Genomic DNA, 115343 nt, shown 5'->3' with positions numbered 1-115343 from the left:
AAGGCCAAGAAACCAGCGGTAAGCAATATTCGTCTGAATTTCCTTTTCGAGTTGTCTTTCTGACCGGATACCGTAAAGGTATCCAATGAAAATCATTTTAAATAAAACCACCGGATCAATGGCTGGTCTACCGTTATCTTCACAATAGTATTGGCGTACTTTTTCTCGGATGAAAGAGAAGTCTACATGCTTTTGAATAACTCGTAGCAAATGGTCCTCCGGGACCAACTCATCAAGGCATACAAATTCATATTGCATTTGTTGCTTTTTTTCATTAGAGGAAAGCACAATAATCACCCGCCAGTAAATGTAATTACAAGAATATTATAACACATTAACGCGGTGTCGTCATAAAATACAGGGAAATAAAAATGGCTGTCGACTTTCTCGACAGCCTGGAGCAGCCCTCATAGGAGCTGCTTCTTCTTTGTATGCGTTTGAAACTCCTTCCTCCATCCAATCCTATTCATAGGCGGATAGCCGACAACGACGGCGGAGGGATCGCGATGGATGCAACATGCCCGGCCATTTGGCCTGAGGAGGAGCCGCCAAAGGGCGTTGAGAGCTGCATGGATTGCGGACTGTTTGAGCACGGCTCGCGGATGATTTGGGGCGAAGGGAATCCGCATGCGCCGATCATGGTCGTGCTCGACAATCCGGGAGCAAGAGAAGACCGGCACGGAAACCCGTTTGTTTGCGGCACGAGAGAAACGCTGCAAAAGGCGGCTTACGAGACAGGGCTCGAGGAAAGAGATATGTACGTTACGTATGTATTGAAGCGCCGTCCGACCCGGGCTTATGACAAAGAAGGAGCGAGAGAAGCCTGCATGCAGCATCTGCTCGTCCAACTGCAAAGCAAAACGCCCCAGCTCGTCTTTTGTTTGGGAAATGTAGCCACACAGGCGTTTTTCGCAAACAGGGAAGCGGAGGTGAAGGCGCTGCGGCAGCAGTGGCACTTCCCCCGTGGTGTGAAAACGGCAGTTTCCTACCATCCATTGGCTGTGCGCAGACGCCCTAACCTTTGGGCCTATTTTCTGGAAGATTGGAAGTTTCTTGTGTCCGTGTATAAAAAAAGCCGTCAGTAACAAAGTGAGCCTTGGTCATCTAATCGCCCGTGCGGGATGGCCAGGGCTCTGTTTTTGTATCCGTCCAGCCACCCTTTTGCCGGGAGAAGACTTCAACTGGCATTGTCATTCCGAAAATCAGTGATTTCACCGGAGAAAATGGGGGAACCCCCTGATTGAGAGGAGGCGCTTCGGTCCATAAAATGGTTCTGTTGGCCTGTCTGAAAGAAAGGATGGTTCTGATGAATTTCCACACACCGGAGTTGGTTGTCTCTGCAGGCAGTCCGGAAGAAGCCGAGAAGCTGCTTTCGGCAGGGGCAGATGCCGTAACCGTGGGAGACGGGCGGTATGCGCTGCGCGTGCCGGGCAATCTTTCCATGCCGATGATCACTGACGTTGTCCGTATCGCTCACGGGCAAGGGAAAAAAGTATATGTCGCCCTGAATGCCCTGCTGCATCAAGAGGAATTGAACGGGTTGGACGAGTACGTACGGCAGCTTGAGCAAAGTAAAGTGGATGCGGTGGTGTTCGGTGATCCGGCGGTACTCGTGGCAATGCAGAAAACAGCGCCCGGGTTGAAGCGGCATTGGAGTACGGAAACGACGTCGACGAACTGGAGAACCGTCAATTTCTGGGCGAGAAAAGGGGCGAGCCGGGCGATACTGGCCCGTGAGCTGTCTTTAGAAGAAGTCATTGGCGTGAAACAGCAAAGCCGGATTCCGGTCCAGGTCCAGGTTCACGGCATGACCTGCATCTTTCATTCAAAGCGGCCGTTGGTCAGCAATTACCTGCACATTCTGGGCAAAGGGGACAGCAAGCAGGAGCAACTGATGGTTTTGAAGGAAAATACGCGCAGCGGACAGTACTATCCCATTTTTGAGGATCACAACGGCACACATGTCATGAGCCATGAAGATATATGCATGCTGGAGCACTTGGGAGTTTTGATCGAAAACGGCATCGATTCCTTCTACATAGAGGCGCTGGGCAAACCGCTTTCGTACAATTGCCAGGTTGTCTCCGTCTATCGGCAGGCGATTGACTGCCTGGCGAAAAATCCGCAGGCTGCACTTGACCCTGCCTTGCTGGATGCGATCAAGGCGGTTCAACCGACGGAACGGCCGCTTGGTACCGGCTTTTACTTTCGAGAGCAGGTTTATTAAAGGGGGAACGGAAACTGCGATGACAAATCAGACCAGGAAAAAACCGGAACTGCTCGCACCTGCCGGCAACTTGGAAAAGTTGAAGTTCGCCGTGCTGTACGGTGCGGATGCGGTATACATTGGCGGGCAGCAATACGGGCTGCGTGCCAAGGCGGGAAACTTCACGTTTGAGGATATGCGGGAGGGCGTGGCATTCGCCCATGAACGGGGAGCGAAGGTGTATGTGGCAGCGAACATCATGGCCCATAACGAAGATTTCGCGGGGATGGCCGACTATTTCCAAATGCTGCAAAAGGTTGGCATTGACGCCGTGATCGTGGCCGATCCGGCGATCGTCGATGTGTGCAGGGAAGCGGCCCCCGGTCTGGAGATCCATATCAGCACGCAAGCGTCCGTCACCAACTGGCAGGCGGTGCAATTTTGGGCGGAAGAGGGAATTCCGCGAGTCGTGCTGGCCCGTGAGGTTTCACTGCAGGAAATCTGCGAGATCAAACGGCACGTCGATATCGAGATCGAGGCGTTCGTGCATGGAGCCATGTGCATCTCCTACTCGGGCCGGTGCGTCCTGTCCAACCACATGACGAACCGCGACGCCAATCGCGGCGGCTGCGCCCAATCGTGTCGCTGGAAGTACGATTTGTTTGCAGAGGAAGAGGGCGACCTGCATCCGGTATCTGCCGAGGGTGATGAGACCTTTACGATGAGCTCCAAAGACCTGTGCATGCTGGAGCATATCCCGGAGATGATCGAAGCGGGGGTAGACTCGCTGAAAATTGAAGGGCGAATGAAAAGCATTCACTATGTCGCTACCGTTGTCAACGCGTACCGGCAAGTCATTGACGCCTACTGGGACAGCCCGGAAACGTTCGTGTTCAAGCCGGAGTGGCGGGAAGAGATCATGAAGGCGGCCAACCGTCCGCTGACCACCGGCTTTTATTTCCACCAGCCGACCGAAGACGACCAGATCTTTGGCGTGCCACCGAAAATGACCGCCTATGATTTTGCCGGACTGGTGCTTGCCTACGATGAAGAGACGGGCATCGCCACCATCGAGCAGCGCAACCATTTCAAACGGGGGCAAGAGGTTGAATTTATCGGACCGGGACGGGAGAGGTTCATCCAGCGGATCGGCGAGATGTGGGACGAAGACGGGAACAGTCTGGACGAAGCCCCGCACCCGATGCAAAAGGTTTTGGTGAGAGTGGAGAAGCCGGTAAAGCCTTACGACCTGATGAGAAAAGAAAAAGGGACAACGTGACGGTTCGGCGAATATAATAAAATAATTGCTGTGATTGGTTAGCTACTGCGAAACAACACCTGGATATGACACAGGGGTTGTTTTATTTTTTAAGAGCATATTCAAGGAGTGGTTATGTTGAAAAAGTTCTTTGATTTTATTTGTAAGGGATTTTTTCACCCGTTAGATAAATTAATACTGCTATTTTTGGTGAGCTGGATCTCAAAACTGTTGTCAGAATGGACGGGGGTATTTTTCATTGGTGTGCCAACATTGATTTTGCTGATCATCTTTACAACGCCTCGATTTGAAAAAACTTGGTTCGCCCAAAAAGTTCTCAATCCATTAGGAAGCATTTCTGTAATCGCTTTATTAGTAATCGGAATGATTCTTATGATAACGTGAAGTTCTTTATGATGGCACTAACTGTAAGGATATACGAGATATACTCGGAGATGGCTTATCGGAGCCATTCACGCGATATACGTTTGCTTGGGAAGGTGAATAGAGGCGGAGCCACTTATTTGCGGCCGCGGCTATTTGTGGCAAATGTTTTAAATATTGCAACTGCCGAGCGGGATTTGACGCTTTTCGAGAGCGAAGTGTGATTTATCTCACACCGCTCTTTTTTTTATCACCCATAATGAGAAGTAGGGAGGACAAGAAAAGCTCCCAGAAGCCGCGAAAGGGGTTTTCGCTCATGAGATGCAATATTCACGGTGACCACATGGTTGTTACGCCAGCTTTAAGCGAGTATGTGGAAAACAAGGTAAGCCGTCTGGAGAAATTCGATTTGCTGACCGCTTCCGACGAATGCCGGGTAACCCTGCGCGTAACGAAGAAACGCCACACGGCGGAAATGACGATTCCGACCCCAGGCGCCATTTTTCGGGCTGAAGAATCCACCGAGGATATGTACGCATCTGTCGATCTTGTAATTGACAAGCTGAACAGACAGATTCGCAAATATAAAAACCGATTGGAAACCCGCAACAGGCAATTGCTGACCTCTCCGCCTGAGGCGTTTGCAGAGGAACCGGCGGAAGCACAGGAGAGCGTCGTCAGAATCAAGCGATTCGAGTACAAGCCGATGAGCGTGGATGAGGCGATCCTGCAAATGGACTTGCTCGGACACAATTTCTTTGTTTTTTCCAACGCGGAAACCAATCAGGTGAGCGTGGTCTACAAGCGAAATGACGGCGGGTTTGGCTTGATCGAACCTTCCGTATAGTCGATGTGAACAAGCTTGCGTATAAAAAAGTATGCGGGACAAAAATATCCTCTCGTACAAACAATCCGTCTGAGAGTTGAGGCCATGTCTGTAGCCGAATGAAGAGCTGCTGCTGCCCCAGATCAACAGTATAAAAGTTGATCTTGTACAAATCATTCGATGCCATCAAACCGCCCTGTGCGCCACAATGAACTGCGCCCAGGGTGTTTTTTCTTGTCTTGCAAATCAGGGAAACGAAAATGGCCGTGGCGACAGTAAAGGCCGACAGGCAACAGTTTGCGGTACGGGAACTTTTCTGAAGGAAATGGAAGAAACGAAAATTTTCACCGAATCCAGGCCTGCTATTGAACACCGAATCCGTACATGTATATGATGAAAGGGAGCGGACAATCGTTTCAAAGACAGCAAATGTCCGGGGAGGTGAGCAGCAATGGCAATAACGGGTTTGTTGCCGCATACGGCAGCCACTCATGCAAAGCCAAGTATTGGAGGCGATACTTTGCATGGGGCGGACATGAATTTTTCATCGCCCGTATGAGCATCGATCATTTCTAATCATTTGGCTTTGCCCCTTATTTCCATTCTCGAATGAATAAGGAGCGGGCAGAAATGAAATATGTAAAAGCAACCACGATTTTACCTGAAGAGCTGATCAGCGAAATTCAGAAATATATCCAGGGTGAAACCATCTATATTCCAAAACCGAAAACCACCTATGAAAAATGGGGGGCGCGTTCTGGAGGAAGAAGGGCCATCCAGGAGCGAAACAGCGCGATTAAAGAAGCGTTTAAAAAAGGAAAGACGATCCATCAATTGGCTGACGATCACTTTCTTGCAGTGGAGACGATCAAAAAGATTGTGTATACAAACAAATAGGAAAAGACGACGGAAGCGCCGGTTATCGAGGGAATCGATTGCCGGTGCTTTTTTCTTGCAGGGACGTTTCACTTTTTTCTCAAGTGTATATGGGCTCAGTGTAAGCGTTCCGGTCCGCATAAACAGCTTTTGCTGCCAAAGAATCCGCTGCTGCGAAAAGGATTCAAAGGGAAGCTTTTTATATGGCGAGTTCGTTTCTAAATCAAATCCGGCATTTCTTGCGAGCAGCACATTTTTTATAGTGAAAGGGGGCGCAAATGAACAAAGCTCCCGAGAACGAACGGACGACAAATTGATTGCAAGGAGGGAACGGTATGGTTGAACCGTTTATTCGACACCATCAATATAACTTCATTAAAAATCAGGCGGAGATCGTGCAGAAGGCGACCGTATCCGTTGCCGATCCGAAAGTGCTGGAAGCCGTAAGGTACAGCGCGGAATCAAAGGTATTGAACGCGTTTCCGCATGCTACGGAAATCCAGGTGCAATTGTTGAAGAAAATAGCTTCTCTAAAAGAGGCAGAGGATTTCAAGCAGTATGTACACTCGCTATTGCCGTATGTAATCCCGTTTCCGCAGGTGACCGAAAAACAGCTCAAGAAGCTGTTCCCTAAAAATAAAAAGCTCAAGGTTCCCGATCTGCTGACGATTGATTACCACGCAATAACGTATCTGGGCTGGATGGATGTCGCCACAAACAAGTTGTTCATCGTGTACCCTGCAAGGGAAGATGTCGTTGGGATCGAAGGAAAGTATACGATCGCAAACAGGAAAAATACGTGCTCCTTATGCAATGGGCACGGGGAAGTGGCTTTGTTTTCGGCTATCAGCAAAACAAGGATGGCTCATGTATCGCCCGATTATTACAAAGCGATTGGCAACTATATTTGCACTGACAGCGCCCAGTGCAACAAAAGGATTACGGACGTGACGGCATTGGAGCGCTTTATCCACGATATTACAGGCCGCGCAATCGACTAGTTCACCCGGATTTGGCTGTATGGAATGTCCGCCTCATCTCTCAGTCAGGTCACCGGAACAGGCGATTTTTTGCTTGCATGGGCGATTTGATTTCGACCGTATCAAAAATGCATGAGGCTTGGTCAGGGGGAGCTGCCCTGCAGAGAGGAAATTCCGATAGTCATCGTGAACGTTTACGAAAGTAACAAGCGGCAGAATGACGAAAGTTTCTCTTCCGTTCCTATCAGCGGTAGACCGGGTTTAGCTGTCTGGTGTTCAATTTCCGCATGCAGGTGATCGTCGATGAGGCCTAATCGCCTGAAATACGCTGCACATAAGAAAAACCACCTCGTCGGGTGGTTTTTTGTTCTGGTACGAGCTGTGGGAGGCACTCAACAGGGAGAGATGCTTTCGCTATTTCTCTTTTGTCAAATACAGCACCAGCTCAGTGCGGCTGTTCAGATGAAGCTTGCCAAGGATATGGGACACATAGTTTTTTACGGTGCCTTCGCTCAGAAACAGTGTCTCGTCAATAGCCTCTTGCCCTGCATGACCTGCTCGGCCGCAGGGTATGTTTCCTTTACAGCCTTGGTCGCTTCCGCGCCAGTCATGACGCGCATCCTGAGGTCCATGAGGATCATTTTCAAGCCATCTCGAACAATTCTCTGGTCATCGACAATCATGATATCTGTCATCTAGACACTCTCCCTAGCTGTGACATAAGGAATCTTGGCGATTACCGCAAAGCCGCGGTCTTTTTCCGAGCAAAAGCGGACCGTGCCTTCAAGCAGCTGGATTCTTTCCTCGATGCCGCGGAGCCCATGAGATTTGGATATCTCGCTGCAGCCGCTGCCATCGTCTTTTACCGCGACGTGTATGAAATGGCCTCGCTTGGCTACTTCAATCTGAAAGGCACCGGGATTTCCGTGCTTCACACCGTTGGTGACAGCTTCCCGCACCGTTTTGTAAATGCAGTTTTTGATGTCCGGAATGGCGTGCTCTACGGCTTCGTCAAAAACGAGCTGGACGCTCCGGCTACCACGCTACTTTTCGATATACGCGTACTTGAAGTAGGAACCGCCCAGCGGCAGGATGACGAAATCCTTCACCTTGTCGTTTTTCACATAGGCGTTTCCGCGGAAGTGGAGCGGAGCCAGCGGCATTTCCTCCATCAAAATCGTTTCTGCCTCAAACATCAGCTTTTTGCGCTTCTCCGGATCGGTTTCGTAGTAGCTTTGGTTCAGCAGTTCGCGATACTTTTTGTTGTCAAAGCGGACTACGTTGTTGCCCCCGGCCTTGTCCTTGTACATTTCCAGAAAGTTGATCGGGTCGTTGAAATCCGCCCCCCACAGCCAGATGCCAAAATCGTACTTGCCATTTTGTACGTCGGAATTAAACACCTTCCACTCCGAGGTGCGGATCTCGATGTCGAGCCCCAGCGTTCGCTTCCACCCGTCCTGCAGGGCTTGCGCCAGCTTTTTGTCCGTCTCGCCGGTGTCATAGTAGTAGGTGACCTTCGGGAATTCCTTCAGTCCCAGCTCCTGCATCCCTTCGGCCAGAAGCTGCTTTGCCTTTTCCACATCTTCTTTGAAATAGCCGTCCGGATTCAGCCCCATGGAAATGGGCACCCAGCCGTACGCCGGAGGAACTCCAGTCTGCAGGATGTTGTCGATCAGCTCCTGGCGGTTGATGGAATAGGCGAATGCCTGGCGAATCTTTTTGTTGGTGAACGGCGGCTTTTCCGTGTTGAAGATGACGGCCTTGGTGCCGGGATTGTCCGCGACAAGGAGCCGGCCTTCTTCTTTGAGCTGTCCGACCGCGTCCGGCGACAAGCCAAAGGACGGGTAGCCGCCCCAGTCGAGGTCGCCGTTTTCAAACATGGAAAGGGCCGTGTTGTTGTCCTCGATCATAACGATTTCGATGCGGTCCAGCTTGACGCTGGCCTTGTCCCAATAGGTCGGACTTTTACTGAATGCCATCTTGGCCTTATGCTCCCACTCATCGATCACGAACGGGCCGTTCCCAACGATGGTGGCTGCTTCCGTAGCCCATTTCGGACTGTTTTCGACCGTTTCCTTATGCAGTGGATAGTAGGTGGTGAAGGAGGTAAGCTCGCGGAAAAACGGAGTCGGCGAGCGCAAGGTGAATTCGACGGTGTAGTCGTCTGTTGCCTTGACTCCTACATCCTGCGGCGTCCCTGTCCCGTTGAAGTATTCCTCGCCGCCTTTGATGTAGAAGAGCTGGTAGGCGTAAGCCGAGGCGGTTTTGGGGTCGAGATTGCGCTTAATCGCGTATTCAAAATCGTGTGCGGTGACGGGATCGCCGTTGCTCCACTTGGCATCCCTGCGGAGGATAAAACGAAACTGGGTAAAATCGGGGGTATTGGTAAAGCTCTCGGCAACTGCGTTGATCAGTTCTCCTTGCCGATTCACAGCGGTTAAGCCTTCAAAGGCAAGATTGATCATATCCATGGAAGACGCATCTGTCGCGATGCCCGGGTCCATCGTCGGCGGTTCCCCGGTGATGCTCCAATGCAGTACCATCGGTTCGGTTGAAGACGTTTCGGAAGCAGGCTGAGCATTCTGTGAAGCATTCTCGCTGCAACCCGTTACAAGACTAAAGAGCAAAGCCGCGGCGGACAAGGCTGAAAACCATTTTTTCATGCTTTTCCTCCCAAATTGTCTTTGTCATTGCTAAAAGGATAAGGTGGAAAAATGATTATGTCATTCACCGTGATGTATAAATATAAGCCGAAATTAGCTCATAAAAAGTCAGTAAATTCATACAATTTGTCCCTTAACGAATAAAACGCATGGAAGAGGAGGTTTTGACTCGGGATAGCAAGGCAGCCGAAAATCCAGAAAGAAAATTTTTTTCAGGGCTGCCGGCTGGCGTAAATAGCGTCAACCGGGCGTGAACAGCAGTAAACTGGCGCGACCTGGCGTAAACTGGAGCAAACGCCGCAAACACTGCAAATACTGCAAACCATTGCCGATGCTGCAACCGCTGCAAACTGCCGCGAACGTCGCAACCGCTGCAAATGGTCGCCAGCGCTGCAAACGCGACAAACTGCACAAATCGTCGCGAGTTGCCGCAAACGCGACAAACGACAAACTGCTGTTGCTGCAGATCATAGAGAAAGGCATCTGAACGCAGGTGTCTTTTTTTCTTGACTGAACTGCCAGAGTAACGAAAAAGGGCATAAAGAAGCCATTTTAACGAAATATGACCTTCCGGTTGTAAAAAAATTTTCTTTATACTATTTTCAAATGTAAAAAAATTTACTATAATCCACCTTAAAGTCAATTCGACAAATTAATAAGATTTTCTATTTTTCGACATTATCAAAATCTCTCGGCGAGGAGGAGCTGACAAAAAAGTGGTTTGACATGAGGCTTGCAGCTTTCATCAGGAATGACAACTTGGAAGTTACCCGGCACCAATTTCAGGAGAAAAAAAGGGGGAGTTGTAATGAAGAAGCTTGCTATCAAGACGTCTGTTGTTTTATTGGCTGCACTGTTAGCGCTTACAGGATGTTCGTCCGGTTCCAATCCGTCCGATAAATCGTCGGAAAAGTCCGCAAGCGAGAAAATACTCGTAGTGGGACGGGGCGGAGACACAGTCACCCTCGACCCGGCGCAATCCACAGAAGACGAATCAAATCGCGTGACAGAGGAAGTCGTCGAAACCCTGGTTACATACAAAAAAGGGACCTCCGATCTGTCTCCTCTGCTGGCCAAGAGCTGGGAGGTTTCACCCGATAAGCTGTCGGTGACCTTCAAGCTGGAGGAAAATGTAAAGTTCCATGACGGCACCCCGTTCAACGCTGATGCAGTCGTGTTCAACTTCGAGCGCTGGTGGGACCCGAACCATCCGTACCATCAGGGAACGTTCTCGATCTTCAAAACGGATATGGGCGGATTCAAAGGCGATGATTCTACCGTGATCGAAGGCATCGAGAAGGTAGATGACCATACGGTACGGGTCAAGCTGAAGCACCCGTTTGCCCCGTTTGTCGCGATGCTGACAGAACCGCAATACGGCATCGTTTCGCCGGAGAGCTTGAAGAAGAGCAATGGTCAGTTTAAAGACCAACTGATCGGAACCGGGGCCTTCCAGTTTGTAAGCTGGACTCCAAACGACAAGGTCGTTCTCAAGAAAAATCCGGAATACCGCGTTCCTGGCTTCCCGAAAGTAGACCAGCTGATCTTCCAGGTAATCAAAGACAACTCGGCTCGTCTGAATGCATTGAAGTCGGGGCAGATCGACCTGATGGAAGGGGTCAATCCTTCCGATGTCAGCTCTCTGGAAAAGCTGCCCAATCTGAAAACGTACACCAGCGCGAGCAACAACGTCGGCTATCTGTCTTTCAACACCAAGCAAAAACCGTTTGACGATCCGCGCGTCCGTCAGGCGATCAGCATGACTATCGACAAGCAAGCGTTGATCGACGCCTTCTACTACGGACAGGCGGAGCCGGCTGTAACGATTCTTCCTTCGGGGAGCTGGGGCTTCAACAAAGAATTGAAAACCTATCCGGTTGACATTGAGAAAGCAAAGCAGCTGCTGGCTGAAGCAGGCTATCCAAACGGCTTCCAAACGGAACTGTGGGCCATGCCTGTCGCCCGTCCGTACATGCCGCAGCCGGAAAAAATCGCAACGGCCTTGCAGGCGAGCATGAAGCAGATCGGTGTCGACGCCAAAATCGTTTCGTTTGAATGGGCGACGTATCTCGACAAGGTACAGAGCGGCGAAGCGCCAATGGCTCTCTTGGGCTGGTCCTCCGCTACCTGGGACCCGACGACGATGATGTACACGCATCACCGTTCCACGGACAGCGTGCCGACCAACAATATCTCAATGTATAAAAATCCAGAAGTGGACAAGCTGCTCGATGATGCACTACAGGAGCCCGATCAGGAAAAACGGGCGGAGATGTACAAAAAAGCGCAGGAAATCATCTATCAAGACGCGCCGATCAACCCGCTGGTGCACTCGACTCCGGTGCGGGCGGCTAGCGCGAGGGTAGCGAATTACGTTCCGCAGGTTACCTACGGTCCGCAGTTTACGGATGTAGATCTCACCAATTAGAAAACGCCTGCACGGTTTTGCAAAAACGTGAGGGCAAAAAATAGAGAGCTGCACCTGCATGTCTTGCGGCAACGCGTGCAGGTGCGGTCACCTTACGGGGAAAGAATGACGAAGCGCGAGGAGGCGACGGTGCCCGATGAGTACCACACGCGATCATCTGGAGACTATGGCAGAGCAAATCAAGGAACAAGTCATTGCATGGAGGCGTCACCTTCACGAAAATCCAGAGCTTTCGTATGAGGAAGTGAACACCTCCCGCTTTATATATGAAACGCTGCAAACGTTTGAGGGACTGGAGCTGTCGCGGCCGACTGAAAGGAGCGTAATGGCCCGGCTGATCGGCAGCGAGCCGGGAAAAACATTGGCGATTCGGGCCGACATCGACGCATTGCCGATCCCGGAAGAAAATGATTTTTCGTTTGTTTCCAAAAATCCCGGCGTCATGCATGCCTGCGGACATGATGGACACACCTCGATCCTGCTCGGGACGGCAAAGATTCTGGCCGGCATGCGCGAGCAGGTAAAAGGGGAAATCCGCTTCCTGTTCCAGCACGCCGAAGAGCAGTTCCCTGGCGGAGCGGAGCAAATGGTCGAGGCGGGCGTGATGGACGGCGTCGACATGGTGATCGGGCTTCATCTGCATTCTCCGCTGGAGGTAGGGTACGTGGCCGTCAGTGCGGGGCCTTCCCACGCGGCTGCCGATACGTTTGAAATTACGGTGTTGGGCAAAGGCGGGCATGCCGCGCAGCCGCATGACACGGTAGACAGTCTGGCTGTAGCCGCGCAGGTCGTAACGAATCTGCAATATGTGGTCTCGCGCAATACGGACCCGATCGAGCCGCTCGTCCTCTCTGTGACCAAAGTGACAGGGGGAACGGCCAACAACGTCATTCCTGGCGCTGTCCACCTGGGCGGTACAGTCCGCTTGTACAATCCCGAGGTGCGCAAGACGATTCCCACTTTGATGGAACGCGTCATCAAAGGCGTCACCGAGGCTCACGGAGCGTCGTACGAGTTCCATTACACGTACGGAAATGCCCCGGTCATTAACGACAATGAGCTGACGGCAAAAGTGAGAGAAACGTTGGTCGAGGTATTCGGGGCAGATCAGGTTCAGCCGCTGATTCCTACGATGGGCGGAGAAGACTTTTCTTCTTTCCTTACGAAGGCGCCCGGCACGTATTTCTGGGTGGGAGCGGGCAACGTGTCCAAAGGAATCGTCCATCCGCATCACCACCCCCGCTTTACGATTGATGAGGATTCGCTTGTCATCGGCGTCAAAGCGTTTACGAACGTTGCACTTTCACTGCTCAAATAGCTTGGACAGAAAGGGATAAAACGATGGCTCCACTACTATCTGTGCGTGGTTTGCAAACCTATTTTTTCACTGACGACCTGGTTGTCAAATCCGTTGATCGTGTAGATCTCACGCTGGACGAAGGGGAAATCCTGGGTGTCGTCGGAGAGTCCGGCTGTGGAAAAAGCGTCACATCGCTGTCGATCATGGGGCTTGTGCCCAACCCACCCGGCAAGGTGGTCGGCGGGGAAATCCAGTTTGAAGGCAGGGACCTGCTCAAGCTGTCGGCAAAAGAGATGCGCGCCATCCGCGGCAATCAGATCGCGATGATTTTCCAGGAGCCGATGACCAGCCTGAACCCGGTCTTCCGCATTGGCGAGCAGATGTGCGAGACGATTCAGCTGCATATGGGGCTGAAAAAGAAAGAGGCCAAAGAGCGTGCCATCCAGTTGCTGAAGCAGGTAGGCCTGCCGAGGGCAGAGCAAGTGGTCGACGAATACCCGCATCAGCTTTCTGGAGGAATGCGCCAGCGCGTCATGATCGCCATGGCGATGGCGTGCAATCCCAAGCTGCTGATTGCCGACGAGCCGACGACCGCGCTGGACGTGACGATTCAGGCGCAAATTCTCGATTTGATGAAGCGCATCTCCAAGGAGTCGGGAACAGCCATCATGCTGATTACCCACGACCTTGGCGTGGTGGCGGAAATGTGCCACCGGGTCGTCGTCATGTACGCCGGCAAGGTCGTGGAGGAAGCGGATGTCCACACGCTGTTCTCCGACCCGAAGCACCCCTACACGCAGGGACTGCTGCGGTCGATGCCGACGCTGCACGAGCGAAAGGACAGGCTCGACTCGATCAAGGGCAACGTGCCCATACCGGCGGAAATGCCCAAAGGCTGCAAATTCGCGCCGCGCTGCGAGCATGCCTCCGAAATCTGTCTCGGGGAGGAGCCTGTGCTTCAGCAGGTGGGCGGCGCCAAACCGCACCAAGTGCGATGCTGGCTCTTTGCGGAAGAACGACCTTCTCACCTGGCGAACCCGGAAGCGAGGAGCGAGTGACTATGAAAAAAGCGCTGTTGGAAGTAAACGGACTCAAAACGTACTACCCGGTCGGAAGCAAATCGCTGCTGGGTCGCCAGCAGCATTTTGTCAAGGCGGTAGACGATGTCAGCTTTACGATTTATGAGGGCGAAACATTTGGACTTGTCGGCGAAAGCGGCTGCGGCAAGTCGACGACAGGCAGATCGATCCTGCGCCTGACCGAGCCGACGGATGGCGAGGTGCTGTTTCAAGGGGAGAATCTGGCTGCGCTGAGTGAAAGGGAAATGCAGGCCAAGCGCAGAGACTTGCAGATCATTTTCCAGGACCCCTTCGCTTCGTTGAATCCACGCATGACGATCGGTCAGATCCTGGAGGAACCGCTGCTGGTTCACGGGGTGAAGAGCAAAACAGAGCGGCAGCGGCGTGTCAGCGAGCTGCTTGAAGTAGTCGGATTGCACCGGTATCACGCCGACCGGTACGCGCATGAATTCAGCGGCGGCCAAAGGCAGCGGATCGGGATCGCCCGGGCGCTTGCCCTCAAGCCAAAGCTGGTCGTGGCAGACGAGCCGGTTTCCGCTCTGGATGTAAGCATCCAGTCCCAGGTGATCAACCTGATGCAGGATTTGCAAAAGCAGTTTCAGCTTACCTATTTGTTTATTGCCCATGACCTGAGCGTGGTGCGTCACATCTGCAACCGGGTGGGGGTCATGTACCTCGGCCGGATCGTCGAGCAGGGGGAATGCGACAAGCTGTACGAAAACCCGCTCCATCCATACACCCAAGCGCTGCTTTCAGCGGTACCGATTCCCGACCCGAGCCAACAGCGGGAGCGGATCATCCTGCAGGGCGATGTGCCAAGTCCGGTCAATCCGCCTGTCGGATGCGCCTTTCATCCACGGTGCCCGCATGCGATGGATGTGTGCAGGACGACCCGTCCGGATTTCAGAGAGGCACACGAAGGGCAACTGGTTGCCTGTCATTTGTACTAAGGCGGGTGTAACAGATACCGTTCAGGCCGCAAAGGCTGTGGACAGATTTTGAAGCAATGGGGTGTAAACCAGTGATAAGGTACACAGCCAGACGAATCTTTCAATTAATCCCGGTACTCTTCGGCGTATCCATTATCGTTTTCGCGATCATCAACCTGATTCCGGGCGATCCTGCGCAGGTCATTTTGGGCGAGCGGGCGGACGCGGAGTCGATACAGAAGCTGCGTCACGAGCTCGGGCTTGATTTGCCGCTGTATCAGCAGTACGGCAACTACTTGCTGAACATTTTGCAGGGAGACCTGGGCACATCGCTGGTGACGGGAAAGGCGATCAGCGAAGAGCTGCTCCCGCATTTGGCGGCTACGGCGGAGCTGACGCTGTTTGCGATGATCTTTGCCGTGATCGTCGGGGTCAATGTGGGAATTGTATCGGCGTGGAAACGGAACACCTGGATCGACTACATACCGATGCTGCTGGCGTTGGTCGGGGTGTCCATGCCGATCTTTTGGCTCGGCTTGATGGAGCAATGGCTGTTCGGGCTGCAGTTGGAATGGCTGCCGGTTCTCGGACGCAATGACCCGCGGGTGACCGTCGAGACCATCACCCATTTTTATCTGATCGACACGCTGCTGGCGGGGAATTACGAGCAGTTCTGGTCCTCCGTGCGCCACCTGATCCTTCCGGCGATGGCGCTGGGAACGATCCCGATGGCGTACATCGCCCGGATGACCCGGTCGAGCATGCTGGAGGTGCTGAAGCACGACTATGTCCGCACTGCGCGGGCAAAGGGCCTGCACGAATTCTTTGTCGTCTACAAGCACGGATTGAAAAATGCCTTCGCTCCTGTGATGACGATCATCGGCCTGGAGGTTGGGCGGCTTCTGGGAGGAGCCGTGTTGACCGAGACGATCTTCGGATGGCCGGGCGTTGGCCAGTACATCTACAATGCCATCGGCTACCGCGATTACGCTGTCATCCAGTCCGGCATTTTGGTGCTTGCTGTCATCTTCATTGTCGTGAATCTGATCGTCGACTTGTTGTACAGCTATCTTGACCCAAGAATTCAATACAAATAGCGAGGTGTTCCCTGATGCAGTCGGGTTTGGCAACGATGCCGGCAGAAGAATTGTCCGCCGGCAAGGTACGGAGACGAACACCATGGAGTGAAGGCGTAAGGAGACTGCGCAAGCAAAAAGCGGCAGTCATCGGCGGCGCGCTGGTCTTGCTGTTCATCCTCACGGGATTGTTTGCGCCTTTGCTCGCGCCGCATGATCCCATCGAGCAAAACCTCGCCAACACGCTGCAGCCTCCGTCTGCAGAGCACTGGTTTGGAACGGACGACTCCGGCCGGGATATGTTTTCGAGAATCTTGTACGGAGCCCGCATCTCGATGACGATTGGTATTTTCTCTGTCCTGGGCTCCCTGGTAGTAGGTACGCTGCTCGGCTTGATTGCCGGGTTTTACGGCAAATGGATCGATACGCTGATTTCCCGCATCTTCGACGTCATGCTGGCGTTTCCCGGCATTTTGCTGGCCATCGCGATCGTCGCGATCCTCGGACCGGGACTGTTCAACGCGCTTTTGGCGATTGCGATCGTCAACGTGCCGATGTACGGCCGTCTGGTGAGGGCAAAGGTGCTGGGTATCAAGCAAGAGGAGTACATCATGGCGGCGCGAGCGCAGGGCATGTCGCAGGTCCGCATACTGTTTCGCCATGTACTGCCCAACAGTTGGACTCCCTTGATCGTTCAGGGGACGCTGGGCGTGGCTTCCGCCATTTTGGAAGCGGCCGCGCTGGGCTTCCTCGGACTGGGGGCGCAGCCTCCGGAAGCGGAGTGGGGAAAAATGCTGGCAGACTCCCGCGACTATATCACGACGGCACCGTGGGTCGTGATGATTCCCGGCTTTGCCATTATGGCAAGCGTGATCGGATTCAACCTGTTTGGCGATGGATTGCGCGATGCGCTTGATCCAAAGGCACAGTAGGCTTTCGTCGAACACAAGCGTCTTAATTTCTTGCATGGTGGTGGAATTATGAATATTGGTCTCGTTGGTCTAGGAAAAATGGGGCTGAATTTAGGATGTAGCATGATCGCAAAAGGGCATCACGTAATTGGATGCGATATTGACCAGTATTCTTTGCAAAAGTTTGAACAGGCCGGAGGAATGGCCAGCCAATCCTATCAGGAGCTGGCCGAGCGGCTGTCCGTCTCCCCGAGGATCATCTGGATGATGGTGCCGGCAGGTGAGCTGGTGGACCAAGTCATCGAGGCCGTCCTGCCGCATCTGTCTCCGGGAGATATTCTGATTGACGGCGGAAACTCGTTTTACAAGGACTCGATCAGAAGATACGAGCGCGTGAAGCAATCCGGCGTTCATTACCTGGATATCGGCACGAGCGGAGGAACTGAGGGAGCACGTAATGGCGCATGTCTGATGGTCGGAGGAGAAGAGGACGTGTACGCTGTAGTAGAGCCGCTGCTGCGGGATATTTCGCTGGCGCATGGCTACTTGTACACGGGTCCTGCCGGTTCAGGACATTTCCTGAAAATGGTGCATAACGGCATCGAATACGGAATGATGCAGGCGATTGGAGAAGGCTTCGAAATTCTCGACAAAGGGCCGTTTTCCTATGACTACGAGAAAGTGGCGCGGTTGTTCAACAGCGGCTCGGTCATCCGCTCCTGGCTGATGGAACTGTTGGAGCAGGCTTTTTCGGAAGACCCGCGGCTTTCCACGATCAAAGGCGTGATGCACGCGTCGGGCGAAGGACAGTGGACAGTCGAAACGGCTCTCGACCTGAAAGTATCCGTGCCGGTCATCGCCATGTCCCTGTTGATGCGCTACCGCTCGCTGGATGAGGACGTGTTCCACGGCAAGGTCGTCGCCGCACTGCGGAACCAGTTTGGCGGCCACGCTGTGGAAAAAGCCGACTAGCCTTCGCAGCGGGAGTGTCGACGGGCAACAGGTTTCCGAAGAAGTTGCTATGCGCGGGAGCGGAATTTGGTAAAATCATGGTAATAGTCCGCTTGCGTGTTTTTGAGGAGGTTTCCCAATGAACAAACCGAATTTCCCCTGGAAAGAAGACCAGGGCTGCTTGGCTCGCATTCGCTACATGTACGACAATTTCACGGCTACGGAATTGAATATCGCCAACTATATACTGAATCACCCGAAGGATATCATTCACCTCTCGATTACACAGTTTGCCGAGATGGCCAATTGTGCGGATGCGTCTATTTTTCGGTTTTGCAGGCGACTTGGCTACGAAGGGTACCAGGCGCTGAAAATTTCATTGGCTGCCGACCTGGTGACGCCGCTGCAGGCGATTCATGAAGAGGTCGAAATCTCGGACAATATGGCGACGATCGCCAAAAAAGTGTTTACGGTAAACGCCGAGACGTTAAGCGATACATTGCAGGTGCTGGACCCCGACTCCCTGGAGCAGGCGGTAAACGCGATCGCCAAAGCAGACCGGGTGGAATTCTACGGCTGCGGAGGCTCAGGGCCCATCGCCCTGGACGCGTATCACAAGTTTGTGCGGACAGGCCTGTCATGCATCGCCTTGACAGACTCCCACCTGCAGATCGTATCCGCCGGACTGCTGAAGCCCGGGAGTGTCGTGGTGGGCATCTCGCATTCCGGTAGCAGCAAGGACATCATCGACGCGGTACAGGCTGCCAAGGAAGCGGGCGTGACCACGATTTGCATTACGGACTATACCAAATCGCCGTTGACCAAAATCTCTGACATCGTGCTGTATACGTCGTCGCGGGAGACGCTGTTGCGCCCCGAGTCGATGTCTTGCAGACTGGCGCAGATCAGCATCCTGGATACGCTGTTTATCGGCGTCTCCATGCTGCGGGAAGAAGAAACCTACGACAATCTGGCAAAGGTTCGGAAGCTGATTGCCCAAAAGCGGTATTGACCATTTTGCTTGCCTTACCCCATATGATTTTCTGATTGAGAGGGTACATCAATGGGACAACAAACCATCTACATGGGTTTAGATATCGGGACTACAAGCACCAAAGGCGTACTGAGCAATTTGTCCGGTGAGATTTTGGCGGAGAGCATGGTGGAGTATCCCATCTACCAGCCGCAGCCCGGCTGCGCGGAACAGGACCCGGATGAAATCTCCCGGGCCGTATGGATGGTTGCCCGGCAGCTGATGCGGTCAGAGGCGGCACAGACCGGGCAATTGGCTGCGATCGGCTTCAGCAGCGCGATGCACAGTGTGATACTCGTGGATGAAGCGCATCAGCCGCTGACACCGTGCATTATTTGGGCGGACAACCGGAGCGCGGCAGAAGCGAGGGAGCTTTTGGAAAGCAGCGCAGGTCTTGGGCTGTACCGAAAAACGGGGACGCCTATCCATCCCATGTCGCCGCTGACCAAGCTGCGCTGGCTGTCGCGGATGAGGCCGCAATTGCTGAAAAGCGCCCACAAGATCATTTCGATCAAGGAATACGTCTTGTATCAGCTATGCAAAACGTATGCGGTCGATTATTCAATTGCCTCCACCACCGGATTGTTCAACCTCAGGCAGCTTGAGTGGGACCGGGAAGCGTTGGAGTACGCAGGCATCTCGCCCGGGCAGCTTTCCCGGCCAGTTCCGACGACACATATCCTGGAGATCTCGGAAAAGGACAAGGCCGGAGAGCTCGGGATTCCGCCGCAAACGCCAATCGTCATCGGAGCAAGCGACGGCGTCCTGGCCAATCTCGGGGTAGGGGCCATCACGGGGGAAGCGGCGGCGATCACGATCGGAACGAGCGGCGCTGTCCGCACCGTGCGAAGAGAGCCGTTGACCGATGAGCGGATGCGCTCCTTTTGCTATGCGCTGACCGAAGGCTACTGGGTCGTCGGCGGCCCGATCAACAACGGCGGCATTGCGCTCAAATGGTTCAAGGACCAGTTTGCCGGAGACGAACGGGTACTGGCGGCGGAGACGGGGGATCACATCTACGACATCATCACGCGGGAAGCGGAGCGGATACAGCCGGGCTCAGAGGGCCTGCTGTTTCTCCCGTATTTGACCGGGGAACGTGCGCCGCATTGGAACGCGCAGGCGCGGGGTGTATTTTTCGGGGCCGGGCTGAATCACCGGCGCCAGCATTTTATGCGGGCGGTGCTGGAGGGAGTCGTTTTCAGCGCATTCAGCGTTTACCAATCGCTGATGTCGACAGAACAATCTGGAAAAAGCCTTTTGGCGACGGGCGGCTTTGTCCGCTCTCCGGTTTGGCTGCAGATGACGGCAGATGTATTCGGTGTGCCTGTCCACGTGCCGGCTTCTCGGGAAAGCGCGTGTCTGGGGGCCGTCATGCTGGCCATGCTCGCGACCGGGACGATCTCTTCTTTGGAAGAGACGCGATCGCTCGTCAGGATTACGGAGACCTACACCCCCAACAAAAAGCATACAGAAGCGTATCAGGAGCTGTATAAGCTGTTTGCAGATGTGTACCGTTCGCTTGTTCCGCATTTTGATGCGCTGTCGAAATGGCGGGAAGCCCAGGCTGACATCGTGAGAGCAGGAAAATAGAGAGGAAACGCTTAACACGCGGCACGTCCGACAGAAGTACCGGTCAAAGCAGTTGGAAGCTGATTAACAGCAGAAGGCAGTCACGGCGAGAGGAAAGGTCTCTCACTGCGACTGCCTTCTTTAGCTTTAGATGCATCATATTTGCCTTTGCCTGGCAGCAGCAGCTAAAAGCGATTCCAGGGCTTTTTGGAGATTCGTCCTCCAAAAACGGCAAACGCGGCGACCAGGCGAGATCACTGGGGCATTTCTACTTGTTCAGAATCCTTTCAGTTTCGCTTGCTAAGATAAACGATGCTGATTCGGCTTACTGTTTGCCAAACCGCATGGCCCCTGCTGATTGCTTAAACCCGGGCTCAACCTCTCTGAAAAACCAACTTTCATTAATTATGTTTCGAGAAAGGAGTAGAAAGCATGACGATCTGTAAAAACCGAGCAACAACTAGAATTTTTGCTAGAACGATATTGGCAGCGACAGCCCTCGTCCTGCTGACGAGCTGGGGCTCTATGGAAAGCCAGGTGAATGCTGCTGCAAGCTCCCAGACACTGAACAAACCGGCCACCCAAACCGCCCGCAATACTGCCGAAAAGAGCAAAGCGATCTCGATGGTCTACACCACGAAACGGGAGCTGGCCCTCACCTTCAATGGCTTGGGGGACGCACAAAAGATGAAGCGGCTGCTCGACGATCTCGACACCTACAAGATCAAGGCAACCTTCTTTTTGCCGGGAGACAAAGTAGCCAAGCAGCCTGCATTGGCAAAGGAAATTGTCGCCAGAGGGCATGAAATCGAGAACAATGCGGTGCGTTCGCTGGATTTAACAAAGCTGACCTACGAGCAAATGGACAAGGAGATAAAAGCGAGCCAGGAGCTGATCAAGCAAAAGACGGGTATTGTCCCGCGGTATGTCAGGACGAGCTTGGGGACATACACGGATGATGTCCTCCGGGCTGCCGCACATAACGGAGAGGAAGCCGTGATCGGATACAGCCTGTTTCTGCACAACTGGGAAAAGGAAACCGATGAGCAAAAGTACCACTACGTGAGAAAGTACATCAACCGCGGAGGCATCATCGCCTTGGATATCGAGGAGAACAAGCATCTGGCCGTATCCATTCCGCTGCTCGCCAAGGCCGCGGCAGATGCGGGATACGAGTACGTCAAGCTGGACAAGCTGATCAAGGATGGAGCAGAGAAAAAGCCGCTCAAAGACATTGAGGGATACGACGCGGCAAAAATCAATCCCGACTACGGCAACGCGTCGTACAAGCTCGTGAAAGAGCTGGATACAGACGAAAAGAAGGTCGCCCTGACATTTGACGATTGGGGGAGCGACGCGAACGTCACGAAAATTCTCGACATCCTGGACAAGCATCAGGTGAAAGCGACCTTTTTCCTGCGAGCGGACGGAACGGTCAAGAACCCCAATTTGGCCAGGGCGATGGCAGAAGCGGGGCACGATGTGGCTAATCATACGTACTCGCACCCGACTGGCACCGAAATTACGCCGGAGCAGCTGCAGGAGGAAGTAGTCAAGGCTCACCAGATCATTACCGAAGCGATTCAGCAAAAGCCTGCGATGCTGTTCCGGCCGCCATTTGGAGCGCAAAACGAAAAATCGCTGAAGGCCATCGCCGCTACTGGTTATTCTACGATCGCCATGTTTTCGGTCATACCGTCCGATCACGATTCGAAAAACAGCGCGGATGATATCGTGAATGCCGTTTTGAAGCAGACGAAAAACGGAAGCGTGATCCTCCTTCACATGCTGGACGATATCCACACGGCAGAGGCTTTGCCGAGAATCATCGAAGAGCTGCAGAAGCAGGGGTATAGGTTTGTAAAGATGACGGAAGAAAAAAATAACCAACAATGGAAATGATTCAAAATACCTCAAGAGATAAAAAGTTAAAGACTATAAAGTAAGATACACCTTACAGAGACATAATGAAAACTTTGCGGTTGACTGTGACTCTGTAGGGTGTATTTGCTATAGATAGAGTGACTCGTTCATCAAAGGAATAGGAATTGAAATTTATTGGCAATTACATAAAATTGATTTAATATACATATTGTGGAAAATAAAAAGTGGAGGTTAAGTGATGAAAAAATTAATTTCTTCTTTAGTCTTCGTTATTTTTAATCGGGGCAATACTGTTTACAGGAGTTGCTTCTCCTAAGACGGTTGAGGCAAAAAATTCTTCAGTTCCAATTAAGGATATTGAATTTTTAACAGGGAAAAGCTTGAAAGGGTACAACTTTATAGAATACAATGAGCCTGTAACGAAAAGATATGACGGGAAGCATGAGGTTTTACTAGGATACTATGAACCTGTACAAAATTCAGGCAAATCTAAACCACAGGACTATAGAGAATACGATGTATGGTATGTGTACGATCAGGGAATAACCCAAAGCTGGTCTTACCTTTCAAATCCTTATTTTATCATTAGTGTTGCACGAGGTATGGAATATGAAGAATCTAAAGAGGTTTCTTCAACTTTTACAGCTTCATATGGTACAAATATTCCAAGTGCAGCCAAATCTTCTGTTAATGACGCTTTTGAGTTGAGTTCATCCGGAACGAAAAAAGTAACAGTAAGAGTAAAACTGTCGGGGCCAGACGCTGGTTACAGTAGCCGAGATTTTTATTACAAAAATGGTAGACACACTCATGCGGTGCGGATTGTTCAGGAACACAGATCAAATTGGGACGGGAAGCTTTGGACAAAAGAATACTCTAGCACTGTAGGAGTTCCGGCGATCTACCACTACTCTGTCGATAGAAAATAGGAGATTCGTATGATCAATCAACTTATTAGATGGCTTTTGTTATGCATTCTGGTTGTTTCATGCTTATCCTTGCTTGTAGTGTATCAGTTTCATGATTATATAGGTGAAGTACATAGTGCAAGGGCTCTGCCTTTGGCCGTTGTAATTGGATTGACCTCCATAGCTGTTGCCATTTATGAGAAACAGAAATAACTTCCTTGAAAAGGCCCTGGCCCTCCAGCAATCTGCCGCATGGAGGGTCAGGGCCTTTTCACGCATCCAACACAAGAGCTCCGGTTAAATGATCTTCCGGTTTGTAAGAAGGATCGGTTTGGGCGGATTCTTATGAAACAAGCGGTCGTAAAACGGAAACAGATAGCGGTCAAGACCGATCATGCCAGCATTGCGGCCGCCGACCAGCAGGAAGATGCCAAACAAGATCATCCACGGGTTGGTAGAGACGGTGCCGGCCAAGAGGAAAGCGAAGTTCATCACGACCCCAAAGAATCCGGCAGCCGTGGTCAAGCAGCCGAGGATCAAGCCAAGCCCGACGAGAAACTCGCCCAGCGGGATCAGAAAGTTGAACAGTTGGGCGTTAGGCAGGGCGAAGCTCTCCAGAAATGCGGTGAAGTTCGGATAAATCACTTCATTATGGCTGGTAACGGGGTTGGCAACGGCGTTCTGCAGAAATTTGGCGGTTTGAAAGCCTTCAGCGCTGGTCAGCTTGCCCCAGCCTGCGGTCAGCCATTGCCATCCGATGTATAGGCGCGCGAGCAACAGCAGCACGGAGGCGTATGCATTGTTTCGAAGCCAGTTCACGATCATAACGGTCATCTCCATCTTGTGACTTGAGTAGTTGAACCTTTCAGCCTGGCGGGGTGTGTTCCAGATAGGTTCACTTGCAATTGTAGGGGAAATCAATGGATTTATCTGTAAGGGAGCTCCCTGAAACGAGAGGGGAAGCTCCCTGATTTGTTGGGAGGTGATTTCCTGACGGATCCAACTCATCCAAAATTTCTGGAGGAATATTTGCTTGTAGGTGTCACGAAATTGCCGCTGCTGGATCAAATGAGTGATTCGAAAGCTGAAAGGATGATTTTCGTGATGAAAAAACAAACACTCTTGTCCATAAGCATGCTGGCGCTGTTGGTATCTGCCGCAGCATCGCCGTTCCCAGGAATCTCTTCGACCGTGCACGCAGCCAATAACGCCCCAGTGCCAGCTGCGGCCCCGAAAATGATCACCATCGCGGAGCTGGACAAAAAGGTTGTCGACGCGGCAGCCCAAGCCATGCAGCAACTAGCAGAAGGCAAACCCATTGTGCTGGAGAGAGTCAGCGGCCAAAATAAAGATTGCTGGGTTCTCTCTGCCAAAGACGACAGGGGAGAAGTCCTCATCGCCAAGAGCAATGGCGACATTGTTTCGATGCGGATACGCTTCAAGCTCGACGAAGTAAATGCCGCTTTGAAAGCGACTGTCATGAACACGCTGAAAGAAATGGACGCCAAGCGTTCGTTCAACATTCGTGAGGTCGAGCGGATCAAGTGGGAAAAGCAAAACATCTGGTCGTTTAACGGAGAAGGCGTCAATGTGGCGCTTGAGCCCGGCACAGGCAAAGTTCTACACGCCAACGCGGAATATGAAGCGGCACAGGTTCCCGCAGCAGTCGTTCAAGCTGCTCAGCAAACGCTGAAAGGACTGTCCGGGGGGAAGCAGGTTCCCTTGGCGCCTTCCGCGACGCTTTACAAAAACCCGCAGGAGCACATCGACAATTTGTGGGGACTTTCGGATAAAGACGGAAAATACGTAGTGGGCATCGGAGCCAAAACGGGGAAACCGGTATCCATCAAAATGCTTGAACAAATCTCCGGCGACAATTTCGTCTTTGAAAGCGACATCCCCAAAGTGTTTGCGAAACCTTTCTACACGAAAGAAAAAGCAATTGGCGCTGCAGGCCCGGCGGTGAAAAAACACCTTCAGATCGATTTGACCGGATACAACATGGCTGTCCAGCACGATACGTACACCTTTACGAAAAAGGGCAAACCCACCGTTATCGCCCAGATCAACAAAAAAGGAACCTTCTGGAGCTTCCTCGTGACGCCGGAAAACGGCCTGGCGAACTAGCGCAGAGCAAGGGACGAGATGAAATGAAGGAGACAAACTGACGTGTATCCCGAAACTAACCAGGCGGATCAGTCGCTGCGCATGACAAATGAGGCTGTCTTGGAACAGTTGATGAGAGAGTACGGAGAGAAGATCATCCAGCTCGTATACCTCATCGTCAAAGACCGAAGCATGGCCGAAGATATTACGCAGGAGGTATTTCTCAAGGCGTTTCGCGGCTTGCGGACCTTTCGCGCGGAAAGCAATATGAAAACCTGGCTGTATCGCATCGCCATCAACGAATCGAACAAGTACCTCCGCTCCTGGTCTTTCAAGCACATCTTCTCTACCTTTAAAAAAGCTGACGTGCCGGACTGCGAAGACGACGAGCATGTAGAGGATGCGGTGATCGGAAAATGGACCAAGGAGCAGGTGGCGGAGAGGGTCATGGCAATGTCCCCTCAATACAGGCAGGTCATCGTGCTCCATTATTACGAGGATTTGCGGATCAAGGAGATCGCGCAGGTGCTGAATGTAACAGAAGAAGTGGTCCGGACCAAACTGTCCCGGGCACGGAAGCAGTTCAGGGCGCTGTTGGAAGAGGAGGGGCTGGAATGGACGTAGACAAGGAATTTCGCGAGGCGGTCCGAAATGTCAGCCGCAAGTCGGCACAGGATATACAATTCACTCCCGAATTGGAAAAGCGGATCAATGATCAGCTAAGCAAAAGACGGGCGAAAGGGTATCGCAGTCTGTACGCGGCAGGTGCGGTAGCCGCCAGCATTGCTTTGGCGTTTGCGGTATGGAAGCCGGTGGCGTCTCTATTTCCAAGTGATTTGCAGCAAGCGGCAGCCGAGCTGTCGGGGCAAAAAGCGAAGGCGCTCGTTCAAAAGGCATTGCAGCCGCTGCAAAAAGCGATTCCCGAGCTGGGCGGCTATCAGTTGACTGTGAAGGAAGTCGGGCCGGGCGTGGTCATGGCCGAGTTGAGAAAGAGCGACAATGAGTACGCCCAAGTGGCCGTCAACACAGGCACAGAGCAATTGGAAATGTTCAAATGGTTCACAAGCGATGCCGGCAAGCAGGCTCTCACGGAGCAAGCGGCCGCGGAGAAAGCGAATGCGTTTCTGGACGCGCTCCTTGGCGAGCAGCGCAAGCAGTACGAACAGACGGCGGCAGGCGAGATATACCGCCCGCAGAACGGTTTTTTGGAGCTGGACGTAAACGGCATGTATGTCACTTACAAACAAATGAAAGACGGCAAGGCGGTGCCGTTTGGCGACATCACGCTCTGGGTGGATGGCGCAGGCCGGATCGTCGCGTTCGGACAGTTGAACAGCGAGGAGCAGGCAACCCTCGACAAACTGGCAAAGGCGCTGCCAGAGTTCAACACCGGGGCCGTTTTGGTAAACAAAGACAAACGGAAGGACGGCTCCTCGCTGACGCTTGCGAATGCAGATGAACAGGGGAACACAGTAATGGTCAGCACACAGGGGAAAGGCGATACAATTTCCCGCTACCGCGTCGATGCCCCCCGGGACGAGGGATGGGTGCATGCTCCGAAGGCATTGGCAAGCGAAAAGGCAAGCCAGTTCCTGCAAAGCGTCCTGGGTGAAGACTTGAAAAACTACCGGGAAAAGGATTCCTCCGACATCCCGGGATATCAACGCTATCACAACGGATTGCCTGTGCTCGGGGACGATCTGTACGTTGTCGTCGACAAGACGGGACGCGTCACGGATTTTGCCAAGAACGCGTCAGCGTACGACCTTGCCGCATTGCCTGATCCGTCAACAGCGGTTTCCAGAGAGGCGGCGGAAAAAGAAGTAGCCGCAAACATGAAGCTGCGCTACATCGAGCGGCTGTTTGAGCGCTCCTCCTCTGACCAAAAACAGCAAGACCTCGGGCCGCTGCTCGATTACACCCCGGCGGTCGCCTTTTTTCAAATGGGTCAGTCCGGGTCGCTTCATTGGTATATCGACGCGGAAACAGGGAAAATCCAGTTCGGAACCGGAAACAACGGAATGGAGTACGACCGCCTGGGCACGCACGAACCGATCACGCTTGCAGCGCAGAAGCAGGCGGCCGCCATCAAAACGAAGGAAGAGGCGGCAGCCCTGCTGACAGAGGAATGGGGAGCCGATCTGAAAGGCCTGCCGTATAGCGAGCGGGAGCAAGAGAAGCGCGAGGGCGAAGGAAAAGAGAAAGTCTTCCACTGGGAGACAAAAGACGAAAAAAGGCTGGAGGTCGTCGTGGACGCCGCAACAGGGCGGGTCGTGGATGTCACGATTCCCCGCAAGGATACGAATATCTCCGTATCGGAGCAGGCAGCGCTCAAGGAAGCGATCCGCGTCCTGGAAAAATACGTCGATCCGGGAGTCACAGAGGTACAGGTGAGCCAGATTATCAAACCGGGAGAGCCCTCGCCGGTCACATCCGGAGACTGGCAGTTTGAATTTATCAAGAGCCATGACGGAGTACCCGTACTTCAGCAATATCCCGATGAGGCCTACATCGTAACGGTGGACCCTTCCACGGGCAAAGCGAACGGGTTCTTGAACAGAACGGCGTCGGCGGAAGCAGTCGCTCTTCCCGACAAGAGCAAAGCGGTTCCCGTGGAGCAGGCTGTCCGGGAATACCTGGCGTACATGCCGCTGCAATTGGCCTATACAATCAAGGGCGTGGAAGATGAAAAGCTCGCCAAGCCGAAGCTGATCTATGTACCGATGAGCGACAAAAAGTACGCCGATAAATACATTTATATTGATGCCATCAGCGGGAAAGCCGTGATCCGCTAGGTTTCCGGAGGCGAAATCAGGAAAGGAGCCAACACTTCCTTCCGACGTCTCATACGGGAAATGACCGGTTAGCTGTTTCAGGTTTATGAGAAGGCCTTGCTTTTAGCGGGGCTTTCTTTTTTGCTGCATGGACAAGGGGGCTTTCAATAAGGAAAAGCCCTCCTCTCTGGAGAGGGGAGGGCAATTTTCGATCATGCGATTGTGTTCAATATTACAGGCGTGCCGCTTGAAAGAGGCTGCCTGTCTGCAAGTCGGAGAACAGAGCCTTAGTTGACTTTGTAGGACTGCAAAATTTGTTGGGCAAGCGGTTTCCACTCATCCATTTGTTGCTCGGTACAGTTAAAGGTGGTCATTAACAATTTTCCGTCCAGTTCCGTAAAGAAAATGAGATTGTACACCTTCGTATCTGCAGCAGGCGTTAACAGTTCAAAATAGCCGACATTTTTGCCGTTGATCTGGGTTACTTCGTCCTTATACCATGTCGCATCCGGGTAGAGCCCTTCAAACATTTGCTTCATTTGATCCTTCAGTTCCTTGATCTGGCCGTCTTGGATCGGTGTGGCAGTATGATTGAAAGCGACGTTGATGGAGCCTTCCGCATCGGTGTAGATCAATGTTGGCCGATTTTCTGAAGGATACTTCACTTTTGCCATTTCTTCCGACATGATGTCAAAGCCTTTCGGAATCAGAATTTCGACTTTGTCAGACAATACTTTTTTCAGCTCAAGCTTGTCGCTTGTCTGATTGCTTGCGTTTTCCGCAGGCGCCTCAGTTTTTGCGGCCGAGGAGTCGCTGCCATTCGTGCCGGAAGCTTGCTGAGTCGCGTTTGTTGCTTCGTTTTGTGGTACTGGCTTCGTGTCTGTCGACTGGTTTGAACAAGCAGAAACAGTCAACATAGCGAGTAGTGCGGCTGTTGAGAGAACCTTTTTCATTTTGAGTTTTTTCCACCTTTAACGATTTTTTGGTAATGAAAGGAAACGCAAAAGTGATTCTACCATATATTTCATGAAAGTGGAAATGAAATAATTTTAGTCAGAATGTTCAAATTACATGCACCAACTTTTCCTCCCGACTTGGATTTACAAGAAGGAACCGGGGCCAAGTGCAGCCAGGCTTTTTAGGAGGACGGGCAGTGGCTATCTTCGTCGAATCCCGGCGGCGATGACACACAGGGCCACGCTGATGAGCCCACCTGCAAAATTCACAAACGACCGTGACCAGGCTGACTGTGAACGCTTGTCTGACGGGGTTGTCCTGGATGAAGCGCATGAGCAGACCGTACGTGATATACGGAATCGTAATCATGAATATGCCGATAAAGTTTCCGGACAAATCCCAATCGTGATCAAAAGGGATTTGATAAATCCAATAATAGAGTGCAAATGCGCTCCAAAGAGTCACAAAATACAAAATGGTCGTGATCACCAATCCCTCTATGATCTTGCCCATATCATCACTCCTACTGCGATAAAGACGATTCGTCGGGACTTTCGTTTCGCCATAGTATTGTAAAAAGTTTCTGAATCGGAACGCTGCTTTTTTGTTCGAGGAGGGTAAAAAACTTGCCGGGAATAAGGTATGATGAAAAAATAGGCCAAATTCTGATGATTCCATACAAATTTACTTGCTGAATGGGAGAGAGAGAAAAGAATGCTTGGAAAATGGTACGCAAAGCCAATCGCGGCGATAATGGCGATGGTTCTTCTGCTTGCGGCGGGCTGCGCACCCGACAAAAATCAAGGGACGGGTGCTGAGGCAGAAAAGAAAAAAGATGAGCTGATCCTGGCGATCGGCTATGAGCCGGAGGACGGCTTTGACCCGACCACAGGCTGGGGACGTTACGGCTCGCCGCTGTTCCAGAGCACCCTGCTGAAACGCGGCAAGGATTTGAAAATCGTAAACGACCTGGCAACAGGCTATGAGGTAAGCGACGACGGTTTGGTCTGGACGGTAAAGCTGCGGAGCGATGTAAAATTCTCTGACGGCCAGCCGCTGACGGCGGACGATGTGGCGTACACCTATGACACAGCTTCCAAGAGCGGATCGGTTATTGATCTCACCGTGCTGAAAAGCGTGGAGGCTGTCGACCCGTTTACGGTCAAGTTTACGCTCGTCCATCCGCAATCAACATTTGTCAATATACTCGTCGCCACCGGGATTGTTCCCAAACACGCCCATGGCGAGGACTATGCCAAAAAGCCGATTGGCTCGGGACCCTATAAACTCGTCCAATGGGATGCGGGCCAGCAGCTGATCGTCGAGGCCAACCCGGAATATTACGGACCGAAGTCCGCTTTTAAAAAATTGACCTTCCTTTTCCTGAAGGAAGATGCCGCGTATGCCGCTGCCAAAGCGGGGGAAGTGGACATGGCGTTCGTGCTGCCGAATGCCGCCAAGCAGCAAGTGCCGGGCATGCATCTGGTCACGGTAAACAGCGTGGATAACCGCGGGATTCTGTTCCCGGTCGTAAAGGCAGGCGGAGCGACCAAGGACGGAGCTCCGGTCGGCAATGACGTGACCGCAGATATCGCTATCCGGAAAGCGATCAATATCGCCATCGACCGCAAAAAGCTGGTGGAAGGCATTTTTGATGGTTTCGGCACGCCTGCATACTCGGTTGCGGACGGCATGCCGTGGTGGAACCCGGATACCGTGATTGAGGATGCTGATTTCGACCAAGCAGGGAAAATTCTGGCCGCGGCCGACTGGAAGGATGCCGATGGAGACGGCATTCTGGAGAAAGGATCTCTGAAGGCGGAGTTTACGCTCGTCTATCAGGCTGATGATCAATCGCGCCAATCGCTCGCCATCGCGGCAGCCGATATGATCAGGCCGCTCGGAATCAATATCAAAGTAGTAGGCGGCAGCTGGGATGACATCGCGCGCATGATGCATTCCAATGCGGTGCTGTTCGGCTGGGGCAGCTACGATCCGCTGGAGATGTACAATTTGTACAGCAGCAAAACAGCGGGCATTGGCTGGTACAATACAGGTTTTTATGCGAACCCGGCTGTTGATGAATACATGGAAAAGGCGCTGAAAGCGACGACGGAGGAAGAAGCGCTCGGCTACTGGAAAAAGGCGCAGTGGGACGGAAAAACCGGGTTCAGTGCCAAGGGTGACGCTCCCTGGGCCTGGCTGGTCAACCGTCAGCACCTGTATCTGGTACGGGACGGGCTTGATATCGGGCAGCCAAAAATTCAGCCGCACGGTCATGGGTGGCCGATTACCGACAATATCGTCGAATGGTCCTGGAAGAAGTAAAGACAAAGAGAAGAGGAGTTTGGGTGACAGCAAATGGGCCTGGTACCTTTTATTCTGAAAAAACTGCTGCGAATGGCTGCACTGCTGATTGCCCTGTGTATACTCTCATTCTGGCTGGTGAGCTACTCCCCGCTGGACCCGGTGCAGGCGTATGTCGGAGCCGATATGACGAGGGTAAGCAGCGAGCAGAGAGAAATGATCGCCGAGTACTGGGGGCTGAACAAGCCGCCCCTGGAGAGGTTTTTGCATTGGGGCTCGGCTGTATTGCACGGAGATTTGGGGACCTCAATGATTTTCCGCCGTCCGGTAGCGGAGGTCATCGGAGAACGGTTTATGGCTTCGCTGGCCTTGATGAGTACGGCCTGGCTGCTGTCCGGTGTGCTGGGGTTTGCGCTCGGGGCTGTCGCCGGAATGAAGCAGGGCACCTGGGCGGACCGGCTGATCAAATGGTACTGCTTTACGCTGGCTTCGACACCGGCATTTTGGCTGGGGCTGCTGCTCGTCATGGTATTTGCCGTCTGGCTCGGCTGGTTTCCGGTCGGCTTGGGAGTGCCGGCGGGAAAGCTTGCCGATGATGTAACACTGGCAAACCGCATCTATCATCTCATCCTGCCAGCGTTGACTTTGAGCATTCTCGGCGTAGCCAATGTTGCGCTGCATACGAGGCAGAAGCTCGTGGACGTTTTGGCCAGCGATTACATTTTGTTTGCCCGGGCCAGGGGAGAAAAGGGACTGCAGCTCTTTTGGCGGCATGGCTTGCGCAACGTCGCCTTGCCCGCCATTTCGATTCAATTTGCTTCCATCAGTGAGCTGATTGGTGGGACGGTACTGGCCGAGCAGGTCTTTTCTTACCCCGGCCTTGGACAGGCCACGGTTCAGGCCGGATTGCGCAGCGATGTACCGCTGCTATTGGGCATCGTCATTTTCAGCGCCCTCCTCGTTTTCGTCGGCAATCTTGCGGCCGATATTATCTACCGCGTGGTTGATCCGAGGATCAGAAAGGGGGAATCGGCGTGAACCGCAGGCAAATAACCCTGATCACTACCTTTTGTTCCGCCATCTTGTTGATCGGTGTAGTTGTCGGCGGATTGACGCTGGGCGAGGAGCGGCTCTCCACCAATTTGGACATAAGAAACGCATCGCCGTCGCTTGAGCATCCATTTGGTACAGACCACCTCGGCCGGGATATGCTGACGAGGACGCTGAAGGGGTTGACCGTAAGTATCGGCGTGGGTGTCATCGCCGCTGCAGCCAGTGCCGCCATTGCGCTTGTGCTGGGCATGCTGGCGGCCACGATGGGCAAGGCTGTCGATGCCGCCATTAGCTGGCTGATCGACTTGTTCCTTGGCGTTCCGCATCTGGTCGCCCTTATCTTGATCTCGTTTACACTGGGCGGCGGATTGAAAGGGGTAGTGGCTGGAATCGCGCTGACCCATTGGCCAAGCCTGGCTCGGATCATACGGGCTGAGGTCATGCAGCTCCGGTCCGCCGAGTATGTGCAAATCTCCCGCCGTTTGGGCAAATCACGCTGGTGGGTGGCCAGCCGCCATATTCTGCCGCATCTGTTTCCGCAGCTGCTTGTCGGCTTCGTGCTGCTGTTTCCCCACGCCATTTTGCATGAGGCGTCGATCAGCTTCCTCGGCTTTGGACTGTCGCCCCACCAGCCGGCAATCGGCATCATTCTTTCGGAATCGATGCGCTACTTGACTTCGGGAATGTGGTGGCTGGCGTTTTTTCCGGGAATCTCCCTGCTCATCATCGTGCGGGCCTTCGATACGCTGGGCGACAATCTCCGGCTGCTGACCGACCCGCATCGTGCCCATCAGTAACAGTTGCCCGACCGGTTTGCGGGATAAGAGAGGAGGATGTACGTGCCAACACAGACGAAGAGCAAACCGATCCTTGAGGTGGAGGAGCTCTCCATTTCATTTGCACAGTATACGAGCGGCCTTCGGCAGAGCAGCCTGAAGGTGATTGCGGATTTGAGCGTATCCGTCTGCCCTGGTGAAATTGTAGCCGTGGTAGGCTCCAGCGGATCAGGAAAAAGCTTGCTTGCCCATGCCATACTCGGGATACTGCCGGGCAATGCTGCTATTTCGGGATCGATCCGATTTGCGGGCCAAAAGCTTACAGCCGAGTACCAGGAAGCGATCAGAGGACGGGAGATCGCGCTCATCCCGCAATCCGTCAACTATTTGGACCCGCTGATGCAGGTGGGCAAACAGGTGCGGAACGCTGCAAAGATTGCGAGGGGGAGCTCTCCAGACCGTGCAGCTGCCCGCAAAATCCAGCGCGAGGCATTTGCCCGGTACAACCTGGCGCCGGAAGTGGAGCGGCTGCTCCCGTTTCAATTGTCCGGCGGCATGGCACGGCGTGTGCTGGTAGCCACTGCGCTGGTCAGCAGTGCCCGGCTTGTGATCGCGGATGAGCCTACGCCGGGTCTCGATGATGCCGCTGTCCGGGAAACACTCGGCTGCTTTCGGGAGCTGGCTGATCAGGGGCGCGGCGTGCTGCTCATCACTCACGATATCGAAACGGCGCTTGAAATCGCAGACCGGATCGCCGTCTTTTACGCAGGCACGACGGTCGAGGTCGCACCTGTACAGGACTTTTCCGGAGGTGGCGAAGCGCTCCGCCATCCGTATACAAAAGCGCTGTGGAGGTCGCTTCCGAAAAACGACTTTGCGCCCATTCCGGGCTTTCAGCCGCATCCCAATGCGCTTCCCGAGGGCTGCCTGTTTCAGCCTCGTTGTCCGATGGCTACGCCCGAATGTACGGCAGGACGGCCGGAGATGCGAGCGGTTCGCGAGGGGATGGTGAGGTGTATCCATGCTTCTTGAAGCAAGTGAGATCGGGTTTCGATACAGCAAAAATCAGTGGGTCCTCCGGGGAGTCAGCGTTGCAATACGTTCGGGTGAAGTCGTTGGTCTGATCGGTCCGAGCGGGTGCGGAAAAACAACGCTGGGGCGCATCCTGGCCGGGTATGAGCGCCCGCATGAGGGCAGCGTTGCACTGGATGGCAAAGCGCTCCCCGCAACCGGGTACCATCCTGTCCAGCTTGTATTCCAGCACCCGGAGAAAGCGGTCAATCCCCGTTGGAGGATGCGCAAAACGCTTGCGGAGGGCGGGGGGCCGGATGAACAGCTGCTGGCGGCTCTCGGCATTCAAGAGGAGTGGCTCAGCCGCTGGCCAAACGAGCTGTCCGGCGGGGAGCTTCAGCGCTTTTGTGTAGCGCGGGCGCTCCGGCCGCAAACCCGTTTTTTGATCGCCGATGAAATGACAGCGATGCTCGACGGGATCACCCAGGCGCAAATCTGGCACGCCGTGCTGGACTATGCCCGCAAGCAAGAAATGGGCGTGCTCGTGGTAAGCCACGAGAAAAGCCTGATCAACCGGCTGTGCACCAGAGTTGTTGATCTGACTCAGTTTTGTTAGCGAAATAACGGGAGGCCAGTGGATGCTTTCGAAAATACAACGGAAAGAGCGCAGCGGACTAAATCGCTGCGCTCTTGCTTGTAGAAATCGGAAGCGCCACGGTGAACGTGCTTCCCTGGCCCGGAACGCTGGAGACATGAATGTTGCCTTGGTGGATTTCCACAATCCACTTGGCGATAGCAAGTCCCAGACCTGTTCCTCCCATCTTCCGGGAACGGTTTTTTTCAACCCGGTAAAAGCGGTCAAAAATGCGCTCCGCATCCTCTGGCGCGATGCCGACGCCGGTGTCCCGTACCTTGATGAGAATCATGGTTTGCTTCTCCCGTGCTTCAACAGATACAGTGAGGTGCACCTCTCCCCCTGGCGGCGTGTATTTGATCGCGTTGTCCACGAGGATGTAGAGAAGCTGCTTGATTCGTTCATGATCGCCGTACACGATCAGAATAGAGGGCATGTGGTGATGCAGGCTGATGTTTTTGGATTGCGCCAGTGGCCCTGTGGAGCTCACCAGCTGCTCGATTGTCGGGACCAGATCAAACCGCTCAACCGTAAGAGCCGGGCGATCCGTTTCCGAACGTGCGAGGGTCAACAGATCACTGACCATTTTGGCCATCCGCTTTACTTCATCCTTCATGTTGACCAGGACGGTCTTTGAAAAGTCGGAGAGGTGCTCGCCGTCTTCCATTTCAAACACGTCCAGCGAGGAGTTCAGAATGCTGAGCGGTGTCCGCAGTTCATGAGAGGCGTCAGCGACAAACTCCTTTTGCCGTTGAAACGATTGCCGGATCGGGATCATGGCGCGTTTGGACATAAAGTAGCTGAGCAGGACGGCAACCCCGAGAAACAGGATGCCCAATACGATCAAAATCGTCAGGAGCCTTTTGATCAGCTCGTAGGTGTACGATATTTCGCGCCCCGTATAAAGCGTTCCGGCCAATTCATTGCCATGATAGATGCGCTGGCCGGTAATCATCAGGTTTATTTCGCGATCCGCCTCTTTGTTCTTTACCTTTACTTTGTTCGGAGAAGCATTGGTCCCCCGCTTGTTGCTGGGAGGAGTGGGGATCGTCATGGTCTCGTAGCGGACTTCCCGGATGCCGGGTGTCCAGTCTTGTACCAGCTTCAGCAGTTCCGGCTGCAAGCGGCGGTTCCATGCATCTCCAAACAAGAGCTTCCCATCCGGCTTTATGTAATAGTAAAAAAATTGCCTGCCGCTTTCGCGAATGGTGCTCAGGTCATCGAGATCCTGCTGGTCGAGGTTTTCATCCGGCAGCGATTCCTTGATGATCTGGGCCTGTTGCTCGGTGATGGTGTACAGTTGTCTTTCCTGTTCAAAAAAGATCGCGAAGTGGACCAAAAAATAGACAATCGTAATGAAAAGAGAGAGAAAAATCATGATGACGATGCTGTACTGAAAGGCCAGCTTGGTCTGGGTATGGACAAATACGTCCTTTCTCCAAGGAAGACGAGTGCGTGAAAACCAGTCAGATATCAAGCTTGTATCCCACCCCGCGAATACTTTGTATGTAGTCCTTTTCGCTATTCCAGTTTAGCTTTTTCCGAAGCAGCTTGACCGTGGCATCGATCGTCTTCAGAGAGACGTCGGCCTCGTACCCCCAAATCCGGTCGTAGATCAATTCTCTGGACAATACCTGGCCTTTATTGCGGATGAGCAAGTCCAGCAATTGAAACTCCCGCGGAGTAAGGTAAACCTCTGTTTCTCCGTCAAAAACGGTGCGCTGTGTCAGGTTCACGCGAATATTCTGCAGCTCGACCAGTTGTTCCTGGATCGGAGCGAAGTTTCTCCGGCTGACAGCCCGAATTCTGGCGAGCAGCTCATCAATTTCGAAAGGCTTGATCAAATAATCATCGGCTCCGGCATCCAATCCGTTAATCTTGTCCTCAAGCGCATCCTTGGCGGTCAGCATGATGATAGCCCCCGAATAGCCTTCTTTCCGCAATCGGCTGCAGATGCTCACGCCTTCCTCTCCCGGCAGCATCCAGTCGAGGATCAGGACATCGTAGTGCGATTTCAAAGCGTACTCGCAGACATCGTCACCTGTTGTCAGCCACTCTACCTGATATCCGCCTTTTTTCTTCAAGAGATGGGCAATCAGTTGACCCAGCATCAGATCATCTTCTGCTACCAGTATGTGCACGGCTTTCCACCCCTTTTTCACATAACCCATTATGCGATCATGTTACCGTATTTTCGTGAAAAATGAATGAAAAAAAGTTGGAAGAGGGCGCAGAATTTCACCGTTTTTTCACCGTTCACAGGTACAGTAAAAGATGATGCTTTGGCCACGAACGATGAGGGCACTGTATGCGGGAAGCACCGCGAAAGTACATACCGGCGGGAGCATCAGTAGTAGCAGGGAAAGCGATTAAGCTTTGGTGAAGCCACCAGTCAACTGAATATTGGAAATAAATGCTTTGCATCACAGAAAAATACGATGGGAGAGATGTAGTATGTGGAAGAAAAAATGGGTACCGATCTTGTCGTCTGTAGTACTCGCGGGTGCGACTTTCTTGCCGGTCACCACGGATGCGGCTGTCGGAAAAAAGAATGTGCAGGCTAGCTACAATAATATCAAAGTTATGTATAACGGTGTAAATGTTCCAACGACCATCGAGCCGTTCATCGTCAATGGAAGCACCTATATCCCGGTGCGGATGATGGCCAACGTCTTTAACAAGGATGTCGTTTGGAATGGAACGACTTACACAATTGATGTCAAAGACCGCCCGGATACGCGCGTAACCGCTCTGCAAGCGGAAGTCGCAACGAAGGACGCGAAAATCAAAGATCTGGAAGCAAAAATTGCCGATCTGGAAGATGAAATCGACGACCTCAAAGACAGAAAGAGCAGCAAGGACGACGATGTCGATGATCGCATCGATGATCTGGAAACCGATTTGAATGACGATTACGGCGATTACAAAGGTCTTGATTGGGAAATTACGCTTGGCGGCGACGAGGACGAAATTACTGTTGACATTGAGATTGACCTCGACGAATACCAAGATGATTTTGACGATTTGACTAAGAGCGAATTGAGACGCCTGGTGAAAGATATTTGCAACGATATCTGGGAAGAGTTTGACGATGCAGACATCGAAGGTGAAATTATCGACAGCTACGACGATGACAACCTTTACGACTTCTCCGGAGATGCCTCCAACAACGATATTGAGTTTGATGGAGAAGATATCTAATAGAGAAAAGATCTTGCTGCCTGTTTTCAGGAGCAAGATCTTTTTTTAAATCGCGACGGCTCGCTGCTTGATGTAGTGCTGGCTGTGCACAATGAACTCTGCCGCTATTGGCGAGACCGAATCAAAGCTGCGGGTACTGATGACCAGCTCCCTCGTAATCGTGGGAGACAAAGGGACGGGCACTACCTTGGGCAGCATTTCCGGCAAGTAGAGCTCCGGAACAATCGTGACCCCGACCCATTCCTGCACCATGGCCAGAATCGTCGTCACGTCCCGGACTTCAAAAGCAACGGTGGAAGCAAGCCCGTTGGTGTGAAGCAGCTTTTTGATGCATTCGTCCTTCGGCATAATAAAGCACTTGTCCCGAATGTGGGAGAAAGTGAGATACGGCTCGCTCCGCAGCGGATGGTCATCGGGGACAACCACGACCATTCTGTCGGTTGCAAGCGTGTATGACTCCATATCCTTTCCCGGCACGGTGGTAAAGCCGACATCGACGACAGAGCCGGATATCCAACTGTTTACCTCTTCATACTCCCCCTCAAACAAGACGATGTCCACTTGGGGGAACAGCTTGCGGAATGAGCCGATCAAGCCGGGCAAAATTTTATTGGACACGCTGTGGATGGAACCGATCCGCAGCGTACCCGTCTCGATCCCTTGCGCCGCTTTTGCCTCTTGCTGCATGCGCGAGCTGATCCGCAGCATTTCCCTTGCATGCTGCAGCATTCTCTCCCCGATGTTGGTCGTGGCGACCCCTTTTCGGCTGCGGTGAAACAGAGGAACGCCCAGTTCCTTTTCCAGGCTTTGAATCATCTGAGAGACAGCCGATTGTGTAAAACCGAGAGATTCAGCGGCTTTCGTGAAATTTTTCGCTTCGGCCACGGCGATAAACACTTGCAATTGGGCCAGTGTCATAGGGATTCTCCTTGAATTATTAGTAAAATCTAATGAATTATATTAATAAACATCGTTTTACTAATGGTTGTGTTGTTCGTATACTCGATTTTAGCGAGATACAGTCGCAAGCACAAGAGGAGGAGAACACCATGCATCCGGAATGGCAAAGAATATGCAACGAATTTTTACAGGCGACCTCATACGCAGTCGGCGATCTGGAGGAAGGCTGGGCCGCCAAATATGACTTTGACAAAAGACCGCCTACTTACATGCGGTATGACGATGCGGTAGTCCGCATACCTTTGGGACCAAGAGAGCTGCCCCCGTCCCCGGATCTTTGGGAGCTGATGAAGAATCGGCGTTCCAGACGGAATTTCCTGTGTGAACCGATGACACTCAATGAATTGAACATTTTGCTCTGGGGAACCCAAGGCATCACCGCCGACATGGGCGATTACCAAATCCGCGCGACCCCTTCCGCGGGAGCGCTGTATCCGATCGAGACCTATTTGCTCGTAAACAACGTCGAGGGCTTGGAAAAAGGATTGTATCACCTGGATGTGGAAGAGTGGTGCCTGGAAGGGTTAAAGCTGGAGGACGTGTCTGAAACGGCTTATGCCTTGACGGAGAATCAGGAAATGACGCGCCGGGCGGCTGTCAATTTCGTGTGGACGGCAGTGGTCAACCGTACACGGCATAAATACAGGGAACGGGCGTACCGGTACATTTGGTGGGATGCCGGCCACGTTGCCCAGAATCTGCATATCGCGGCAAATGGCCTGGGATTGGGCGTGTCCACGATCGGCCACTGGTTCGACAAAGAAATGAATGAATATTTGGGAATTGACGGCCAGGAGCATCTCTCCGTCTTGATGGCTTCCGTAGGCAAGGTGGAAGGCAAGGACTGGCTGCATGACCGCAGGCCGCGATAAGAAAGACATTGCAGGGGGGCTTTTTTGTGCACAAGAACAAAACGCCGGAGGAAATCGTGCAGCAGCAGCTGCTCTGCTACAACAGCCAGGACTTGGCGGGATTTGTGTCCACGTATGCCGAGGATGTTTTGATCATGGAGCATCCGAGCGGAAATGTGTTGGTCAGTGGAAAAAAAGCGCTGACAGAACGTTACGCGAAAATGTTCCAGGAAAATCCGAACAACCATTGCGTTATCAAAGATCGCATTTGCTATTCCAATTACGTCATCGACCGCGAGGAAATTACGGGAAGAGACAATCGTGGAGCATTTGAAGCCTTGGCCATTTATGAGGTCAACGATCAGGTGATTAGCAAAGTGTGGTTTCTTGAGGCGAAGTGAGAAGCAAAACCAGTTTACTGTTCGGTTAAGAAGGGGCAGCATTCTGTTGGATCGCGTCGGATCGCGAAATGAACAAAAAGGCGCTGGGAAAATGTGGTTGCCGGGCTGGGATGGGTTGTGATACAATCAGCTTGTAACTATTAATGGTTATTTTGGTAGTTACATAAATTCGGTTTCAAAACCCGTTTTTATAAAAAGGAATGAGGGAAGCGAATGACAGTGGCCACAGTGCGCCCGATCAGACCGGAAGAGATTGATGATTTCGCAGGAGTAGGCAATAGCGATCCGGCCCGCGTGCAGGAGGTAAAGCGTTACGTAGAAAAGATGATCGCAGTCGGTTCGATGCGCCCGGAATGGTGCTTTGTCATAGAGGAAGCGAACCGGCTGCGGGGACGTGTAGCATTTTGGACACTGCCCAAGCTGGACAAACCGCTTGACTTGGTATTGCTCGATATTCCATGGGATAGTGAGGATTCCCTTTCTCTCGGCAAAGAACTGCTGCAAACAGCGCTGGAAGCCCTGCGCGGCATGGGAGTCAAGGAAGTGGGGCATGTGCTGGATACTCCTCCTTTGGCCCCCCAGTGGCAGACGTTTCCGACAGAGCGCAGGGAGCTGCTCAGAGAGATGGGGTTTCGCCTGGAGCGGGAGACCTGTCGCTTTGAGTGGAAGCCGGGTATTGCAGACATTCCCGTGCCTGCAGGTCTCTCCTTTCGCTCGCTCGCCGAAGTGGGCAACGAGGTCTTTATCGAAGCTGTCATGCGCGTATCTGAAGGAACGCTGGACCGTCGCATTTTGCATGACAGTGAGCGCCTGGGAGCAAGGGGACAAGCGCTGGAATTGTTTCAGGACCTGCAGCAGCTGGTGTATGATCCGCATTGGTGGCAGCTTGCCTATAACCAGGACGATGAATGCATCGGATTGGTGATGCCCGCGAAAAGCCCTGCCTTTGCTACGATCGGCTACATCGGCGTGATGCCGGAGCAAAGAGGACGCGGATACATCCATCAGCTTCTTGGGCGGGGAACGGACATCCTGCTGAAAGCGGGGGTCACTCCTATTCGGGCGGATACCGACGTGCATAACGAACCGATGGCCAATGCCTTTCGGAGGGCCGGGTACATTCAGTTTGCCACACGTTCAGAGTACGGACGCAACATTCATATAGAGATCCCACGATAGAAAAACACCCCTCCAGACAAGCGGGCGAGTCCCAGCATTGTCGGGAGGGGTTTGCTGTTTCATTCGCTTTTATCTATACTGATCGTGGGTCGGTTCAAAAACGTTTTCGCCTGAATGGCGCACCATGACAAAACCGCTGACATTGTCCAGACCATGCAGCAGCGCGTTGTGGTGAGCGATGATTCGCTCTGCCGAAAGAACATCGTTGCCAGTCGTCGAGTGGGCGTCTGCCACCAGTGTCACATCATATCCGAGGGTGGTCGCCCTTCTGCACGTCGTATCTACGCAGTATTCCGTCTTGCAACCGACGACTGCCAGATGGTTGATTTTCCGCGCTTGAAGTTCTTTGTGCAATTCCGTGAGCTGAAACGCGTCTGTTGCTTTTTTTCGGATGACCAGTTCGCCGGAAAGCGGCGCAATCTCGGGATGTATTTGAAATTCGGCCGAGTCTTGGGCGGCTACATCCAAATCTTGAACATAAACAACAGGTATGGACTGGCTTCTCGCCGTGGAAATCAGTTTCGTTATGGTCTGCAAAACGTCTTCCTTTTGAAAAACCGGACCGATTTCGGGTCCTTCGACAATTCCTACTTGTACGTCAATGACAAGCAATGCCGTTTTCCGCTGCATGCAGTACCTCCTCCTGAAATGGGGGGAGTCAATGGGTATGCATCCCCCTGCAGAATGACAAGTGGTGATGATTTGTATCGTAACGAGTGTTCAAATATGTGCTCATAACCATTCAGCTCCTTTCAAAAACCAGGATGGCAATCCCGTTAGTATGGGTAGGATTGCTTACCGAGTAGCGTAGCATAAATTTTCTGTCAAAAACAGAGGGGAAACTGGACAAACCTGCCAGTGGCTTCCCCGGCAGTAGAAAAGGAGAAAAAAGCATGCGGCCATTCACAGAAAGAGCGGTGGCAATCATCCGCAGTATTCCTCCGGGGAAAGTGATGACCTATGGGCAAATTGCCACGTTAGCCGAAAGTCCGAGGGGGGCAAGGCAGGTCGTCAGAATCCTCCATTCCATGAGCAATAAGCATCGCCTTCCGTGGCATCGCGTCATAAACGCGGAAGGGAAGATCAGCTTGCAGGAAGAGGAATCCCGGACCATGCAAATGCTTCTGCTGCAAGGGGAAGGGGTCGAGGTGATCGGCGGAAAATCAATCAACCTGAGCATCTACCAATTTCATCCTCAGCCCGCCATGCACCCGGATAGCGAAGACTGCTTCTGAGAGCAAGAAAGTGAAAGCAAAAAAGCAGGGACACCAAAATATATAAAAAGGCACCCAATCAGCTTGGATGCCTTTTTCGGCTGTCGTCTTATTCATATCTCTCCCGAATGACCCGCCACCTCGTCTTGATGAGGCTCTCAATGCCTTTCGTAATTTGCACCAGCAGGATGGAAGCAAGCCCCGTGCTCGCGTAGACGACGAGCAAATACATCAGCGAATACCACGTGTTGCTGAACAGCCACGAGACGTCATTTCCGAAAAGATCCTTCAGCCATTCCTTGTAGAGAATGAGGAAGGCCGAGTGAAACAGGTAGATAAAATAGGTAAGACCTTTGCGAAACTTGAGCTGTACCTTGTCGACCAGCTCCAGGAAGAAGACGACCATGACCAAAAAGGTAATCAGTGTCGCAATCACAAAGGACAGATGAACCGCCACATACATTTTGCTGGATAGGATGAAAAAGACAGCACTGATGACGGAGACGCTTGTAAACAAAATCAGGTAGGACTGTTTCCTTTGCAGGTAAGCAAAGATGGTTTCCCGATACCAGTACACCAGATGGCCGATATAAAACGTGAAGATCCACGTCGGGAGAAGATGGCGAGTCGTCAAGCCAAGCCACCCCTGGTGGAGGTAATTAATGTACACATATTGAACCGCCATGAATACCCAAATGAGAAAAAGGATGTTTTTCTTGGTAATCACATTGCGGAACAGGTAGGCGAACAGGTAGTACTGGCAAATCATAAACACAAAATACAGGTGGCCGCCCGTTTTTCCCAGAAAGATGTTGAAAAAATCTGTGGAAGTGCGAGGCCACACGTCATTGAGCAAGTAATGATACAAGACGCCGCACACCAGGAACGGCACGTAGATGTAGGTGAGCTTTCCCGAAAAGAACTGCCAAAAGCCCGGCTTTTTCTTTTCAAGCGTATAGGCGGTCATGTATCCGCTCACGATGGCCAAAAGCACTGTGCCATAGCGGCTGATCTGGTTTAAGGCAAGCACCCAGAAGGGATCGGTAAAGTCCAGCACGGAAGCGGTAAAATGACCGGCGACGACCAGAAAGGACGAAAGCAGTTGAATGAAAAACAAGGCTTTCAGGATCTTCGAGTCGGTGGACATAAGCAAGTAATCTCCATTCGTTTATTTCATGAAACATCATCATTTTCAATGAAGAAAAAGATGAAAAAGAATCAGTTTTCATGATAGTAAACTATTCTTTGAATTATATTAGAATACAGACAGTATGAAACATGTAAATTTTAAAGGAAAATTCCATCGTATGGTAACGAACTTGTTGAAGCTTGGCAATTCGTCAGCATGTTCATATGCACAAGGATGATATGCATGGATATTCAGATTCCTGATTCCGCAAAGGGAGGAAGCCGACATTGCTGAAAGAGAAAGCCATTATCGTTACGGGCGCTGCTTCAGGCATCGGGCTTGAAATTGCCATACAATGCATTCAAGAGAATGCCCACGTAATCGCCTGCGACCGAAATCGCGAGAAGCTTGCGGAAATCAAGCAATCTATCAACTCGGACGCGCTGGACGTATACACTTTGGACGTCACGAGATACGAGGAGGTTGCAAGCTTTTTCGCCTGGGCCAGCGAACGGCATCCCGCAATCAACGGGCTGGTCAACAACGCCGGCATTTATCTGGGAAAAAGCATCCTCGATTATGACGTGGATGAAATCGACCAGGTGATCAACGTAAACATAAAGGGATTCATCTACTTTTCGAGGCTGTTCGGGAGAATGCTGCTTGATCAAAAAAGAGCCGGAGTCATTGTGAACCTGTCATCCGTTTCGGGATTGGAAGGAAGCTCTGATGCCGTATACGGTCTGTCAAAGGCGGCCGCAGTCGGTCTGACCAAAAGCTGTGCGATGAATTTTGCGCCGTATATCCGGGTGAATTGCGTAGCACCCACACTGGTAGATACCTCGATGATGGACAAGCTGCCTGTGTGGAGAAAGAACGAATACAGAGAGCACGAGCTGATCAAGTCCCCGGTGCTGCCTGTCGATGTGGCAAACACGGTTGTATTTCTGCTGTCTGAAAAGGGGAGGAATTATACTGGCGCTACCTTTGATTTGAACAACGGGTGTTACCTAAGGTAATCGATGGAGCGAAACGAAGAGATTGATAAACAAGCGGCTCCGGTATATGATAGAAGAAACGGATTGCGAACGTTTGTTTGCAATGGTGAAAACAGGAGGACAGGCAGATGAACCGATGCGGGTGGGTGACACAAGATCCGCTTTACCTCGAATACCATGACAAGGAGTGGGGCGTTCCGGTCTACGACGACCGTCTGCTCTTTGAATATTTGAATCTGGAAGGCGCGCAAGCAGGGCTGAGCTGGTACACAATCCTCAAAAAGAGAGAGAACTACCGGCAGGCTTTCGACAACTTTGAGCCCGAAAAAATCATCAAGTATGACGAGCGGAAAATAGACGAGCTTCTGCAAAACGAAGGCATCGTCAGAAACAAGCTGAAGATCAACGCTGTTATTGCAAACGCCAAGGCGTATTTTCGGGTTGTCGAGGAATTCGGTTCATTCAGTGCGTACATCTGGTCATTTGTGGACGGGAAACCGGTCCAAAACCATTTCAAAGAGATGAGCGAGGTGCCCGCCTCCACAAAGGTAAGCGACAGGCTGAGCAAGGATTTGAAGCGGCGGGGATTCAAGTTTGTGGGAACCACGATCTGCTATGCGTTCATGCAGGCCGTCGGAATGGTAAACGACCATATTGTGACGTGCATGTGCTACCAGGGGAAACAGAAAAAAGAAGCATAGGGATATACAGGTGCAAGCGCCTCCGGAAAAAACGGGAATTGGCTGATCAAACATGACACCCAGTTGTCAACTTTCTACCCGTAAAATGTGTTTGTAAAGACAGAGACAATGAAGGGAGCAATTGGGATGGAACCGGCCTATGTTTTTCAGGATGCTTTGTACATAAAGGGGATTGCTGCCAGGACGACGAATGAGCGGGAAGCACGGGGAGAAGGAAAAATTCCGGGCCTGTGGGAACGGTTTTTCACCACGGATGTAAGCGGACGGGCGAAAGCAGTCAAAAACCCTCATCTCACCTACACGCTTTATGCGAATTACGAAAATGGAGCGGCTGGCGAATATACCGTGCTGATCGGCCATGAGTCGGAAGCTGGCGAGGCAGAAGAGGGGATGGAGGTCATTTCGGTACCGGCCGCGAAGTATGCCGTCTTTACCTCGGAGAGAGGGCCGGTCGGCACCGTCGTGACCGAAGCGTGGAAGCGCATCTGGGAATGGTCTGCGACTTCACAGGAGCGCCGTACCTTTACCGGAGACTTTGAATTGTACGATGCCCGTGACTTTGATCCGCAGAATGCAGTCGTTCGGATTTACGTAGCCGTTGAATAAGACAGCGAAGGAAGGGGCTGACAAGGAGCCTCCTATTCCTGCAAATCGGGACCGGAAACTTCTCCGGTCCTTTTTATGCCTGGAACAAAAAGGCCGCAATTGTATGAAGAAGGGGTCAGTGCTCGCAGCTCCTATTGCACGAAAATTCCGTTTATCTGTCGCCTCTCCTGTTTAAATGAGGGGAAACGGGACAAATTCGACAAATTTAAAAGGAGATTGCCCAGCTTTAAAAGAAAGAAGAACTACCCATGAAAAAATATCCAACGAAAGAAAGGGAGCAAACAGTTCTCTCACAAGCTGGGGAAAGGAGCAGGACGTGAACTTCATGGAAACGCATCGTGTAAAAAATGATGTGCACATCAGTCAACTAGCCTCAGTAGGGCAAATCGCCGCAGGGATTGCACATGAGGTAAAGAACCCGCTGACAGCCGTAAAGGGTTTTTTGCAGTTGCTCAAGGAGGAGCCGAATGAAACATACGTTGACATTGCCCAATCGGAACTGCAGAATGCTTTGGCTACGCTTGAAAACCTTTTGCATGTAGCCAAGCCCGATCTGGAGGAGGAGTCCATACAGTCCGTTAATCTTTCTGTAGAGCTGGAATCCTTGGTACATCTTTTTCAGGACCAATTGTATCGCGTGGAGATAAGAAAGAAAATTCACAATACGGACGCCTGCGTGTATGGACGGAAGAATCAGCTTAAAAAAGCATTTTTCAACCTGCTGAAAAACGCTTTTGAAGCGATTCCGGACAAGGGAGCCATCACGATTGAACACAAGGTGGAAGAGGAGCAAGTGGTTATCTCCATCATGGATACCGGAACGGGAATTCCGCAGGAAAAGCTGTCTATGCTGGGCACCCCTTTCTTTTCCACAAAAGTCGACGGGACCGGGATGGGACTGACCCAAGTGTTTTCTGTCATTCATCAACATGGAGGCAGGATTCAGGTTTACAGCGAGGAAGGAAAGGGTACACGCTTCACGCTGAGCATCCCCAAGGAATCAACAAGGTTAACTCGTGGAGTGATTGAATTGAAATTGCATTCAACAGCAGGCCAGGAGCTGCGGGATTTCTTTCTGGAAAATCGGAACGAATTCGAACAATGCTTGCTGGCTGAGGCGGTCAACGTCAAGGAGAAAATACACGAAATACAGCAGGTGGGAAACGTCAACTTGCTGGCGAACGCTCATAAGCTGGTCCTTTACATCGTCGATGGCCGCGAGCACGATGTGATTTCCTTCGCCCGACAGGAAGGGGTTGTCTGGGTCAAGCATTCGCTGACATTAGCGTTCAAGCTCGAGTGGGTGCAATCCATCCGCAGGGTTCTTTGGGATTTCCTGTACAATTATGACAAGCTGCAGAATCTCGAGAGCAGCCGGGAAAACTTCTACTCGCTGGAAAAACAAATCAATGAGTTGGTCGATCGGTTCCTTAATTATTTCTTTATCAGCTACTCCGATTACAAGGAGCAGCTTATTCAGAAGCAGAGAGAACTCGTCGACTATTTATCTGTCCAGTTCATTCCGTTAAAGCCTGCCATGTGCATTTTGCCGCTGGTAGGAGCGATAGACAGCCATCGTTTTTCTTTAATTGAGGATAAAGTCATTACGCAGATTGGCACGAATAAAATCGAGGTGCTGATTTTGGACCTCTCCGGCGTTGCCGAAATGGAGATAGCCGTGATGGAACGCTTCTTGCACCTGCTCGAAGGCATAGCGATGATGGGCTGCAAGGGTGTCATCACCGGTATGCGCCCGGAAATCGTAAAGGTCATGATCAGAAACGGAATATCGTTTGACAGTAAAGCTATTATGAAAGGAACGCTTCAACAGGCCTTGGTGGAGTACATGACGCCGGGACCTGAACCGGAAATCCCCCCGGTGTAACGGCTGTCGCATGGCCAGCATTTTGGGTCACCACCTGTATTTGCCCACATATGATATCTCAAAACATTTACATGGGAGAGTTAGGCAATGTGGGATAAACAGCTGGAACTTACGGTAGATAAGCTTTTGCCCTGTGGAGCAAAGATCCTCGCAGCAGCAGGGAAGGCGCCGTCGGACGAGGCTCCCTCGCCGTTTATTTGTTTGCGCGATCTGGACGGCGATGGAGAGGCAGAGCTGGCTGGCGCCTACAGGTGGGTCGGGGAAACCTTTTTCACGGTATGGAAAAATGGAGCGGACGGCTGGTATGCAGTCCAGACGCTTTCCAGCAGAAAGGCGGTCATTTGCGATCTGCACACGGCGCCTGTGACCAGCAGCGAAAAGTTTGACGTCATCATCGGCTGGCAGGCTGACGGGGAAGCTGCGTTGATTCAAACCCGGCATGATTGGCCGTTTGTGCTGACAACCAGAGAAGCGGGAGAAGCGGGAGAAGCAGAGCCAGCCGCGCTTGCTGTCTATGAGTGGACGCAGCGCGGGCTTTTGAACAGAGCGATGCCCCCTCTCTCCTATCACAAGCTGGAAGTAGCCGATCTCGAATCTGCTGCGGGAGTGGACGGGATTGCCGAGATCATCCTCTGGCAGCAGGAGGAGGGAGGGGTGTATACGGCCGATGTGTACAAATGGAACGGGGAGCGATTGCAGCAAGCCAATGATCGCTTTCCTTCCTATTTTCAGCAGATAGCTGCGCAACTTCGGGAACAGGCAAAAGAACGGCCGGAAGATGCGAGTCTCTGGTACCAGCTTGCCAGTGCCGAGCAAAAAGCAGGACTGCCGGCACAGGCGGTTCACTCGCTCGCTACAGCGGTGAAGCTGCGCCCGTCATCCGCCGGAAAATGGCAGTCGGTTATCCGGTTGATCCGCAGCGAGCTGCAAACCAGGGCTGCTTTGTACCCCGCCCCCGTCAAAACGGCAGAAGGTACAAAATGGGGGTACATTGACAGAAACGGACGTTTTATCATTTCACCTCGTTTTGACTACGCCGAAGATTTTCAAAATAACGGTTTGGCCGTCGTGCAAGCAAACAACCACAGCGGCCTGATCAACCAGCTCGGGATATTTGTCGTAGGTCCTATTTATCAGTCGATTGCCCCCTTTTCCGAAGGGCGGGCAGCCGTTGTCGATGACCGCGGCTTTCGGGTCATTGATGAAAGAGGGAACATGTTAACGGCCACGCCTTACTCCTATATCGGAACGTATAAGGAGGGGCGGGCAGTTTTCACAAAGGTCGATGCACAAGGCCGTTCCCATTACGGCTACCTGGATCTTTCCGGCACGGAAATTATCCCGCCGGTGTATATGTCTGCCAACGACTTTCAGGACGGAAGAGCGCTTGCGCAGGTCAGGGAGGGAGAATTCGCCCTCATCGACCGCAGCGGGAAGGCGCTTCATTCCTACCAGCATCCCTATGTAGGACCGCCGGGAGACGGCCTGTTGGCATTCTCGGAGACGGAGAGCGGCCCCAAGGGCTACATCAATGAATCCGGCGAGGTGGTCATCCCGCCGCAATTTTCGGTGGCCTTGCCGTTCGAAGCGGGAAGAGCCATCGTCAATGCCTCCAGGGATTTCTCGGAAAATCTGTACGGTCTGATCGACAAGACCGGGGCGTACGTGATCAAGCCGGAATACAACGACATCAATATGCTGGGAGCAGGGCGTCTCGCTGTTGGCCGGGCAAAGGATCCGAGCAAGCCCTACATCGGATCGGCCTATGCGATAACGGACACAGACGGCCGTTTCCTGACCGATTTTCTCTACGACCAGGTCGCCGAGTACAAAGAAGGGGTAGCATCTGCAACCGATGGCCAGAGAACCTTTTTCATCGACAGAACGGGACATGTGGCGAGAAATCTTCCGGTCGTCCCGGGCAGCGGAACGTTGACGCTGGAAGGGGAGCTGGTCAAGGCGTTTGTCGATCAACGGATATCCTACTATGACCGCAGCGGAAAACTGGTCTGGAAGCAAAACACCGCCATCCCGCTGACTGGTCAGTACCGGGTTGTCGAGCACAAGTACGCTCCGAACAGAGATTATCTCGTCTACTACCCCGAAATCAGGGGCATGGCGAACAGACAGGCGCAGGAGGCGGTCAACCAACGTTTGCGTGAGCTGTCCCAGATCAAACCGATTGATCCAAATGCACAGTTGGATTACAACTACTTTGGCGATTTTGCTGTGGCGTTCTTCAAAAATCGGCTGGTGGAGCTGGAGCTGACCGGCTACAATTACCCGTTTGGCGCCGCTCACGGAATGCCGACCATGACTTATGTCCCGATTGATTTGGTCAGCGGACGGATCTATGCTCTGAAAGACCTGTTTAAGCCGGGCAGCGATTACGTCAGGGTACTGAGCGATATCGTCGGCAACCAAATCAAAAACAATCCCGAATACTCGTACGTTTTCCCGGACTCCTTTAAAGGAATCAGTCCCGATCAGCCTTTTTATGTCAAGGAAAACGCCCTGTATCTCTACTTTGCTCCGTATGAAATTGCGCCCTACGCTGCAGGCTTTCCGACGTTCCGCATCCCTTTTTCGCAGATCGCGGACATCATTGGCGAGAATGGGGATTTTTGGAGATCGTTTCATTAAAATAGAGGAAATCGAGAAGCGCAGGTCTGCCTCAACAGCAGATTTGCGCTTTTTTGCGAAGAAAGAAGCGAGACGAGGCAAAACGCCGGTTTGTGCCATTTGCGGTCCGCACAGCAAATGGCAGCGTGGTCCGAAAGTCCTGTTTCATTTGCTTGTCCTTATATATAGGAAAAACGATTCATGATTTTTCCAAAAGTGAAAGTTGATTCAATATATTGGCAAATGCTATGATTACTTTCAAGAATTTTTTGTAGGATGTGATCGTATTATGCCGATTATTGGCATTGATTTAGGTACGACCAATAGCCTGGTTTCTTGTTGGACAGAGGAGGGCTCAGTGATCATTCCCAACGCTTTGGGAAGCAACCTGACGCCTTCTGTTGTGAGTGTAGATGAAAATGGGGAGATCCTCGTCGGACAAGTGGCCAAGGAGCGTCTGATTACACATCCCCATCTGACAGTAGAGACATTCAAGCGGTATATGGGCAGCAACAAAACCTTTCAGCTTGGATCGTATACATTTTCCCCGGAAGAGCTGTCTGCATTTGTCATCCGTTCGCTGAAGGAGGATGCAGAGGCATTTCTGGGAGAACCCGTGACAGAGGCCGTGATCAGCGTTCCGGCTTATTTTAATGATGCGCAGCGAAAAGCCACGCAGAGGGCTGGAGAATTGGCCGGCTTGAAAGTGGAGCGGCTGCTCAATGAGCCGACGGCGGCCGCGATCGCCTACGGTCTGCATCTCCAGGACCCGGAAACCAAATTCCTCGTCTTTGACCTCGGGGGCGGGACTTTTGACGTCTCCGTCCTGGAGCTGTTTGATCAGGTCATGGAGGTCAAAGCGATTGCCGGTGACAACTACCTGGGCGGCGAAGATTTCACCGAGCTTCTCTGCTCGCACTTTCTCCAGCACCATCTGCTGACAGCGAGCGATGTCAGCGAAAAAGCGATGAACGCCTTGCGTAAGCAGGCGGAGCTGTGCAAGCGGCAGCTCGGCACAGAAAAGTACGGCACGATGAGCTGCATGATCGATGACAAGACCTACGAATTGCAGATCGGCCGGGATGAATTTGAAGTCATTGCAAAGCCGCTGCTTGCTCAGCTCCGCGCTCCGATCGAGCGGGCCCTGCGCGATTCGTCGATTACTCCGCGCGAGCTGGACGCTATCGTGCTGATTGGCGGCGCTACACGGATGCCGCTCATCTATTCGTTTGTCGGCAAACTGTTTGGGCGCCTGCCTGCATCGCATATCCACCCGGATGAAGCCGTGGCTTTGGGAGCGGGGATTCAGGCCGCGATGAAGGAGCGGAATGAAGCGCTGCGGGAAGTGGTATTGACTGACGTCTGTCCGTACACGCTCGGCACTATGGTCGCGGTCGAGACGGACTCGGGAAGCTACGAGTCGGGTCATTTTTATCCGATCATTGAACGCAACAGTACGATCCCGGTCAGCAAGGTAGAGCGGCTTTACCCTGTGCACGAGAACCAAAAGGTGATCAAGGTGGAGATTTATCAGGGAGAGAGCCGTCTGACGAAAAACAACATCAAGCTCGGGCAGATGGAAATCCCGATTCCTCCCGCCACCGCTGGCCAGCAGGCTGTGGACGTCCGCTACACTTACGATATTAACGGCATTCTGGAAGTAGAGGTCACCGTCGTCGAGACGGGCGTGAAAAAACGGATGATTATCGAAGAGAACCCCGGGGCCGTTTCCCGCAAGGAAATCGAGCAACGTCTGAAGGAGCTGGAGGCCATCAAGATCCATCCCCGAGACAGGATGGAAAACAGGCTGCTCCTGGCACGGGGAGAGAGGATGTACGAAGAATCGCTGGCGGAAAAACGGTACGAGATCGCCCAAGCCTTGCAGCGCTTCGAAAATGTCCTCAAGCGTCAAAATGATGCGGAAATCAAGAAGGAAGCGGAGCTGCTGAAGGCTGTGCTGGATCGGATTGAGAGGTGCCAGGACTATTAATATGAACAGTTGGGAATTTTTGGGCATCGAACCTACGTCCGATCAGGGGGCAATCAAGCGAGCGTATGCCAGACTGTTGAAAACCTATCACCCGGAGGACGATCCGGAAGGGTTTCAGCGGCTGCGGGAAGCGTATGAGCATGCCCTCCGCGAAGCGAAATTTTTACAGGAAGCGGCTGCGTCAGGCGATGCGGCTGGTTCTGTTTTTGTACTCGATCCGGAGGAGGAAGCAGCTCCGGCAGCAGAAGCGGTATGGACTGGCGTCCGGGAGCAAGGACCCCGCGAAGGGGAAGCCCTTGAAGCAGGGGGCCCTGAGCAAGCGGGAGAAAGGCTGGCCAGCCGAAGCTTTTCAGCGGGAAAAGAGCCGGCCACACCCGAGGAGCTTGCCGAGCATTTTATTTCGCAAGTGACTGTGCTCTACGCTGATTTCCCATCCCGGATTGACCGCGAGAAATGGGTGGCGCTGCTGGAAAAGGAAGAATACTGGCAGCTGGAAGTCAAGCAGCGGACCAACAAAGAAATGCTGACATTCCTGATGGAGAAGTACCATTTGCCCCGTCAAATATGGAGGCTGTTGAACGATTACTTCTTCTGGACCGATCAGGAGATGGAGCTTTCCCAGGAGTTTCCGGAAAATTTCATTCGCTTTGTCATCAACCAGATCAAAAAGCCGTGGGAGCTTCGCTACGAATTTTTGAAAAAAGACGAGGACAGCGATTACGAGTACGACGACTTTATCGATTGCCGGGAGCACGCGTTTCGGGCGATGCTGGACAATGAGCTGGAGGAAGCCGAGAAGTACCTCGCGATTGCTTCCAACATGTTTACCGAGGACCCCGATTTGCTGAGGATGATCGGGCACTTCTATCTGCGCAAAGACGATCTGGAGAACGCTTTTCATGCCTTTTACCGGCTGACCGAGGTGCTTCCGGAGGAGATCGACGGCTACATCCATCGGGCAAACATATTGCGGAAGATTGGCAAGTACGAAGAGGCGCAAGAAGACTATCAGCATGTCCTCTCGCTTTCTCCCGACAATGAACTCGCTTTGAGCGGGCTTGCCCGCTGCTATGTCTCGCTTGGAAAGCTGACCGAGGCGAGGGCGGTGCTGAAGCGGATACTCGTTCAATGTCCGTACGACATCGACGTACAAGTCCGCCTGCTTGCGCTAAACGGCTTGCTCGCCGATCAGCTTCAGGAGGAACTGCAGGAGGCGCCGGACGATCACGAGCGCAGGTTTTGCTTGGCGAGCGTCTGCTTCGATCTGGAACGGTATGAGGAGTGCGTAGAATCACTCGACCGCATTCAGAGAGCCATTCCGCTTACAGTGGACATGGAGCTGCTCTGGGGCCGGGCGCTGATCAAGCAGGAACAGACGGAGGAAGGACTCGCTCATCTGGATAAGGCGTTGGAGCTTGCCCGCCAGGCAGGGGACAGCGAGTGGGCGATTCTCCTGGAGCGGGGTACTACGTATGTGGAAAGCAACCAATACGAGGCGGCCATCGAAGACCTGACCGCCGCCATGGAGCTTATGCCCAACCATCCCGAGATTCTCCATCAGCTGGCGGAGGCATATCGCTGCCAGAAGGAATACAAACGCTGCGTGGAGCTGTCCGATCAGGCCATTTCGTTGAACCCTACACGCTGGATTTATTATTCGACCAGGGGGCTCGCCCACTATTGGCTGAATCATTACAAGGAATCCAGAGATGACCATCAGATCGTCATCAACCACGAGTACAACTTCTCCGGGGCCTGGCATCGAAAGGCATACAGCCATTTTCGTCTGGGCGAATACGACAGGGCGATAGAAGGCTTTCACGAATCCGAACGGTGGGGGGACAACGAGCTGTCCTTTTACTTTATCGCGATCTGCCATTTCAAGTTGGGAGATTACGAGAATGCGCTCGGGGCCATTGAATATTACAAAGAGAGCCACGAAAACGACCCCGATGCCTATCTGGTGATGGGCGACGTGTATCGCGGGATGGGAGACGAGGAGCAAGCACGGGAAGTGTACTGCAGCGGGGCTGCCCAGTTCCCAGACAATCAGGATCTGGTCAAAATGGCTGTATACAGCCTGCTGAAGGAGAATGCTCAGACGAGAGCGATTCCGTATCTCAAGCAGTTGCTGCTGGGCGAGGACTATCGCGAATGGGCCGCCACTTCATTGCTCAACATCTCGATCCAGCAAGGGGAGTGGGAAGAGGCTGTCGCCATCGCAGACAATTTCCGCAATGTGGTACCGAAGGAGCAGTGGGACCCGACCCTCCTGTTTTATGCCGGCTATGTTCATTACCGCCTGGAGCGTTATCAGATAGCTGCGCTTTACCTGGAGCAGGCTTACCGGCTCAAAGCGGACGGCGATACATGCAGTTATTTGAGCATGGTCTATTTTGATCTGGGCAGGATGGAAGAGGCTGCTGCTTTTGCCAAGAAAGCGTTGGAGGCCGTTCCCGGAAATGCCGAGTATCAGCGCCGTTACGAGGGAATCGTCAGCCAAAGCAAGAAAGGGCTTTTCGGTCTGTTCCGTAAAAAACAATCCTCCCAAGCTTTGTGGCCATCCTCGCTTCCCTTCGTATGGCACCAGGAGCTTGAAGAGGTTCCCGACATACATTATTGGCAGGGGGAGGAATAGCCGATGAGCAGCAAACAAGCGACACTCGATCCGACCGACTTGTGGGGATTGGCGCTGGGGGCCGTTTTATTTGAGATGAACGGCTACGATGCCGCAAACAACTACGAAATCGAGCCAACCGAAGAGAATCTCGAAGCAATCCGGCGGTCTCTGAAACGAGGCTGGGGAATCGAGAGCACCGAGGATTTGATGAACAACCTGCGCTGGCTTCAGGAAGAGGGGCATCGCACCTCCTTTTACGAAATGCGTAGCTTCTTGTCCACTCTGTCTATGGCGGATCAATCAGCCTTCCTTGAGACGCTGCCGAAAAATACGGAAAAGCATATGCAGTACATCCTGGTAAAGGCGTACATGCACAAGCTTCCTCTGGCGGGCATCGCAGCATGGGATTTTGGCAGATATGTCGATTTGTGCAGGATGGGGGCTTTTGTCGGATACATATCCGAGGAAACATCATGGGAGTTGATCAGGAAAGTGGCGGTCGTGGCCCAGGAATCGTATTCGGGCTGGCTGGAGTACGGCATCAGCTACGTGGCTGGCCGTCAATTTTGGCTGGGGACGATCAGTGAGGAGAAGGCCAAGCAGCATACCGACTATGTCCGAAGCCTTGTTTTGAATAAGGACAGCCTGTGGCGGAGGCTTGATTGGAATTTGAAGCTTGTGGATGAAGAAGAGGCGGAAGAGGCTGCGGAAGCGGAAGAAGTGGAAGCAGAAGCTGTGGAGACAGTTGTAGTTGAAAAAGAAGAAGTGGAAGCAGAAGCTGTGGAGACAGTTGTAGTTGAAAAAGAAGAACTGGAAGCAGAAGCTATGGAAACAGTAGTAGCAGAAACAGTAGAAGTACAAACAGAAGCCGTAGAATCAGAAATAGCCCAAGCAGAACCAGCAGAAGTCACAGCGAAAGACGCAGAAACTGAACACATAGAAGTGGCTACCGAAGAAGCGGAAACAGAAACCAGACAGAAGTAGAGGAACGAGAACGAAAGAACGAAAAGCATTTCTGGAACAAGTACAAAAGCGAAGTCAAAGCCATGTCAAGCTATTGAAATGTCACACGACGTGAAAAGTCACCCCAGAGGTGGCTTTTCTCTTTTTTCTGCAAGCACTGATTTGTGCATAAGGGACAAATTTTATCCGTCTTTTTAGCTGATCAGGCCGTATTCCTCGCCAAACGGCTCTGCCTATAATGTAAGGAAAACACAAGGCAAAGTTGACAGGAGGGGTTGGCATGCTGGGCATTATTCGTGTTCTCACGCTTTCCGATCCCCGCGATGTACACCGTCACGGGGAGCTAATCGAGCGACAGTACCAGATTCCGGTAGTGAGCGAGTGCATCTGGGATCAGCCGAAAGGCATCTACGATCAGGAAACAGAGGACATTGCGGTCCCGAAAATCATTGAGGTGGCCAAACGCCTGGAGGCAAAGGGCTGTCAAGCGATCGGGATCAGCTGCGCGGCCGACCCGGCTTTGGCGGAAGTGAGACAGGCTGTCCGTGTCCCGGTGATCGGAGCGGGCTCGGCTGCCGCCCATCAGGCGATGGCGATGTCGCGCAAGGCGGGTGTATTGACGATTCTCGATGATGCACCGCCGCTGGTCAAACAAATCCTCGGGGATGCCTATGTCGGCATGAAAAGGCCCGATGGAGTGCGAACTACTCTTGATCTGCAAACCCCGGAAGGACGGAAAAATGCGCTCGAAGCGGCGAAGTGGCTGAAAGAACAAGGAGCAGAATCGATCGTGCTGTGCTGCACCGGCTTTGCCACGATCGGCTTTGCCAAGGAACTGATGGAGAGGCTGCAGCTGCCCGCCATGGACCCGATCATGGCGATCGGAGCGACTGCCTCGATGTTTCTGAAAAAACAGAATTCGCTTTCCCCGGATGGAGCCGCCGTATGAAAAAGCTGGGGGCAATCACCATCGGTCAATCACCGCGTGTCGATGTAACGCCGGAGATGCTGCCTTTTCTCACCGAGTTTCAGGTCGTGGAAAAAGGGGCATTGGACGGGCTTGGCCCGGAAGAATTGGCAGCCCTTGCGCCGAAGCCGGGTGAAAATGTGCTGGTCAGCCGCTTGCGGGACGGCTCGCAGGTTACGATGTCCAAGCAGTCCATCCTGCACCTGATGCAGCAGCGGATCGACGAGCTGCAAGCAGATGGAGTCGACGTTATTTTGCTGTTGTGCACCGGTCATTTTCCGTCTTTTGACTGCAACGCTCTACTGCTGGAGCCGGACCGCATCCTAAACAACGCCGTTCACGGCTTGCTGGCAAAGGGCAAGCTCGGCGTCATCAATCCGGTACCCGAGCAGCGCGAAGCTTCGTTGGAGAAATGGGAACGCGACGGACTCGAGGTCTTCACGGCAGCCGGTTCTCCGTACCTGCCGGGCGACGAGATCGAAAAGGCGGCACTTTCGCTGAAGGAGCATGATGTAGACTTGATCTTGCTGGATTGCATGGGCTATACGGAGGAAATGAAGCGGACGGTCAAGCAGATTACAGGCAAGCCGGTCATCCTGTCGCGGACGCTGGTCGCGCGGGTGCTGGGAGAGCTGGGCTAAATCTACAGAGGATGACGAACTGAAGAATGGATAGCAAACTGGGGCAGTCCTATCGTAGGCAACTACTTGATCGGACTGCCCCTTTTGATACAGAGAGTGTCGCCTGCCCCTGTCTATTTCAACCAGCAAGAAAATTTTATCGTTAATACTAAATTTTTTGTCTATTTTGACTATATTTTTGCTACACTATTTTTCAAACAGCGCGGCGAAGGAGGGAAGCTTTGTGAACGGAGTGACCATTCGAGAGTTAATGGAGATGCCCCTTTTGAAAGACGCTCGTGTTATCAGTGGATTTGAAGGCATGGATCGTGTGGTGCGGTTTATTGATATCATGGAAGTCCCGGATTTGAGAGGGTGGCTGCGAGAAGGCGAACTGCTTTTGACTACAGCGTACTCCATCCGTCACGATCCTTCGCTTTTGCCCGAAATCGTCGAACATATGGCCCAGGCGGGAGCAGCGGCACTGGCGATCAAGCCGGAGAGGTTTCTCCACGACCTGCCGGAAGAGATGATTTCGGTGAGCAATCGCTATCAGCTGCCGATCATTGAGCTGCCGGCGATGATCCCCTATATGGACATCACCCATGCCGTCATGGAGCAGGTGCTGGATCGCCAGGCGGCTCTGCTGCGCCGCTCCGAGGAGGTATACCGGACGCTGACGACGATGGTTTTGGAAAACAGCGGGCTGCAAGCGGTGGCAGATAATGTTTCGGAGCTGGTCAAAGGAGCGGTCCGGGTGCTGGACAACCACGGACACGTACTCGTCTCCGTCCCGCCGGACTGGAAGCCGCAGTCCAAGCAGCTGGAATGGGATATAGCGGTAGACAAGCAGGTAGTAGGCAAGCTCCAGATAGACAAGGAAAGCCTGGACGACATCCAGCAGGTATGCGTGGAGCAGGCGCGAGTCGTGGTCGCCCTGGAGCTGATGCGTACCAAAACGGCCATGGATACAGAGAATCGATTGAGAGGAAATTTTATCGACGAGCTGCTCTCCGCCGTTCCCCCCGCCAGACATGAGGTAGAGCGGAGGGGAAGACAGCTCGGCTTGAACCCGAGCCAGGATTGGGAGGTAGCCATTATTGAAGGCAACGAAACGGTTGTTCGCCAGATCGCGGCGCCCGCTTCGCGTTTTCGCCAGTCTCTGGAGCAGGAGGCTCAGCAGAGGGGCTTCCAGGCACACGTGGAGGTCAGGCATAATTCGCTGCTGCTTCTGCTCTCCAGCAAACCGGCAGGCCAAGAACAGCCAGGAAAGGCCAAGAAAGGCACGGAAACCGAAGCTGTCCCCGGTTTTGAGTGGCGGCATGGCATTGAGCGAAGTCTGCGCGAGCAAGGGGGCAAACGGCATGATATCCATATCGGATGCGGAAGAGCCTATCCCTTGTGGCATGTGCATCAGAGCTATACGGAAGCGAGAAAAGCGCTGGCGATCGGGATGAAGCTGTCCCGTCCCATGGAGGTCACGGCCTTTGAAGATGTCGAGGCCTTTCAACTGTTGGCAGAGTATGCGGATCATGCTCATTTCTCCGAGCTGTTCGAGCGAAAGCTGGGGAAACTCCATGCACATGACAAAGAGCACGGCAGCGACTTTTTGCGAACTCTTTACCACTTCCTGGAGTCATCGGGAAATTTGATCGAGACATCCAATCGTCTCTATATTCACCGCAATTCGGTCAAATACAGACTGCAGCGGATTCGCGAAATCATTCCAATCGACTTGAGCTGTCCGAGGCAGCGTTTTGTCTATCATCTATGTCTGACGTATCATTACTTGAAAGCAAATGAATAGCCCGCTGCAGCCGTCTTCTGGACGAATCATGATCCAGCGGCGATTGCCATGCATTGCTACAAATCCCAACCATTGTAAATAATTGGGATTTTGTGTTAGAATCATTCCGTGTTGAAATTATGGGGAATACTAGGAGGAGAAAATGAGAAAATGAATATTAAAAAACTTTCTATTGCGACTGTCTTGGTTAGCAGTTTAGTCGTATCTGGAGCTGGTTCTGCCTTCGCAGCATCTCAGGGCGAGACAATTAAAATAGGGAGCCTTACGATTGTTGAACGGGTATATGAAAACCCGGTAGAATATGATTTTACAAAAGCCCTAGCAAAGAGTGATTTAAATAAGATTGGTCCCTTAGGCAATGATATGACTGGTACAGTCTATGAAATGTCCACCAAGGATCTATACAAATCAAAATCTTATGAAGCTGAAATCGAAAATGATAGTGACGAAAACGATTCCTTTTCAAGAAAGGTAACAAGAAAAACCTTTTTGACCGGAAAAATAGGTGGGTCAGGCGAGACGAAAGTCAACTGGAGGATAATAGAGGGGAAAGTCGGGATTCATGCAGAAATTTCATTCGGAAAAGAAGACACTATAGAAACAACCCACACTTGGGTCATACCAAAGCGTACGATAACAACCGTTGAATACGGATCAAAAGCTGTAAAAACAACCGGAAACCTGGTGAAATATTTCCAAGGGAGAGTAAAAGATTCTAACTACGTTAACGTCAAATATTCGTACAAAGAATATTCCAGTAAAAAATCAAAAAATCTATGATCCGACCTCTCCATGTTCTTCTCCTTCTGTTTATCGTTCTTCTTAGTGGTTGTAGCGGGGATAATTCATCAGAAACAGTGGAAAAAACACCAAGTGACATGATGCAAACAGTCCCCAAAGAAAAGTCGTATGGAAGCGTCTACGACTATTTCGAAGAATTTACAGGGGAGAATTTGAAAACATCCGTGCTTCAAATCAAAAAAAGCGATAATTCGGTAGAACTCACGTTACGAATCTTACTCTCGGATTCCTTGAAAGAAAAAATGATGCATACGGAAAAACCCATTTACTTTACGTTTGGAGATCTGCCGGGTAACGAGACAATTAAGAATTTGCTTGCTGAATCTCCTTCACTCGTTCAAATTGAGTTAAACAGTAAAGAGAATCTGTATACGATTTCGCAAAAGCTGAAGCTAAAAGAAAATTTGACGGAAGCTGATAAACAGGCGCTATTGTCTCCTGCCAATTACCGATTTCAGGTTATAAACGAAGAAGAGCTCTCTGTAGCCAGTTTTATGGGTTTGGAAAATTCGCTACTTCCAGAAGATAATCAGAAGTAGTAAAAACGCTTGTTGCGACTTGTACTTCATGTGGCCATCGTGGCCACACTCCTCATGCCATAAAAAACACTAGGGACTTGGATGCAAGATGGAACTCGATTTCCTGTACACGAAGGAAATCGAGTTTTTTCATATTGGATTACTCCACTCTGTACTCCAGACTCGAAAATACGTTTCTGTTGATCCTGCCAGCCTATCTTCCGGGCTTTATTTTCCCCGTCTCACCGTCCTTCGGAACAATCAAATGTCTCCTTTCTCTTCCATATAAGCATGCCTTTATGGCAGGTTGCTTTGGAGATTCCTGTTTTTTACAAACAATTTTCCATTCATGCTATGTATTTGTTCGGTATTTTTTTGCACGGGTGCAAGCGAGTGAAACCGGGGCTCTTTGTTCAATGGGGACAAATGTTATGCCTCTTTTTTATTGCGAGCGGACGTAGTGGACAAGAAGTCGGTACAGGTACAATAACCACAAATATATGAAAATTTTCATATTTCAGATCTGGATCGGAAGTATGAGGGGGGTTGGGAGATTGCTCATTTACATTTTCCGAAGATTGCTGCTAATGATTCCGGGCCTCATCGGGATTATCCTGATTACATTCCTCTTGTCGAGGGTGCTGCCCGGCGATCCCGCCCTGATGATAGCGGGAGAGCAAGCGGACGAGGCACAGCTGGCAAAAATCAGAGAGGACCTGGGGCTAAACGATCCGCTCTACGTTCAGTTTTTCGACTATTTGGGCGCCCTTGCGAAAGGCGACCTTGGCTTTGCCTGGCACACCGGCCACAGCGTGCTCGAAGACTTCGCCACGCGCTTTCCGGCAACGGTCGAGCTGACGCTCTTCAGCATTTTGATCGCGATATTGGTCGCCATCCCTGTCGGGGTCGTTGCGGCGACGAAAAAAGAGTCGATCACCGACCACATATCGCGGGTGTTTTCATTGATCGGCGCCTGTGTTCCGATTTTTTGGCTCGGACTGATTCTGATCTACTTCTTTTATTCCAAGCTGGGCTGGTCCCCTGCACCGATGGGACGGATCGGCGGGGAAATCAATCCGCCTACCCATGTAACGGGGCTGTTCCTCGTGGACAGCCTGCTGTCCGGCGACATGATCGCCTTCAAGCAGGCGCTGTCGCACATCTTGCTCCCGGCGATCTGTCTGAGTACCGGGACGATGGCAATCGTCGCACGGATGGTCCGCTCCAGCATGCTGGAAGTGATCGGACAGGACTACATCCGGACGGCGAGAGCAAAGGGCTTGATGGAGCGTATCGTCATTTTCAAGCACGGTCTGGTCAACGCCTTGATTCCGACCTTGACGATACTCGGACTCCAGTTCGGCCAGCTGCTGGGCGGAGCGGTCATTACCGAGACGATCTTTTCCTGGCCCGGCCTGGGAAGCTATGTGACTGAGTCCATTTTGGCGACGGATTACGCTCCCATCCAGGCGTTTACCCTGGTCAGCGCCATCCTGTACAGCCTGATCAATCTGTCGGTCGATTTGATTTACGGATTTATCGATCCGCGCATCCGTTATGACTAGGCATCGAAGCAAAGGGGGGATTTCATGAACAGCGCAACACAGAGTTCGCCCACAACCGTTGGGAGTGCAAAGACAATCAAACCGAGGTCGACTTTTCGGCTGCTGCTGCAAAACAGGCTGGCAGCGCTCGGACTATTTTTTATCGTGATGTGGACCGTAGCGGCACTCGTGGCGCCGCTGGTCGCACCGTACGCGCCGAATGCCCCGGATACGTCCATTAAATTGCAGGGGCCAAGCGCAGAGCATTGGTTCGGTACGGACAACTTCGGCCGCGACATTTTCAGCCGCGTTCTCTACGGCGCGCAAATTTCGATTTGGACAGGCCTGATCGCCGTGGGAATCTCCTTTTGCATCGGGGTTCCGCTGGGCGGGATCGCCGCTTACTACGGCGGGGTGACCGGAAACGTGATCATGCGGGTGATGGACACCTTGCTCGCCTTTCCGTCGCTCGTCCTCGCGATGGCGATTGCCGCTTCAATTGGTCCCGGACTGATCAGCGCGATGATCGCGGTCGGGATCGTCGGGATTCCCGAGTTTGCCCGGCTGATGTTCGGACAGACCGTCTCCCTTCGCGAAAAGGAATTCGTCGAAGCGTGCCGGGCTACCGGCGTAAAGGATTCGATCATCTTGTTTCGCCACATTTTCCCCAACGCGCTGGCGCCATTGCTCGTCCGAGCGACGCTCGGGATGGGCTTTGCGATCCTGACCGCAGCCAGTCTGAGCTTCCTCGGTCTCGGTGTAAAGCCGCCGATCTCCGAATGGGGCGCGATGATTTCGGAGGGGCGGGAGTACATCATTTCCGGCGAATGGTGGCTGGTTACCTTCCCGGGCTTGGCGATTGCCACATCGATTCTCGGTTTCAACCTGCTGGGAGACGGCCTGCGAGATGTCCTTGACCCGCGCCTTCGATCCAGCAGGTAACACATATACACAAAAGTAGGGGGAGATTCATGTGAAGAAACGCAAGTGGCTAGCTCTACTAACACTGTCAGCCATGCTCGTCGCTGCGGGCTGCAGTCCCAATGCCAACCAGAAGCCGGCCGAGGGGCAAAAACAGCCTGAACAGCAGCAGGCGCAGCCTCAGGCAGGCAAAGGCATTACCATCGCGTACTCCGAAGGCGGCACGACGATGGACCCTGCGCAGGCGAGCGATCTGACCTCCGATACGCTGATCGTGGCGACCTACGACCAGCTCGTCCAATTCGGAACCAAAGAGGTAGACGGCACGCAGGTCGCCGATACCGAAGTGGTCAAGCCGATGCTGGCAAAAGAATGGAAAGTGTCCGACGACAGGCTGACCTATACCTTTACGCTCCGTGATGACGCGAAGTTCCACAGCGGCAATCCGGTCAATGCAGAGGCCGTCGTCTTCTCGATGGATCACCTGAAAAACGGGGAGTCCAGTATCTTCAAAATGGCCAGCATCGAAAGCTTTACGGCCAAGGACGACAAGACTGTCGAGCTGAAGCTGAGCAAGCAAAATCCGTTGATTCTCCAATACCTGGCGCAATACAACTTCTCGATCATCGACCCGTCGGTGGTCAAAGAGAAGGGCGTCGACTACCTGAAGACAAACGCTGCGGGCTCCGGTCCGTTCAAGCTGGAAAAGTGGGACCCTGCTTCCGAAGCGGTTCTGGTCGCCAATCCCGACTACTGGCAAGGCGCACCAAAGGTAGACAAGGTCACGATGAAATTCACCAAGGAAGCGTCCAGCCGCGTCCTGCTTTTGGGCAAAGGCGACGTCGATCTGGCTATCGAAATTCCCGTCAAAGACGTGGAAAGCTTGAAGCAAAATGAAAACGTCACGATCCACTCCAACCCGAGCAACCGGATTCTGTATTTCGCCATGAACAACAAAGTAAAGCCGTTTGACAACCCGAAGGTCCGTCAGGCCATCTCCTACGCGATTCCGTATGACAAGCTGATCAACGACGTCATGTACGGCCAGGCCAAACAGCTGAAGAGTGCCGTTCCGAGCAACACGCCAGGCTCTACCGACGCCGGTTTTGTCTACACGCACGATCTGGTAAAAGCAAAGCAGCTGCTGAAGGAAGCGGGACTTGAGAACGGATTCTCGTTTGACTTCACGCTCGGCTCCGGGTTCCAGGATTGGGAAGATGACGCGGTGCTGATTCAGGCCGAGCTGGAAAAAATCGGTGTAAAAATGAACATCAAGAAAGTGGCTCGCGCGCAGTTCCTGCAAATGCAAAAAGAAAAGAATCTGACGGCGTTTCTGTCCAAGTGGACTTCGTTTGTAAACGACCCCGGCTATCACCTTGGCTTCCTGCTGTACGGCAAAGGCTCCTCCAACTACATCAACTACCAAAATCCGAAGGTGGACGAGCTGTGGGAGAAGGCGGATGTCGAGGCCGATCCGGTCAAGCGCTACGAAATGTACAAAGAGGCGCAGCAGCTCATCACGGCTGATGCACCGTGGGCGTACATGTACGAATACAACCGTGTAGTCGGAGTGAACAAAAACCTGAAAGGGTACGCGTTCTTCCCGGATGAAATCATCCGCTTCTACCCGCTCTCCAAAGAGTAGAGACAACAGCCCCCGGTTCGCACAACGGGGGCACTCACTTTCCGTACCTGGCAGTTTCCTTTCGCCGATGGGCCATCACATCTACTTATTGCCGTGAAAAGGGGTGCACCAATGACTGATTGGAATCGATTGGTTATCGAAGAAATTGACAAGCGACAAGACGAGCTGATTGAGCTTTGCTCCAGGCTGATTCAGTTTCCCAGCGAAAACCCGCCGGGAGATTCCCGGCCGATCAGCAAGTTCATCATCGACTATTTGAAGCAGGAAGGGATCGACACCGCGATCCACGAATCCGGGGAAACGATGTGGAACCTGATCTCCACCATCGGCAGCCCGTCGCCTGACCGCCATCTTTTGTATTGCGGCCACACGGATGTAGTGCCGGCTGGCGACCTCTCCCGGTGGGACGTACCCCCGTACAGCGGCCTGGTGAAGGACGGCTTTATTCACGGACGCGGCGCAACCGATATGAAGGGCGGTCTTGCCGGATTGATCTTCGTCACGGGCTTGTTTGCCCGGCTGGGCGTTCCGCTGGCGGGGAATTTGTCTCTCTTTATTGTCCCTGACGAGGAGACCGGCGGCGATCTCGGTGTGCCCTGGGTGCTCGATCGCGGTCTGATCGCGGGAACAGCAGCGGTGATCGCGGAGCCATCCCATCCGCAAAACCCGACCATCGGGCAAAAGGGCAGCTGCTGGTTTGAATTTACGGTTGAAGGCACCCCCGGTCACGGCAGTCTCGCTCCGCTCAACGGCGAGAGCGCCATCCTGAAGGCGGCCCGGGCGATCCAGGCCCTGCAAAAGCTGTGGGAGCTGAAGCCGGACATTCCGGCAGAGGTACAGGACATCATCAACATTTCCAAAGAGTTTGCACTCGTGCGCAATCCCGGCAAGGACGTCAGCGCCGTGCATGACCACGTGACGATCAACATCGGCACGATCAGCGGCGGGACGAAGGTAAATGTGGTGGCTGACCGCTGCACCGTGCAGGTGGATACGCGGGTGCCGTTTGGCCTCGACTATCGGGACGTGCTCGCCGAAGCGAAGCGGCTGCTCTTGGAAGAGGGAATCGATGTGGAGCTGAAGCCGTTTGGATTCCAGGGCAACGCCAACTGGACATCGGATTCCGAAGACATCGTCCGCCTGCTGGTGGAAAGCATTACGGACGTGAGCCAAAAGGAAGCGTACGGCGTGCTGCAATGGGCGTCAAGCGACGCTCGCCACTTCAGAAAGCACGGAATTCCGGTGCTGCAATACGGTCCTTCCGAGCTTGCTGGCATCCACTCGTTCAACGAGCGCGTGCCGGTCGATCAAGTGATCCAGGCGGCAAAGGTATACGCGCTGACCGCCTTGAAATATCTCGGCACCACAAATGCCAACAAGTAAAAGGAGGGTACTGCCTTGTTAAAACAAGTATTGGAAGTAGTAGATTTGCTCGATGACGCGACAGTAAACGGAAAAAAGGTGGAGGCGTACTTGCAAGGCAAGGGAGCGGCAGCGATTCACGTCGAAACGGTTTCTTCCCCGAAAGGCTCCACCGACTTCATTCAGATCAAAATCCCGGGGAAGACCGGACGGACAAACGGCGGACAAAGTCCCACTCTCGGAATCATCGGCCGTCTCGGCGGCATCGGTGCCCGGCCTGAACAAATCGGCTTCGTATCCGATGGCGACGGTGCGGCTGCAGCCATCGCCGCTGCCGCCAAGCTGATCGAAATGCAGGCAAAGGGCGACACCTTGGACGGGGATGTCATCATCGCCACCCACATTTGCCCCGATGCGCCGACAAGACCGCATGATCCCGTTCCGTTTATGGATTCGCCGACAGACATTTTGACCATGAACAAGTACGAGGTATCGCCGGAAATGGAGGCGATTCTCTCCATTGATACGACGAAAGGTAACCGCGTCATCAACCACAAAGGCATCGCCATTTCTCCGACCGTGCGCGAGGGGTATGTACTGCGGATCAGCGAGGATCTGGTTGAAATTCTTCAGACCGTAACCGGGCAGCCAGCCGTCACCTTTGCTGTCACGACGCAGGACATTACTCCGTACGGCAACGGCCTGTACCACATCAACAGCATTTTGCAGCCAGCCGTGGCCACCTCGGCTCCTGTGGTCGGCGTAGCCGTCACGGCAGCTTCGACAGTTCCCGGCTGCGCGACAGGCGCTTCGCACGAGGTCGACATCGCGCTTGCGGCCCGTTTCGCCGTTGAGACGGCCAAGCAGTACGGCAGGGGCAAATGCTCGTTCCACTCCGAGGAGGAGTTCGCCCGCATCCAGGAGCTGTACGGCTCGATGAAGCACCTGCAAACACTGGGCGGCGTTTCAAAGAATTAGGAAAGAGAGGCGACTCGTTATGCAACCACTGCTTTCGATCACCGGCTTACAAACAGAATTTGTGACCCATGCGGGCGTGGTTCGGGCGGTGGACGGGGTCGATCTGGTCTTGCACAAAGGCGAAACGCTGGGCGTCGTGGGCGAATCCGGCTGCGGAAAAAGCGTGACATCGCTGTCGATCATCGGGCTTTTGCCCAAAGGACAAAGCCGCATCGCCTCGGGGGACATCCGGTTTGAAGGAAAGAGCCTGCCGTCCCTCTCGGATGCGGAAATGCGCAAGATTCGCGGGAACCGGCTGGCGATGATTTTTCAGGAGCCGATGACCTCGCTCAATCCCGTGTTCAAGATCGGACACCAAATCTCGGAGGCAGTCCGCTTCCACCTGAAGCTCGGAAAAAAGGCGGCATGGGAGCATTCGATCGAGATGCTGAGAAAAGTGGGGATTCCCCGTCCGGAGCAGATCGCGGACGAATATCCGCACCAGCTCTCCGGCGGAATGAGGCAGCGCGTCATGATCGCGATGGCGATGGCCTGCAATCCGCAGCTGCTGATCGCCGACGAACCGACGACGGCTCTCGACGTGACGATCCAGGCGCAAATTCTCGATCTGATGCGGGATTTGCAAAAGACAGAAGGGACAGCGATCCTGATGATTACGCACGATCTCGGTGTCGTGGCCGAAATGTGCGACCGTGTCGTCGTCATGTACGCGGGACAGGTCGTCGAGGAGACGGATGTAAAGACGCTGTTTCGCGACCCCAAGCATCCGTACACCAAAGGGCTGATGGCGTCCTTGCCGCAGCTTGCGGGCGATCAGACGCGCCTGCAGTCGATCCCGGGGAACGTGCCCAATCCGCTGGAAATGCCGCCGGGCTGCCGGTTTGCCCCGCGGTGCTCGTTCCGGATCGACGCTTGCGACCGCGTCAAACCGGAGCTGCTGGAAGTAGAGGCCGGGCATAAATGCCGTTGCCTGTTGTATGAGGAGGTGGAAGCGTGAAGCCGCTGCTGGAAGTAAAGGATCTAAAAAAGCACTACCCGATCAAAAAAGGTCTGTTTGGCAAGCAGGTAGGCGCAGTCAAAGCGGTGGACGGCGTTTCCTTCTCCATCCAGCCGGGAGAGACGCTCGGGATCGTGGGCGAATCGGGCTGCGGAAAATCGACGACAGGCCGGACGATTCTTCGTCTGATCGAGCCGACTGCGGGTGAAGTGCTGTTTGACGGCCAGGACATTCGCAAGCTGCCGCCAGACGAGATGCGGAAATTCCGCACCAACATGCAGATCGTGTTTCAAGACCCGTACGCCTCGCTGGACCCGCGGTGGACGGTTCAGCGGACGCTGGAAGAGCCGCTCCGCACCCACCTGAAGCTGTCCGAGGCGGAGATCAAGGACCGGATCGCCGTGCTGATGAGCGTAGTAGGCCTGGCCCCGTATCATGCGAGCCGTTTCCCCCACGAGTTCTCGGGCGGACAGCGGCAGCGGATCGGGATCGCCCGGGCACTCGCGCTCCGGCCCAAATTCGTGGTCTGCGACGAGCCGGTATCGGCGCTCGACGTGTCCATCCAGGCCCAAGTGCTCAACCTGATGCAGGACTTGCAAAGCCAGTTTTCGCTGACATATATGTTTATTTCCCACGATTTGTCTGTGGTGAAGTTCATCTGCGACCGGGTAGGCGTCATGTACCTGGGCAGAATGGTGGAAATGGCGCCGACGGCCGAGATGTTCGCCGAGCCGCTGCATCCGTATACGAAAGCGCTGATGTCTGCTGTCCCGGTCCCTGACCCGGAGGCGGCACGGGAGAGAATCGTGCTCACAGGCGACGTGCCCAATCCGCAATCGCCGCCGACCGGCTGCACCTTCCATACGCGCTGTCCATACGTTATGGACAGCTGCCGCCAGGCTGTGCCGGAATGGCGCGAGGTGTCGCCCGGACGTCACGTCGCCTGCCATCTGTTCGAGCAGTAACAACATTTTCATCTCAAAAGGCAGCCGTCATCTCTCTGGAGAGGCCGCTGCCTTTTTCGCAGGCAAGCATCATGATCAGAAAAGAGGAGACGCACATGAATCAGCAGATGAAACAGTTGGTGGAGAGCCTGACCCCGGAATGGACGGCGTGGCGGCGTGATTTTCACAAGTACGCCGAATCCGGCTGGGTGGAATTCCGCACGGCCTCCAAGGTGGCCGCCAAGCTGAAGGAATGGGGCTATGAGGTCCGGGCGGGTAAGGAAGTGGTCCGTGATGAAGCGCGGATGGGCGTCCCGTCAGCGGCGTTTTTGGCGCAGCAGGAAAAACGGGCAGTAGAGCAAGGGGCGGAACAAGAGTGGCTGCCCTATTTTTCCGGCGGCTTTACAGGAGTCGTCGGCATTCTCGATACGGGGCGCCCGGGTCCGACGGTCGGCTTTCGCGTTGACATGGATGCGCTGGACATTCAGGAGTCGGAGGAGGCGGATCATCTCCCGGCCGCAAACGGCTACGTCTCGGTCAATCCCGGCATGATGCACGCCTGCGGCCACGACGCCCACACCACCATCGGTCTTGGCCTCGCTCAAGTACTGATGGCGATGAAGGAAGAGCTGAACGGACGGATCAAAATTGTCTTCCAGCCAGCCGAGGAAGGGGTGCGCGGAGCCAAGGCAATGGTCGAGGCGGGCGTGTTGGACGACGTCGACTTTTTCTTTTCCGGCCATATCGGCAGCGGCGTGCCATTGGGTGAGATCGTCTGCGGAGCGAGAGGCTATTTGGCGACGACCAAGCTCGATGTCACCTACAAAGGGTATTCCTCCCACGCCGGCGGCCATCCCGAGGACGGAAAAAACGCGCTGCTCGCGGCAGCTTCGGCGGCTCTCAATATGCACAGCATTTCCCGGCATTCGCAGGGCTCGTCCCGGATCAATGTGGGCGTCCTGCAGGCGGGAAGCGGGAGAAACGTCGTGCCCGGCTCGGCTTTCCTCAAGGTGGAGACGCGCGGGGCTACCTCCGAGATCAATGAATACATGCTGGAAAGGGCAGTGCAAATCATCAGAGGAGCCGCTGCGATGCACGACGTCCAGGAAAGCATCGAGGTCGTCGGGATGGCCAACAGCTGCGACTCCAGCAGCGAGCTGATCCCGTTTATCCGCTCGCAGGCGGAAAAGCTGGCGGAGGTGCACACCGTACACGACTTCGTCGTAGCGGGCGGCTCCGAGGATGCCACCTACATGCTTCAAAGGGTGCAGGACAACGGCGGCCTCGCTTCCTACCTGGTGATCGGGACGACTCTCGCGGCGGGGCATCACAATGAAAAATTCGACATCGACGAGCGCGTGATGGCGATCGCGATTCAGACGTACGCCCTGTGTGCCTTGCATGCCGGAGAGCTGGAAGCATTGGGAAGAGGAAAGAGCGGGAGCCAAGGGCAGGACGGAAAGATCACGGAGTGACAGAAGAAGCAAAAAAAGTGATAGAAAGGGAAAAAGGACAGGAACAAAGAGCACAGAGCGGATAAGATGAGAAAGGTACTAATAGAAGACAGGTCGTAACGGAGAAGACAAAACGCCTGGTTTTTCATGGCGCACAAGCAAAGACAGGACAGCGGATGCAAGAAAAGGGCGGGTCTCCTATGGGGACCGGCCCTTTTGTTCAAGCTGAGAATAAATTCAGCCCGACAGCAGATACGAGGATGAGCCCAAAGGGATGCCGGTTTCGCTCTACGCGAATGGCATGGACCAAATATTCTGAAAGGTATATGATGAAAGTCAAAGAACTATGCTGCGTGATGCTTGTGTCTCTTCTAGAGGCATTTTCGAGGCCAAGCCGGCATGAAGAAGGAGTGGAGGGGTACTTACATGGATGTTTTTGCACTATCAGAAGCTGTTCGCGAGAGAAAGGTTTCGCCAGTCGAACTGGTCGCGCAAACGCTGGCAGCGATCGAATCGAAAAACGATCAGTTGAATGCGTATATCACGATCTGCGCCGAGGATGCGCGGAAGGAAGCGGCTCAGGCTGAAGCCGACATTATGCGCGGCGAGTGGCGGGGCATGTGGCACGGGATTCCTGTCGCGGTCAAAGACATGATTCTCACCGCTGGGGTGAGGACGACATTGGGCTCCAAAGTGTTCGAGCGGTTCGTCCCGGAACAGGACGCAACGGTCGTGAGGAAATGGAAGGAAGCGGGGGCCATTGTGCTCGGAAAGACGAACACCCATGAATTCGCCTATGGCCCGACCGGCGACAAATCCCATTTCGGTCCGTCCCGCAATCCCCACAATCCGCAGAAAATTACCGGCGGGTCCAGCAGCGGGTCCGGGGCTGCTGTAGCCGCCAATCTCGCCTATGCTGCACTCGGAACAGATACGGGCGGTTCGGTGCGGATACCGGCTGCCGCATGCGGCATCGTAGGGATGAAACCGACATTTGGCCTTGTCAGCAAGTACGGCGCGTTTGATCTGGGCTACACCCTTGACCACGTAGGGCCGATGACACAAAGCGTCAGGGATAACGCCGGCCTGCTGAACCTTTTGGCAGGCTACGATCACAACGACCCGTATTCGCTCTCCTGGCCTGAGGAGGACTACGCCCTTTTGCTCGGCACAGCGATCCGGGGAAAGGTCATCGGAGTTCCGCGCTGGTATTATCAGCATGTGGAAGGGGAAATCGTACAGGCGCTTCAGCAGGTGATGGAAGTCTACCGGGCACTCGGAGCAGAGGTGCGGGAGGTTGAGCTGTCGATGATGGATGAGCTGGTCGAAGCACAGCGCATTACGGTCCAGGCCGAAGCCTCGGCTGTTCACGAGAAAACCTTGCGGGATTACGCAGCCGATCTGGATCAGGAGGTGTGCGAGCGCCTGTTGGACAGCAAGGAAGTGCGCGGCTATCAGTACGTGCAGGTACAGCAGCGGCGCGGGAGGCTCACGGCGAGCTACAACGAGGTGTTTGCCGGCGTTGACGTCCTGCTGACGCCGACACTGCCGATTCTGCCGACAGACATTGGTCAGCGAACAGTGATGATCGGCGATTATCAGGATGGTGTCCGTCCGGCACTGCTGCGGCTTACAGCCCCGACCAATTTTACGGGCAACCCAAGCTTGTCTGTGCCATGCGGATTTTCAAAGGATGGCTTGCCTATCGGGTTTCAACTGATCGGAAAGCACGGAGAGGAAGCAAAGCTCTACCAGTTTGGATACGCCTACGAACAAGAGACGCGTTCGTGATGTCGCAGGCTGTCGGACAGCAGGAGGCTATTCAGGTACAAATGTCTTCATGTCCGCCAGAGAATTCGGCCCATTACGAAAACATGGGGAACACGGAAAATCCGGGTAGCGCAGGAGATCCTCTGGACTCGTTCAAGCCCGTGAACGCAGCAAACTTGGCTGAAGGCATTGGCCCCGGAATATTTCGTCCGGTACACGATGGAGCCGGAATCCGTCTGGGCGCTCGATGAAAAGGGACGCGTGCATGAAATCATCGTAAACCGGGTGCCGCCCTATGCGGCAAAGCTGGAACGGATCGAAGCGAGGGCGGGTGACGCAAAGGAGGACGATGTGCTGGCCATCAGCGGCAGGCTGCGGATTACTCGCGATCGACACATCTTCGAGCATGATTGGAAGCCGTTTGAGCGTGAGGCCATCCGCGATCAGGCACGAATCATATCCTCCACCTATGATTACGCGATTGAAGGCCCCGGCTCCCACTATCACTTGCTGGTGACGGCCAATGACAAGCTCGTCGTTATCGGCTACAATCCGTTCGGCCACCGTTCCGCAAAGCCGGATAGAGTGGTTGTGCAGCAAGCAGGAGCAAAAGGCCCGAAGCAGATTGCCGGAGGGGCAGTCTGTATTTCAGCAATGGCCCGTTAGACGGACACTGTAAAAAGTGACGTTCTGGCGGGCCAATTTTGGTTGGCTTGATACAATCCAAGAGGGACTTGGAAATTTTTTGCTTTTTGGAAAAATGATTGACCGAATTGTCACTGGAATATCGTACAATGATTACTTTAGAGAAAAAACCAGGACGATATGCATAGGTTGAATGCCCTTAAAAATGAAACGGTTTGACAAGCAGTCGGGCATTTGAACCTAAAATGACAACGGGGTGTGAAGTGTGAGAACAACCATTGGAACCAAATTGATTGCGGGATTTGTAAGTGTTGCCTTGCTTTTGGCGGTGACTGCCGGTGTCGCCTATTACTATTTCGACAAGGTGAATGATTCGTATTCGGATTTGGTAGGCAGACGGGCGGTCATTTTGAGCAGTGCCTTAAAAATACAGGTGCTGACAATCAAACAGTCAAATAGCCTGAGGGGATATTTGATGACGGCTGATAGTCAATTTTTAAACAGCCTGCAGGCCGATGACGAGCAATTGCGCGGGATTATTAGGGAGACGGAATCCCTGATTCATCGCCAGGAAGATAAAGAGACAGTGGATACATTTATGCGGCTCTATGACCAATACCAGAAGGAGGCCCAAGAGCTTCTGCAAATGGTCAAGCAAAAAGAAGACGGGTCGAAGCTGATGGAATCGTACATGAAGGAAATTTTGCCTTTGGCAAGCCAACTGGAACCGACGATTGAGCAGATCGTCACCGGACAGCAGGAGCTGATGGCCGAAGGGAGCTTGGTCAATCAGAGGACTGTTTCCGGGGCTACGGCGAGTCTTGTCGGTTTTAGTGCAGGGGCTTTGATCCTCTCTATTTTGATCGGCTATCTGATCTCCCGGCTCATTTCCAAACCGATCAGACAGATCGCTGCGCTTGCCGAGCAGGTCGCGACAGGGGATTTGACACGTGAGGACCTTCACGTCAAAAACAGAGACGAGATCGGGGATTTGGCGCATTCGTTCAACCGGATGGCGGGAAATCTGCGCGATCTGATTCGGCAAATCAATGTGAGCGCAGAGGGCGTAGCGGCTTCGTCCGAAGAGCTGTCAGCCAGTGCCGAGCAGACCAGCCGGGCGTCCGAGGCGATCAGTTGCGGCATCCAGGAAGTGGTCGTCACGGCGGAGAAACAGGCCAGAAGTGTGGAGGAAAGCGTAGCGGCCATGGATCAGATGGCGATGGGCATTCAGCACATTGCGGACCAGACCGAAGCCACCTCGTCTCTGTCCGTTCAGGCGGCGCAAAAGTCGGAGGAAGGAAATCGAACGATTCAGCGAGCGGTCAAGCAAATGGATTCTCTGGATGCAACGATCGGGCATCTGGCCAAAGCCGTACAGGAAATGGATGCTCACTCCATGCAGGTAGGAAAAATTGTCGGGGTCATCTCGGAAATTGCTGCCCAAACCAATCTGTTGGCGCTAAATGCAGCGATCGAGGCGGCGAGAGCGGGAGAGCATGGACGCGGTTTTGCCGTCGTGGCGGACGAGGTTCGCAAGCTTGCCGAGGAATCGGCTCGATCCGCAGACCAGATCACCGGCTTGATTGGAAGCATGCAGCAAAACACAAAGCAAACCGTGGAAAAAATGCAGCAAGGGATTACAGAGGTGGAAGAAGGCATCCAAACCGTAAATATGGCAGGCGACCAGTTCGGTGAAATTAAACAATTTATAGAACAAGTGACTGAACGGATTCAGGCAATTTCCGCGGCGATCAAGCAAATCTCTGCCAGCAGCGAACATGTCACACAAACTGCGCACATGATTGGAGAGGGGGCGAAAACAGTAGCGGCCAGTTCGCAAACGGTTTCTGGCGCATCCGAAGAACAGCTCGCCGGTGTGGAGGAGGTATCCTCTTCGGCAGCTTCGCTGGCAAAAATGGCAGAAGAGCTCCGTTGCCTTGTCGCTTCCTTTCGGGTATAACCACCTCGCATGGAAATGATCGGAAATTCGTATTTGTCTTTTTTGTATGACTCAAGTATTATAATAAACATGAAAATACATCCAGCAAAATTCAAATATACTAAAAAACGGGCCAATTGAATGATTTTGCAAAGGATTATGATCCTGGTCCTTTCTTCATAAAAAGGTTCATCCAAAGATGGATAAGCCTTTTTTCTTTGCCCGGCAAAGCGGCAATCGCTCGGCAGAGCCGACGATCCTGCCTGTAAGAGGCGTTTACATAGAGAGAAAAAGGCGGGCGCTGCAAGCAAAATCGCCGGAGCCACCCGCTTTCGGACAGTGGAGGATGTAGAGACATGCTGCGAAACATATCGTATCGAAACAAAGTGGTGCTGGCCATTCTTTGTTTTAGTCTGATCAGTACGCTGGCAATATCGTTTTTCGACAACAGGCAGTTGGAGCAAACGATTGTCGGAGAACGAAACACGCAATTGAAGCTGGTGGAAGAGAGCGTGCTGAATTCGATCAAGGCAGTCGATGTGGCCTATCAGGTGTTTGACGTGGAAATTGAGGAAGAGATGAGAAAAAACATGGCGGAGTTGATGGAGGAATACAGCAGGAACCCCGATTTCTCGGCATGGAACTTCGCGGGCTACAAGCAGAGGTTTGACGGAATGGACATTTTCGTGCTCGACCGAAGCTTGAAAATCCTGTACTCCAGCAACACGGGGGATATCGGTCTTGATTTTGGCAATGCCGGAGCGTTTGCCGAGCTGTTAAAAACAAGGATCGACGGAAAGGATTTTGTCGCAGACGGCATGGAGGTGTCCGTCAATACCGGGTCGATCAACAAATTCGCTTATATGCCTACCCCTGATCACAAATATTTGCTTGAGCTGGGGATGAATGTGCAAGGAACGCCCCTATTTCAAAAGTTCAATTTCCTGGACGTATCAAACAGACTGATTACACGCTATGCCTCCATTGATGACATTACGGTTTTCAGTCATGACGGCTATGCTTTGGGCAAGACGGATGCAGAAGGAAAGTCGCTTCGGGTCAGTCCTGAGCTCGAGTCCATTTTCAGCGAATCGTACCAGACCCAGACCGTGAAGGAAGCGACTCTTGATCAAGAGGGGAAATCTGTCACGTACCGGTTTGTTCCGTATAAATTGGACGAACAGTCGAATGATCTGAGCCGCTCGCGGATGATTCAAATCGTCTACAATCATGATGAAGTCGACCAGGCGGTAGCCGCCAACCGGTCAAAATTCATGCTTCAGCTATTGGTCATCGTCATCGGATCGATCCTGATCGCCTACTTGGTTGGCCGGATCATCTCCCATCCGGTCCGGATGATGTCCGCGCTGATCGAAAGGACAGCCGCCTTCGACCTTACAGAGCAGCACGGATATGAAAAGTTCATGACCTCGCAGGACGAGCTGGGACGTGTGTTCCATGCCATCGTGAAGATGCGGGCTGAACTGCGTCAAATGGCAGAAGGCTTGGTGAGCGTAACAGAGTCCATCGTGGAGAAGGCAAGCGCCGTGCAAAACGTCAGTGACGATGTCAGCAGCCGTTCCGTCCAAACCTCGCTGGCAACGAAAGAGATGTCCAGCCGGATGCAGGAGACAGCCGCGATCTCGCAGGAAATCGACGCTACCTTGACGGAAGTAAGCGATGTGATTCAGTCTGTTTCACAGAAAGCCAACAAGTCCGTTCACGTTGCCCAAAATGTCAGCGAGCGGGCAGGTCATTTGAAGGAGACAGCCGTCGCTTCCAGACAAAGCGCCAATCTTATCTACAGCGAAGTAAAAGCGCAGGCGGAAGTCGCCATAGAGCAGTCGACCAAATCCGTGGACCACATCCACGTACTGGTAGATGCCATTCACAGTATCGCTTCCCAGACCAATTTGCTTGCATTGAATGCAGCGATTGAAGCGGCGCGCGCAGGGGAGAGCGGAAAAGGCTTCTCGGTCGTCGCCGAAGAGGTTCGCAAGCTCTCCTCCGAATCGGCCAAGGTGGTTACCGATATTCAGCAGATCATCGGTACTGTGAAGGAGTCCGTACACAATCTGTCTGCCAGTCTGACCCGGCTGCTTGATTTTGTGGATCGAAATGTCAGAGAGAGCCTGGACGAGCTGATGGAAACCTCGGATACGTATAACGAGGATGCCCTTCATTTTCAGACGCTCCTGAGTGAATTCAACCGCACCTTTGAGGATTTGGCCGCATCGATCAAAAGCACCGCGGAGGCAACGGGAAGAGTAAACCAGACGATCCAGGAAAACTCACAGGACATCGAGACGATTGTTCATCTCTCCGAAACGATTGCCCAGGAGAACAGCAAGCTCACAGAGTATTCCAAGGGAAGCTTGAAGAACGTTCAGGAATTGAATCGAATGACCAGCCACTTTACCTTGTAAAGGAAGAGAGAGCCTCCCGTTGTCTGGGAGGCTCTGCCTATCTTCAAACAGTATGTTCGCGCACTGGCCGAGTTTTTATTTTTGGCGTTTCTCGATTTCTTCGTTTACGACAAAAGCGAGGTCGTCGTTGCCAAAAAGCGAGAGAACACCCAGCAGGGGCGCATCCGGGATTTCTTCGGATTCTTCTTTTGGGACGGTGATTTCTGTCATTTGACGCAGCAGCGGATTTTCTGCCTGCCCGGGATATGCGCGGCGGTAAAGCTCATGGGCATCCAGACCGTGATTGACACACCACTGGGCAAAAACCAGAATCATCATGCCCTCGTCACGCTGGTAATTTTCAATGATTTGCTCTTCTACTTTCTTTGAATTCATCGGAAGTCTCCTTTGGTACAGGCAGTTTGTTCACACTGACAACTGTTTCATGCGGATGAACGGATACGTGTTTTTATTGTAGAAAAAGAGTGCGGGATTCTGCAAGGGTGTATACTTGTACATAATAAGGAAGCAAAAAAGGAGGGGGACCAGTGATACGATTAAGCGCTTTGGATCAATCGCCAATCGCGGAAGGCAGCACGGCTGTGGAGGCGTTGGCGCAAACGACACGGCTGGCACAGGAGCTGGATAAACTGGGCTATCATCGACTCTGGGTATCGGAGCACCACTTCAGCAACAGTCTCGCCGGTTCCAGCCCGGAGGTTTTGATCGCCCACCTGGCTGCACATACAAAGCGCCTGCGGGTAGGCTCGGGCGGGGTGATGCTCCCGCACTACAGCGCCTACAAGGTCGCGGAAAACTTTCGCGTGTTGGAAGGGCTGCATCCGAATCGGATCGATCTGGGGGTAGGGAGAGCGCCGGGGGGCATGCCGCTCGCTACAAGAGCGCTGCAGGAAGGAAAGGCTCCGGGGTTGGACCAGTATCCCGATCTGCTGGACGATTTGATCGGCTATTTGCACGACGCGCTCGATCCTCGCCATCCGTTTGCAGGGCTTCGCGCTACGCCTTACATAGAGACGGCGCCAGAAGTGTGGCTGCTCGGCTCGAGCAGTGAGAGCGCCCGGCTGGCAGCGGAGAGAGGGGCTTCTTTTGCGTTTGCCCACTTTATCAACGGGGAGGGAGGCGAAGCAGCGATGAGCTGGTATCGCCGCCGCTTCCGTCCGTCTCTGTTGGGGGATGCCCCGCAGTCGATAGTCGCGGTCTTTGTGATCTGTGCCGACACGGCTGAGGAGGCGTCAGAGGTGGCATCGAGCCTTGATTTGACCCTGCTGCTGCTGGAAAAAGGCGGAGCGGCCCAAGGAGTTCCTTCCGTCGAAACCGCCAGACAGTATCCGTACACGGAGTTTGACCGGCAGCGAATCCTGGCCAATCGCAGCAGGATGATCGTCGGAAATCCCGCACAGGTAAAGGCAAGAATCCTGGAGATGAGCAAAGCCTACGAAACAACGGAATTCATGATCGTGACCATCACTCATGATTTTGAGGCCAAGCTAAGGTCCTACAGACTGCTGGCAGAGGCGTTTTCGGGGCAGGAAAACTAGCTCGTCCTCTCGGCGGCTGCAGGTGCATCGTTCATAGGCTTCGTATTCTGCTTGTTTAGCCCTATTCAAGATGAAAAAGAGGTGCAGGGAGCCAGTTCCCCCGCACCTTTTTTATGCTTCCCGAGCCATTGGTGATGCCGCCGTTTCCGGAGCAGCGGCTGCGGTTTTGCCTTGTCTTTCACATGGTTCTGGCGGCTTTGCATTAAGCCAATCCGATGATCTGCCCGCCTTCGCCGATGGCAACAGATTCCGCCGCCGGCACTTTGGGCAATCCCGGCATGGTGACGAGACTGCCGGTCAACACGACGAGGAAGCCGGCACCTGCAGATATTCTGATCTCACTTACATGTATCGTGAAATCGGAAGGAGCGCCCAACTGCTCAGGCTGATCGGAGAACGAGTAGGGCGTTTTTGCCATGCATACCGGGAAGTGCGTAAGCCCCATCTCTTCCGCCTTGCGCAGCGTCTGTGCAGCCGCTTTGGAGAAAATCACTCCGGAGCCGCGGTACAGCTTCTTCACGATGGTCTCGATCTTTTCGCGAATCGGCAGCTGGTCATCGTACAAATAGTCAAATGAAGAAGGCGAATCCGCTGCTGCCACTACCTTCGCAGCGAGGTCCAGTCCGCCGTCGCTGCCCTTTGCCCACACCTGGGAGAGCGCCACTTCTGCGCCAAGCTCCTCACACATGGAAATGACCAGATTGTGCTCCGCTTCCGTGTCTGTGGCGAAGCTGTTGAGCGCGACGACAACAGGAATGCCAAACGACCGCAAATTCTCGATGTGCCGCCGGACGTTGGCAAAGCCGGCACGGAGGGCGTCCAGATTTTCCTCGTGCAACTGGGCTACAGGGATGCCGCCGTTGTATTTAAGCGCCCGAGCTGTGATGACGAGGACGGCGGCGGAAGGGGTGAGGCCCGCTTTCCGGCATTTGATATCGAAAAATTTCTCCGCGCCCAGATCGGCTCCAAACCCGGCTTCCGTCACGACGAAATCAGCCAGCTTCAAAGCCAGGCGGGTGCCGATGACGCTGCTGCAGCCGTGGGCGATGTTGGCAAACGGACCGCCGTGCACGATCACCGGTGTGCCTTCCGTCGTCTGGACGAGATTGGGCTTGAGCGCATCCTTCAGAAGCACGCACATGGCGTCTACCGCCTTGATGTCCGCTGGCGTAACCGGCTTGTCATCGAGATCGTAGCCGATAATGATCTTGCCGAGCCGTTCGCGCAGATCGTCCATATTTTCGCTCAGGCAGAGGATGGCCATGATCTCCGAGGCGGTCGTAATCATAAAGCCGTCTTCTCTTGTTTGCCCGTTTCCGTCCCCGAGTCCGATCACGATGCTGCGCAGGGAACGGTCGTTCATATCCATGGCCCGTTTCCAGACGATCTTTTTCGGATTCAGTCTTAGTTTATTTCCGTGGTAAATATGATTGTCTATCATTGCAGCGAGCAGGTTGTGGGCAGATGTGATCGCATGAATGTCCCCAGTAAAATGCAGGTTGATTTCATCCGCGGGCAATATTTGCGCGTTTCCGCTGCCCGTAGCTCCGCCTTTCATCCCCAGGCAGGGGCCAAGCGACGGTTCGCGCAGCGCTGCAATCGTTCTTTTCCCGAGCTTGTTGAGGGCTTGGGAAAGTCCGATGGTGGTCAGTGTCTTTCCGGCGCCTGCCGGGTTGGGGTTCATCGCGGTTACCAGAATCAGTTTGCCGTCAGGACGATCCTTTACCTTTTCCCAAATATCCGGGGACAGCTTTGCTTTGTACTTTCCATAAAACTCCAGGTCCTCTTCCGTAATGTCTACGAGCTTAGCAATGTCGGCGATAGGTTTCATGGACGATGCCTCCATACAGCTTATTTACGAACATGATCTAATTCAACAAAGCGGGGCGAATGTCCTTGGAAAAATGTCAAAGAATGGGGAATGGACCGGTTGATTGTGTCAATTTGTAAACCGGGAAGGAATCATTTTCCTGGCGGAGAAATACGCGTATACAAATGTATACAGTAATGAAGAAAGGAGAAACAGATGGATCGGGATTTCCGTAAAAAAACATTTCGCGGCGCCAAAATCGAGGACATCATCCAAGAGCTTGAGCGGCTGATCCAGCTTTGCGAACAAAACAGGGACAAAAGCGACAGTCTGGACAGGCAGCGTTTTTACGAGGGCATGGCGATTGCCTACACGACGGTATCGCTAAAGCTCAAAGGCGAATTTGACTACATCGAGGCGGAGGCAGTCGAACAGCTTTGCCATGCCGCGGAGAAAACGGGAGCAAACAGCTCGACCGTGGCGAATTACACCGATAGCTGTTCCTTTTGCGGAAAAAGCAAAAGCGATGTCGGCGAGCTGGCCCTGGGGCCGGGCGTCTCGATTTGCCGGGATTGCTTGCAATTCGGCGTTGCGGTGATTGATTCACAGTCGCCGAAGGGATGAAAGGTGTCTAGAAGTCGCATATTTCCGGGAATTTCGTCATTGGTTCAATTGATGGATTATTCCGCCTTTTTTCTCCGCCCATTTTTCTGTTTATGACTGGGGAAAACAGGGAATAGGTACCCGTGTAATACAGGACTTGGAAGGGAGAGAGAGGAAATGGCAGTAGAAAAAGAGAAGCGGTCCATGTCTTTGCGCAGCCGCTTATTGATCATCTGTTTGTTGTTGCTGGGAATTCCCAGCCTGCTGATCGGTTTGGTCGGCTACGAACGTTCCAAGGTGGAGCTGGATCATGCGGGGATGGACCGGCTCAAGGGAAACGTCCAAATGGTACTAGGAATGATTGCCCTGCTGCAAAAAGAGGTGGATGCGGGCCATTTGAAGCTCGAAGACGCGCAAAACAGGCTGCGTGATGAAATCCTGGGCCCAAAAGGGAGCGATAATAAGCGACCGCTCGTACAGAAATATACGATGGGAGAAACGGGCTACGCTTGGGCTATCCTTCCAGAGGGCATCAGCATCATGAATCCTGCCAACGAAGGAACGGATATCAATGATTCGGTTTCAGCGGATGGAGTCAATTTGGTGCAAGCCTTCGTGGAAAAGGGAACAAACGGTGGCGGATTTGTCACCTACCAATGGCGAGTCGCAACAACAGATTCCATTGATACCAAAATTGCTTATGTCGAGCAGGACCCCCATTGGGGCTGGATCGTCGGGGTTGGCGCTTACCAGTCTGAATTCTACAAGGGAGCCAATCAGGTACTTTACTATATCCTGGTGATTTTGGGCATCTCCCTCGTTTTGGGTACGCTGATCATCATATTCGTTGCCAAACGGATCACGGGTCCGATTATAAACATAGCAGAGCACGCCAGACGGGTTTCCCAGGGAGATTTGACGGTTGATCAGGTGCAGGTCATCAGAAAAGACGAGATTGGGCAGCTGGCCCAAGACTTTAACAAGATGACCAGCCACCTGCAGGAGGTCATCCGGGAAGTGCGGGGCAGCACGCTGTCTGTAGCATCTACCGCGGAGCAGCTGTCAGCTTCGGCTGAACAGAGCACGCAGGCCGGCGAGCAGGTAGCCGTTGCCATTCAGGAGGTAGCCGCTGGCTCGCAAAAGCAGGCCGATCAGCTTGACAGCGCCAGCCGCGTAGTCGATGAAATGGCCGGTGAAGTGAAGCGGATCACAGATGCAGCGATATCTGTCACCCACACATCCCAGCAGGCATCGGAGAGATCGCTTGAAGGGAACAAGGCGATCCAGACCGCGATTAATCAGATGAATTCTATCAATCACACGGTAGAGGAGCTTTCCGAAGTGGTCGAAGGTCTGGGGCAACGTTCCACGCAGATCGGCAATATTATCGAGGTGATTACAGGTATTGCCGAACAGACCAATTTGCTGGCTCTGAATGCTGCGATCGAGGCCGCTCGTGCTGGCGAACATGGCCGCGGCTTTGCCGTTGTTGCCGACGAAGTGCGGAAGCTGGCTGAACAGTCTTCCGGATCAGCACAGCAAATCGCTGATTTGATCGCAGCTATTCAGGCAGAAACAGCGAAGGCCATTACATCGATGGAGTCGGCCACCCAAGAGGTACGGGAAGGAATCCAGTTGGTGCATGGCGCAGGGGAATCCTTTGGCCACATTCAAGGCTCGGTAGGCGAGGTAGCACAGCAGATCGACAGTGTAGCTTCTTCTGCTGAAAAGCTGAAGGCCGGAATGGACGGGGTCATGGACGTAATCCGCCAGATTGCCCATATCGCCAATGAAACCGCCTCCGGTTCGCAAAATGTCTCCGCCGCCACCGAAGAGCAGCTTGCGGCCATGGAGGAAATCGCTTCGTCGGCAGAAGCTCTTTCCAAGATGATGGAGGAGTTAAACGACTTGGTGCAAAGATTTAAAGTGTAGGTAAAGATATTTTGGAGTAACGAAAACAGAAGGCATACAAGAGAGGTCGTCTCGTTGATGAGACGACTTCTTTTTTGTCTATCTGTACAGGGAGCAGATGGAGAATGGGATCTCCAACTTCTGAAGTCTATGATTCCGGGGCTGTTGCATCCCAAAGCAATCTGCTGAAGTTTGCTGGCAGCCAATCAGATGACAGGCTGCTCATGAACACCAGGACGCTGCTGACGGTATAATCCCAGATCAGGATGAGAGCCGCTTATGATCACATCCCGCAATATTTTGGCCAGCAGCATGCTGTAGACAATCCCGCTGTCCCCATAGGCGAACAAAAAGTACCAGCCCGGGTAATCATCGTACATGCCGATCATCGGAAGGCCGTCACGCGACCCTCCGTAAAATGCGGCAAGCTGGTAGGCGGGCTGTACGTTCAGGCCTGGAAAGAGCTCGTTGAACTTTTGGATCAGCTTCTCTCTTTTCTGGGGCAGCATCGAGTCTCGCTTGTTTGCGGAGGCGGTCTTTTCATCCAGACCGCCGATGATGATGCGGTTATCCTTCGTCGTTCGCATGTACATGTAAGGGCGGGCAGTCTCCCAGATCAACGTGCGGTCGGACCACATGGACAAGTCGTCGACGGGGTTTGAAATCACGGCGTAGGAGCTGATGACCGAGGCATTCTGTTCGCGTTTGAATGCAAGACTCTCGCAGCCGGCGGCAACGATCACTGTGCGGGCCCGGATTTGGCAGCTCCCGTCAGTCAGGATGAAGGCAGTCCCGTCTTTATTCAGCTTCTTGCCCGTAATCTTGGTGTTCTCATAGATGCGGACCCCTCTGGCATGGGCGGTTTCCAGCAGACCCAGCGTAAACGCATACGGATTCATCTCGGCGTCGCCGTAGATGTAGAGGGCAGCATGCTTGGAGAATGGATAGCGCTGCCTGATTTGCTTTTCCGTCAAAAGATCAAGGGAAAAGCCGTTTCTCGTGAGGAGGGCGAAGTCTTTTTCAAGCTTCGCGACATCCTTTTTCGCACTCGCGTAGTACAAGCTGTCCCGACGCTCGAATTCTGTGTCCCGCCCGATATCCCTGATAGCTGCTTCCATGTCATCGATAGCTTCCCGGCACAGCTTCAAATGGCGGATGGCGGCGGTTTCCCCGAAGCTGTCTGCCAGCTCGTGGGCCATTTTATCTCCGGCATATTGCAATACTGCCGTATTGGTACAAGTGCTGCCAAGCCCGGCCTTGCCCTTTTCCACGATCACGACGTCCTGCCCCAGCTCACTTAGGTAGTAGCCGCATTGGGCCCCTGAAATCCCCGCGCCGATAATCAGCACGTCACAGGAAAGATCAGAATCCAGAGCGGGATAGGAGGGGGGATCAGGAAGCCTGTTTGGCCAGTAAAAGGTTCCGGTATGTAGATCCATGGCGGTATCGCTCCCGATTTGCGCATTTTTTGATAGCGTAGCCTTTTTGGGTCTTGTCCATTCCGGCATCCCTCCTTTTGTTAGGGGACTGGTAGGAAATGCATGGTAAATAGGGACTAGAAAATCCAAGCTCGTTTTTCTTTTTGGGAGAATTGTATGATTTTCCCTGTTTAAAACTGTATGGTACGATGTGGAGGTTCGTTTTTACAAAACCAAGGGCTAGAGAGAGAAAGGACTAGAAAATGAAGAAAAAAACCATCCTGTCTTGTTTACTGAGCGTTGCCATGACGTTTGGGGTCGTCGCTGCAGCGAGTGCTGAGCCAGAGCTGAACTGGATCGAAGGAGGAAAATCCGTCGAGGTCGGATCAGGTCTTGGTACTTTGGATCTGGGCAAGGATTTTGTCTTTTTGAGTGGTGAGGACACAATCAAGCTGCAAAAGCAGATCGGCAATATTCCCACCGAAAATGAAATCGGAAGCATTTTTCCTCAGAATGAAAATGAGCAATGGATCGTCGTCATGGAGTACGAAGAGGTAGGGCATATCAAGGACGAGGAAAAGAACAACATTGACGCCGATGCCATTTTGGAAAGCTACAAGGAAGGAACGGAAGCGGCGAACAAGGAAAGAAAGCCGGAAGACCAGCTACACGTCATCGGCTGGGATGTAAAGCCGTTCTACGATGAGAAAACCCACACGCTGGAATGGTCCATGCTTGGCGAGGATTACCAGAAGACTCCTTTGATCAACTACAACGTTCAGGTTCTGACCCGCCAAGGCTTTGTTTCTTTTCTGCTGATTTCCGATCCGAACAATTTGCAACGCGATAAAAAGAAGCTGCATGATGAAATCATTCCTACTTTTAAACTGAAAGAAGGCAATCGTTACGAAGATTTCAATGAAGCGACAGACAAAGTGGCAGAGTACGGCCTGACTGGGCTTGTCCTCGGCGGTTTGGGCGTCGCGATTGCAAAGAAAGTGGGGATTCTCGCGGGTCTGCTGCTCTTTTTGAAAAAGGGCTGGGTCCTGATCGTAGTTGCGATCGGCGGACTGTGGAGATTCCTGACTGGCAAAAAGAAAAAGCAGGCCGCTGCTCAGGCAGAACAACAGGCAGCGATGGAGCAACAGCCTCCAGGCGACAACAACCAAAATCCTCCTGCCAGCCAAAACCCGCCGGTATAAGGAGAATACCGGTAGAAGGAAAATAAAAAGAAATCACCGGCGGTAAAAGCAAGTGGCCCCAAAAGTTATTTGAAATCATGTAAGGTTTGAGTCGATAATTTACTGGACTCAGACCTTCTAATTTTGTCTTGATTCGTATGTTGTTATTTGCTATGAAGCGCAATGCCTTTATTAAGATTCCATGCTCCTCCCTATGGTCACGAATAGGCTTCTGAAAGTTGCTCAGTCCTTATCATCAGGACTTAAATAACCTACAGATTTCCATAGATAACCTCTAAACCATCTCACTTAAAATTGGCTGCTCTAGCGTTGCAACGTGTTCATGCTAGGCTACCCGGTCCACTGAAACACCTTCCTGGATAAGTTGATTCGTTTGTATTTTAAATTCCTTATCATATCTTGTTAAGTATTTTGGTGTGCTCTCTGTTCTCAGTGTTCAATATTTAATCTAGCATCAGATCCAAAAATAACACATAGGCTCTAAAAGTAGTAACGACTAAAATTGGAAATGCAAAAATACTCTCGAGATTATTGGCAAAAATATCAGAATATTGGCATAACAATTTGATTTTCTTTACAAAATTTCACAATTACCTTATATTAGAAACAGATGGAATTTATGTCCATCATTAATTTTTTTGGGGGGGTATATAAAAGTATGGAAAAAGAGATTGTTCGAGGTGCCAGCAAAGAAATTATCGGTGATGGGGGTGGATTAGGAGTTTCAAAGTTTGGTATTGGTTCGAATTTCAACACTATTCAATCTTTAACTGACAAATCAAAAGGCGGCGGTCGACTTTGTGCCTCATCTTCATCATCAAGCAGCGGTGCTGCTACTATAGCTAAAAAATAAAATGCTGTTATATCTTTGGAGTAGGGCTTAGTAAATTCGGCCAAATTCAAAATGAAGGTTGGTGCAAAGATATTTACTTGCTGTTTTGAATTTGGCTAAGAATTTTTAAACATAAATGTCACCTTCGGGATAAACTGATTCACCCTCACCTGGATTAAAGTGATCAATCCGTACATATACTTCGAAAACCGGCAGTTTATTGAGGATTTGCGAAGAGCATACACGGTAAACGGGCTAGATAATTACCAAACGACTTCGGAATAAAGTTTGACCTAGATTCCTGTTTACTAACGAAATTGGTTAGTTTACCGTTTGGAAGTTTTGAGGCCGATCTCTTTTCAGGTAGTAAGTGTAAGACATGTGGAAAGGTTCCTATTGACAAGCAGTACCGAATCCTTACTAATTGGGACAACTGATGGATAATCTAATGATTGATAGAGTTATTTTGTAGCGATACTATAACTACTCTCTTATCGTTTCAACATTAAGAGAAACTGTTAAACAATATCGTGAAAGAAATGCTGAGCCTCAACCGTCTAACAAACAGAAAAAATTGCAGTTTGGGTCATTTAAAACCGGCTATGGTATATCAAAATAGGTCAGCGTTGATATAAATACGGAATGAAGGCAAAGGTGAATGTAAATATGATTTCAAACTATCGAATCAATAAATTTTTGTGCCATTATTTACCAAATGGAGAACTGGTTGTTCAAACTATAAATGGAATAATGAAGATTCACAATAGGGAACTAATAGATTTAATATTGCTATGGGACAAAACTGACATGAAAGAAATTTCAGAATCGTTTTTAGAAGAGTGTTTCAAAGATGACAAAATGCAAGCTATTGAATTTCTTGAAACAAATGGGTTAATAAGTGCTGTAAAAGAAAAAAAGATTAAGATCGATTTAATTACAGTTATGAGTAATGATTCTTTTATAGATGAAATTTTGTTAAAAACACTATCGGAAGATTTCAAAGACAAATTATCAATTAAGTCAATTGAAATAAATGACTTACAACAAATTGGGAAAAATGAACTATCGCTGGTTTTTCTTAATCCTTATAACAAAAACTTAGGTAAGATGATAAGGGATAGGCATTTAAAAGCAGATAATTCCTATCTTTTGATGAGCTATATTTATAATAATAAATTTTATATGGATTCACTTTACAATCGAAATTGGTGTAATCCTTGCCATTGCTGTCATATTGGTCACATTGAATCACATATGAGGATTGGAAGCGCAGAAAATTTAACTTATCAACAAGTTGTTGATATTCTTTATTCTTTGGATCAAAACATAGAAATCGGCGTTCCATTAACTAATGCTCAACGGATTATTATTGCCGCATGTTTAGTCAAGCGCATTCAATTATTAATAAATGATTTCACCTACTCTAAAATTCATCATGAAGACATTAATAAGGCTACGATAATGAAGTTGGACGATTTGAAAAAGTATGAAGATACTTCAATTCATTGGGAGCTGTGTGATTGTTATGAATAGAAGGAATGAGAAGCAGGAATTATTAGTGCAAAAAAGAAGGAAAGATGATTTTTCGAATCACTTGCAAGCAGAGGTTCTTAATAACCGGTTACTAAACGAAGTTATAAAAATGCATCAAGAAACCTGTTGGATATCAGAGATTATGTTCGAATATGATAAGAATTTGCTTGAATGGATGGGCTTGGTCGAATTTACTGACATTATTCCAGATTATTATGAGAAATCCTTCCAATTCAGTGTTGAACCGGATTTTGTCGAACGCAGTAGAAGTTGCAGAACATTTGTGAATGATTGGAGTATAGAGATGGATGACTTTGGGGAAATTCTACGTGATTCATTCGGAAGATTTTCTAACACTTTATCCAAAAACTATCCTTCTGCAGGAGGATTGTACCCAATATTACCACTCGTATACATTTTTAATAAAAATGTACTAAAAGGCGTTGATATTAAGGGGTGTTATTTATTTAATTCTACACAATTTGAGTTGATTTTACTTAAGGAATATAGCGAGCAAAGTATTGAAGAAGTAAAAAAACAAATTAATCCAACTGACAGTTTTTTATTTTCGAATATAGCAATTGGTTACGCTATTGATTTAAAACGGGCTATAACTAAATATCGAAAACGCGGCTATAGATATGCACTAATAGAAGTAGGAGCAATGTGCCAAAGTTTTAGGGAGTCAATTAGTAAATTTAATAACTTAGGTGACTTCTGCTTTGCTGGTTTTAATGATAATGCTTTAACATATTTATCTGGTTTAAATCCCAGATTAGCACCAGTGGCATTAATCCAGTGGTTTGGTGAAAAAAATGATGTTTGAGGTATCTAAAAGAAATTTTGGTTATAAAGAATCAATTTTCATTAATAAAACGATCTATTTATCGACATCAAGGATCGGAACATTCAAAAGTGAAGATGGTGGACTAGGGCCGGTTGACTGTGGCTCAATTTCTCGAGATAAAAAAAAGTCAATTATGAAAGGTTTTTCTGAATCCTTAGAACGCCGAGCATTAGTAATTGGAGCCAATGGAGCTGATGAAGATGATATGATTAGATCATTTGATCTAATAAGTGGGAGTGTATCCTATATATCAAAATACTATACTAGACTGAATAACAAAGCTCCTTTTATTTCCGATACTTCTGGAACGGCAACTTACACAAACAGTAATGTGGCTATGTTAAATGCAATAAAAGAACTTTTGGAAAAAAATTCCACTTTTCTTTTTTGGTATGGTAAACAAGGAAGAAAACTTGATTTAACTCGTTATAGTTCAATATACTTTGACCTTTTTCGGAAAGAAGGATACCAAGTACGAGCTTATGTTGAAGAAACATTCAGTCCATTAAAAGTTGCGTTTATTATTGTGATAAATCCAAATCATATTACTCCTTTTAAATTTATGGCAGGAGTAGGTTCAAGTGTTGTTCTTACTACTGCGATTCATAAAGCTATGTCAGAAGCATATTTACTCAAAGAAGTTTACGATGACGCTTTTTTTAGGTTCCAAACAGAAGAACTAGATTCCAATTCCTATTCTGGCATCGTTTTAAATTCTCAAATGAACCCTGAATGTCTAGAGTATATTGAAATTTTAGATGGTCTAGACACTTATGAGGAACAAAGGAAGGATAACGAATTTTCAACATTAGATGCTGAAGGGGAAATAGACCTTATTGTTCAAAACCTACCATTTTGGGTAAAAGAACTACATACAGTTGTTTTAAATCAAATTGTAAATAGAAATTTAATAGTTATTAAAGCCATTTCCCCTAATCTTTACAATCACGCTGCACTTAAGAAGTATATCAATATTGATAGCGATGTCAATCGGTTTACAGTCAATCTAGATCAAGAGTCTTTAAAAAGTATTCCAATGTGTCCAATACTATAAAAGGAGATACCTATGCATTACTTAATTAATAATCTAATTAGTGGACATCCTTTTGTTGCAAATAAAATCTGGATAAAGAAAGGGATTTTTCAAAGCGGATATTCTAATTGCTATGTGGATTGTGCATTACATAAAGCAGCATATGGGAATTCGGTTAAGAATAATAGCAAAAAAGCAATAGCAGCTGCTATTGGCGAACATCTTGAAAGATTAGCTCTTTTTAACCCATTAATTAAAAATAATCAAGGAATAAAATATTATGTGGAAGCTTTTAATTTAGTGACAGGGGAGACAATTAACATACCACTTGAGGATGTCATTTTAGAGTATGGATTGCCTATCTTTAATGATAGAGATATGAGTAACGCGTTTAGTGATACTTGTGGAGTAGCATCACACACTTCAAGCGATTTTGCACTTGAAGCAGCTTTTCTTGAATTTATTGAAAGACAATCACTGATCCATACATGGTTAACCAAAAAAGCAGGGAAATTAATTCCGCTAAATTTGTTAAACAATATTGATCTTAAAAAGATAATAAATATGAGTAGAACATACAAGGGTATCCAAGAATTTTATCTGGTTGACATTTCGATAACAGACGAAATTAAGGTGGTACTAGCTTTAGGTTTTGGAAAAGAAAGTTTCAGTATTGGCGCAGGAGCACATTGGAACATTATGAATGCAATTGAAAGAGCTATGAATGAGTATTTCCAATTTATGACTGGCTTTTGGGGGAATAACGATGAGAGTGAAAGCAGCGATGGTGATTTATATTATGAATATTGTAACACTTTAAGCCCAGAGGCTTTTAAACAAGAGTACAAATTTGTCATCGATACAAAAACGCAATATAATCCATATCAATTCCACAAAAATACTAGTCAAGAACGAATAAATTTAAGTAACAAAATCCGAAAAGTGGTAGAAGATCTTGATATTTCAGTTTATGCAACATTTATACCTGAAAGAATGGATTTTAATACAAAAATAGTAAAAGTTTTTTCAAGTGATTGTTATCCACATATGAATACAGCATTACTCAATCCAATGGATTATAAATTCTCTAGTAAATTTAATCAATCAATTTTTAAAAACTTGTATAGGTTAATTCCGTTCCCCTAAGCTTTATAGGATTTTGAGGAATTGGAAAAAATTTATATTCCGCCAGCAAACGACCATATTCCTTCTTTTTGATAATAGAAAGCCTTGACTTTGGCACTTAATGATCTTTTTCAAAGAGAATCCCTTTTGAATAAGCCCATTTCCTTATCCTCTCAGATGTATCTATATTTAATCCACATAAAAAATTTTCTCAATTAAAGAAAGGGAAGTAATAAATGCTAAAAAAATCATATGAGTTTTTTATAGTATTTTTAAAATCAATGATCGATGAAAAGATTGCATTAGCTTGGTCAATTATTTTGCCACTTTTATTGTTTTTTACCATAAATTATAGTTGGTTCCACACTAAGCCTGACGTATCAAAAGCTGTATTTTACTTTGCTAGTTTTTGGGCATTCACAATAGTATTGATACTTTTTAATGGAGTTGGATTAACTTTAACCAATTTTAGAGAACTAGGTATTTTGAAAAGTTTTGTATTTCTTTGTGGTTCAAAAACACCTGTTATTTTTGGATTAGTTTTTAGTCAAATTATTTTTGGTATATTTTGCCTAGCTCTATTTACTGTTACTATCTCTCTCGTCTTTACCTATCCTATCTTGATTTTGTTCCTGACTGCAGCATGCACATATTTAGTAGTTTTAATTCCTTTATTTATGTTATCCTTATCTGTTGCCAGCTTATCCGTACGAGCGTCATCCGCTTATACACTTGTTAATATATTGATTTTTCCTGCAACGTATTTAGCAGTGTATCGTGGTGAATCTTCAAATTTTTTTATAAATACACTATATAATTTAAACCCAGTTGAATATGTTTTTAATTTTTCAGTATTTATTTATTCAATTTTGACTAATAATCTGCATTCCATCAGTAACCAATTATATTTACTTTTCATATCACTGGTCTATATTGCGATTGGAACTATAGCATGGTCGAGAATTAAGATTACGTCAACTATAAGAAGAACATAAATAATCCATTACTCAACATAATCGCCGAGAAAAGAGTGGGTGAATAATTATGATCGAATTAAAAAATATTTCATTCTCATATCCAAAGAATGCCAAAAAGGCAATCAGTAATCTAGAAATGATTATAGAAGAGAATAAAGTCAATGTAGTAATTGGACTAAATGGGGCAGGGAAAACGACCCTTTTTGATATATTAACAGGAGTTTTAACAATCCAGGAAGGCAGCATCATAAACATTCCAAATCAAAGGGATATTGTTTATCAAACTCAAAGCTTATATTTTTCACCGATACTAAAAGGAAAGGATATTACTAGACTTATTCTTAATATATCAGACAAAAATTTTAATAATAATTTTGAGACTTGTTTATCGCTTGCGGATGATAGAGAAAAGGAATTACTAGGTGAACTTTGGAATCGGAAGTTTGGTCAGATGTCTGTCGGGGAAAGAAGATGGTTGCTCGTAACATTATTCGCAGAAATAGATAAAAGCTTCTATATATTTGACGAACCTACAAGTGGAGTTGATCCTACGGCTAGGCTAAAAATATACAATAAAATCGAAGAAATAGCAAAAAAAGATAGGCATACGGTGTTAATTTCAACTCATCAATTACAGGAGCTAGAATTTATTGAATGTAAAATTTTTGTATTACATTTAGGTAATATTAAGTTTGCTGGTACTTACCAAGATTTACTTACAAAATACAATACATCCAATCCTGATAGGGCATTTCAGTACTGCATTGAAAGTAATACGTAACCTAAGAACTTTCTCATTATGCAACATTAAATTCTATTAATTTCTGTGTGGTAAAACACGGAGCAATGAAATATCCGTTTATGAAAAAACTGAGGGGTATTTTTTATAAAGAACCCTTCAGTATTTAAGCCTCGATTCCACCAAAAGCTATTTTCCTCCGTATTTCGGCAAACAAATTATACTGGCCGTGTTTTCAAAATTGAGTAGGAGAGGTTAATTACCCCCCTCCTACTCAATTTTGGTTTTTGCAAACTCAGCTTCCCCGCAGGGCCAGTGCATCCTTGACCAGGCGGACAAATTCCAACTGCTGCTCGCCCGTTGCCGTTTTTTCCGCCAAATCGGCTACCTTCTTCAGCGAGCTACCTTCTGCCCATTCGCTGCCTCGCAACATTTCCGCGAATTCCGCTACAGAGGCGAGGAATTGGACTTCTCTTTGCAGCGTTTTTCCAATTGCCATCGGCTCGGCCACTTCTTTTGCCTGCGATGTCTTCTCGTCTTTATACCTTACCCGGACTGTGCCCAGCTTTTCGGCTTCCGGGCGCTTTCGCTTGATCTCGTAAAGGGCTGTCACGGTATGGCCGGCTCCGATTTCCCCGCCGTCGACGCGGTCATTGCGGAAATCCTCATCCGCCACATCCCGGTTTTCATAGCCGAGCAGCCGATACGTTTCTACAGCCTTTGGATCGAATTCGACTTGAATCTTTGCGTCGTGGGCGATGGTCTGGAGCGTCCCGGTCAAAGCTTCGGTGAAGACGCGCCGCGCCTCGGAGAACGTGTCGATGTACGAGTACGTTCCGTCCCCCTTGTCGGCCAGCTGCTCCATCAGCACATCGTTGTAGTTGCCCATGCCAAAGCCGAACGTGCTGAGCGTAATGCCCTCGCCAGCGTATCGTTCAATCGTGGAGAGAATGCCTTCCGCGGTGGTTTCCCCCACATTGGCGACACCGTCCGAGCAGAGAATGACCCGGTTGATCGCATCAGGAGAAAAGGCTTGTGCAGCCATTTCGTAGCCGAGGCGCAGCCCTTCTTCGGCATTGGTAGAGCCTTCGGGCAAGAGGTAGTCGAGCGACTCGATAATTGCCGCCTTGTTCTGGGCAGATGTCGGATCGAGCAGCTTTCTGCCTTTGGAGCCGTAGACGACGATGCCTACCTTGTCTTTTTCCTCCAGTTGGTCAACCAGGACGCGGAGGCTTTTTTTGACCAGCTCCAGACGGTTTTCCTGGTTCATGGACCCGGAAATGTCGATCACGAAGACGAGGTTGGCCGGCTTCCGGTTTGTAACGGCGATTTCCTTGCCTTTTATCCCGATGCGGAGCAGGTCGTAGCCCGGACGAAAAGGCGAGGGACCTCCGTCTGTATGGATCGCGAATGCATCCTTGGCGGGCGGCTCGTAGGAGAGAGGAAAGTAATTGATAAACTCTTCCACGCGGACAGCATCCGCAGGAGGCAATGAGCCTCGCGTGATGTAATTGCGCATGACCGAGTAAGAACCTGTATCTACATCGGCGGCAAAGGTGGACAAATGATCTTCAGCCGCATCGACAGCAGGGTTGGTGCCGTAGTTCTTGAAATGCATGCCGTTGTAAGACCCTGCCGGCGCCGGGGCTGACCTTTTGGCAACAGTCCTGTCCATAGCACTGCTAGGCGCCGCGTACTGCGCTTGATTTTGTACGGCATGCTCTGCCTTGCTCTCGACACTGCGGCCAGCCTTCTCGCTTGGAGCAACTGCCTGTTTTTCCCCTGAGCTGCACCCTGCTGCCGTTAGGGTGACCAATGCCAAAGCGCTTGCCACTATCTGTTTTTTCATCTCTGTATACCCCCTTTTCTGATTCGACGTGGAAAAAAAAGGAATGTTACAACGGTCTGAAGATTTTGGTTGCTTCGCCTTCCTGATCTGGATTAGAATGGGAAATATTTAGTGGCGTGACGGGTGCCCATAGTCAAAAAGGCAGAAAAGCGAGGATGATACTTAAAAAACTGATGAGAAAAGAAAGGAACAAGAATGAATCTGGGAATTCACGTAACACAAACAAAACTGTTGGATGTTTTGCTGCATGTCGCGGTTGCGCGGCCTGTTTTTATCTGGGGAGCGCCGGGAATTGGAAAATCGTCGCTGGTGCAATCCTTTGCCCGGCAGGTCGGACTTCCATGCGTGTCCTTGCTCGGCAGCCAGCTCGCCCCGGAGGATATTATCGGGGTTCCGCAAATCGTAGAGGGCAAGAGCCGTTTTTGCCCTCCCGGGATGATCGCGCGGGAAGAGCCGTACTGCCTGTTTTTGGACGAATTGAACGCCTGCTCGCAGGAGGTCCAAAAATCCTTCTACAGTCTGATCCATGAACGGAGAGTCGGCGATTATCATCTCCCGGAGGGCTCAATCGTCATCGGAGCGGGAAACCGGGCCCAGGACAGTGCTATTGTCAAGCCGATGTCCTCCGCCCTGATCAATCGCATGTTTCATGTCCAGCTCAATGTGTCGTACCAGGAGTGGATGAGCTGGGCGTATGAGAACGGCATTCATCCGTATGTACTGCAATTTTTGGAGGTGCGCCCCGACTACCTCTGGTCGCAGCCGCCGAAAACGGAGGAGCCTTTTTCCACACCGCGCTCCTGGCATATGCTCTCGGACATTTTGTACGAATACGGCGAAGCGATCGATAATGAAACGGTCGGAATTTTGGCGCGGGGCTGCTTGACGCCCCAGCATGCGGCGCAGTTTCAGGCTTTCCATAAAAACATCCAGGGAAAGTATCAGTTGAACCGGATACTGGAAGGAGAGGCTACTTTCCCGAGTGCCCCGGAGGATCGGGATATTCTCTATTTCCTCGCCGACTCGTTCCGGGCGCAGATCAGAAAAGAGCTGCCTGCCGACAAGTCGCAGGTAACGGACCAGCACAAGCGTTTTGCCCACCGGGCCAAGGCGCTGCTCAAGGAGCTGAGCATGATTTCGCTGGAGATGGCGCAGATGGTCGTGGCCAAGCACGAAGAGGGAAATGCGCTTCCGTCGTGGTTTGTGGTGGAAGTGGTTCGCGATTTGCCCCGGTTGGCTGCGGAAAGAAGGGACGGCTGAGATGGCGAAACGAAGCAAGACGGAGCTGGACCCCGCCCTTGCCGCTTATCTGGAAGCGGTCAGCTATCTCGAGCGTCATCCGATGTTTTCCCCGCTCATGGGCCGTGTCTCGCTGGTGAGGGACAAACGGAGCAAGTGCCCGGAAAACGGGTGGGCAGTCGTGGGCAAAAACGGAGTGATCCACGTCCACCCTACGAGAAGACTGGACGTTCAGGAGTGGGTCTACGTGCTGGCTCATAATCTGCTGCACCTCGGGTTTGGCCATTTTGTCGAGAAAGAAAGGCCGGCTCTGTGGAATATCGCCTGTGATGTCTACATCGCTTCCTTTCTATCCAGCATGAAGCTCGGAAAGCCGCCGATGGCATGGGCGGGCGAGCTGGAGCACTCCGTCAGGAGCGAGGAGGAGCTGTACAGGCGTTTTTGCGACGAAGGCGTCCCCGAGCGGTTTGCCGGATGGGGAACCGGAGGGGATAGACAGCCTGACATGCTTTTGTCCGGCAAGCTGGAGGGGAGCGGCTGCTTTCGCGATGTCAACTGGGAAGCGCTGTTTGGCACAGGCCTGTCCAATGCTGTGCATTCGGCCGTCAGCGTGGCGGGAGGATACGTCCAGGCGTTGGATGACCGGACTGCCACGCTGTCCCCGGCCCAGGAGGCAAGGCAGTGGTTTATCAATCACTTCCCGCTCCTTGCTTCGCTGGCAAGCCATTTTACGATGATCGAAGATGCGCAGCTGTGTCAGCGGCTGCAAATATCCGTCGCCGCCATTGATGTGGTCGCAGGTGAAATCTACATGAATCCGGCGGCGGGGCTCGACCGGGAAGAGGCGATTTTTGTCATGGGCCACGAGCTTCTCCACGCGGGACTGCGGCACCATGAGCGCTGCATGGGGCGTGACCCGTACTACTGGAATGTCAGCTGCGACTACGTGATCAACCAATGGCTGGTCGAAATGAACGTGGGGCAACTGCCGCAGGTCGGCGTTTTGCTGGACCCGGAGCTGCGCGGGATGTCGGCCGAAGCCATTTACGACCGCATCGTCTCCGACCTGCGGACCTACCGCAAGCTGTTTACGCTGCGCGGGATCGGCATGGGGGATATCCTGGACAAGGGAGACCCCCGCTTTTGGGACGCCAATCACGGGACGACGCTGGATGACTTTTACCGCAGCGCTTTGATGCAGGGGCTCGTCTATCATCAGGAAAAGGGACGCGGCCTTCTTCCGGCAGGGCTGGTCGAGGAAATTCGCGCTTTGGGACAGCCGCCGATCCCTTGGGATGTTCAACTGGCGCGCTGGTTTGACGAGCACTTTCCCCTTTTGGAAAAGAGCAGGACATACGCGCGTGTCAGCAGACGGCAGATGTCTACGCCGAATATTCCGCGTCCGGCATGGAGCTGCAGGGAATCCGACCAGGCCGGCCGTACGTTTGGTGTCGTCCTGGATACGTCAGGCTCGATGGACGCCAAGCTGCTGGGCAAAGCGTTGGGAGCAATCGCCAGCTACAGCCAGTCGCGTGATGTCCCGTTTGCCCGCGTCGTTTTCTGCGATGCCGCCGCCTACGATGCCGGGTATCTCTCCCCCGACGATATAGCGGAACGGGTCCGGGTAAAGGGCAGGGGCGGGACGGTCCTGCAGCCGGGAATTGATCTTTTGCAAAATGCCCACGACTTTCCCCCGGACGGCCCTATTCTCGTCATCACCGACGGCGAGTGTGACCGCATCCGTGTCGCACGGAGCCACGCTTTCATTTTGCCAAAAGGGAAAAGCCTTCCGTTTGTGCCCAGAGGACCCGTGTTTCGCATGGAATCGTGATACGGAGAAAGCCGCTTTGAGAAAGCAGAGTTTCCGGCCTGGAGCAGGGTTTCCGGCGCCGAGCAGGATCGCCGTCGATGCTGCCGATTGTAAAGCAAGTAATAACCGGAAGAAGAAAAAGACCAGTTCGCCTGTGCAGGGCGGTCTGGTCTTTTCTCGTGCAATGTTTCGGAGCGGGGAGTTGCAGGGATTTGAACTTGTGCCCCCCTTTGTCAACAACGCGGCCTTTCGCTGAAACAAACTACTGAATAGAATCTCGCAGTTCGGCTATTGACAGAAACCTGACAATAGGTTTATATTTTGACTGACAAAAAAGTCAATCAAAAAAGGCGGTGAACAAACCGTGCCTCGGACGAAAGAGCAAAACGAAGAAATCCGTGCCCGGCGCAAAGAAGCGATCATGAGGGGCGCACTCAGTGTTTACGTTGAAAAAGGATACGCAGCCGCCGATATTGGCGATGTCGCGGAACGAGCGGGCGTTGCCAGAGGACTTGTCTATTACTACTACAAAGACAAGCTGTCGTTGTTCCGCGATCTTTTTTTGCACATGTTCGATTTGTCCAACAATCACATCCGCACCCACTTCGGCCAGGAGGGGTCCGCGGTCGAGCTGTGCCAACAATTTGCCAATACCATGTTCAACAACCTGTTTGAACAATCCGACCACGTGCTGTTTTTTTTCCGGATGCGCCACGACTTGCGCGAGCTGTTTGGCAAAGAGGAAATAAAAGGATTGCTCTGGAGAGACACCAAATTGCAAGTGATGGTTGAGAAGCTGAAGATGGGAATGGATGCGGGAGAAGTGCGCCGCATGTCTCCGGAACTGCTCACGGACCAGTTCTGGGGGGCGATGATGCATGGCATGGCGCATTTGCGGCAGAGAAACGATGAACTGTTGAAGCAAGGCCATAGCCTGGAGGAAGTCAAAGAGCTGCTGGAGACGGAAATCCGCGATGCGGCGTTGTCCTGCGCGTTGATGCTTCGCCCTGTCTAAGCTTTGCAGCCGAGTTCAATGAGGTCCGGAGGGTGGTTATTTTGCGTACATTAATGCGGTATTTGCGGCCTTACCGGTCCATGATCATCTGGACGATGGTATTTGTGCTGTTGCAATCGATAGCAAATCTGTATCTGCCGACGTTGATGTCGGATATCGTCAACGAAGGCGTCGTCAAAGAAAACACGCCTTACATTTTGAAAATCGGCGGGCTGATGCTGCTCGTCTCTGCGGTCGGCGCGGCGCTTTCTGTCGGTGCCAGCTACCTGGCTTCGCGGACGGCATCGGGCTTCGGCATGCGGCTACGGAGCAGCGTTTTTAGCCATGTCGAGCGGTTTTCGCTGCAGGAGTTCGACAAGCTCGGCACAGCTTCGCTCATCACCCGGACGACCAATGACATCACGCAGCTCCAGCAGGTGCTGATCATGATGCTGAGGATGATGGTTATGGCTCCGATGATGTGCATCGGCGGGATTATCATGGCGGTTTCCAAGGACGCCAAACTGTCGCTCGTCATCATCGCCGTGATTCCGGTTTTGGCTTTGGCGATTTACCTGATCGGATCAAAAGGAATCCCGTATTTCAAAGCGATGCAGACGAAGATTGACAAACTGAATCTCGTCCTGCGCGAATATTTGACCGGCATTCGCGTCGTCCGCGCTTTCAACCGGACAGACCACGAGCGGGAGAGGTTCGATGCGGCCAACGAGGATCTGACCGCTACCTCGATCAAGGCGGCCCAGATCATGGCGGCCATCATGCCCGTCATGATGCTGCTGATGAATGTCACTTCGATCGCGATCATCTGGTTCGGGGGCTTGCGCATCAGCGAGGGGCATATCCAAGTCGGGGATTTGATGGCGTTTTTGCAGTATGCCATGCAAATCCTGTTCTCGCTCATGATGGCTTCGATGATGTTCAACATGCTGCCGCGTGCTTCCGCTTCGGCGGCCCGCATCCGGGAGGTGCTGCAAACAGAGCCGGTCATTGTGGACCGGGATAGCGCGACAGCGGCGGCTCATGGACCGGCCAGCGTCGTGTTCGATCAGGTGTCGTTTCGTTACCCCGGCGCGGAAAAGTCGGCGCTTTCCGGGATTTCCTTTGAGGCTCTGCCCGGCCAGGTGACAGCGATCATCGGCGGAACCGGATCGGGGAAGACGACACTCGTCAGCCTGATCCCTCGTTTCTACGACGTGGAGAGCGGCAGCGTCCGCATCGGCGGAGTCGATGTCCGGGAGCTGTCCCAGGAGGCGCTCCGGTCCAGAATCGGGTTCGTTCCCCAAAAAGCGCTGCTGTTCAGCGGGACGATCGCGGACAATATCCGCTACGGAAAAGAAGACGCGACCGACGAGGAGCTCTGCCATGCGGCTGAAATCGCCCAGGCTTCCGAGTTTATCGCGGGGATGAAGGACGGCTTCGATTCGGTCATCGCGCAGGGCGGCATGAACGTGTCGGGCGGACAGAAGCAGCGGCTATCCATCGCCAGGGCTCTCATCCGCAAGCCGGACGTATACGTATTTGACGACAGCTTCTCCGCGCTCGACTACAAAACAGATGCCCGACTCCGGGCGGCCTTGAAAGATGAAACGCAGGCTGCGACGGTGATTATCGTTGCGCAGCGGGTCAGCACTGTCATGGATGCCGACCAGATCATCGTGCTGGAGGAAGGCGGTGTAGCAGGCATCGGCACCCATGCAGAGCTGATGGAAACATGCGGTGTATACCGGGAGATCGTCACATCTCAGCAGACGGAGGAGGAGATCGCATGAGCGAGCAAAAACGCGGCATGTCTCCGGGTGCTCCCGGGGCTGGCCCGGGACCGGGCGGCCACAAAGGCCCGATGGGATTCGGAGGACCCGGCATGCTGTCTATGCCGGGGCAGAAAGCAAAGAATTTTAAAGGGACGCTGCGGCGGCTGCTCGGTTATTTGAAGCCGTACCGCATGAAGCTGACAGCTGTACTTTTGACTGCAGCACTCAGCACCGTTTTTGGCATCGTCAGTCCAAAGCTGCTCGGCGATGCGACGACAAAGCTTTTTGAAGGCTTCATGGCAAAGGTAAACGGCGTCCCTGGCGCTGCGATTGATTTTGCCTACGTCTGGCATATCATTATGGTCTTGATCGGGCTGTATATCGCTTCCTCGGCATTTGCCTATATCCAGCAGTACCTGATGGCAGGCGTGGCCCAGAAGACGGTCTATACGCTTCGCAAGCAAGTAGATGAAAAGCTGGCCCGCCTGCCGCTCAAATACTTCGATGCCCGGTCTCACGGGGAAGTGATGAGCCGCGTCGTAAATGACGTGGATACGATCAGCGGCACGCTGCAGCAGAGCTTGACGCAGATGATCACCTCGATCATTACGCTGATCGGCGTGATTGTGATGATGCTGACCATCAGCCCGCTGATGACGCTCATCCTGATCTTGACGCTGCCCCTCAGCTTCGTCGTGATCAGGGCGATCGCCTCCCGTTCGCGGCCCCACTTCAAAGGGCAGCAGCAGGCGCTCGGGGAATTGAACAGCCATGTGGAGGAAATGTATACCGGACATAAAATCGTAAAGGCGTTTGGCCGGGAGCAAAGCGCTGTCGAGAAGTTTGACACGATCAATGAGCGGCTGCATGAGTCCGCCTGGAAGGCCCAGTTTATCTCCGGCATCATGATGCCGCTGATGATGCTCGTCTCCAATATCGGCTTTGTGCTCGTCTGCGTAGTCGGCGGCGTGCTCGTGACCCGGGGCAGCATCAGGATCGGGGACGTGCAGGCGTTCATTCAATACGCCCAGCAATTCTCCCAGCCAATCACCCAGACGGCAAACATCGCCAACATTATCCAGTCGACTCTGGCCGCCGCTGAACGGGTCTTTGAAGTTCTCGACGAACCGGAAGAGTCCGCAGAACCTGTCTCGATGGCAGGGACCTTCTCGCCTCAGGGCCATGTGCGATTCGAGCATGTCTCCTTTGGCTACAAGGAAGAGGAGCCGCTCATCCGGGATATGAATATCGACGTGAAGCCGGGCATGACGGTCGCGATCGTCGGACCGACCGGGGCGGGCAAGACTACGCTCGTCAACCTGCTCATGCGGTTTTATGAAATCGGCGAAGGCAGGATTACGATTGACGGCAGGGACATCCGGGAGCTGCCGCGGGGCGAACTGCGCAGCTTGTTCGGCATGGTGCTGCAGGATACGTGGCTGTTCAACGGCTCGATCCGCGAAAACATCGCGTACGGCCGCGCCGGGGCGACAGATGAGGAGGTGCTGCAAGCGGCCCAGGCGGCCCACGCCGACCATTTTGTCAGAACGCTTCCGGACGGATACGACACGATTCTGAACGAAGAGGCGTCGAATATCTCGCAAGGCCAGAAGCAGCTTTTGACGATAGCCCGGGCATTCCTGGCCGATCCCGCGATCCTGATTCTCGACGAAGCGACGAGCAGCGTCGACACGAGAACCGAGCTGCTCATCCAGAAAGCGATGAGCGGGCTGATGGAAGGGCGAACGAGCTTTGTCATTGCCCACCGGCTTTCGACGATCCGCGACGCGGACCTGATTCTCGTCATGAACAACGGCAGCGTCATCGAGCAGGGCAACCACGAGGAGCTGCTGCGGGCCGGCGGATTCTACGCCGAATTGTACAACAGTCAGTTTGCCGGAAGCGGTATGGCGCAGCAGGCGGGGTAGGGAACATGTAAAGCAGGGAATACGAGGAAAAAGGAACACGGAAAAATAAAAAGGAAAAGCAAAAAAGAAAAGGGTTCCCTCGACGAAAGGGGACCCTTTTTTCACTTTCAGTTTCTACATAATGTGTTTGCTTGCAAACCAGGCGATCAGCCGGTGGTTGATCTGCTCTTCGCTCAGGTCGGTGAAGAGTCTGGCTTCCGCAACCATATCGTACAAACGCTCCATCGGTTCGCGGCCATCCGCTTTTTTCGCTTTGGCGTCCTCCTTGAGCAGCTTCCACGTATTGTGGACGAAATCGTGGTCGACATCCGCTTGTTTCCGCAAGAAGTAATCCAGACGCTCCACATGATCGAGGAATTCGTCGCCGAACCTGCCTTCCACATCGCCCCGCAAAAGGGCAATCTCCGCTTCGTACATGGGACGTTCCTTGCCTTTTTCCTTTCCGATCCACGGCGTTTCCAACACAAGCGGCAAATGGCGGATCTTCTCGTGATCGACGATGTATTTCATCGCATCAAAGCCGATCATTCCCGCACCTACCGGGGCGTGGCGGTCTTTGCGGGCTCCCCGGAAGTTCTTGCTGTCGTTGAGGTGGACAACCGCCAGACGGTCCAGACCGATGATCCGGTCGAACTCGTCGAGGACACCGTCGAAATCGTTGACGATATCATAGCCGGCATCGTGAATATGGCATGTATCCATGCATACGCTCAGCCTGTAGTTGTCGTCTACCTTGTCGATGATCGCCGCGATTTCCTCAAAGCTGCGGCCGATCTCTGTTCCTTTGCCCGCCATCGTCTCCAGCGCGATTTTCACGTCCGTGTCTTTGACGCCGCTTAATACTTCATTCAGCCCTTCCGCGATGCGCTCAATCCCGTATTCGGCATCCTTGTCGGTGTAAGCGCCCGGGTGAAGCACGATATTTTGTACGCCGAGATAGCTCGTTCGCCGTATTTCTTCCTGCAAAAAGCGGACAGCCAGCTCAAACGTGTCTTCCTTGTACGAACCCAGGTTAATAATGTACGGCGCATGGACGACGATCTCTTCAATGCCGTTTTTGTCCATCACAGCCCTGCCTTCGTCGATAAATTGCTCCTCAATCGGTTTGCGCCGCGTATTTTGCGGGGCTCCTGTATAGATCATGAACGTGCTCGAGCCGTAGGTGGCTGCTTCTTCTGCCGCATTCAGCAGCCCTTTCCCGGAGAATGATACGTGCGATCCTATTTTCATCATCGATTGAATACCTCCTATATGGTGGAAACTGCCGAACCCGGCTCAGGGCCGGTGGTAGTGCTAGTTGCTCGTGCTAGTCTGCGTAACTCTGCTTAATTCTGCCACAATTCCGTGTAATTCTGAGTAAACTCTGATTAACTCTGAGTAAGTCTGATTAACTCTGAGTAACGAGTAACTCTGAGTACCTACCTTGTAACACTACGTAACTTTTTATTATTGCCAAAAGAATCCGCGTCCATGCATTCGATCGCGTCTGTATAAATCCCGTATCATGCTCTGAGCAGGAAAACGCGAGTAAGAACCGGTTTTCAGCGCGAACATGAGAGACGAACGTGTCGCAAAACTGCAAGGGAAAAATCTCGTTGACGAAAGAGATTCATCTCCAGATTACCGATTTTAAAAAGGGTTGTCCACTTAAATGCTCGCGGATGTACAGCAGTTTAACGATCCGGACTGCGGCTTTTATTTTGATTCCAGGACTTCATGCATTTACAACCCGAACATTCATTCGTAAAATAAGTGAAAGAAGGTGAACGAGATGAAAATCAAAATGGATCTGGCGAAGATACTGGAAAACTTGAAACAGGATGAGCGTTTTCGCGCAAACATAGAGCACTGGAAGGTCATACCGCCCCGAGAAGCCGCTACCGTTCCTTTTCCTGATGATCTGGACCCGAGAATTCGGGGGGCTCTGGCGGGAAGAGGGATTCCTTCCTTGTACACCCATCAGGAGACGTCTTTTCGTCATGCCCGCGAAGGCAAGCACATCGTAGCTGTGACTCCTACCGCTTCGGGCAAAAGCATGTGCTATCACTTGCCTGTCTTGCAAACACTGACAGAAAACCCGGAGGCACGAGCCCTTTACCTGTTCCCCACGAAGGCGCTGGCCCAGGATCAAAAAAGCGAGCTGCACGAGCTGATCGACGAGATGGGGCTGTCGATCAAGTCGGATACGTATGACGGCGATACCCCGGCGCAGATCAGACAGACGATCCGCAAAGCCGGCAATATCGTAATCACCAATCCCGACATGCTTCATTCTGCCATTTTGCCTCACCACACCAAATGGGTCTCCTTTTTTGAACATCTGAAATACATCGTCATCGACGAGCTGCATACATACCGGGGCGTTTTTGGAAGCCATGTGGCCAACGTAATCCGCCGCCTGAAACGGATTTGCGCCTTTTACGGGAGCAGCCCGCAGTTTATTTGCACGTCTGCCACGATCGCAAACCCTCGCGAGCTGGCAGAGCAGCTGACAGAGGAAAACGTCGTGCTGGTGGACAACAACGGCGCTCCGGCCGGAAAAAAGCACTTCATCTTTTACAATCCCCCTGTCGTAAACAAGCAGTTGAACATCAGGCGCAGCTCGACGCTGGAGGCCAGGGACATCACCGAGCTGTTTCTCACCAATGGCATTCAGACGATCTTGTTTGCCCGCAGCCGGGTCCGCGTCGAAATCCTGCTCAAATACCTGCAGGAGCTGATCAAGCGAAAGCTGGGCGAAAAGACGATTCAGGGCTATCGCGGCGGCTATTTGCCGAGCCAGCGAAGGGCGATTGAGAAGGGGCTTCGCCAGGGAGACATCATCGGTGTAGTCAGTACCAATGCGCTGGAGCTAGGGGTAGATATCGGCCAGCTCCAGGTATGCGTCATCACCGGATATCCCGGCTCGGTTGCGAGCACATGGCAGCAGGCCGGACGGGCAGGCCGCCGTCAGGGGGAATCGGTCGTCGTGCTGGTCGGCAGCTCTACGCCGCTCGACCAGTACGTGATCCAGCACCCGGAGTACTTTTTCGAGCGGAGTCCGGAGTCCGCGCGGATCAATCCGGACAACCTGATTATCCTCGTCGACCATATCAAATGCGCGGCGTACGAGCTTCCCTTTTCCAAAGGGGACCGTTTTGGACGAGCCGAGATTATGGAGATTCTGGAGTTTTTGACCGAGGAGCAGATCCTGCACCATGCCAAAGGAAAGTGGTTCTGGATGAACGATTCTTTCCCGGCCCACAACATCAGTCTGCGCTCGGCTTCCCAAGAAAACGTCGTGATCATTGACATTTCCGAGCGGGGCAACGAAAGGGTAATCGGGGAAATGGACCGCTTCAGCTCGATGACCCTCCTGCATGACGAAGCCATTTACCTGCATCAAGGGACGCAGTACCAGGTGGAAAAGCTGGACTACGAGGAGAAGAAGGCCTATGTCAGGGAAGTCCAGGTCGACTACTACACCGATGCCAACCTGGCTGTCCAACTGAGGGTGCTGGAGGAAGACCAGACGCGGCGGGCGGCCGAGACGGAATTTGCCTACGGAGAAGTCACTGTGAATGCGATGGCGACGATTTTCAAAAAGATCAAATTCGAGACGCATGAAAACATCGGCTCCGGTCCGATTCACCTGCCCGAGGAGGAGCTGCATACGAATGCCGCTTGGCTCAGCTTTTCCGAGCAGGTGTTGGATGTAGTGGGGAAAAGCGAGGTAGAGCGCGGCCTGGTCGGACTCGCGCACGTCCTGCAGCACGTCGCTCCGCTGTTCGTCATGTGCGACCGCATGGACCTCCACGTCATCCCGCAACGCAAGGCCATCCATTCCGGGGCGCCAACGATTTTTCTGTACGACCGTTACCCTGGCGGCATCGGCTTGAGCGAGCAGGTGTACAAAGAGATGGACACGATTCTCGCGAGGGCCGAGGAGCTGATCCTCTCTTGTCCGTGCGAGTCCGGCTGCCCGTCCTGTGTGGGGGCGGCGGAGGACGGTGGAAAGGAATTGGCGCTCACGCTCTTGCGGGTGGCGCAGGGAGGAAGTCTGCATGTCTCTTAAAAGCAAGCTGAATCGGTTCAAGGAACATTTGACGAAGGAAGCGCCTCAGCAGCAAGGGAGCCGCGTGAAAGATACCGGAAGAGCCGGGGGTACGTTGGAACCGGCGTCTTCCGGTCCGTTCGAGCCAGCGTCTTCCGCGGGGCAAGAACCGACGCCCTTCAGTGCACCTCAACCAGCCCGCGGTACTGCACAACCTGACTCGGCGCCTGTTAATTCTCAAGCTAATATGGAAGAAATCCCGTTTATGGACAAATGGATGGAGCTGGGCGCCAAGCCGTATTTTTGGGAAGACGAGCATGTCATGGTACGGGAGGTGCGCTACCCGATCAGCCAGAGGCATGGCCATTATGCATTTGCCGGTTTGTACGAGACGATTGCGGCATGGGAGAGGGCCGGGTTTGAACACCCCCTGTCAGCATCCGGGAGATCAGTGGAGGACCTGCTGTTTTTCGATACGGAGACGACGGGGCTGCACGGCGGGACGGGAAACACGGTCTTTCTGCTCGGGCACAGCCGAATGGACGGCGAGAGCGTCATCGTCAGGCAGCATTTTTTGGCCGCTCCTTATTCGGAAGCAGCGCTCTACCGCTCTTTTTTGGAGGATTCGCAGACGGCTACCCACCTTGTGACGTACAACGGGAAGTCATTTGACTGGCCGCAGGTAAAGACCCGGCACACGCTATTGCGTGATCTTGTTCCCCGGCTTCCGGCATTTGGCCATTACGATTTGCTGCACGGAGCGCGGCGGTTGTGGCGGGAGGATCTGGAGTCTTGCCGGCTTTCCCTGATCGAGCGGGAAAAACTGGGCGTGGTGAGGGAAGACGATGTCCCGGGGTATCTGGCTCCTATCCGGTATTTTGACTATTTGACCGACAAAAACCCGGACACGGTGGCAGGGGTTTTGCGGCACAATGAAATCGACGTCCTTTCCCTGATCACGCTCTACATTCATCTGTCAGCACTCTTGCTGTCACACGAGCAGCAGGTCGACATCTCTGAGGAAGAGCGATTCAAGGTAGGGCGATGGTATGAAGCGCTGGGCGATACCGAGCGGGCCATGCAGGCGTACCGGCTCGTTGCCGACAGCGTTCATCCGCTTCGCGACAAGGCTCGTATCGCGATGGGGAGCTGTTACAAGAGGCAAAAGGACTGGCGCCGGGCTTTGCTGGTATGGGAGGGTCTCGGCAATTCCGGGGTCACTCTCCCGGAAGATGTGTTGATCGAGATGGCCAAGCTGTACGAGCATCAGGTAAAGGACTTGGAGAAGGCGCTTCTCTTCGCGGAAGCCGGGTATGACCGGTGGAAGCAGAAAGCGGCGCTGCTGCGCCGCAGGTCCAAAGCAGAGGAGGCAGCGTACCGCAAGCGGATCGAGCGGCTGGAACAGAAGCTGCGAACGCAGGCGGGCCCGGATCTGGATTACGGCGGCGGCCTGGTATAGTTTTCATTTTGGTACAAAAGCATAGCTGCTATTGTATAATGAACACAGAAGACTGGGGGAGTGTTTCGGATGTCTGATTTGGAAAACGTTTTGGACAGGATGTTTGCTGAATTTCAGAAGCTGACGAACCGCTTGGACCGGATGGAAACGAGAATGACGGAATTCCAGAGCAGCGTAGACCGGATGGAAACGAGAATGACGGAATTTCAGAGCACCGTAGACCGGATGGAAACGAAAATGACGGAATTTCAGAGCAGCGTAGATCGGATGGAGTCGAAAATGACGGAATTCCAGAGCACCGTAGACCGGATGGAAACGAAAATGACGGAATTCCAGAGCACCGTAGACCGGATGGAGTCGAAAATGACGGAATTCCAGAGCACGGTAGATCGGATGGAGTCGAAAATAGTGGGGCTCGATACCAGGCTGACAGCGTTTCAAGGCAATGTAGAACCCAAGCTGCAAGATTTTGAAAGCTCTCTGGACCGCGTCGAATCGAGGCTGGACGAACTGCAAAAATCCGTAAACCGGATCGAACACTCCCAGCAGGATGAGGTACTGGGCATGCTCAAGCTTGTTAAAACGAAGACCGAAACACATGAGTCCAAAATCGACGTCCTCAACAAGCGTTTGCTCGAAGCGGAGGCGAAGCTGGAGAGAGTCGCTAATTTATAAATACGCCTTAGGTGGACGATACAAGTTAGCAGGCGAAAATTCGACTCGCTCGCTACTCGCAATTACAAAAAAGGCAGCGGCAAATTCGGGTTCGAAAATACAATCCGAAACAGCTGCTGCCTGTTTTTTATTCACGGTAGCGCTTGTGTATCCGGCGGTTCTCCGCTCAGCAGTTTTTTGAACAGCACCTCGTCATCGACTGCATAGCCGCAGCGCTTATATGTCCGAATCGCAGCGGCGTTTTGTCTGCCGGTCAATACCTTCACTTCCGTGACTCCGCGCTGTATCAGGTGTGATTCCAAGCAAGCAATCAAGGAAGCAGCCGATCCTTTTCCCCGAGCGGACTTCTCCACATACAATTCCGTTATTTCTCCCAGGAGCTCCTCGTAACAGAATGATTGGAAGTGTTGTGCGCAGCCGAATCCGACGATTTTGCCATCGCACTCCGCTACGGCGATCAACTCGCTGCTCGTGCGCATGCTCTCGACGATTTCCGGTACAGGCCTCCTGTCGCCACCGTTGAACAGCTGGTTTAGCCTGGCAAGCTCCTGTGCGTCGCTTTCTACTGCCAGTCTCGTTCTTATCTCCAAATCGAATCGCCTCCAAGTGCAATTTTCTGATCGGGTGGGATAGTCTTGCTCCTTTTCGATATGCGAAAAAGAAGAGGGAAATGGAAAGTCTAGTGAGTAGTATGGTTTAAATTGCAAATCAATTGGTCCAACACTTTGATCACCGTCTTGTATTCTTCTTCCGTGATCCCCTGAAACACCTGTTTATCAAATTCAAAAAGAATCGCATCAAGTCTTGGGAACGCTTCGTTGCCTTCCTCTGTCAGTTCAAGCTCGGTAATGCCCAGCTCCGGCTTTTCCGTACGAATCATCCAGCCTCTTTGCACCAGGGAATCAATGACGTCGTCCAATGTTTTCAAATCGACAAAGTCGTGAATCAATTCGTGCAAGCTCTCCCTTGTCTTGACGCGTCCGTGGTATGTGTTGTTGATGGCCTGCCAATGGGTGCGTGTTAAGGCCATAGGTGCGAACATGTCGTTGACGTTTTGCGTGATCAATTTATCAACTCGTTTCAAATACCAGCCGATCGGCATTTCAGAATCGTGCGAGAAGTGCTTCTTTCTCTTCCCTTTCCCCTGAAGTGGGTTGTTTTCCATTTATCATGACCTCCTCACTGACGTTGCGAAAGCAAATGATAGTTAGCGCTAACTAACAACAGCTGTTTTTAAAAACTATGGCGTCAAAGCTCTGACAAATAACTGAACACTCGATTTGATAAAGTCGTCGATGGAAGTGCTTGTTATCAACTGGCCGCTGGTCAGGCTGCTTACAAATGCGCCGAAGTTCATCCACATGAAGGTCATGGCCTGGACCTCCGGGTCGGTTGTGATCATCAAGCCTTTTTTCTGCATGGCTGCGAAATAGTCCGTCAACAATTCTTTTAGCTGCTGTGGATGTTTGTTCGCCTTTTCCCGAAACCCGGGCAAATAATCGCCGTCTTTTAGCGCGATCAAAACGATTTTTCGATTACGATCCATGATCTGATGGTACGTTTTGCTGACGAGGAACAAGTCCGCTTGCAAGTCCCACACCAGTTCTTCGTCAAAAATCCGTTTCATCTCCACGGTATAGTAAAAGCGGTCGACTGCGGTTTCCAGAACCTTTTGCTTGCTGCCAAAATGGCGAAACAGCGTCATCTCGCTTAAACCGGCCGCGGCCGAGATTTCTTTTGTGGAAACGCCTTTGTAGCCTTTTTCGGCCATCAAATCGATGGCTGCCAACAAAATTTTGTCTCCGGTACTTAGATGCTGATTGCCCGAGCTCATATTCTCCCCCCTCTACCAATGTTAGTGGATACTAACGTGTTGCATGTTCATTATAAACCATTTTTCAAGAAGAGAAAAGAATCACAGGTGTTTTTAGCGATGTGAGTACGAACGGATGCCGTAGCGCTTTGCATTTGCACAAACAGGTACCCATTAAAAGGCCGCCCTCCTCTGGCCGGCAAGGCGAGGGGAGAACGACAGGGGATAAGCTTTATGCCACGGTTAGGCCGTTCGGTACTTATTTTTGCTTCTCCTTCATTTCCCGATGAAGCGAGCCTACGTTTTCCGCAAGCTTGTCGAGCGACTGGTTCATGCCGATTACGGCGTATTCGGCCATTTGACCCGGCGTCCAACCGGATTCGGTAATCGTCAGTTCCGTTTGCTCGCCCAGAGCTTTAAATTCAATCACAAATTCAATTTCCTTCGGGTAGTCCGGGACGCCTGCCTGAGCGGGATCGATGATGTTTCCGTCCTTGTCGGCCATGCTCTGCGTGAATTCGATACGCTCCATTGGCACAATTTTCTTGTAGAAGCCGGCGGAGTACAATTCATGTCCGCCGTGTTCTTCCGGAGCCCGCATACAAAATACGTATTTCCCGCCTTCACGGAAGTCAATTTCGCAGCGTGGCGAAGTGTACTCTTTCGGCCCCCACCAGAGCATAACCAGCTTGGGGTCCGTCCAAGCCTTCCAGACCAGTTCGACCGGGAAGTCGAAGACACGGGTAATGACGAGGTTTTGCCCATTTGTACGTTGATTCATTTGGAATCCTCCTTTTTGCGTTTCACGCTCTTTTCCATCTCGGCTCTCAAAACAGCATCCAATGCATCAAGGCGTCTGGTCCATCGATCTCTCATACTCTCGGTCCATTTCTCCAATTCCATCATCGTCTCGGTGTTAATCCGATAAATTCGCTGCTGCGCCTTCTTTTCCACATGTACCAAATTCGCCTCGCGCAGAACCTTCAAATGCTGGGAAACAGCCTGCGGACTGATTTGGAATTGGTCGTGGATCGCCGATGCGGGAACCCCGTCATTGTCAGCGAGCATCTCCAAAATACTGCGCCGCGTCGGATCAGCGAGAGCGGAAAACAGATCGTTCGGCATACATTCCTCCCTCCCAGGTCGTATTCGTGAAGACGGTCGGTTGAATCTGATGTTGTAACTGAATTATAAATCGATACCTTTATAAAGTAAATACTTAAATAATAAAAATTAGGATGTATCCATATTTCAGGGGACGGTCGGAGTTCCTTGGATGAGAAAGTGCTTCTGAAAAACATTGACCCTAACGCATACGTCAGGGTTTATTGTAAATAGCAGGAAGCGGAATTCTTTCGTGGAGGTATCTGCGATGTACAGTGTCGGTGAGCTTCGCAAGAGGACAAATATCTCGGTGAGAACCTTGCATTATTACGATGAATTGGGCTTGCTGAAACCGTCCAGGGTAACCGAGACGGGGTACCGGTATTACTCAAAAGAGGATGTATTGAAACTGCAGCAAATCACGGCTCTCAAAAAACTCGGATTTCCGTTGTCGTGCATCAAGGACATTCTCAATGCCGAGGATGCGCTCCCGGCCGAAATACGCTGGAAAAAGGCGATCCGGGGACAAATCGGTACGATCAGGGAAGAAATGGAGCGATTGCGGCGCTTGGAGCGATTGCTGTTCCACACCCTGTATTCGATCGAAATCACGGGCGATTTTCGCACCGACGACATTTTTTCGTTTATTCAGGCGATGCAGCCTGAGAAAGAGCCGAGCAACGACGAATCTCGCGAGCAATTTTTCAATGAGCATTTTACGCCGGAGGAAATCGAGGTTATTGACGGATTGCCGACATTCGATACAGACGATCCGAAGGCCGACGAATGGGTCAAGCTGCTGAGGGACATCCGGGACCATATGCACGAGCCGCCGCAATCACCTGTCGCACAGCGCCTGGCAAAGCGGGTTATGGATTGCGCGGAAGCATTTTTCGGAGGCAATACGGAGGTGATGGAAAAGTATTGGGAACTGATCAGGCCTTCGCCTGGCGATGCTCCCGTCGTTTACGGCCTGGATTACAAGCTGATGGCCTATATCGATCAAATCGTTGAGTGGTACGAGAAAGAGAGAGGAAAGGAGAGGGATGAGCAGGATGACCGTCGGCGATCATGAGTACGGGAAACAACAATGGAGATATTGGCGATGGCATTTTGCTGTTTTTGCGGCCGCTCACTTCGGAATGGCCTACATGTTTGGGCTTGCCCCTGCTTCCGGGCCTTCGGGCAATCCCTATATCGAACAGATCGTGAACTGGATCATGTACCGGGAGCCTGATTTGTACCGGGAAGCCCTCGGCAATCAAATCAGCTCCGTCTGGACGACGATCATGACCATCCACACGCTGTGGGCTTTGTGGTTTGCTTTCTTTCCGAAAAAGCGGGCAGTCAATCCTATGCCTGCCCCATCGGCAGGTTTCCAAGCCGCAAATAAAGAGGCATCGAACCAAAGAGCCGCGGAAAAAACGCTATCGCATGGCAGGGCATGGGTATACGTCCTCATGGGAGGCATACTCGAAATCGTATGGGCTGTCAGCTTCAAGACCGGATCGATCGGTCTTCATACGCTGATCGCGATTTTTGCCAGCTTCGATCTGCTCATCCGGGCCGCCAAGGTATTGCCAGTCGGCACCGTTTATGCGGTTTTCGCCGGTATCGGCTCAGTAGGCACAATCCTGGCGGGAGCGCTCTATTTGAAAGAACCGCTTTCTGCGGTCAAGGTGATTTTCGTTCTGCTGCTTGTCGTGTTTATCATCGGTCTGAAAGCTTCTGAAACGCGCAGTGTAAAGGGGGACGGATAATGGCATGGGCTTATTTGATTTTGGCGGGGCTGCTTGAGATTATCGGCGTGATCGGGATCAAAAAAGTCGCCGAGCATAATAGCTGGAGCAATAATCTCCTTCTGTACGGCGGCTTCTTTGCCAGCTTCAGTCTGCTGACGCACGCGATGCAAGAAATCCCGTTATCCGTGGCTTATACCGTTTGGACGGGTATCGGGACACTCGGGTCTGCGGCCATCGGTATGGTGTTTTTCCGCGAACCGCGAAGCCGACTGCGGCTGTTTTGCATGGCGGGAATTATCGTGACTGTTCTTGGACTGAAACTGGCAGATTGAAACTGCTCACTCATTGTAGAGAGGCGCCATGCGCAGCTGGCGGTCCATCAGTCGTCAGGACTCGGCGGCAGTTACCACCCAGGCCACTCCTTGAAAAATAAAAGGATAACCCCGTACAAGAGAAACGGGTTTATCCTTTAAAAACAACATATCTGTACAACAGAGCGCCAGTTAGCCGCATAGCCACATAAAAAAGCGCTGGATTGCCCGCCATATAGTCGTTTCGACAGCTTGAAAAAACTTACGCCTGGGGAGTGGGAGCCCCGTATTTTTCCCGGTATTCGCGGGCCAACATGCTCATCATGATGGAATCGTGGTACTGGTGATGGTAATAGAGAACCTCGCGCTGGACGCCTTCCTGTTTAAACCCGATCTTCTCATAGGCGCGGATGGCTCGTTCGTTGTAGGAAAACACGTTGAGCTCGATCCGGTGAAGATTGAGGATGCCAAAGCCGTATCCGAGCAGCAGGCGCATTGCCTCGCTTCCAAAGCCTTTGCTCTGATGCTGCAGTTCGTTGATGGCGATGCGAATATTGCAATTCCGATTGACCGGATCGATCGATTGGAGCGCAATGTCGCCGATCACTTCGTCATTGTCCCGCAGGGCGATGAGCAGCAGCAGGTTGGAAGAATCCTGGGACTTGGCGTCGAGGTAACGGTGAATCTGTTCGCGGGTAAAGCTGCGCTGTGTACCGGTCAGTCGGCGGGTTTCCGGATGAAAGAGCGTGCCAAAGTACAGATCGGTATCTGCCAGCTCGACAGGGCGAAGGTAGACGCGTTCGCCTTCGAGGAACCGGACAGGCTTGTTTGCGGATGTATGCATGATTCGATGCCTCCTTTTGATACCTTACAATAGCGAAAATGTGTATACTTGGAAATGGACAGTTTCGCAAAAAGTAAAAGGACAGATGGAGGTTCACCGATGCTTTTCGCACCGCAGTTGGACGATTCCAGCCGGATTCCCCATTACGTACAAATTTACGAGCAGATAAAGCGGCAGATTATCGCAGGGGCGTTGTCCGAGCATGTCAAGCTGCCTTCTGTCCGCAAGCTGGCTGATCTGCTGGGACTCAGCACGACCCCGGTGGAAACGGCGTACCAGCAGCTAGTCGCGGAAGGCTTTATTGCCAGCAAGCCAAAAAGCGGCTACTACGTTCAGCCACTGGCCGATCAGCAGGTGGAGAGAGCAGAGGAGAGGGAAACAAAATTGACCGTCCCTCGCTTGCAGCATCGGGATGCATCCTCGTACCCCTATGACTTTCACCTCTCGAAAAACGATTTTTCCCACTTCCCCTTTGCCCTGTGGCGGCGGCTGTTCAACAGAGTGCTGCGGCATGAACACCTGGACCTGCTTTTTTACGGAGACCCCCAGGGGGAGTATGGACTGCGAACCGAGCTGGCCCGTTATCTGCGCCAGTTGAGAGGCGTCTCGTGTTCACCTGAGCAGATCGTGATCGGGGCTGACCAGCACGGGCTGCTGACCTT

Annotated in this window: 104 protein-coding genes and 1 pseudogene (2 of these 105 only partly in view); 80 read left to right on the top strand and 25 right to left on the bottom strand. The window is 51.9% G+C overall.

Translation table 11 applies throughout. The features are described from left to right. Positions 1-258 (bottom strand): IS1182 family transposase gene (locus NSQ24_RS22755; protein WP_122958896.1); it reaches 1073 nt to the left of the window's first position. Within the gene, positions 1-258 belong to an annotated coding region that runs on past the window's edge; the region does not span the whole gene. Between the two features lie 248 nt (positions 259-506). Between NSQ24_RS22755 and NSQ24_RS22750 the strand changes: the two genes are divergently transcribed. From NSQ24_RS22750 to NSQ24_RS22720, 7 genes are all read left to right on the top strand, one after another. Beyond that, on the top strand, positions 507-1085 hold the full coding sequence (locus NSQ24_RS22750; RefSeq protein WP_339166651.1) for a uracil-DNA glycosylase: 579 nt from the start codon (positions 507-509) through the stop codon (positions 1083-1085). Positions 1086-1306: 221 nt separating this feature from the next. Next, positions 1307-2227 (top strand): peptidase U32 family protein, encoded by a 921-nt coding sequence (locus tag NSQ24_RS22745; RefSeq protein ID WP_327955497.1) that lies wholly within the window; start codon positions 1307-1309, stop codon positions 2225-2227. Positions 2228-2246: 19 nt separating this feature from the next. Continuing rightward, positions 2247-3485, top strand: coding sequence for a U32 family peptidase (locus NSQ24_RS22740; RefSeq protein ID WP_327955498.1), 1239 nt, complete (start codon positions 2247-2249; stop codon positions 3483-3485). Between the two features lie 114 nt (positions 3486-3599). Beyond that, positions 3600-3869 (top strand): hypothetical protein, encoded by a 270-nt coding sequence (locus NSQ24_RS22735; RefSeq protein ID WP_003390116.1) that lies wholly within the window; start codon positions 3600-3602, stop codon positions 3867-3869. Positions 3870-4164: 295 nt separating this feature from the next. Beyond that, complete coding sequence (gene raiA / locus NSQ24_RS22730; RefSeq protein WP_003390115.1) at positions 4165-4695, top strand: ribosome-associated translation inhibitor RaiA; 531 nt, start codon at positions 4165-4167, stop codon at positions 4693-4695. 609 nt (positions 4696-5304) lie between these two features. Then, a complete protein-coding gene (locus NSQ24_RS22725; RefSeq protein ID WP_024984638.1) occupies positions 5305-5571 on the top strand; it encodes a CD3324 family protein in 267 nt (88 codons plus the stop codon). A gap of 314 nt (positions 5572-5885) precedes the next feature. Continuing rightward, complete coding sequence (locus tag NSQ24_RS22720) at positions 5886-6551, top strand: elongation factor G-binding protein (RefSeq protein WP_024984639.1); 666 nt, start codon at positions 5886-5888, stop codon at positions 6549-6551. 393 nt (positions 6552-6944) lie between these two features. On the opposite strand, the pseudogene NSQ24_RS22715 reads toward NSQ24_RS22720, so the two are convergent. From NSQ24_RS22715 to NSQ24_RS22695, 5 genes and pseudogenes are all read right to left on the bottom strand, one after another. After that, positions 6945-7052 (bottom strand): annotated as a pseudogene (locus NSQ24_RS22715) (LuxR C-terminal-related transcriptional regulator); the annotation flags it as partial. Continuing rightward, complete coding sequence (locus tag NSQ24_RS22710; protein ID WP_031931717.1) at positions 7043-7225, bottom strand: response regulator; 183 nt, start codon at positions 7223-7225, stop codon at positions 7043-7045. The pseudogene NSQ24_RS22715 and the gene NSQ24_RS22710, both read right to left, overlap by 10 nt. After that, a complete protein-coding gene (locus tag NSQ24_RS22705; RefSeq protein ID WP_171506581.1) occupies positions 7226-7489 on the bottom strand; it encodes an ATP-binding protein in 264 nt (87 codons plus the stop codon). It lies immediately after the preceding gene. A gap of 84 nt (positions 7490-7573) precedes the next feature. Beyond that, complete coding sequence (locus tag NSQ24_RS22700; RefSeq protein WP_339166647.1) at positions 7574-9193, bottom strand: peptide ABC transporter substrate-binding protein; 1620 nt, start codon at positions 9191-9193, stop codon at positions 7574-7576. A 133-nt stretch (positions 9194-9326) separates the two neighbouring features. Continuing rightward, positions 9327-9836 carry a hypothetical protein gene (locus tag NSQ24_RS22695; RefSeq protein ID WP_339166645.1) on the bottom strand — a complete coding sequence of 170 codons (510 nt, stop codon included), beginning with the start codon at positions 9834-9836 and terminating at the stop codon, positions 9327-9329. Positions 9837-10001: 165 nt separating this feature from the next. Here NSQ24_RS22695 and NSQ24_RS22690 point away from each other — a divergent pair, with 165 nt between their 5' ends. The 11 genes from NSQ24_RS22690 to NSQ24_RS22640 all read left to right on the top strand — a co-directional run bounded on the left by NSQ24_RS22690 (position 10002) and on the right by NSQ24_RS22640 (position 23285). Continuing rightward, the gene (locus NSQ24_RS22690; protein WP_003390107.1) at positions 10002-11621 is read left to right on the top strand and encodes an ABC transporter substrate-binding protein; all 1620 of its coding nucleotides are present in this window, start codon (positions 10002-10004) and stop codon (positions 11619-11621) included. A gap of 136 nt (positions 11622-11757) precedes the next feature. Next, positions 11758-12939 carry an amidohydrolase gene (locus NSQ24_RS22685; protein WP_339166643.1) on the top strand — a complete coding sequence of 394 codons (1182 nt, stop codon included), beginning with the start codon at positions 11758-11760 and terminating at the stop codon, positions 12937-12939. A 23-nt stretch (positions 12940-12962) separates the two neighbouring features. Beyond that, positions 12963-13979: an ABC transporter ATP-binding protein gene (locus NSQ24_RS22680; protein WP_003390105.1), complete on the top strand. Its 1017-nt coding sequence runs from the start codon at positions 12963-12965 to the stop codon at positions 13977-13979. 2 nt (positions 13980-13981) lie between these two features. Then, the gene (locus NSQ24_RS22675) at positions 13982-14950 is read left to right on the top strand and encodes a dipeptide ABC transporter ATP-binding protein (protein ID WP_003390104.1); all 969 of its coding nucleotides are present in this window, start codon (positions 13982-13984) and stop codon (positions 14948-14950) included. A gap of 71 nt (positions 14951-15021) precedes the next feature. Further along, positions 15022-16026, top strand: coding sequence for an ABC transporter permease (locus NSQ24_RS22670; protein ID WP_003390102.1), 1005 nt, complete (start codon positions 15022-15024; stop codon positions 16024-16026). Positions 16027-16040: 14 nt separating this feature from the next. Continuing rightward, positions 16041-16937, top strand: coding sequence for a nickel transporter permease (gene nikC / locus NSQ24_RS22665; protein ID WP_003390100.1), 897 nt, complete (start codon positions 16041-16043; stop codon positions 16935-16937). A gap of 48 nt (positions 16938-16985) precedes the next feature. After that, complete coding sequence (gene gnd, locus NSQ24_RS22660) at positions 16986-17888, top strand: phosphogluconate dehydrogenase (NAD(+)-dependent, decarboxylating) (protein WP_039070168.1); 903 nt, start codon at positions 16986-16988, stop codon at positions 17886-17888. 118 nt (positions 17889-18006) lie between these two features. Continuing rightward, positions 18007-18879, top strand: coding sequence for a MurR/RpiR family transcriptional regulator (locus NSQ24_RS22655; RefSeq protein WP_003390098.1), 873 nt, complete (start codon positions 18007-18009; stop codon positions 18877-18879). Between the two features lie 51 nt (positions 18880-18930). Continuing rightward, positions 18931-20493 (top strand): FGGY family carbohydrate kinase, encoded by a 1563-nt coding sequence (locus tag NSQ24_RS22650; RefSeq protein WP_339166639.1) that lies wholly within the window; start codon positions 18931-18933, stop codon positions 20491-20493. A 411-nt stretch (positions 20494-20904) separates the two neighbouring features. After that, positions 20905-22374 carry a polysaccharide deacetylase family protein gene (locus tag NSQ24_RS22645; protein ID WP_339166638.1) on the top strand — a complete coding sequence of 490 codons (1470 nt, stop codon included), beginning with the start codon at positions 20905-20907 and terminating at the stop codon, positions 22372-22374. A 362-nt stretch (positions 22375-22736) separates the two neighbouring features. Then, on the top strand, positions 22737-23285 hold the full coding sequence (locus NSQ24_RS22640; RefSeq protein ID WP_155807984.1) for a hypothetical protein: 549 nt from the start codon (positions 22737-22739) through the stop codon (positions 23283-23285). 276 nt (positions 23286-23561) lie between these two features. Here the strand turns inward: NSQ24_RS22640 and NSQ24_RS22635 are convergent, their stop codons facing one another. Further along, positions 23562-24089 carry a DoxX family protein gene (locus tag NSQ24_RS22635; RefSeq protein ID WP_003390095.1) on the bottom strand — a complete coding sequence of 176 codons (528 nt, stop codon included), beginning with the start codon at positions 24087-24089 and terminating at the stop codon, positions 23562-23564. Positions 24090-24368: 279 nt separating this feature from the next. Between NSQ24_RS22635 and NSQ24_RS22630 the strand changes: the two genes are divergently transcribed. The 3 genes from NSQ24_RS22630 to NSQ24_RS22620 are packed head-to-tail and all read left to right on the top strand — an operon-like array spanning position 24369 to position 28165. Further along, positions 24369-25391 (top strand): hypothetical protein, encoded by a 1023-nt coding sequence (locus tag NSQ24_RS22630; RefSeq protein WP_039070216.1) that lies wholly within the window; start codon positions 24369-24371, stop codon positions 25389-25391. A 42-nt stretch (positions 25392-25433) separates the two neighbouring features. After that, entirely contained in the window at positions 25434-25994 is a 561-nt protein-coding gene (locus NSQ24_RS22625) for a sigma-70 family RNA polymerase sigma factor (protein ID WP_039070164.1), read from the top strand. After that, a complete protein-coding gene (locus tag NSQ24_RS22620) occupies positions 25985-28165 on the top strand; it encodes a YcdB/YcdC domain-containing protein (RefSeq protein ID WP_172920993.1) in 2181 nt (726 codons plus the stop codon). Before NSQ24_RS22625 ends, NSQ24_RS22620 begins: the two co-directional genes overlap by 10 nt. Before the next feature lie 266 nt (positions 28166-28431). On the opposite strand, the gene NSQ24_RS22615 is transcribed toward NSQ24_RS22620, so the two are convergent. Together NSQ24_RS22615 and NSQ24_RS22610 are read right to left on the bottom strand one after the other, a co-directional pair. Then, positions 28432-29097 (bottom strand): hypothetical protein, encoded by a 666-nt coding sequence (locus NSQ24_RS22615; protein WP_003390090.1) that lies wholly within the window; start codon positions 29095-29097, stop codon positions 28432-28434. A 109-nt stretch (positions 29098-29206) separates the two neighbouring features. After that, a complete protein-coding gene (locus NSQ24_RS22610) occupies positions 29207-29614 on the bottom strand; it encodes a hypothetical protein (protein WP_003390089.1) in 408 nt (135 codons plus the stop codon). 201 nt (positions 29615-29815) lie between these two features. On the opposite strand from NSQ24_RS22610, the gene NSQ24_RS22605 reads away from it, so the two are divergent. From NSQ24_RS22605 to NSQ24_RS22585, 5 genes are read left to right on the top strand one after another with little or no spacing between them, the layout of a single operon-like run. Beyond that, positions 29816-31429 (top strand): ABC transporter substrate-binding protein, encoded by a 1614-nt coding sequence (locus tag NSQ24_RS22605; RefSeq protein ID WP_243014134.1) that lies wholly within the window; start codon positions 29816-29818, stop codon positions 31427-31429. A gap of 33 nt (positions 31430-31462) precedes the next feature. Next, positions 31463-32446 (top strand): ABC transporter permease, encoded by a 984-nt coding sequence (locus NSQ24_RS22600; protein WP_024985224.1) that lies wholly within the window; start codon positions 31463-31465, stop codon positions 32444-32446. Continuing rightward, positions 32443-33258: an ABC transporter permease gene (locus tag NSQ24_RS22595; protein WP_243014135.1), complete on the top strand. Its 816-nt coding sequence runs from the start codon at positions 32443-32445 to the stop codon at positions 33256-33258. Before NSQ24_RS22600 ends, NSQ24_RS22595 begins: the two co-directional genes overlap by 4 nt. 42 nt (positions 33259-33300) lie before the next feature. After that, complete coding sequence (locus tag NSQ24_RS22590) at positions 33301-34269, top strand: ABC transporter ATP-binding protein (RefSeq protein WP_003390085.1); 969 nt, start codon at positions 33301-33303, stop codon at positions 34267-34269. Beyond that, positions 34259-34864, top strand: coding sequence for an ATP-binding cassette domain-containing protein (locus NSQ24_RS22585; protein WP_003390084.1), 606 nt, complete (start codon positions 34259-34261; stop codon positions 34862-34864). Before NSQ24_RS22590 ends, NSQ24_RS22585 begins: the two co-directional genes overlap by 11 nt. A 58-nt stretch (positions 34865-34922) precedes the next feature. Here NSQ24_RS22585 and NSQ24_RS22580 read toward each other — a convergent pair whose 3' ends face one another. Both NSQ24_RS22580 and NSQ24_RS22575 read right to left on the bottom strand, forming a co-directional pair. Further along, positions 34923-36359 carry an ATP-binding protein gene (locus NSQ24_RS22580; protein ID WP_122957825.1) on the bottom strand — a complete coding sequence of 479 codons (1437 nt, stop codon included), beginning with the start codon at positions 36357-36359 and terminating at the stop codon, positions 34923-34925. After that, a complete protein-coding gene (locus NSQ24_RS22575; RefSeq protein ID WP_003390081.1) occupies positions 36349-37023 on the bottom strand; it encodes a response regulator transcription factor in 675 nt (224 codons plus the stop codon). The genes NSQ24_RS22580 and NSQ24_RS22575 overlap by 11 nt, the downstream gene beginning before the upstream one ends. Before the next feature lie 313 nt (positions 37024-37336). Between NSQ24_RS22575 and NSQ24_RS22570 the strand changes: the two genes are divergently transcribed. Beyond that, complete coding sequence (locus tag NSQ24_RS22570; RefSeq protein WP_338463195.1) at positions 37337-38083, top strand: stalk domain-containing protein; 747 nt, start codon at positions 37337-37339, stop codon at positions 38081-38083. Positions 38084-38128: 45 nt separating this feature from the next. Here the strand turns inward: NSQ24_RS22570 and NSQ24_RS22565 are convergent, their stop codons facing one another. Next, entirely contained in the window at positions 38129-39001 is an 873-nt protein-coding gene (locus NSQ24_RS22565) for a LysR family transcriptional regulator (protein WP_024985226.1), read from the bottom strand. 131 nt (positions 39002-39132) lie between these two features. Between NSQ24_RS22565 and NSQ24_RS22560 the strand changes: the two genes are divergently transcribed. The 3 genes from NSQ24_RS22560 to NSQ24_RS22550 all read left to right on the top strand — a co-directional run bounded on the left by NSQ24_RS22560 (position 39133) and on the right by NSQ24_RS22550 (position 41474). Beyond that, entirely contained in the window at positions 39133-39915 is a 783-nt protein-coding gene (locus tag NSQ24_RS22560) for a SagB/ThcOx family dehydrogenase (RefSeq protein WP_031931704.1), read from the top strand. Positions 39916-39941: 26 nt separating this feature from the next. Continuing rightward, the gene (locus tag NSQ24_RS22555; protein WP_003390076.1) at positions 39942-40295 is read left to right on the top strand and encodes a nuclear transport factor 2 family protein; all 354 of its coding nucleotides are present in this window, start codon (positions 39942-39944) and stop codon (positions 40293-40295) included. 213 nt (positions 40296-40508) lie between these two features. Further along, on the top strand, positions 40509-41474 hold the full coding sequence (locus NSQ24_RS22550) for a GNAT family N-acetyltransferase (RefSeq protein WP_338463196.1): 966 nt from the start codon (positions 40509-40511) through the stop codon (positions 41472-41474). Positions 41475-41543: 69 nt separating this feature from the next. Here the strand turns inward: NSQ24_RS22550 and NSQ24_RS22545 are convergent, their stop codons facing one another. Continuing rightward, entirely contained in the window at positions 41544-42104 is a 561-nt protein-coding gene (locus tag NSQ24_RS22545) for a cysteine hydrolase family protein (protein WP_122957824.1), read from the bottom strand. A 263-nt stretch (positions 42105-42367) separates the two neighbouring features. Here NSQ24_RS22545 and NSQ24_RS22540 point away from each other — a divergent pair, with 263 nt between their 5' ends. Beyond that, positions 42368-42709, top strand: a complete 342-nt coding sequence (locus NSQ24_RS22540; protein ID WP_339166632.1) for an MGMT family protein — start codon at positions 42368-42370, stop codon at positions 42707-42709. Between the two features lie 88 nt (positions 42710-42797). Here the strand turns inward: NSQ24_RS22540 and NSQ24_RS22535 are convergent, their stop codons facing one another. Further along, on the bottom strand, positions 42798-43835 hold the full coding sequence (locus NSQ24_RS22535) for an acyltransferase family protein (protein ID WP_003390072.1): 1038 nt from the start codon (positions 43833-43835) through the stop codon (positions 42798-42800). 269 nt (positions 43836-44104) lie between these two features. Here NSQ24_RS22535 and NSQ24_RS22530 point away from each other — a divergent pair, with 269 nt between their 5' ends. The 26 genes from NSQ24_RS22530 to NSQ24_RS22405 all read left to right on the top strand — a co-directional run bounded on the left by NSQ24_RS22530 (position 44105) and on the right by NSQ24_RS22405 (position 77540). Beyond that, positions 44105-44836 (top strand): SDR family oxidoreductase, encoded by a 732-nt coding sequence (locus tag NSQ24_RS22530; RefSeq protein WP_251237848.1) that lies wholly within the window; start codon positions 44105-44107, stop codon positions 44834-44836. 107 nt (positions 44837-44943) lie between these two features. Next, a complete protein-coding gene (locus NSQ24_RS22525) occupies positions 44944-45516 on the top strand; it encodes a DNA-3-methyladenine glycosylase I (RefSeq protein WP_024985233.1) in 573 nt (190 codons plus the stop codon). 126 nt (positions 45517-45642) lie between these two features. Then, positions 45643-46122, top strand: coding sequence for a GyrI-like domain-containing protein (locus tag NSQ24_RS22520; protein ID WP_339166629.1), 480 nt, complete (start codon positions 45643-45645; stop codon positions 46120-46122). Between the two features lie 325 nt (positions 46123-46447). Then, positions 46448-48007 carry an ATP-binding protein gene (locus NSQ24_RS22515; protein ID WP_339166627.1) on the top strand — a complete coding sequence of 520 codons (1560 nt, stop codon included), beginning with the start codon at positions 46448-46450 and terminating at the stop codon, positions 48005-48007. 87 nt (positions 48008-48094) lie between these two features. Next, on the top strand, positions 48095-50650 hold the full coding sequence (locus NSQ24_RS22510; protein WP_339166626.1) for a WG repeat-containing protein: 2556 nt from the start codon (positions 48095-48097) through the stop codon (positions 50648-50650). Between the two features lie 268 nt (positions 50651-50918). Further along, positions 50919-52619 carry a molecular chaperone HscC gene (locus tag NSQ24_RS22505; RefSeq protein WP_024985236.1) on the top strand — a complete coding sequence of 567 codons (1701 nt, stop codon included), beginning with the start codon at positions 50919-50921 and terminating at the stop codon, positions 52617-52619. Between the two features lies 1 nt (position 52620). Then, positions 52621-55257 (top strand): tetratricopeptide repeat protein, encoded by a 2637-nt coding sequence (locus NSQ24_RS22500; RefSeq protein ID WP_339166625.1) that lies wholly within the window; start codon positions 52621-52623, stop codon positions 55255-55257. Positions 55258-55260: 3 nt separating this feature from the next. Beyond that, positions 55261-56223 carry a DUF1266 domain-containing protein gene (locus NSQ24_RS22495; protein ID WP_216621097.1) on the top strand — a complete coding sequence of 321 codons (963 nt, stop codon included), beginning with the start codon at positions 55261-55263 and terminating at the stop codon, positions 56221-56223. 259 nt (positions 56224-56482) lie between these two features. Continuing rightward, on the top strand, positions 56483-57151 hold the full coding sequence (locus NSQ24_RS22490) for an aspartate/glutamate racemase family protein (protein WP_003390060.1): 669 nt from the start codon (positions 56483-56485) through the stop codon (positions 57149-57151). Continuing rightward, complete coding sequence (locus NSQ24_RS22485; protein ID WP_039070157.1) at positions 57148-57810, top strand: AroM family protein; 663 nt, start codon at positions 57148-57150, stop codon at positions 57808-57810. The genes NSQ24_RS22490 and NSQ24_RS22485 overlap by 4 nt, the downstream gene beginning before the upstream one ends. A 223-nt stretch (positions 57811-58033) precedes the next feature. After that, entirely contained in the window at positions 58034-59596 is a 1563-nt protein-coding gene (locus NSQ24_RS22480; protein WP_024985241.1) for a PucR family transcriptional regulator, read from the top strand. A gap of 150 nt (positions 59597-59746) precedes the next feature. After that, on the top strand, positions 59747-60376 hold the full coding sequence (locus NSQ24_RS22475) for a hypothetical protein (protein WP_122957820.1): 630 nt from the start codon (positions 59747-59749) through the stop codon (positions 60374-60376). A 77-nt stretch (positions 60377-60453) separates the two neighbouring features. Continuing rightward, positions 60454-60936, top strand: a complete 483-nt coding sequence (locus NSQ24_RS22470; RefSeq protein WP_231504361.1) for a hypothetical protein — start codon at positions 60454-60456, stop codon at positions 60934-60936. A 533-nt stretch (positions 60937-61469) separates the two neighbouring features. Further along, complete coding sequence (locus tag NSQ24_RS22465) at positions 61470-62480, top strand: ABC transporter permease (RefSeq protein WP_003390054.1); 1011 nt, start codon at positions 61470-61472, stop codon at positions 62478-62480. 24 nt (positions 62481-62504) lie between these two features. Further along, positions 62505-63401, top strand: coding sequence for an ABC transporter permease (locus tag NSQ24_RS22460; RefSeq protein ID WP_227278176.1), 897 nt, complete (start codon positions 62505-62507; stop codon positions 63399-63401). A gap of 31 nt (positions 63402-63432) precedes the next feature. Beyond that, a complete protein-coding gene (locus NSQ24_RS22455; protein WP_024985243.1) occupies positions 63433-65025 on the top strand; it encodes an ABC transporter substrate-binding protein in 1593 nt (530 codons plus the stop codon). Positions 65026-65136: 111 nt separating this feature from the next. Continuing rightward, on the top strand, positions 65137-66408 hold the full coding sequence (locus NSQ24_RS22450; RefSeq protein WP_003390051.1) for an ArgE/DapE family deacylase: 1272 nt from the start codon (positions 65137-65139) through the stop codon (positions 66406-66408). A 15-nt stretch (positions 66409-66423) separates the two neighbouring features. Continuing rightward, the gene (locus NSQ24_RS22445; protein WP_003390049.1) at positions 66424-67365 is read left to right on the top strand and encodes a DUF1177 domain-containing protein; all 942 of its coding nucleotides are present in this window, start codon (positions 66424-66426) and stop codon (positions 67363-67365) included. A 19-nt stretch (positions 67366-67384) separates the two neighbouring features. Then, positions 67385-68362 carry an ABC transporter ATP-binding protein gene (locus tag NSQ24_RS22440; RefSeq protein WP_024985245.1) on the top strand — a complete coding sequence of 326 codons (978 nt, stop codon included), beginning with the start codon at positions 67385-67387 and terminating at the stop codon, positions 68360-68362. Further along, a complete protein-coding gene (locus NSQ24_RS22435) occupies positions 68359-69327 on the top strand; it encodes a dipeptide ABC transporter ATP-binding protein (protein ID WP_339166620.1) in 969 nt (322 codons plus the stop codon). Before NSQ24_RS22440 ends, NSQ24_RS22435 begins: the two co-directional genes overlap by 4 nt. Positions 69328-69422: 95 nt before the next feature. Beyond that, the gene (locus NSQ24_RS22430) at positions 69423-70781 is read left to right on the top strand and encodes an amidohydrolase (RefSeq protein ID WP_003390044.1); all 1359 of its coding nucleotides are present in this window, start codon (positions 69423-69425) and stop codon (positions 70779-70781) included. Between the two features lie 405 nt (positions 70782-71186). Continuing rightward, entirely contained in the window at positions 71187-72551 is a 1365-nt protein-coding gene (locus NSQ24_RS22425) for an amidase (protein WP_339166618.1), read from the top strand. Between the two features lie 168 nt (positions 72552-72719). Then, entirely contained in the window at positions 72720-73196 is a 477-nt protein-coding gene (locus tag NSQ24_RS22420; RefSeq protein ID WP_003390042.1) for a hypothetical protein, read from the top strand. Between the two features lie 244 nt (positions 73197-73440). Further along, positions 73441-75135, top strand: a complete 1695-nt coding sequence (locus tag NSQ24_RS22415) for a methyl-accepting chemotaxis protein (protein WP_003390041.1) — start codon at positions 73441-73443, stop codon at positions 75133-75135. A gap of 178 nt (positions 75136-75313) precedes the next feature. Then, positions 75314-75466, top strand: a complete 153-nt coding sequence (locus NSQ24_RS22410; RefSeq protein ID WP_243014149.1) for a hypothetical protein — start codon at positions 75314-75316, stop codon at positions 75464-75466. A 4-nt stretch (positions 75467-75470) separates the two neighbouring features. After that, positions 75471-77540 (top strand): methyl-accepting chemotaxis protein, encoded by a 2070-nt coding sequence (locus NSQ24_RS22405; protein WP_243014150.1) that lies wholly within the window; start codon positions 75471-75473, stop codon positions 77538-77540. Between the two features lie 75 nt (positions 77541-77615). Here NSQ24_RS22405 and NSQ24_RS22400 read toward each other — a convergent pair whose 3' ends face one another. Then, the gene (locus tag NSQ24_RS22400; protein ID WP_243014151.1) at positions 77616-77915 is read right to left on the bottom strand and encodes a hypothetical protein; all 300 of its coding nucleotides are present in this window, start codon (positions 77913-77915) and stop codon (positions 77616-77618) included. A 152-nt stretch (positions 77916-78067) separates the two neighbouring features. On the opposite strand from NSQ24_RS22400, the gene NSQ24_RS22395 reads away from it, so the two are divergent. Further along, the gene (locus NSQ24_RS22395; RefSeq protein ID WP_031931685.1) at positions 78068-79078 is read left to right on the top strand and encodes an LLM class flavin-dependent oxidoreductase; all 1011 of its coding nucleotides are present in this window, start codon (positions 78068-78070) and stop codon (positions 79076-79078) included. A 202-nt stretch (positions 79079-79280) separates the two neighbouring features. Here NSQ24_RS22395 and NSQ24_RS22390 read toward each other — a convergent pair whose 3' ends face one another. Then, positions 79281-80924: a formate--tetrahydrofolate ligase gene (locus NSQ24_RS22390; protein WP_313897906.1), complete on the bottom strand. Its 1644-nt coding sequence runs from the start codon at positions 80922-80924 to the stop codon at positions 79281-79283. Between the two features lie 180 nt (positions 80925-81104). Here NSQ24_RS22390 and NSQ24_RS22385 point away from each other — a divergent pair, with 180 nt between their 5' ends. Beyond that, the gene (locus NSQ24_RS22385) at positions 81105-81512 is read left to right on the top strand and encodes a ClpX C4-type zinc finger protein (protein ID WP_039070154.1); all 408 of its coding nucleotides are present in this window, start codon (positions 81105-81107) and stop codon (positions 81510-81512) included. Between the two features lie 156 nt (positions 81513-81668). Then, positions 81669-83423, top strand: coding sequence for a methyl-accepting chemotaxis protein (locus tag NSQ24_RS22380; protein ID WP_243014152.1), 1755 nt, complete (start codon positions 81669-81671; stop codon positions 83421-83423). A gap of 185 nt (positions 83424-83608) precedes the next feature. Here NSQ24_RS22380 and NSQ24_RS22375 read toward each other — a convergent pair whose 3' ends face one another. Further along, the gene (locus NSQ24_RS22375) at positions 83609-84841 is read right to left on the bottom strand and encodes an FAD-dependent oxidoreductase (protein WP_122959083.1); all 1233 of its coding nucleotides are present in this window, start codon (positions 84839-84841) and stop codon (positions 83609-83611) included. 242 nt (positions 84842-85083) lie between these two features. Here NSQ24_RS22375 and NSQ24_RS22370 point away from each other — a divergent pair, with 242 nt between their 5' ends. The 8 genes from NSQ24_RS22370 (at position 85084) to NSQ24_RS22335 (ending at position 93150) form a co-directional block, all read left to right on the top strand. After that, positions 85084-86022: a DUF2167 domain-containing protein gene (locus tag NSQ24_RS22370; RefSeq protein ID WP_024985256.1), complete on the top strand. Its 939-nt coding sequence runs from the start codon at positions 85084-85086 to the stop codon at positions 86020-86022. Between the two features lie 658 nt (positions 86023-86680). Then, positions 86681-86875, top strand: coding sequence for a hypothetical protein (locus NSQ24_RS22365; RefSeq protein WP_141334298.1), 195 nt, complete (start codon positions 86681-86683; stop codon positions 86873-86875). 645 nt (positions 86876-87520) lie between these two features. Continuing rightward, a complete protein-coding gene (locus NSQ24_RS22360; protein ID WP_170208418.1) occupies positions 87521-88387 on the top strand; it encodes an McbB family protein in 867 nt (288 codons plus the stop codon). Beyond that, the gene (locus NSQ24_RS22355; RefSeq protein ID WP_171505805.1) at positions 88380-89213 is read left to right on the top strand and encodes a nitroreductase family protein; all 834 of its coding nucleotides are present in this window, start codon (positions 88380-88382) and stop codon (positions 89211-89213) included. The genes NSQ24_RS22360 and NSQ24_RS22355 overlap by 8 nt, the downstream gene beginning before the upstream one ends. Then, positions 89203-90288, top strand: coding sequence for a YcaO-like family protein (locus NSQ24_RS22350; RefSeq protein ID WP_327955515.1), 1086 nt, complete (start codon positions 89203-89205; stop codon positions 90286-90288). The genes NSQ24_RS22355 and NSQ24_RS22350 overlap by 11 nt, the downstream gene beginning before the upstream one ends. A gap of 12 nt (positions 90289-90300) precedes the next feature. Continuing rightward, positions 90301-91413: a YcaO-like family protein gene (locus NSQ24_RS22345; RefSeq protein ID WP_024985469.1), complete on the top strand. Its 1113-nt coding sequence runs from the start codon at positions 90301-90303 to the stop codon at positions 91411-91413. A 215-nt stretch (positions 91414-91628) separates the two neighbouring features. Then, complete coding sequence (locus NSQ24_RS22340; RefSeq protein ID WP_081787884.1) at positions 91629-92387, top strand: ABC transporter permease; 759 nt, start codon at positions 91629-91631, stop codon at positions 92385-92387. Between the two features lie 49 nt (positions 92388-92436). Continuing rightward, positions 92437-93150, top strand: coding sequence for an AAA family ATPase (locus NSQ24_RS22335; RefSeq protein WP_035980189.1), 714 nt, complete (start codon positions 92437-92439; stop codon positions 93148-93150). 253 nt (positions 93151-93403) lie between these two features. Here the strand turns inward: NSQ24_RS22335 and NSQ24_RS22330 are convergent, their stop codons facing one another. Next, a complete protein-coding gene (locus NSQ24_RS22330) occupies positions 93404-94957 on the bottom strand; it encodes a VWA domain-containing protein (RefSeq protein ID WP_003390030.1) in 1554 nt (517 codons plus the stop codon). Positions 94958-95152: 195 nt separating this feature from the next. Here NSQ24_RS22330 and NSQ24_RS22325 point away from each other — a divergent pair, with 195 nt between their 5' ends. The 5 genes from NSQ24_RS22325 (at position 95153) to NSQ24_RS22305 (ending at position 102700) form a co-directional block, all read left to right on the top strand. Then, positions 95153-96217 (top strand): MoxR family ATPase, encoded by a 1065-nt coding sequence (locus NSQ24_RS22325; RefSeq protein WP_003390029.1) that lies wholly within the window; start codon positions 95153-95155, stop codon positions 96215-96217. Between the two features lies 1 nt (position 96218). Further along, entirely contained in the window at positions 96219-98027 is a 1809-nt protein-coding gene (locus NSQ24_RS22320; protein WP_031931682.1) for a VWA-like domain-containing protein, read from the top strand. 343 nt (positions 98028-98370) lie between these two features. Beyond that, positions 98371-99021, top strand: coding sequence for a TetR/AcrR family transcriptional regulator (locus tag NSQ24_RS22315; protein WP_039070149.1), 651 nt, complete (start codon positions 98371-98373; stop codon positions 99019-99021). A gap of 41 nt (positions 99022-99062) precedes the next feature. Continuing rightward, the gene (locus NSQ24_RS22310; RefSeq protein WP_003390026.1) at positions 99063-100790 is read left to right on the top strand and encodes an ABC transporter ATP-binding protein; all 1728 of its coding nucleotides are present in this window, start codon (positions 99063-99065) and stop codon (positions 100788-100790) included. After that, positions 100787-102700, top strand: a complete 1914-nt coding sequence (locus NSQ24_RS22305) for an ABC transporter ATP-binding protein (protein WP_339166609.1) — start codon at positions 100787-100789, stop codon at positions 102698-102700. The genes NSQ24_RS22310 and NSQ24_RS22305 overlap by 4 nt, the downstream gene beginning before the upstream one ends. A gap of 114 nt (positions 102701-102814) precedes the next feature. Here NSQ24_RS22305 and NSQ24_RS22300 read toward each other — a convergent pair whose 3' ends face one another. Then, entirely contained in the window at positions 102815-103933 is a 1119-nt protein-coding gene (locus NSQ24_RS22300) for a deoxyribonuclease IV (RefSeq protein WP_003390023.1), read from the bottom strand. Between the two features lie 538 nt (positions 103934-104471). Between NSQ24_RS22300 and NSQ24_RS22295 the strand changes: the two genes are divergently transcribed. From NSQ24_RS22295 to NSQ24_RS22285, 3 genes are all read left to right on the top strand, one after another. Continuing rightward, positions 104472-106754: a DEAD/DEAH box helicase gene (locus NSQ24_RS22295; RefSeq protein WP_024985464.1), complete on the top strand. Its 2283-nt coding sequence runs from the start codon at positions 104472-104474 to the stop codon at positions 106752-106754. Further along, the gene (locus NSQ24_RS22290; protein ID WP_122958369.1) at positions 106744-108192 is read left to right on the top strand and encodes a ribonuclease H-like domain-containing protein; all 1449 of its coding nucleotides are present in this window, start codon (positions 106744-106746) and stop codon (positions 108190-108192) included. Before NSQ24_RS22295 ends, NSQ24_RS22290 begins: the two co-directional genes overlap by 11 nt. Before the next feature lie 69 nt (positions 108193-108261). Continuing rightward, entirely contained in the window at positions 108262-108867 is a 606-nt protein-coding gene (locus NSQ24_RS22285) for a hypothetical protein (protein WP_031931677.1), read from the top strand. Between the two features lie 131 nt (positions 108868-108998). Here the strand turns inward: NSQ24_RS22285 and NSQ24_RS22280 are convergent, their stop codons facing one another. The 5 genes from NSQ24_RS22280 to NSQ24_RS22260 form a co-directional block, all read right to left on the bottom strand. After that, positions 108999-109457: a GNAT family N-acetyltransferase gene (locus tag NSQ24_RS22280; protein WP_024985461.1), complete on the bottom strand. Its 459-nt coding sequence runs from the start codon at positions 109455-109457 to the stop codon at positions 108999-109001. Between the two features lie 89 nt (positions 109458-109546). Beyond that, positions 109547-110032, bottom strand: coding sequence for a MarR family winged helix-turn-helix transcriptional regulator (locus NSQ24_RS22275; protein WP_031931676.1), 486 nt, complete (start codon positions 110030-110032; stop codon positions 109547-109549). A gap of 75 nt (positions 110033-110107) precedes the next feature. Then, a complete protein-coding gene (locus NSQ24_RS22270; protein ID WP_031931675.1) occupies positions 110108-110701 on the bottom strand; it encodes a TetR/AcrR family transcriptional regulator in 594 nt (197 codons plus the stop codon). Positions 110702-110939: 238 nt separating this feature from the next. Next, positions 110940-111461: an SRPBCC domain-containing protein gene (locus tag NSQ24_RS22265; protein ID WP_031931674.1), complete on the bottom strand. Its 522-nt coding sequence runs from the start codon at positions 111459-111461 to the stop codon at positions 110940-110942. Next, positions 111458-111805, bottom strand: coding sequence for a metalloregulator ArsR/SmtB family transcription factor (locus NSQ24_RS22260; protein ID WP_031931673.1), 348 nt, complete (start codon positions 111803-111805; stop codon positions 111458-111460). Before NSQ24_RS22260 ends, NSQ24_RS22265 begins: the two co-directional genes overlap by 4 nt. Before the next feature lie 247 nt (positions 111806-112052). Here NSQ24_RS22260 and NSQ24_RS22255 point away from each other — a divergent pair, with 247 nt between their 5' ends. Genes NSQ24_RS22255 through NSQ24_RS22245 form a run of 3 tightly spaced genes read left to right on the top strand, consistent with a single transcriptional unit; the run spans position 112053 to position 113858 of the window. Further along, positions 112053-112859 (top strand): MerR family transcriptional regulator, encoded by an 807-nt coding sequence (locus tag NSQ24_RS22255; RefSeq protein ID WP_339166607.1) that lies wholly within the window; start codon positions 112053-112055, stop codon positions 112857-112859. After that, positions 112831-113544, top strand: coding sequence for a multidrug efflux SMR transporter (locus NSQ24_RS22250; RefSeq protein WP_227278035.1), 714 nt, complete (start codon positions 112831-112833; stop codon positions 113542-113544). Before NSQ24_RS22255 ends, NSQ24_RS22250 begins: the two co-directional genes overlap by 29 nt. Continuing rightward, positions 113544-113858, top strand: a complete 315-nt coding sequence (locus tag NSQ24_RS22245) for a multidrug efflux SMR transporter (protein WP_003390013.1) — start codon at positions 113544-113546, stop codon at positions 113856-113858. The genes NSQ24_RS22250 and NSQ24_RS22245 overlap by 1 nt, the downstream gene beginning before the upstream one ends. Before the next feature lie 241 nt (positions 113859-114099). On the opposite strand, the gene NSQ24_RS22240 is transcribed toward NSQ24_RS22245, so the two are convergent. Further along, a complete protein-coding gene (locus NSQ24_RS22240) occupies positions 114100-114681 on the bottom strand; it encodes a GNAT family protein (RefSeq protein WP_339166605.1) in 582 nt (193 codons plus the stop codon). 99 nt (positions 114682-114780) lie between these two features. Here NSQ24_RS22240 and NSQ24_RS22235 point away from each other — a divergent pair, with 99 nt between their 5' ends. Continuing rightward, positions 114781-115343: the start of a PLP-dependent aminotransferase family protein gene (locus tag NSQ24_RS22235; RefSeq protein WP_311068052.1), read on the top strand. 886 nt of this gene lie beyond the right edge of the window; only the first 563 of its 1449 coding nucleotides appear in the window; the start codon lies at positions 114781-114783; the stop codon falls past the right edge of the window.

Origin of the sequence: Brevibacillus sp. FSL L8-0520 (assembly GCF_037963895.1) — a bacterium.
In the GTDB taxonomy this organism is placed as follows: Bacteria; Bacillota; Bacilli; order Brevibacillales; family Brevibacillaceae; genus Brevibacillus; species Brevibacillus borstelensis.
The sequence above is the reverse complement of the archived record's forward strand: the minus strand, read 5'-3'. Positions and strand labels throughout refer to the sequence as shown.

Coding starts and splice junctions, on each gene's coding strand:
- NSQ24_RS22750 (WP_339166651.1), top strand. CDS start 507: ATGGATGCAACATGCCCGGCCATTTGGCCTGAGGAGGAGCCGCCAAAG.
- NSQ24_RS22745 (WP_327955497.1), top strand. CDS start 1,307: ATGAATTTCCACACACCGGAGTTGGTTGTCTCTGCAGGCAGTCCGGAA.
- NSQ24_RS22740 (WP_327955498.1), top strand. CDS start 2,247: ATGACAAATCAGACCAGGAAAAAACCGGAACTGCTCGCACCTGCCGGC.
- NSQ24_RS22735 (WP_003390116.1), top strand. CDS start 3,600: ATGTTGAAAAAGTTCTTTGATTTTATTTGTAAGGGATTTTTTCACCCG.
- raiA (WP_003390115.1), top strand. CDS start 4,165: ATGAGATGCAATATTCACGGTGACCACATGGTTGTTACGCCAGCTTTA.
- NSQ24_RS22725 (WP_024984638.1), top strand. CDS start 5,305: ATGAAATATGTAAAAGCAACCACGATTTTACCTGAAGAGCTGATCAGC.
- NSQ24_RS22720 (WP_024984639.1), top strand. CDS start 5,886: ATGGTTGAACCGTTTATTCGACACCATCAATATAACTTCATTAAAAAT.
- NSQ24_RS22710 (WP_031931717.1), bottom strand. CDS start 7,225: ATGACAGATATCATGATTGTCGATGACCAGAGAATTGTTCGAGATGGC.
- NSQ24_RS22700 (WP_339166647.1), bottom strand. CDS start 9,193: ATGAAAAAATGGTTTTCAGCCTTGTCCGCCGCGGCTTTGCTCTTTAGT.
- NSQ24_RS22690 (WP_003390107.1), top strand. CDS start 10,002: ATGAAGAAGCTTGCTATCAAGACGTCTGTTGTTTTATTGGCTGCACTG.
- NSQ24_RS22685 (WP_339166643.1), top strand. CDS start 11,758: ATGAGTACCACACGCGATCATCTGGAGACTATGGCAGAGCAAATCAAG.
- NSQ24_RS22680 (WP_003390105.1), top strand. CDS start 12,963: ATGGCTCCACTACTATCTGTGCGTGGTTTGCAAACCTATTTTTTCACT.
- NSQ24_RS22675 (WP_003390104.1), top strand. CDS start 13,982: ATGAAAAAAGCGCTGTTGGAAGTAAACGGACTCAAAACGTACTACCCG.
- nikC (WP_003390100.1), top strand. CDS start 16,041: ATGCAGTCGGGTTTGGCAACGATGCCGGCAGAAGAATTGTCCGCCGGC.
- gnd (WP_039070168.1), top strand. CDS start 16,986: ATGAATATTGGTCTCGTTGGTCTAGGAAAAATGGGGCTGAATTTAGGA.
- NSQ24_RS22655 (WP_003390098.1), top strand. CDS start 18,007: ATGAACAAACCGAATTTCCCCTGGAAAGAAGACCAGGGCTGCTTGGCT.
- NSQ24_RS22650 (WP_339166639.1), top strand. CDS start 18,931: ATGGGACAACAAACCATCTACATGGGTTTAGATATCGGGACTACAAGC.
- NSQ24_RS22645 (WP_339166638.1), top strand. CDS start 20,905: ATGACGATCTGTAAAAACCGAGCAACAACTAGAATTTTTGCTAGAACG.
- NSQ24_RS22635 (WP_003390095.1), bottom strand. CDS start 24,089: ATGATCGTGAACTGGCTTCGAAACAATGCATACGCCTCCGTGCTGCTG.
- NSQ24_RS22630 (WP_039070216.1), top strand. CDS start 24,369: ATGAAAAAACAAACACTCTTGTCCATAAGCATGCTGGCGCTGTTGGTA.
- NSQ24_RS22620 (WP_172920993.1), top strand. CDS start 25,985: ATGGACGTAGACAAGGAATTTCGCGAGGCGGTCCGAAATGTCAGCCGC.
- NSQ24_RS22615 (WP_003390090.1), bottom strand. CDS start 29,097: ATGAAAAAGGTTCTCTCAACAGCCGCACTACTCGCTATGTTGACTGTT.
- NSQ24_RS22610 (WP_003390089.1), bottom strand. CDS start 29,614: ATGGGCAAGATCATAGAGGGATTGGTGATCACGACCATTTTGTATTTT.
- NSQ24_RS22605 (WP_243014134.1), top strand. CDS start 29,816: ATGCTTGGAAAATGGTACGCAAAGCCAATCGCGGCGATAATGGCGATG.
- NSQ24_RS22600 (WP_024985224.1), top strand. CDS start 31,463: ATGGGCCTGGTACCTTTTATTCTGAAAAAACTGCTGCGAATGGCTGCA.
- NSQ24_RS22585 (WP_003390084.1), top strand. CDS start 34,259: ATGCTTCTTGAAGCAAGTGAGATCGGGTTTCGATACAGCAAAAATCAG.
- NSQ24_RS22570 (WP_338463195.1), top strand. CDS start 37,337: ATGTGGAAGAAAAAATGGGTACCGATCTTGTCGTCTGTAGTACTCGCG.
- NSQ24_RS22565 (WP_024985226.1), bottom strand. CDS start 39,001: ATGACACTGGCCCAATTGCAAGTGTTTATCGCCGTGGCCGAAGCGAAA.
- NSQ24_RS22560 (WP_031931704.1), top strand. CDS start 39,133: ATGCATCCGGAATGGCAAAGAATATGCAACGAATTTTTACAGGCGACC.
- NSQ24_RS22550 (WP_338463196.1), top strand. CDS start 40,509: ATGACAGTGGCCACAGTGCGCCCGATCAGACCGGAAGAGATTGATGAT.
- NSQ24_RS22545 (WP_122957824.1), bottom strand. CDS start 42,104: ATGCAGCGGAAAACGGCATTGCTTGTCATTGACGTACAAGTAGGAATT.
- NSQ24_RS22540 (WP_339166632.1), top strand. CDS start 42,368: ATGCGGCCATTCACAGAAAGAGCGGTGGCAATCATCCGCAGTATTCCT.
- NSQ24_RS22535 (WP_003390072.1), bottom strand. CDS start 43,835: ATGTCCACCGACTCGAAGATCCTGAAAGCCTTGTTTTTCATTCAACTG.
- NSQ24_RS22525 (WP_024985233.1), top strand. CDS start 44,944: ATGAACCGATGCGGGTGGGTGACACAAGATCCGCTTTACCTCGAATAC.
- NSQ24_RS22520 (WP_339166629.1), top strand. CDS start 45,643: ATGGAACCGGCCTATGTTTTTCAGGATGCTTTGTACATAAAGGGGATT.
- NSQ24_RS22515 (WP_339166627.1), top strand. CDS start 46,448: ATGGAAACGCATCGTGTAAAAAATGATGTGCACATCAGTCAACTAGCC.
- NSQ24_RS22510 (WP_339166626.1), top strand. CDS start 48,095: ATGTGGGATAAACAGCTGGAACTTACGGTAGATAAGCTTTTGCCCTGT.
- NSQ24_RS22505 (WP_024985236.1), top strand. CDS start 50,919: ATGCCGATTATTGGCATTGATTTAGGTACGACCAATAGCCTGGTTTCT.
- NSQ24_RS22500 (WP_339166625.1), top strand. CDS start 52,621: ATGAACAGTTGGGAATTTTTGGGCATCGAACCTACGTCCGATCAGGGG.
- NSQ24_RS22495 (WP_216621097.1), top strand. CDS start 55,261: ATGAGCAGCAAACAAGCGACACTCGATCCGACCGACTTGTGGGGATTG.
- NSQ24_RS22490 (WP_003390060.1), top strand. CDS start 56,483: ATGCTGGGCATTATTCGTGTTCTCACGCTTTCCGATCCCCGCGATGTA.
- NSQ24_RS22485 (WP_039070157.1), top strand. CDS start 57,148: ATGAAAAAGCTGGGGGCAATCACCATCGGTCAATCACCGCGTGTCGAT.
- NSQ24_RS22475 (WP_122957820.1), top strand. CDS start 59,747: ATGAATATTAAAAAACTTTCTATTGCGACTGTCTTGGTTAGCAGTTTA.
- NSQ24_RS22460 (WP_227278176.1), top strand. CDS start 62,505: ATGAACAGCGCAACACAGAGTTCGCCCACAACCGTTGGGAGTGCAAAG.
- NSQ24_RS22450 (WP_003390051.1), top strand. CDS start 65,137: ATGACTGATTGGAATCGATTGGTTATCGAAGAAATTGACAAGCGACAA.
- NSQ24_RS22440 (WP_024985245.1), top strand. CDS start 67,385: ATGCAACCACTGCTTTCGATCACCGGCTTACAAACAGAATTTGTGACC.
- NSQ24_RS22430 (WP_003390044.1), top strand. CDS start 69,423: ATGAATCAGCAGATGAAACAGTTGGTGGAGAGCCTGACCCCGGAATGG.
- NSQ24_RS22425 (WP_339166618.1), top strand. CDS start 71,187: ATGGATGTTTTTGCACTATCAGAAGCTGTTCGCGAGAGAAAGGTTTCG.
- NSQ24_RS22410 (WP_243014149.1), top strand. CDS start 75,314: ATGGATAAGCCTTTTTTCTTTGCCCGGCAAAGCGGCAATCGCTCGGCA.
- NSQ24_RS22405 (WP_243014150.1), top strand. CDS start 75,471: ATGCTGCGAAACATATCGTATCGAAACAAAGTGGTGCTGGCCATTCTT.
- NSQ24_RS22400 (WP_243014151.1), bottom strand. CDS start 77,915: ATGAATTCAAAGAAAGTAGAAGAGCAAATCATTGAAAATTACCAGCGT.
- NSQ24_RS22390 (WP_313897906.1), bottom strand. CDS start 80,924: ATGGAGGCATCGTCCATGAAACCTATCGCCGACATTGCTAAGCTCGTA.
- NSQ24_RS22385 (WP_039070154.1), top strand. CDS start 81,105: ATGGATCGGGATTTCCGTAAAAAAACATTTCGCGGCGCCAAAATCGAG.
- NSQ24_RS22380 (WP_243014152.1), top strand. CDS start 81,669: ATGGCAGTAGAAAAAGAGAAGCGGTCCATGTCTTTGCGCAGCCGCTTA.
- NSQ24_RS22375 (WP_122959083.1), bottom strand. CDS start 84,841: ATGGATCTACATACCGGAACCTTTTACTGGCCAAACAGGCTTCCTGAT.
- NSQ24_RS22370 (WP_024985256.1), top strand. CDS start 85,084: ATGAAGAAAAAAACCATCCTGTCTTGTTTACTGAGCGTTGCCATGACG.
- NSQ24_RS22365 (WP_141334298.1), top strand. CDS start 86,681: ATGGAAAAAGAGATTGTTCGAGGTGCCAGCAAAGAAATTATCGGTGAT.
- NSQ24_RS22360 (WP_170208418.1), top strand. CDS start 87,521: ATGATTTCAAACTATCGAATCAATAAATTTTTGTGCCATTATTTACCA.
- NSQ24_RS22355 (WP_171505805.1), top strand. CDS start 88,380: ATGAATAGAAGGAATGAGAAGCAGGAATTATTAGTGCAAAAAAGAAGG.
- NSQ24_RS22350 (WP_327955515.1), top strand. CDS start 89,203: ATGATGTTTGAGGTATCTAAAAGAAATTTTGGTTATAAAGAATCAATT.
- NSQ24_RS22345 (WP_024985469.1), top strand. CDS start 90,301: ATGCATTACTTAATTAATAATCTAATTAGTGGACATCCTTTTGTTGCA.
- NSQ24_RS22340 (WP_081787884.1), top strand. CDS start 91,629: ATGCTAAAAAAATCATATGAGTTTTTTATAGTATTTTTAAAATCAATG.
- NSQ24_RS22335 (WP_035980189.1), top strand. CDS start 92,437: ATGATCGAATTAAAAAATATTTCATTCTCATATCCAAAGAATGCCAAA.
- NSQ24_RS22330 (WP_003390030.1), bottom strand. CDS start 94,957: ATGAAAAAACAGATAGTGGCAAGCGCTTTGGCATTGGTCACCCTAACG.
- NSQ24_RS22325 (WP_003390029.1), top strand. CDS start 95,153: ATGAATCTGGGAATTCACGTAACACAAACAAAACTGTTGGATGTTTTG.
- NSQ24_RS22320 (WP_031931682.1), top strand. CDS start 96,219: ATGGCGAAACGAAGCAAGACGGAGCTGGACCCCGCCCTTGCCGCTTAT.
- NSQ24_RS22305 (WP_339166609.1), top strand. CDS start 100,787: ATGAGCGAGCAAAAACGCGGCATGTCTCCGGGTGCTCCCGGGGCTGGC.
- NSQ24_RS22300 (WP_003390023.1), bottom strand. CDS start 103,933: ATGATGAAAATAGGATCGCACGTATCATTCTCCGGGAAAGGGCTGCTG.
- NSQ24_RS22295 (WP_024985464.1), top strand. CDS start 104,472: ATGAAAATCAAAATGGATCTGGCGAAGATACTGGAAAACTTGAAACAG.
- NSQ24_RS22290 (WP_122958369.1), top strand. CDS start 106,744: ATGTCTCTTAAAAGCAAGCTGAATCGGTTCAAGGAACATTTGACGAAG.
- NSQ24_RS22285 (WP_031931677.1), top strand. CDS start 108,262: ATGTCTGATTTGGAAAACGTTTTGGACAGGATGTTTGCTGAATTTCAG.
- NSQ24_RS22275 (WP_031931676.1), bottom strand. CDS start 110,032: ATGGAAAACAACCCACTTCAGGGGAAAGGGAAGAGAAAGAAGCACTTC.
- NSQ24_RS22270 (WP_031931675.1), bottom strand. CDS start 110,701: ATGAGCTCGGGCAATCAGCATCTAAGTACCGGAGACAAAATTTTGTTG.
- NSQ24_RS22265 (WP_031931674.1), bottom strand. CDS start 111,461: ATGAATCAACGTACAAATGGGCAAAACCTCGTCATTACCCGTGTCTTC.
- NSQ24_RS22260 (WP_031931673.1), bottom strand. CDS start 111,805: ATGCCGAACGATCTGTTTTCCGCTCTCGCTGATCCGACGCGGCGCAGT.
- NSQ24_RS22255 (WP_339166607.1), top strand. CDS start 112,053: ATGTACAGTGTCGGTGAGCTTCGCAAGAGGACAAATATCTCGGTGAGA.
- NSQ24_RS22250 (WP_227278035.1), top strand. CDS start 112,831: ATGAGCAGGATGACCGTCGGCGATCATGAGTACGGGAAACAACAATGG.
- NSQ24_RS22245 (WP_003390013.1), top strand. CDS start 113,544: ATGGCATGGGCTTATTTGATTTTGGCGGGGCTGCTTGAGATTATCGGC.
- NSQ24_RS22240 (WP_339166605.1), bottom strand. CDS start 114,681: ATGCATACATCCGCAAACAAGCCTGTCCGGTTCCTCGAAGGCGAACGC.